Source organism: Sporosarcina sp. Y1004 (genome assembly GCF_057669665.1).
Genome location: NZ_JBYHFQ010000009.1, coordinates 1 through 115,343, shown reverse-complemented (window position 1 = coordinate 115,343; position 115,343 = coordinate 1). Strand labels below are relative to the sequence as shown.

At 39.8% G+C, this 115,343-nt stretch carries 112 protein-coding genes and 1 other annotated feature (1 of these 113 running past the window's edge); of the genes, 87 read left to right on the top strand and 25 right to left on the bottom strand.

The window, feature by feature from the left end:
• Together AC25Y6_RS08845 and AC25Y6_RS08840 are read left to right on the top strand one after the other, a co-directional pair.
• A protein-coding gene (locus tag AC25Y6_RS08845) for a putative polysaccharide biosynthesis protein (RefSeq protein ID WP_488142732.1) crosses the window boundary here: on the top strand, nt 1-463 show its final stretch. It extends 1,160 nt beyond the left edge of the window; the window shows 463 of its 1,623 coding nt (coding positions 1,161-1,623); its start codon lies off the left edge, out of view; the stop codon is at nt 461-463.
• Entirely contained in the window at nt 463-1,182 is a 720-nt protein-coding gene (locus AC25Y6_RS08840) for a pseudouridine synthase (protein WP_482099840.1), read from the top strand. Before AC25Y6_RS08845 ends, AC25Y6_RS08840 begins: the two co-directional genes overlap by 1 nt.
• Before the next feature lie 235 nt (nt 1,183-1,417).
• On the opposite strand, the gene AC25Y6_RS08835 is transcribed toward AC25Y6_RS08840, so the two are convergent.
• Nucleotides 1,418-1,639, bottom strand: coding sequence for a DeoR family transcriptional regulator (locus AC25Y6_RS08835; RefSeq protein WP_482100110.1), 222 nt, complete (start codon nt 1,637-1,639; stop codon nt 1,418-1,420).
• Between the two features lie 272 nt (nt 1,640-1,911).
• Here AC25Y6_RS08835 and pepV point away from each other — a divergent pair, with 272 nt between their 5' ends.
• Genes pepV through AC25Y6_RS08810 form a run of 5 tightly spaced genes read left to right on the top strand, consistent with a single transcriptional unit; the run spans nt 1,912 to nt 6,734 of the window.
• Nucleotides 1,912-3,315, top strand: a complete 1,404-nt coding sequence (gene pepV, locus AC25Y6_RS08830) for a dipeptidase PepV (RefSeq protein ID WP_482100109.1) — start codon at nt 1,912-1,914, stop codon at nt 3,313-3,315.
• 2 nt (nt 3,316-3,317) lie between these two features.
• Complete coding sequence (dat, locus tag AC25Y6_RS08825; protein WP_488142731.1) at nt 3,318-4,172, top strand: D-amino-acid transaminase; 855 nt, start codon at nt 3,318-3,320, stop codon at nt 4,170-4,172.
• A 32-nt stretch (nt 4,173-4,204) separates the two neighbouring features.
• Nucleotides 4,205-5,182, top strand: coding sequence for a nuclease-related domain-containing protein (locus AC25Y6_RS08820; RefSeq protein ID WP_488142730.1), 978 nt, complete (start codon nt 4,205-4,207; stop codon nt 5,180-5,182).
• Between the two features lie 29 nt (nt 5,183-5,211).
• Nucleotides 5,212-5,859, top strand: a complete 648-nt coding sequence (gene trmB, locus AC25Y6_RS08815) for a tRNA (guanosine(46)-N7)-methyltransferase TrmB (RefSeq protein ID WP_488142729.1) — start codon at nt 5,212-5,214, stop codon at nt 5,857-5,859.
• 26 nt (nt 5,860-5,885) lie between these two features.
• A complete protein-coding gene (locus AC25Y6_RS08810) occupies nt 5,886-6,734 on the top strand; it encodes a YtnP family quorum-quenching lactonase (protein ID WP_482099836.1) in 849 nt (282 codons plus the stop codon).
• Nucleotides 6,735-6,783: 49 nt separating this feature from the next.
• On the opposite strand, the gene AC25Y6_RS08805 is transcribed toward AC25Y6_RS08810, so the two are convergent.
• On the bottom strand, nt 6,784-7,098 hold the full coding sequence (locus AC25Y6_RS08805) for a hypothetical protein (RefSeq protein WP_482099835.1): 315 nt from the start codon (nt 7,096-7,098) through the stop codon (nt 6,784-6,786).
• A gap of 177 nt (nt 7,099-7,275) precedes the next feature.
• Here AC25Y6_RS08805 and AC25Y6_RS08800 point away from each other — a divergent pair, with 177 nt between their 5' ends.
• From AC25Y6_RS08800 to AC25Y6_RS08760, 9 genes are all read left to right on the top strand, one after another.
• Nucleotides 7,276-8,349, top strand: coding sequence for a M42 family metallopeptidase (locus AC25Y6_RS08800; RefSeq protein WP_482105064.1), 1,074 nt, complete (start codon nt 7,276-7,278; stop codon nt 8,347-8,349).
• Between the two features lie 96 nt (nt 8,350-8,445).
• Nucleotides 8,446-8,967: a DUF84 family protein gene (locus AC25Y6_RS08795; protein ID WP_488142728.1), complete on the top strand. Its 522-nt coding sequence runs from the start codon at nt 8,446-8,448 to the stop codon at nt 8,965-8,967.
• A 100-nt stretch (nt 8,968-9,067) separates the two neighbouring features.
• Complete coding sequence (locus AC25Y6_RS08790; protein WP_488142727.1) at nt 9,068-9,601, top strand: hypothetical protein; 534 nt, start codon at nt 9,068-9,070, stop codon at nt 9,599-9,601.
• 43 nt (nt 9,602-9,644) lie between these two features.
• Complete coding sequence (locus AC25Y6_RS08785) at nt 9,645-10,463, top strand: DUF1444 family protein (protein ID WP_488142726.1); 819 nt, start codon at nt 9,645-9,647, stop codon at nt 10,461-10,463.
• On the top strand, nt 10,460-11,065 hold the full coding sequence (gene ytpR / locus AC25Y6_RS08780) for a YtpR family tRNA-binding protein (RefSeq protein WP_482105061.1): 606 nt from the start codon (nt 10,460-10,462) through the stop codon (nt 11,063-11,065). Before AC25Y6_RS08785 ends, ytpR begins: the two co-directional genes overlap by 4 nt.
• A 112-nt stretch (nt 11,066-11,177) precedes the next feature.
• Nucleotides 11,178-13,895 carry a DNA translocase FtsK gene (locus tag AC25Y6_RS08775; protein ID WP_488142725.1) on the top strand — a complete coding sequence of 906 codons (2,718 nt, stop codon included), beginning with the start codon at nt 11,178-11,180 and terminating at the stop codon, nt 13,893-13,895.
• 112 nt (nt 13,896-14,007) lie between these two features.
• On the top strand, nt 14,008-15,321 hold the full coding sequence (murC, locus tag AC25Y6_RS08770; RefSeq protein ID WP_488142724.1) for a UDP-N-acetylmuramate--L-alanine ligase: 1,314 nt from the start codon (nt 14,008-14,010) through the stop codon (nt 15,319-15,321).
• A 183-nt stretch (nt 15,322-15,504) separates the two neighbouring features.
• Entirely contained in the window at nt 15,505-15,987 is a 483-nt protein-coding gene (locus tag AC25Y6_RS08765; RefSeq protein ID WP_482099827.1) for a DUF948 domain-containing protein, read from the top strand.
• Nucleotides 15,988-16,038: 51 nt separating this feature from the next.
• Nucleotides 16,039-16,770 carry a YtxH domain-containing protein gene (locus AC25Y6_RS08760; protein ID WP_482105058.1) on the top strand — a complete coding sequence of 244 codons (732 nt, stop codon included), beginning with the start codon at nt 16,039-16,041 and terminating at the stop codon, nt 16,768-16,770.
• 49 nt (nt 16,771-16,819) lie between these two features.
• On the opposite strand, the gene AC25Y6_RS08755 is transcribed toward AC25Y6_RS08760, so the two are convergent.
• A complete protein-coding gene (locus AC25Y6_RS08755; RefSeq protein WP_488142723.1) occupies nt 16,820-18,910 on the bottom strand; it encodes a cell division protein FtsA in 2,091 nt (696 codons plus the stop codon).
• A gap of 209 nt (nt 18,911-19,119) precedes the next feature.
• Between AC25Y6_RS08755 and AC25Y6_RS08750 the strand changes: the two genes are divergently transcribed.
• A complete protein-coding gene (locus tag AC25Y6_RS08750; RefSeq protein WP_482099824.1) occupies nt 19,120-20,205 on the top strand; it encodes a bifunctional 3-deoxy-7-phosphoheptulonate synthase/chorismate mutase in 1,086 nt (361 codons plus the stop codon).
• 74 nt (nt 20,206-20,279) lie between these two features.
• The gene (gene ccpA / locus AC25Y6_RS08745) at nt 20,280-21,278 is read left to right on the top strand and encodes a catabolite control protein A (protein WP_482099823.1); all 999 of its coding nucleotides are present in this window, start codon (nt 20,280-20,282) and stop codon (nt 21,276-21,278) included.
• A 154-nt stretch (nt 21,279-21,432) separates the two neighbouring features.
• Here the strand turns inward: ccpA and AC25Y6_RS08740 are convergent, their stop codons facing one another.
• The 3 genes from AC25Y6_RS08740 to AC25Y6_RS08730 are packed head-to-tail and all read right to left on the bottom strand — an operon-like array spanning nt 21,433 to nt 23,895.
• Nucleotides 21,433-22,599: an acetoin utilization protein AcuC gene (locus AC25Y6_RS08740; RefSeq protein ID WP_482105056.1), complete on the bottom strand. Its 1,167-nt coding sequence runs from the start codon at nt 22,597-22,599 to the stop codon at nt 21,433-21,435.
• Nucleotides 22,596-23,243, bottom strand: coding sequence for an acetoin utilization AcuB family protein (locus AC25Y6_RS08735; RefSeq protein ID WP_482105055.1), 648 nt, complete (start codon nt 23,241-23,243; stop codon nt 22,596-22,598). Before AC25Y6_RS08735 ends, AC25Y6_RS08740 begins: the two co-directional genes overlap by 4 nt.
• Before the next feature lie 19 nt (nt 23,244-23,262).
• Complete coding sequence (locus tag AC25Y6_RS08730) at nt 23,263-23,895, bottom strand: GNAT family N-acetyltransferase (protein WP_482099820.1); 633 nt, start codon at nt 23,893-23,895, stop codon at nt 23,263-23,265.
• A 177-nt stretch (nt 23,896-24,072) separates the two neighbouring features.
• Between AC25Y6_RS08730 and acsA the strand changes: the two genes are divergently transcribed.
• Together acsA and AC25Y6_RS08720 are read left to right on the top strand one after the other, a co-directional pair.
• Nucleotides 24,073-25,791 (top strand): acetate--CoA ligase, encoded by a 1,719-nt coding sequence (gene acsA, locus AC25Y6_RS08725; RefSeq protein ID WP_482105054.1) that lies wholly within the window; start codon nt 24,073-24,075, stop codon nt 25,789-25,791.
• A 677-nt stretch (nt 25,792-26,468) separates the two neighbouring features.
• Nucleotides 26,469-26,609, top strand: coding sequence for a hypothetical protein (locus AC25Y6_RS08720; RefSeq protein WP_482099818.1), 141 nt, complete (start codon nt 26,469-26,471; stop codon nt 26,607-26,609).
• Between the two features lie 66 nt (nt 26,610-26,675).
• Here the strand turns inward: AC25Y6_RS08720 and AC25Y6_RS08715 are convergent, their stop codons facing one another.
• The 3 genes from AC25Y6_RS08715 to AC25Y6_RS08705 all read right to left on the bottom strand — a co-directional run bounded on the left by AC25Y6_RS08715 (nt 26,676) and on the right by AC25Y6_RS08705 (nt 30,732).
• Nucleotides 26,676-29,516, bottom strand: coding sequence for a transglycosylase domain-containing protein (locus AC25Y6_RS08715; RefSeq protein ID WP_488142745.1), 2,841 nt, complete (start codon nt 29,514-29,516; stop codon nt 26,676-26,678).
• A gap of 195 nt (nt 29,517-29,711) precedes the next feature.
• On the bottom strand, nt 29,712-30,203 hold the full coding sequence (locus tag AC25Y6_RS08710) for a site-specific integrase (RefSeq protein WP_488142722.1): 492 nt from the start codon (nt 30,201-30,203) through the stop codon (nt 29,712-29,714).
• Nucleotides 30,204-30,576: 373 nt separating this feature from the next.
• Nucleotides 30,577-30,732 carry a Spo0E family sporulation regulatory protein-aspartic acid phosphatase gene (locus AC25Y6_RS08705; protein WP_482099814.1) on the bottom strand — a complete coding sequence of 52 codons (156 nt, stop codon included), beginning with the start codon at nt 30,730-30,732 and terminating at the stop codon, nt 30,577-30,579.
• 223 nt (nt 30,733-30,955) lie between these two features.
• Here AC25Y6_RS08705 and AC25Y6_RS08700 point away from each other — a divergent pair, with 223 nt between their 5' ends.
• The 6 genes from AC25Y6_RS08700 (at nt 30,956) to tyrS (ending at nt 35,489) form a co-directional block, all read left to right on the top strand.
• A complete protein-coding gene (locus AC25Y6_RS08700; RefSeq protein ID WP_482105052.1) occupies nt 30,956-31,063 on the top strand; it encodes a DUF6877 family protein in 108 nt (35 codons plus the stop codon).
• A gap of 307 nt (nt 31,064-31,370) precedes the next feature.
• Nucleotides 31,371-31,628, top strand: a complete 258-nt coding sequence (locus AC25Y6_RS08695; protein WP_488142721.1) for a hypothetical protein — start codon at nt 31,371-31,373, stop codon at nt 31,626-31,628.
• Between the two features lie 100 nt (nt 31,629-31,728).
• On the top strand, nt 31,729-32,391 hold the full coding sequence (locus AC25Y6_RS08690; RefSeq protein ID WP_488142720.1) for a hypothetical protein: 663 nt from the start codon (nt 31,729-31,731) through the stop codon (nt 32,389-32,391).
• A gap of 774 nt (nt 32,392-33,165) precedes the next feature.
• Entirely contained in the window at nt 33,166-33,408 is a 243-nt protein-coding gene (locus AC25Y6_RS08685; RefSeq protein ID WP_482105050.1) for a hypothetical protein, read from the top strand.
• A 149-nt stretch (nt 33,409-33,557) separates the two neighbouring features.
• Nucleotides 33,558-33,743: a hypothetical protein gene (locus AC25Y6_RS08680; RefSeq protein ID WP_482105049.1), complete on the top strand. Its 186-nt coding sequence runs from the start codon at nt 33,558-33,560 to the stop codon at nt 33,741-33,743.
• Between the two features lie 231 nt (nt 33,744-33,974).
• Nucleotides 33,975-34,171, top strand: a binding site (T-box leader).
• 52 nt (nt 34,172-34,223) lie between these two features.
• On the top strand, nt 34,224-35,489 hold the full coding sequence (tyrS, locus tag AC25Y6_RS08675) for a tyrosine--tRNA ligase (RefSeq protein ID WP_482099807.1): 1,266 nt from the start codon (nt 34,224-34,226) through the stop codon (nt 35,487-35,489).
• A 150-nt stretch (nt 35,490-35,639) separates the two neighbouring features.
• On the opposite strand, the gene AC25Y6_RS08670 is transcribed toward tyrS, so the two are convergent.
• Entirely contained in the window at nt 35,640-36,452 is an 813-nt protein-coding gene (locus tag AC25Y6_RS08670) for a cobalamin-binding protein (protein ID WP_488142719.1), read from the bottom strand.
• A gap of 169 nt (nt 36,453-36,621) precedes the next feature.
• Nucleotides 36,622-36,927, bottom strand: a complete 306-nt coding sequence (locus AC25Y6_RS08665; RefSeq protein WP_482105047.1) for a DUF3243 family protein — start codon at nt 36,925-36,927, stop codon at nt 36,622-36,624.
• A gap of 174 nt (nt 36,928-37,101) precedes the next feature.
• On the opposite strand from AC25Y6_RS08665, the gene AC25Y6_RS08660 reads away from it, so the two are divergent.
• A complete protein-coding gene (locus AC25Y6_RS08660; protein ID WP_488142718.1) occupies nt 37,102-37,287 on the top strand; it encodes a hypothetical protein in 186 nt (61 codons plus the stop codon).
• Between the two features lie 263 nt (nt 37,288-37,550).
• Here the strand turns inward: AC25Y6_RS08660 and rpsD are convergent, their stop codons facing one another.
• Complete coding sequence (rpsD, locus tag AC25Y6_RS08655) at nt 37,551-38,153, bottom strand: 30S ribosomal protein S4 (RefSeq protein ID WP_482099804.1); 603 nt, start codon at nt 38,151-38,153, stop codon at nt 37,551-37,553.
• A gap of 581 nt (nt 38,154-38,734) precedes the next feature.
• Between rpsD and megL the strand changes: the two genes are divergently transcribed.
• Nucleotides 38,735-39,946: a methionine gamma-lyase gene (gene megL / locus AC25Y6_RS08650; protein ID WP_488142717.1), complete on the top strand. Its 1,212-nt coding sequence runs from the start codon at nt 38,735-38,737 to the stop codon at nt 39,944-39,946.
• 54 nt (nt 39,947-40,000) lie between these two features.
• Here the strand turns inward: megL and AC25Y6_RS08645 are convergent, their stop codons facing one another.
• Nucleotides 40,001-40,480: a GAF domain-containing protein gene (locus AC25Y6_RS08645; protein ID WP_488142716.1), complete on the bottom strand. Its 480-nt coding sequence runs from the start codon at nt 40,478-40,480 to the stop codon at nt 40,001-40,003.
• Between the two features lie 192 nt (nt 40,481-40,672).
• On the opposite strand from AC25Y6_RS08645, the gene ezrA reads away from it, so the two are divergent.
• The 8 genes from ezrA to rarD all read left to right on the top strand — a co-directional run bounded on the left by ezrA (nt 40,673) and on the right by rarD (nt 48,720).
• Nucleotides 40,673-42,364 carry a septation ring formation regulator EzrA gene (gene ezrA / locus AC25Y6_RS08640; RefSeq protein WP_488142715.1) on the top strand — a complete coding sequence of 564 codons (1,692 nt, stop codon included), beginning with the start codon at nt 40,673-40,675 and terminating at the stop codon, nt 42,362-42,364.
• Nucleotides 42,365-42,458: 94 nt separating this feature from the next.
• Nucleotides 42,459-43,589: a cysteine desulfurase family protein gene (locus AC25Y6_RS08635; RefSeq protein WP_482105042.1), complete on the top strand. Its 1,131-nt coding sequence runs from the start codon at nt 42,459-42,461 to the stop codon at nt 43,587-43,589.
• 3 nt (nt 43,590-43,592) lie between these two features.
• Nucleotides 43,593-44,795, top strand: coding sequence for a tRNA uracil 4-sulfurtransferase ThiI (gene thiI, locus AC25Y6_RS08630; protein ID WP_482105041.1), 1,203 nt, complete (start codon nt 43,593-43,595; stop codon nt 44,793-44,795).
• An 80-nt stretch (nt 44,796-44,875) separates the two neighbouring features.
• The gene (locus AC25Y6_RS08625; RefSeq protein ID WP_482099798.1) at nt 44,876-45,085 is read left to right on the top strand and encodes an alpha/beta-type small acid-soluble spore protein; all 210 of its coding nucleotides are present in this window, start codon (nt 44,876-44,878) and stop codon (nt 45,083-45,085) included.
• Between the two features lie 176 nt (nt 45,086-45,261).
• On the top strand, nt 45,262-45,471 hold the full coding sequence (locus AC25Y6_RS08620; RefSeq protein WP_482099798.1) for an alpha/beta-type small acid-soluble spore protein: 210 nt from the start codon (nt 45,262-45,264) through the stop codon (nt 45,469-45,471).
• A gap of 176 nt (nt 45,472-45,647) precedes the next feature.
• The gene (locus AC25Y6_RS08615; RefSeq protein WP_482099796.1) at nt 45,648-45,860 is read left to right on the top strand and encodes an alpha/beta-type small acid-soluble spore protein; all 213 of its coding nucleotides are present in this window, start codon (nt 45,648-45,650) and stop codon (nt 45,858-45,860) included.
• 172 nt (nt 45,861-46,032) lie between these two features.
• Entirely contained in the window at nt 46,033-47,604 is a 1,572-nt protein-coding gene (gene mbcS, locus AC25Y6_RS08610; protein WP_482105040.1) for an acyl-CoA synthetase MbcS, read from the top strand.
• Between the two features lie 186 nt (nt 47,605-47,790).
• Nucleotides 47,791-48,720, top strand: coding sequence for an EamA family transporter RarD (gene rarD, locus AC25Y6_RS08605; RefSeq protein ID WP_488142714.1), 930 nt, complete (start codon nt 47,791-47,793; stop codon nt 48,718-48,720).
• A gap of 244 nt (nt 48,721-48,964) precedes the next feature.
• Here the strand turns inward: rarD and AC25Y6_RS08600 are convergent, their stop codons facing one another.
• On the bottom strand, nt 48,965-49,765 hold the full coding sequence (locus tag AC25Y6_RS08600) for an NAD kinase (protein ID WP_482099793.1): 801 nt from the start codon (nt 49,763-49,765) through the stop codon (nt 48,965-48,967).
• Nucleotides 49,766-49,869: 104 nt separating this feature from the next.
• Between AC25Y6_RS08600 and sppA the strand changes: the two genes are divergently transcribed.
• The 9 genes from sppA (at nt 49,870) to AC25Y6_RS08555 (ending at nt 59,052) form a co-directional block, all read left to right on the top strand.
• A complete protein-coding gene (gene sppA, locus AC25Y6_RS08595; protein WP_488142713.1) occupies nt 49,870-50,883 on the top strand; it encodes a signal peptide peptidase SppA in 1,014 nt (337 codons plus the stop codon).
• A gap of 12 nt (nt 50,884-50,895) precedes the next feature.
• Entirely contained in the window at nt 50,896-51,486 is a 591-nt protein-coding gene (locus AC25Y6_RS08590) for an RDD family protein (RefSeq protein ID WP_488138766.1), read from the top strand.
• A gap of 30 nt (nt 51,487-51,516) precedes the next feature.
• On the top strand, nt 51,517-52,023 hold the full coding sequence (tpx, locus tag AC25Y6_RS08585; RefSeq protein WP_482099790.1) for a thiol peroxidase: 507 nt from the start codon (nt 51,517-51,519) through the stop codon (nt 52,021-52,023).
• A gap of 59 nt (nt 52,024-52,082) precedes the next feature.
• The gene (locus tag AC25Y6_RS08580) at nt 52,083-52,994 is read left to right on the top strand and encodes a class I SAM-dependent methyltransferase (protein WP_488142712.1); all 912 of its coding nucleotides are present in this window, start codon (nt 52,083-52,085) and stop codon (nt 52,992-52,994) included.
• Nucleotides 52,995-53,057: 63 nt separating this feature from the next.
• A complete protein-coding gene (locus AC25Y6_RS08575) occupies nt 53,058-54,248 on the top strand; it encodes an acetate kinase (RefSeq protein ID WP_488142711.1) in 1,191 nt (396 codons plus the stop codon).
• A 99-nt stretch (nt 54,249-54,347) separates the two neighbouring features.
• Nucleotides 54,348-54,491, top strand: a complete 144-nt coding sequence (locus AC25Y6_RS08570; RefSeq protein WP_488142710.1) for a hypothetical protein — start codon at nt 54,348-54,350, stop codon at nt 54,489-54,491.
• Nucleotides 54,492-54,531: 40 nt separating this feature from the next.
• The gene (locus AC25Y6_RS08565) at nt 54,532-55,452 is read left to right on the top strand and encodes an HNH endonuclease (RefSeq protein ID WP_488142709.1); all 921 of its coding nucleotides are present in this window, start codon (nt 54,532-54,534) and stop codon (nt 55,450-55,452) included.
• 659 nt (nt 55,453-56,111) lie between these two features.
• On the top strand, nt 56,112-57,317 hold the full coding sequence (locus AC25Y6_RS08560) for a quaternary amine ABC transporter ATP-binding protein (RefSeq protein WP_488142708.1): 1,206 nt from the start codon (nt 56,112-56,114) through the stop codon (nt 57,315-57,317).
• Nucleotide 57,318: 1 nt separating this feature from the next.
• Nucleotides 57,319-59,052, top strand: a complete 1,734-nt coding sequence (locus AC25Y6_RS08555) for a glycine betaine ABC transporter substrate-binding protein (RefSeq protein WP_482105032.1) — start codon at nt 57,319-57,321, stop codon at nt 59,050-59,052.
• 263 nt (nt 59,053-59,315) lie between these two features.
• Here the strand turns inward: AC25Y6_RS08555 and AC25Y6_RS08550 are convergent, their stop codons facing one another.
• A complete protein-coding gene (locus AC25Y6_RS08550; RefSeq protein ID WP_482099784.1) occupies nt 59,316-59,768 on the bottom strand; it encodes a universal stress protein in 453 nt (150 codons plus the stop codon).
• Between the two features lie 305 nt (nt 59,769-60,073).
• On the opposite strand from AC25Y6_RS08550, the gene ald reads away from it, so the two are divergent.
• Nucleotides 60,074-61,192, top strand: a complete 1,119-nt coding sequence (ald, locus tag AC25Y6_RS08545) for an alanine dehydrogenase (RefSeq protein ID WP_482105031.1) — start codon at nt 60,074-60,076, stop codon at nt 61,190-61,192.
• A 76-nt stretch (nt 61,193-61,268) separates the two neighbouring features.
• Here the strand turns inward: ald and AC25Y6_RS08540 are convergent, their stop codons facing one another.
• Nucleotides 61,269-62,366, bottom strand: coding sequence for a M24 family metallopeptidase (locus AC25Y6_RS08540; RefSeq protein ID WP_488142707.1), 1,098 nt, complete (start codon nt 62,364-62,366; stop codon nt 61,269-61,271).
• 107 nt (nt 62,367-62,473) lie between these two features.
• Here AC25Y6_RS08540 and AC25Y6_RS08535 point away from each other — a divergent pair, with 107 nt between their 5' ends.
• Nucleotides 62,474-63,154, top strand: coding sequence for a metal-dependent hydrolase (locus tag AC25Y6_RS08535; protein ID WP_482105029.1), 681 nt, complete (start codon nt 62,474-62,476; stop codon nt 63,152-63,154).
• Between the two features lie 162 nt (nt 63,155-63,316).
• Nucleotides 63,317-64,624 (top strand): DRTGG domain-containing protein, encoded by a 1,308-nt coding sequence (locus AC25Y6_RS08530; protein WP_488142706.1) that lies wholly within the window; start codon nt 63,317-63,319, stop codon nt 64,622-64,624.
• Nucleotides 64,625-64,660: 36 nt separating this feature from the next.
• Here the strand turns inward: AC25Y6_RS08530 and AC25Y6_RS08525 are convergent, their stop codons facing one another.
• Nucleotides 64,661-64,981, bottom strand: a complete 321-nt coding sequence (locus tag AC25Y6_RS08525) for a YtpI family protein (RefSeq protein ID WP_488142705.1) — start codon at nt 64,979-64,981, stop codon at nt 64,661-64,663.
• 92 nt (nt 64,982-65,073) lie between these two features.
• On the opposite strand from AC25Y6_RS08525, the gene AC25Y6_RS08520 reads away from it, so the two are divergent.
• The 8 genes from AC25Y6_RS08520 to AC25Y6_RS08485 all read left to right on the top strand — a co-directional run bounded on the left by AC25Y6_RS08520 (nt 65,074) and on the right by AC25Y6_RS08485 (nt 74,982).
• Nucleotides 65,074-66,009 carry a DHH family phosphoesterase gene (locus AC25Y6_RS08520; protein WP_482099778.1) on the top strand — a complete coding sequence of 312 codons (936 nt, stop codon included), beginning with the start codon at nt 65,074-65,076 and terminating at the stop codon, nt 66,007-66,009.
• 22 nt (nt 66,010-66,031) lie between these two features.
• Complete coding sequence (dnaE, locus tag AC25Y6_RS08515) at nt 66,032-69,109, top strand: DNA polymerase III subunit alpha (protein WP_488142704.1); 3,078 nt, start codon at nt 66,032-66,034, stop codon at nt 69,107-69,109.
• Nucleotides 69,110-69,230: 121 nt separating this feature from the next.
• Nucleotides 69,231-69,887, top strand: coding sequence for a FadR/GntR family transcriptional regulator (locus AC25Y6_RS08510; protein ID WP_488142703.1), 657 nt, complete (start codon nt 69,231-69,233; stop codon nt 69,885-69,887).
• The gene (gene accD / locus AC25Y6_RS08505; protein WP_482105025.1) at nt 69,887-70,753 is read left to right on the top strand and encodes an acetyl-CoA carboxylase, carboxyltransferase subunit beta; all 867 of its coding nucleotides are present in this window, start codon (nt 69,887-69,889) and stop codon (nt 70,751-70,753) included. The genes AC25Y6_RS08510 and accD overlap by 1 nt, the downstream gene beginning before the upstream one ends.
• A 1-nt stretch (nt 70,754) precedes the next feature.
• Entirely contained in the window at nt 70,755-71,708 is a 954-nt protein-coding gene (gene accA, locus AC25Y6_RS08500; protein WP_482105024.1) for an acetyl-CoA carboxylase carboxyl transferase subunit alpha, read from the top strand.
• A 63-nt stretch (nt 71,709-71,771) separates the two neighbouring features.
• Nucleotides 71,772-72,740 (top strand): 6-phosphofructokinase, encoded by a 969-nt coding sequence (gene pfkA / locus AC25Y6_RS08495; protein ID WP_482105023.1) that lies wholly within the window; start codon nt 71,772-71,774, stop codon nt 72,738-72,740.
• 36 nt (nt 72,741-72,776) lie between these two features.
• Nucleotides 72,777-74,537, top strand: coding sequence for a pyruvate kinase (pyk, locus tag AC25Y6_RS08490; RefSeq protein WP_488142702.1), 1,761 nt, complete (start codon nt 72,777-72,779; stop codon nt 74,535-74,537).
• Nucleotides 74,538-74,586: 49 nt separating this feature from the next.
• Nucleotides 74,587-74,982 carry an FxsA family protein gene (locus AC25Y6_RS08485; protein WP_488142701.1) on the top strand — a complete coding sequence of 132 codons (396 nt, stop codon included), beginning with the start codon at nt 74,587-74,589 and terminating at the stop codon, nt 74,980-74,982.
• On the opposite strand, the gene AC25Y6_RS08480 is transcribed toward AC25Y6_RS08485, so the two are convergent.
• Entirely contained in the window at nt 74,972-75,946 is a 975-nt protein-coding gene (locus tag AC25Y6_RS08480; protein ID WP_488142700.1) for an AI-2E family transporter, read from the bottom strand. The two genes, AC25Y6_RS08485 and AC25Y6_RS08480, sit on opposite strands and share 11 nt — an antisense overlap.
• Nucleotides 75,947-76,134: 188 nt before the next feature.
• On the opposite strand from AC25Y6_RS08480, the gene citZ reads away from it, so the two are divergent.
• The 15 genes from citZ (at nt 76,135) to dnaI (ending at nt 92,867) form a co-directional block, all read left to right on the top strand.
• Nucleotides 76,135-77,250 carry a citrate synthase gene (gene citZ, locus AC25Y6_RS08475; protein ID WP_482105019.1) on the top strand — a complete coding sequence of 372 codons (1,116 nt, stop codon included), beginning with the start codon at nt 76,135-76,137 and terminating at the stop codon, nt 77,248-77,250.
• A gap of 78 nt (nt 77,251-77,328) precedes the next feature.
• Nucleotides 77,329-78,600 (top strand): NADP-dependent isocitrate dehydrogenase, encoded by a 1,272-nt coding sequence (icd, locus tag AC25Y6_RS08470; protein ID WP_482105018.1) that lies wholly within the window; start codon nt 77,329-77,331, stop codon nt 78,598-78,600.
• A 108-nt stretch (nt 78,601-78,708) separates the two neighbouring features.
• Nucleotides 78,709-79,647: a malate dehydrogenase gene (gene mdh / locus AC25Y6_RS08465; RefSeq protein WP_488142699.1), complete on the top strand. Its 939-nt coding sequence runs from the start codon at nt 78,709-78,711 to the stop codon at nt 79,645-79,647.
• A gap of 93 nt (nt 79,648-79,740) precedes the next feature.
• Nucleotides 79,741-80,217, top strand: a complete 477-nt coding sequence (locus AC25Y6_RS08460; RefSeq protein ID WP_482099767.1) for a MaoC/PaaZ C-terminal domain-containing protein — start codon at nt 79,741-79,743, stop codon at nt 80,215-80,217.
• Between the two features lie 17 nt (nt 80,218-80,234).
• Nucleotides 80,235-80,945: a response regulator transcription factor gene (locus AC25Y6_RS08455; protein WP_488142698.1), complete on the top strand. Its 711-nt coding sequence runs from the start codon at nt 80,235-80,237 to the stop codon at nt 80,943-80,945.
• Nucleotides 80,945-82,360: a two-component system histidine kinase PnpS gene (pnpS, locus tag AC25Y6_RS08450; protein WP_488142744.1), complete on the top strand. Its 1,416-nt coding sequence runs from the start codon at nt 80,945-80,947 to the stop codon at nt 82,358-82,360. The genes AC25Y6_RS08455 and pnpS overlap by 1 nt, the downstream gene beginning before the upstream one ends.
• Before the next feature lie 134 nt (nt 82,361-82,494).
• A complete protein-coding gene (hflK, locus tag AC25Y6_RS08445) occupies nt 82,495-83,463 on the top strand; it encodes an FtsH protease activity modulator HflK (RefSeq protein WP_488142697.1) in 969 nt (322 codons plus the stop codon).
• Nucleotides 83,463-84,473 carry a protease modulator HflC gene (gene hflC / locus AC25Y6_RS08440; RefSeq protein WP_488142696.1) on the top strand — a complete coding sequence of 337 codons (1,011 nt, stop codon included), beginning with the start codon at nt 83,463-83,465 and terminating at the stop codon, nt 84,471-84,473. The genes hflK and hflC overlap by 1 nt, the downstream gene beginning before the upstream one ends.
• 149 nt (nt 84,474-84,622) lie before the next feature.
• Nucleotides 84,623-87,247: a DNA polymerase I gene (gene polA, locus AC25Y6_RS08435; protein ID WP_488142695.1), complete on the top strand. Its 2,625-nt coding sequence runs from the start codon at nt 84,623-84,625 to the stop codon at nt 87,245-87,247.
• 9 nt (nt 87,248-87,256) lie between these two features.
• Nucleotides 87,257-88,129: a bifunctional DNA-formamidopyrimidine glycosylase/DNA-(apurinic or apyrimidinic site) lyase gene (gene mutM / locus AC25Y6_RS08430; protein WP_488142694.1), complete on the top strand. Its 873-nt coding sequence runs from the start codon at nt 87,257-87,259 to the stop codon at nt 88,127-88,129.
• 22 nt (nt 88,130-88,151) lie between these two features.
• Nucleotides 88,152-88,748 (top strand): dephospho-CoA kinase, encoded by a 597-nt coding sequence (coaE, locus tag AC25Y6_RS08425; RefSeq protein ID WP_488142693.1) that lies wholly within the window; start codon nt 88,152-88,154, stop codon nt 88,746-88,748.
• Nucleotides 88,749-88,871: 123 nt separating this feature from the next.
• Complete coding sequence (locus AC25Y6_RS08420; protein ID WP_482099760.1) at nt 88,872-89,894, top strand: glyceraldehyde-3-phosphate dehydrogenase; 1,023 nt, start codon at nt 88,872-88,874, stop codon at nt 89,892-89,894.
• Between the two features lie 153 nt (nt 89,895-90,047).
• A complete protein-coding gene (gene nrdR, locus AC25Y6_RS08415) occupies nt 90,048-90,509 on the top strand; it encodes a transcriptional regulator NrdR (protein ID WP_482099759.1) in 462 nt (153 codons plus the stop codon).
• A 32-nt stretch (nt 90,510-90,541) separates the two neighbouring features.
• The gene (locus AC25Y6_RS08410) at nt 90,542-91,921 is read left to right on the top strand and encodes a replication initiation and membrane attachment family protein (protein WP_488142692.1); all 1,380 of its coding nucleotides are present in this window, start codon (nt 90,542-90,544) and stop codon (nt 91,919-91,921) included.
• Between the two features lies 1 nt (nt 91,922).
• On the top strand, nt 91,923-92,867 hold the full coding sequence (gene dnaI, locus AC25Y6_RS08405; protein ID WP_488138793.1) for a primosomal protein DnaI: 945 nt from the start codon (nt 91,923-91,925) through the stop codon (nt 92,865-92,867).
• A 43-nt stretch (nt 92,868-92,910) separates the two neighbouring features.
• On the opposite strand, the gene AC25Y6_RS08400 is transcribed toward dnaI, so the two are convergent.
• Together AC25Y6_RS08400 and AC25Y6_RS08395 are read right to left on the bottom strand one after the other, a co-directional pair.
• Nucleotides 92,911-93,123, bottom strand: a complete 213-nt coding sequence (locus AC25Y6_RS08400; protein ID WP_488142691.1) for a hypothetical protein — start codon at nt 93,121-93,123, stop codon at nt 92,911-92,913.
• Nucleotides 93,124-93,233: 110 nt separating this feature from the next.
• Nucleotides 93,234-94,205: a polysaccharide deacetylase family protein gene (locus tag AC25Y6_RS08395; RefSeq protein ID WP_488142690.1), complete on the bottom strand. Its 972-nt coding sequence runs from the start codon at nt 94,203-94,205 to the stop codon at nt 93,234-93,236.
• A gap of 711 nt (nt 94,206-94,916) precedes the next feature.
• On the opposite strand from AC25Y6_RS08395, the gene thrS reads away from it, so the two are divergent.
• The 5 genes from thrS to AC25Y6_RS08370 all read left to right on the top strand — a co-directional run bounded on the left by thrS (nt 94,917) and on the right by AC25Y6_RS08370 (nt 98,731).
• The gene (gene thrS / locus AC25Y6_RS08390; protein ID WP_488142689.1) at nt 94,917-96,851 is read left to right on the top strand and encodes a threonine--tRNA ligase; all 1,935 of its coding nucleotides are present in this window, start codon (nt 94,917-94,919) and stop codon (nt 96,849-96,851) included.
• Nucleotides 96,852-97,139: 288 nt separating this feature from the next.
• On the top strand, nt 97,140-97,658 hold the full coding sequence (gene infC / locus AC25Y6_RS08385; protein ID WP_482100106.1) for a translation initiation factor IF-3: 519 nt from the start codon (nt 97,140-97,142) through the stop codon (nt 97,656-97,658).
• Nucleotides 97,659-97,685: 27 nt separating this feature from the next.
• A complete protein-coding gene (gene rpmI, locus AC25Y6_RS08380; protein WP_482099753.1) occupies nt 97,686-97,886 on the top strand; it encodes a 50S ribosomal protein L35 in 201 nt (66 codons plus the stop codon).
• Nucleotides 97,887-97,927: 41 nt separating this feature from the next.
• Entirely contained in the window at nt 97,928-98,287 is a 360-nt protein-coding gene (gene rplT, locus AC25Y6_RS08375; RefSeq protein ID WP_482099752.1) for a 50S ribosomal protein L20, read from the top strand.
• Nucleotides 98,288-98,440: 153 nt separating this feature from the next.
• On the top strand, nt 98,441-98,731 hold the full coding sequence (locus AC25Y6_RS08370; RefSeq protein WP_482105008.1) for a DUF1294 domain-containing protein: 291 nt from the start codon (nt 98,441-98,443) through the stop codon (nt 98,729-98,731).
• Nucleotides 98,732-98,758: 27 nt separating this feature from the next.
• On the opposite strand, the gene AC25Y6_RS08365 is transcribed toward AC25Y6_RS08370, so the two are convergent.
• The gene (locus AC25Y6_RS08365) at nt 98,759-99,142 is read right to left on the bottom strand and encodes a sigma-w pathway protein ysdB (RefSeq protein WP_482105007.1); all 384 of its coding nucleotides are present in this window, start codon (nt 99,140-99,142) and stop codon (nt 98,759-98,761) included.
• Between the two features lie 93 nt (nt 99,143-99,235).
• Between AC25Y6_RS08365 and AC25Y6_RS08360 the strand changes: the two genes are divergently transcribed.
• The 5 genes from AC25Y6_RS08360 (at nt 99,236) to AC25Y6_RS08340 (ending at nt 104,095) form a co-directional block, all read left to right on the top strand.
• Entirely contained in the window at nt 99,236-99,721 is a 486-nt protein-coding gene (locus AC25Y6_RS08360; protein ID WP_488142688.1) for a dUTP diphosphatase, read from the top strand.
• Between the two features lie 106 nt (nt 99,722-99,827).
• Nucleotides 99,828-100,331, top strand: a complete 504-nt coding sequence (locus AC25Y6_RS08355) for a helix-turn-helix domain-containing protein (RefSeq protein ID WP_482099748.1) — start codon at nt 99,828-99,830, stop codon at nt 100,329-100,331.
• Nucleotides 100,331-101,203: a metallophosphoesterase gene (locus AC25Y6_RS08350; RefSeq protein ID WP_488142687.1), complete on the top strand. Its 873-nt coding sequence runs from the start codon at nt 100,331-100,333 to the stop codon at nt 101,201-101,203. Before AC25Y6_RS08355 ends, AC25Y6_RS08350 begins: the two co-directional genes overlap by 1 nt.
• 124 nt (nt 101,204-101,327) lie before the next feature.
• Complete coding sequence (locus AC25Y6_RS08345) at nt 101,328-102,311, top strand: zinc-binding dehydrogenase (RefSeq protein ID WP_488142686.1); 984 nt, start codon at nt 101,328-101,330, stop codon at nt 102,309-102,311.
• A 104-nt stretch (nt 102,312-102,415) separates the two neighbouring features.
• A complete protein-coding gene (locus tag AC25Y6_RS08340; protein ID WP_488142685.1) occupies nt 102,416-104,095 on the top strand; it encodes a formate--tetrahydrofolate ligase in 1,680 nt (559 codons plus the stop codon).
• A 69-nt stretch (nt 104,096-104,164) separates the two neighbouring features.
• Here AC25Y6_RS08340 and AC25Y6_RS08335 read toward each other — a convergent pair whose 3' ends face one another.
• Nucleotides 104,165-105,862: a M3 family oligoendopeptidase gene (locus tag AC25Y6_RS08335; RefSeq protein ID WP_488142684.1), complete on the bottom strand. Its 1,698-nt coding sequence runs from the start codon at nt 105,860-105,862 to the stop codon at nt 104,165-104,167.
• A gap of 170 nt (nt 105,863-106,032) precedes the next feature.
• Between AC25Y6_RS08335 and AC25Y6_RS08330 the strand changes: the two genes are divergently transcribed.
• The 6 genes from AC25Y6_RS08330 (at nt 106,033) to AC25Y6_RS08305 (ending at nt 112,223) form a co-directional block, all read left to right on the top strand.
• Complete coding sequence (locus tag AC25Y6_RS08330; RefSeq protein WP_488142743.1) at nt 106,033-108,675, top strand: cation-translocating P-type ATPase; 2,643 nt, start codon at nt 106,033-106,035, stop codon at nt 108,673-108,675.
• Between the two features lie 97 nt (nt 108,676-108,772).
• On the top strand, nt 108,773-109,054 hold the full coding sequence (locus AC25Y6_RS08325; RefSeq protein WP_488142683.1) for a DUF6509 family protein: 282 nt from the start codon (nt 108,773-108,775) through the stop codon (nt 109,052-109,054).
• A gap of 261 nt (nt 109,055-109,315) precedes the next feature.
• Entirely contained in the window at nt 109,316-110,299 is a 984-nt protein-coding gene (locus AC25Y6_RS08320) for an NAD(P)/FAD-dependent oxidoreductase (protein ID WP_488138803.1), read from the top strand.
• Between the two features lie 186 nt (nt 110,300-110,485).
• Nucleotides 110,486-111,034, top strand: a complete 549-nt coding sequence (locus AC25Y6_RS08315) for a cysteine hydrolase family protein (protein ID WP_488142682.1) — start codon at nt 110,486-110,488, stop codon at nt 111,032-111,034.
• Between the two features lie 64 nt (nt 111,035-111,098).
• The gene (gene nadD / locus AC25Y6_RS08310; protein ID WP_488142681.1) at nt 111,099-111,716 is read left to right on the top strand and encodes a nicotinate (nicotinamide) nucleotide adenylyltransferase; all 618 of its coding nucleotides are present in this window, start codon (nt 111,099-111,101) and stop codon (nt 111,714-111,716) included.
• Nucleotides 111,717-111,797: 81 nt separating this feature from the next.
• Entirely contained in the window at nt 111,798-112,223 is a 426-nt protein-coding gene (locus tag AC25Y6_RS08305; RefSeq protein ID WP_488142680.1) for an SRPBCC family protein, read from the top strand.
• Nucleotides 112,224-112,411: 188 nt separating this feature from the next.
• On the opposite strand, the gene AC25Y6_RS08300 is transcribed toward AC25Y6_RS08305, so the two are convergent.
• From AC25Y6_RS08300 to AC25Y6_RS08290, 3 genes are all read right to left on the bottom strand, one after another.
• Entirely contained in the window at nt 112,412-113,518 is a 1,107-nt protein-coding gene (locus tag AC25Y6_RS08300; RefSeq protein ID WP_488142679.1) for a DUF1648 domain-containing protein, read from the bottom strand.
• A 2-nt stretch (nt 113,519-113,520) separates the two neighbouring features.
• On the bottom strand, nt 113,521-113,904 hold the full coding sequence (locus tag AC25Y6_RS08295) for a GntR family transcriptional regulator (RefSeq protein ID WP_488142678.1): 384 nt from the start codon (nt 113,902-113,904) through the stop codon (nt 113,521-113,523).
• Between the two features lie 119 nt (nt 113,905-114,023).
• Nucleotides 114,024-114,956 (bottom strand): polysaccharide deacetylase family protein, encoded by a 933-nt coding sequence (locus AC25Y6_RS08290; RefSeq protein WP_488142677.1) that lies wholly within the window; start codon nt 114,954-114,956, stop codon nt 114,024-114,026.
• Nucleotides 114,957-115,343: the final 387 nt, after the last annotated feature.

Sequence of the window (115,343 nt, the reverse complement as noted above, 5' to 3'; positions counted from 1 at the left end):
AGCTGCAATTCTTCAAGGTATTGATCGGCATAAGTGGATTGTGTTTACTTCTTTACTGGGCCTGTTATTTAAGCTTGCACTCAATATACCGCTCATTCAAATGTTTGAAACGAATGGTGCTATTCTTGCAACTGCAATTGGATACTCAGTCGCAGTAGGCATCAATATTGCCATCATTTCAAAAACCCTTCAATATAAATCGAAGATGGTATTTAGAAGACTAATCCTAATCGCTATATTAAATATCATTATGTTAGTTGCGGTTATGTTTACGCTGAAAGGCTTGACGGCGCTCAGTCCTGCTGACGGAAAAATGCAGTCTCTCTTGTACATTTTTATATGTGCAACAGTTGGTGCAGTCATTTATGGGTATCTGTCACTTAAAACTGGTCTCGCACAGAAGTTGTTCGGTGAGCGATTGACTAAATTCACGAAGAAATTAGGCTTTTTAGGAGGGAAATAATGCGTTTAGATAAATTATTGTCAAATATGGGATACGGTACTCGTAAAGAAGTTAAGCAACTTATGAAAAAAGGGGCTGTTCGAGTAAATGAAGATACAGTAAAAGATTCCTCAATGCATGTCAATGTGGACAGTGATGTAGTAACGATACTCGGTGAGCGGGTTGTCTACAAAGAATTTATCTACTTGATGATGAATAAGCCACAAGGTGTGTTATCTGCAACGGAAGATTCGAGAGATAGGACAGTTGTTGATCTGCTGGATGAAAAGTATCAGATTTTTGAACCCTTTCCAGTGGGTAGATTAGATAAAGATACGGAAGGTTTTCTTTTGCTGACAAATGACGGCAAGCTTACGCATAATTTATTGTCTCCTAAAAAAGGAGTTCCGAAAACGTATTATGCACATATCGATGGGATTGTTACGGGGGAAGACGTTGAACGGTTTTTAGAAGGTGTTACATTGGATGATGGCTACGAAACGAAGCCAGGTCAACTGAATATTTTGAAGTCAGATGTCATTTCTGAAGTTGAATTAACAATTACAGAAGGGAAATTCCATCAAGTGAAGCGGATGTTTGAGGCGGTTGACAAGACGGTCATCTACTTAAAACGCTTATCAATGGGACCTTTATCTTTGGATGAAAGTCTAGCACTAGGGACATACCGAGAATTGACGGTAGAGGAAATAGAACAGCTCATGCAGATTTCAAAAAAATAAAAAGGGCTGAGCCGTTAGATACGGCTCAGCTTCTTTTATAGTTTAACTAATTCTATAATCTCGTACCGTAGATAACTTCTATTATGGATATTGCGCTTATAGCCCACGGGTGCCTTTTTAGAGGGCGTCAGGCGCGTACGCTTAAGATTGTGCCCAGACTGCAGGCGCCAGCCTATATGCCTGCGGAAGCAGGGTTAAGAGCTGGCGCCTTTCGCTTTTCAAGGTTACGTGCGGGTCAAGAAGATAATTTCACTTTTTTTGCTGTCGTTGTCCATTTACCTCGCACCGGGCTCATTATAAGCTCGTTGTATTCCAGGACGTTTAAGTCCCTTTGGACAGTACGGTGAGTGATACCAAATTCTTCTACCAGGTTTTCTGTAGTTACAGTTCCATTATCAAGGATGTAAAAATATACATCTTTGATGCGTGTAAGCATACGATCAGTTGCAGGTTTCAAGTGTGGAATCACCCCTTCATCTTCATTATCCAAAATCATTGGTCATGAGACTTATGAATGTTGCCTAAAGCACGTTGAAATTATTCCTGACACCGCACATCCTTTCGAAAAGGTTGGTACGTCAGATTATTTTTTCTGACAATACCAGTATAACTTATTTATGTAAAGATTGCATGAATTTTTTGTGAAGATTCAGTGAAAGTGGTTTCCACTTTATTTTCTTAGTCTAACGTGTGAAAATAGGGTTATTAAGAAGGAGGGTGTCTTGATTGATGGATTGGAAAATTGAGGCCTTGAAAAACAAAGAGAAGCTGATAGGGGATTTACAGCAATTGATTGCCATTCCTTCTATTTTAGATGAAAGCGCAGCTACGGAAGAAATGCCATTTGGGCCTGAACCGAAACGCGCCTTAGACTGGATATTAGAAGAAGGTAGAAAAGCTGGGATGCTTGTAAAGAATATAGATAATATGGCGGGACATATTGAAATGGGTCAAGGGGATGAACTTTTAGGAATTCTTTGCCACGTTGATGTGGTTCCTGCAGGGAGCAATTGGAATTATGGACCGTTTGCCGGGACGGTGGATGATGATAAGTTATTTGGGCGTGGTGCTATAGACGATAAAGGACCGACAATTGCAGCATGGCACGCGATGAAAATGGTTCAAGAATCTGGAATTATGCTGAATAAGCGAGTGCGCCTCATTATAGGAACAGATGAAGAAAGTGGATTCCGTTGTGTGAAACGATATTTTGAAAAAGAAGAAATGCCAACGATCGGCTTTGCTCCTGACGCGGATTTCCCAATTATAAACGCTGAAAAAGGAATTGCCTCTGTCCTATTTAAACAAAAAGCAGTATTTGCTGATCAACAACTCCTGTACTTCAAATCAGGCAATCGGACGAATATGGTTCCTGATTATGCTGAGGCACATCTTGCGGGGGAAGTCGAAATTGATAATGAGCAATTCGTTACATTTTTAAATATTCATAATGTGACGGGGGGCATTGCCAATGAAAGCGGTCATACTGTCATCAATTTAAATGGGAAATCTGCACACGCGATGGAACCTAACAATGGGATAAATGCAGCTGTACTTTTAGCTTCCTATTTGAATCGTATACTTAAAGAAGGCCCATCGAAGGACTTCACTCAATTCATGTTTGATGCATTTGCAAATGAGTCGCGCGGACTGTTTCTTGGTTTAGCATTCAATGATGAAATGTCGGGAGATACAACGCTGAATGCGGGTATTGTTACCTTTGATTCTAAAACCGGTGGTGAAATCAACGTTAGCATGCGTTATTCAGTCACCTATCCGTTTGAAGAGAAAATAACGACATGTATGGAAAGGTTGGCAGATACGCCATTTTCAATGGATGTAGGATCGAACTCGGAACCCCATCACGTCGATGCTGCTGATCCTCTCATAAGGACTTTACAAGAGGTGTATACTAAGCATACCGGAGAACACGCCGGGCTATTGGCGATTGGCGGTGGCACCTATGCACGCGTCCTTGACAAGGGAGTTGCTTTTGGAATGTTATTCCCTGGTAGGGAAGATGTAGCTCACCAGGCTGATGAATATGTTTATATAGACGATTTAGTGAAAGCGACAGCCATTTATGCAGACGCAATTTGCGGTCTGGCGAGTGGAGAAACGAAAGGGGAATAAAGATGACAGTGTATTTTGTTGACGGACAGTTTACTGAGCGTGAAGGATTAAACATTTCGATTGACGATCGTGGATATTATTTTGGTGATGGTGTCTATGAAGTGATTAAAGTATATGGTGGAGAATTGTATACGGCAGAAGAACATATCAATCGTTTGTATCAAAGTGCTAGAAAAATAAAGTTAGCAATACCTTATGCAGAAGTCCAATTGATGGAGATTGCACGTCAATTAGTAGCTGCTAATAATATTTTAGTTGGTCATGTCTATCTGCAGATTACACGCGGCTCTGCACCTCGACTTCACCAATTTCCTGATTTATCGGTTTCGCCAGTCGTTACTGCATATGCGGTCAACAACCCAAGACCTTTAACAGATATTGAAAACGGAGTCCGAGTTAAAACCGTGGCAGATGTTCGCTGGTTGCGCTGTGATATTAAAAGCCTAAACTTGCTTGGAAATGTTCTCGCTAAACAAGAAGCTATAGAAGCAGGTTGTAGCGAAGCACTACTTCATCGTGACGGTGTTGTGACGGAAGGATCTGCATCGAATATGTTCGGCGTAAAGGATGGAGCAGTTTATACTCATCCGGTTACGAATCTTATATTGAATGGAATCACGCGACAAGTTGTGCTTGAGCTCTGTAAGGAACAAGGGATTCCATTTATAGAAAAATCATTTACATTGGACGAAGCATTCGAAATGGATGAATTCTTTTTAACGTCAACAAGTTCTGAAGTAATGCCAGTCATTTCAATCGACAATCGGCTTTTAGGGTCAGGAGTACCGGGTCTTGTGACGAAAAAGTTACAAGAAGCATTTGTGGTACAGATTCCGACTTTCATCTCGGGTAATTAATGATAGACAGTATGTGATCGGAGTGATTGGACATGGCGCAACTTGTCAAACTTCTCGACTATGTCTCCCGGTACGAACAGGATCTATCACGTTACCCTTCACAGTATATCCGCTTAAAAAGATATCAATGGGAACGTATGAGGACCCAATGGGAAAGTGGCGCAGATTTATCAGAATGGCAACAGGGGATTCAAGATAATCCAGTAGAACCGATTGAAGAAAAATGGTTTTCCCCCCTAGTCCGGCTCTTTGGTCAACGGAGAACGGGACTGACAGAAATAAATCCTGCCAACGAAGAGATTGTAAGCGAAGATGAAGAAGACAATTTCGGCTTTAACCCGAACTTAATTCATAACCCATCCAATTTGGAACAACTAAGAAGTCTGTATTTGGATCAACTTTTTCATTTTCAGATAAAATGGGCTAGCTCTACGTTAATGGATAAGTCCAAAGTCAATACTCGTTTTACGCGAGATACCCTTTTAAGGAGTTTCGCCCAGCAGCTTCCAGACAATTATTTATTGTTCTATTACCCGATTCTGTTATTAAAAAAAGCGCCTGTGGAACTCGATATTATCATCGTGACACCAGTTGAATGCCAATGCATAACTGTACTTGAAGCAGAGAATCTTGCGGCTTATAGCGGTAGCGGGGACAGATTCTGGCTAAAGAAGTCAGGTAACAAAGATTCGAAAATACTAAGTCCGCTTATCGCGCTAAATCGAACTGAAAAAATTATAACTAGCATATTTAATGCTCAAAAAATTGATTTTCCCATTCGAAAATATTTGGTTTCACGAAATGGGTATATCGATCACCCTGGAAAGGCATTCGATGTTGAAATTATTGATAGGCGATCCTACGAGGAATGGTTTTCTAGGCTCAGTAAATCGTCTGTGCCAATGAAATCGACACAGTTCAAAGCAGCCCAATCAATTCTTAATGTGGGACAAACAACTTCGATTAGCAGATTTTTTGGTCCTAATGACGAACAACCCGCTGAAGAATAATTAATTATAAATAGAAAAGAGTGTATATAATGCGACTTCGCAATAAACCATGGGCGAGGGACTATATGGCAGAACACCCCGATGTCCTTTTAGCAGAACCAGAAAAAATGATAAATGGGTGGCATACCCTTTTTGGAAACAACAATCCGATTCATATTGAAGTCGGATCAGGAATGGGTCAATTTATTATCGGCATGGCAATTGCCAACCCAAATGTGAATTATATCGGTATTGAACATTTTGATAATGTGATTGTTTCAGCACTTGAAAAAGCGGTGGAAGCAAATAAACCATCAAATTTACGATTGTTTCGTGCAAATGGAATGGATCTTGCAAAGATCTTCCATAAAGGAGAAATCGACAGAATATATTTGAATTTTTCCGATCCTTGGCCGAAGGCTAGAAATGCAAAACGGAGATTAACACATGAAACATTTTTAAAGTTATATGAAGAAGTACTCGCGCCCGGAGGGGAAATTCATTTTAAAACGGATAACCGTCTTCTGTTCGAATACTCACTTGTATCTATGTCACAGTACGGTATGAAACTTTGTTTAGTATCCCTCGATTTACATGCAGAAATGCCGGAGGATAATATAATGACGGAATACGAAGAGAAATTTTCAGCTAAAGGTCATCCGATATACAGACTTGAATCCAGATTTACAAACACGTAAGTTAATTAGGGAATGGGGGCTGTTTCATGGATACATATACATTTCATGCAATGAAGTTGACATGGCTAGATGGCAGCGGAAATTATTTAGACGGTGGGACAATGTTTGGTGTTGTTCCAAAAGCTCTCTGGTCGAAGCGCTATGAATCAGATGAACAAAATCGTATTAAAATGAGAAATGATCCGATTCTGATTCAGTTCGCAGGGAAAAATATATTGATTGACACTGGTCATGGAAATGGAAAAATGTCTGAAAAGACGAAAAGAAATTTGGGGATTTTCGGAGATTCGAAGGTGGTAGAGAATCTGTCCCAGCTCAACCTGTTAGCTGAAGATATAGATATAATTTTAATGACGCACTTGCATAATGACCACGCGGCTGGTTTGACAGAATGGCGTGAAGGGAATCTAGTTTCCGTTTTTTCAAATGCAACTATTTTTGTTTCGAAAATTGAATGGGACGAAATGCAAAGCCCGAATATCCGATCCAGAAATACATATTTAAAAGAAAACTGGGAGCCTGTTCAACAGCAGGTAAAGACATTTGAAGAAAGCATGACGATCATGCAGGGGATTGAAATGGTTCATACAGGCGGTCATAGCAATGGTCATAGTATTATCAAATTGACGCAAGGTGGCGAGACGATTCTTCATATGGCTGATATCATGCCTACTCAGGCACACAGTAATCCATTGTGGGTATTGGCTTTTGATGATTACCCGATGACATCGATTTTTGCAAAAGAGAAATTGATGAAAGAAGCACTTGCGGGGAGTTATAGATTCACTTTTTATCATGATGCTTATTACAGACTAGTGAGATGGGATACAAGCGGAAAAGAAATTATCGAATCAATTAAAGTTTCAGGTAAGTAAAAAAAACCGTCACACGCCCGCAGACTTCCGGGCGTATGACGGTTTTTTATTAGGCTTTTACTAGTTCAACAACTGTACCCGTTTTTGCGTCGGCCGCAAATTCGAATTGTTCCAGTACACCTTCTTTAATTCGTGATATGCCACCACGGTAAACATCCATTGTAATTACATTGTTCGTGTATGGCTCAGTTTTCATGACAATCCATGAACCATCTATTGGACCTTCGTTTTTAAAAGCATCTTTAATTGTGTTTAAAACCGAGTCTGCAGAAACATTCTGATTCATACGGTCGATTGATTCACTGACAATAACTCCAGCAGCGACACCTGTCAACACACCAGCTAGGAAATCTTTTAACTTCATATTCATTACCCCCTACAATCGGTATTTCAACTAGTGTACCACAAATTTACTTATCTTTGCCAAGCTAGCCAATGGAAATAGTAATTCGATTAACGAATTAATCGTTGGAAAGTTTCTGACTAATCGACTACACTAATTACAGAAGATTAATACATGATAAGTAGGGGGCAATATTCAATGCACAAAGATACACTTGAGATGTTTAAAACGTTGACTGAACTTCCGGGCGCACCGGGTAATGAACATGCTGTGCGTGATTATATGCGGGGTGAACTTGCTAAGTATTCCGATGAGTTGATTCAAGATAATCTGGGTGGTATTTTCGGTGTCAGAAAAGGTCCTGAAGATGGTCCGCGTATTATGGTTGCTGGCCATATGGATGAAGTCGGATTCATGGTGAGTCAAATAACGGATAATGGAATGATCCGTTTTCAGCCGCTTGGCGGATGGTGGAGCCAAGTCCTTCTAGCGCAACGTGTTGAAATTATAACGGTAAACGGTCCCGTAACCGGTGTGATTGGTTCGATTCCACCGCATTTGCTAAGTGATGCAGTGCGGAACAAGCCGATGGACATTAAAAATATGCTAATCGATATTGGTGCAGATAATAAGGAGGACGCAATAACAATCGGCATCCGTCCTGGTCAACAAATTGTACCTGTTAGCCCGTTCACACCACTGGCAAATAACAAGAAAATACTTGCTAAAGCATGGGATAACAGATATGGCTGTGGTCTAGCCATTGAGTTACTAAAAGAAGTACATGGTGAAGAGTTGCCAAATAATTTGTACTCAGGAGCAAACGTACTTGAGGAAGTCGGTCTCCGTGGAGCCGCAGCGGCTGCAACAATGATCAATCCAGATTTGTTTTATGCGTTAGATGCGAGTCCTGCAAATGATGCTGCTGGTGATAAGAGTGAGTTTGGTCAACTTGGAAAAGGTGCATTACTTCGTATTTTTGATCGCACGATGGTAACACATCGTGGCATGCGCGAATTTATCCTTGATATGGCAGAAACACATAACATTCCTTATCAGTACTTCATCTCACAAGGTGGAACGGATGCTGGTCGAGTTCATACATCCAATGAGGGAGTTCCAAGTGCTGTGATTGGCATATGTTCACGCTATATTCATACATCGGGATCTATCATCCATACAGATGACTATGCGGCGGCAAAAGAACTACTTGTGAAATTAGTTCAAGCAAGTGATAAAACGACAGTGGAAACAATCAAAAGCAATGTTTGAGTATTGCGCTATCATAGACTGATTAAGGTCGTCCTAGCACTCCCTAGTGATGTGCCAGGACGACTTTCTAAATGGATAAATCGGAGGGGAAGTTGAATGGATTTTATGATTGGTTCTGTCAATGTGGCAAAAGTAACAGCTGCAAATAATGTTATTTCTCACTACTTCCCACATTCAATCATTTCAAGCGTTGAAGTAGGTTCGGGCGTTTCTAATCAACCGTACGGTGACGAGGAGACAAGGTTAGGAGCAATCAATCGTGCTTTACGAGCTGCAGGCAAGAACGGAGAAACGATTGGAATCGGGCTTGAGGGTGGCGTTCGTTTAATCGATGAGCAAATGTATCTTTGTAATTGGGGAGCTCTCGTACTTCCTAATGGAAAAAGGTTTACGGCTGGTGGAGCACAAATACCCTTACCGCAAGAAATTGCTGTAAGGGTGGCAGCGGGAAACGAACTTGGCCACGTTGTCGATACCTATTTTGAATTGAGTGGAATCCGAAGTAAAGAAGGAGCGATAGGCATGTTTACTGCAGGTGCGGTAAATCGTAATGACCTATTTAAACATATTATGCAACTACTAATCGGACAATTAAAATACTATCAACGTTCACAGTAATTACGAAGTTGCCACATCTATAAGTTGTAAGAGGTTGCAACAGGAGAGTAACATCTTTAAAATGGTTATGGAGTTCAAATTAATGATTGGAGGAAATCGAATGTTCCGGAAATGGAAATTCATATTCCTGATGATGATATCCATTATACTGCTTACAGCATGTGGAAAATCGCTTGATGAAAGAGCTACTGCAGGAATCGAGGCGGCGCGAGAAGCATTTCAATTGAATGATAAAAATCCTACTGAAGAAATAGATGGTATTAAATTATACAAGCCTGCCGGGTTTGCGATGAATGATAGTTCAGACGAGCAAAATATCGTCTTTACAAAAAATGATGAGACGTTCATCCTTTTTATTAATCCAAATGAGAAGAGTGACAGTAAACTATTTTATGATTTGCTCCTAATCGATAAGAGTAAAGAAATTATTGAGCAAGCCACATTCTCTGATGATGGCACGTTCGGTTTCGCAGCGGTTGTAAAAAGCGGTGAGGATAATGTGGAGCTTATTGTAAGTGTAGGTGGATCCAAAATCACGACAATGACAAAAAAGAAAAAAATTGAAGAAAACTTACCGAAGATGATGGAAATCGTACGGTCTATTCAGCAGAGTTCTACTACAACTGCCGAGTAGGCAACATGATTCAGTTATCCGATAAATGGAGGCAAATAGATCTATGAATTCTCAAAAACTGGTATCAATCTTAAAAGAACAACTTCCATCCGAACATTTTATTTGGAAGTTCGACCGGAAAACGGATAAGGTTCGTCTTGAGCATTCGATTCTTAAAAAAGGAATGGATATATCGCTCCCGGAAATTCTGGTTAAATATGAACGCAAAAAGGAAGTAGCTATAAAAGAAATAGTCTATACAATTGGGGAAACATTTAAAGCGATGGAAAAAGAACAATCAGAAGGATTTGTAGATAGCGCAGTCATTTTCCCGGTTATTAGATCATCTTCATTTCCTGAGGAATCAGCTGCTGGGCATCGATTTCTAATGAAAGAGCATACTGCGGAAACGCGTATCTATTATGCACTCGACCTTGGAACTACTTACCGATTAGTTGACGAAAGTATGCTTGAATCAATCGGAATGTCTGAAATGGAAGTAACAGAATCTGCACTTTTCCGTGTTAGGGCATTGCCAACTGCTATGAAACAAGATGAAGTGTCGGGGAATATCTTTTACTTTATCAACAATAATGATGGCTACGATGCCAGTAGGATACTTAACAGTGCATTCTTGAAAGAGATGGCAGAAAAAGTTGAAGGACATATGACCGTTTCCGTCCCACATCAAGACGTGCTAATAATTGGTGATATCCGAAATGATACAGGTTATGATGTGCTGGCACAGATCGCTATGCATTTCTTTACAACAGGCGCTGTTCCAGTAACCTCTCTGTCATTCATCTATGACGATGGTAAACTGGATCCAATTTTTATCATGGCTAAAAATCGTTTGGCAAGAAGGGAAGGCAAGAAAAAATGAATGTATTTTATAATTTAGATGGTGTTGGGGATGTATTGCTATTTCAACTTACACTTACACGGCCGCAAGCGGTTATCTCGAAATCATCAGGAGATGTAACGTTAATTCAAGATGAGGCGACTGAAGAAGTAATTGCATTTAACCTCTTCAAAGCATCGACTTATTTGGATATTCAAACAGTCGGCGAAGTTGAATTAACTGAAGACGTAGTTAAACGACTTCAAGAAGCGCTTTTGAAGAATAACGTGGAACTTAAACTTGATGTTGATTTTACTCCGAAATTTGTTGTAGGGCATATATTGAAAAAAGAAAAACATCCTGACGCGGATAAATTGAGTGTTTGTCAAGTAGATATAGGAGAAAAGGCGGTCCAGATTGTCTGTGGTGCACCGAACGTAGAGGAAGGGCAGAAAGTTGTTGTCGCAAAAGTTGGCGCCGTTATGCCATCAGGAATGGTTATACGAGATGCGGAACTTCGCGGAGTCCCTTCGGCTGGGATGATATGCTCAGCTAAAGAACTTGGGTTGGTTGATGCCCCTGCAGAAAAAGGGATTTTAGTTTTAGATAGCCAGGCTATAGCTGGAGAAGCATTCAATAAGTAGGAGACTAGAAGCGTACCGATTATGGTACGTTTTTCTTATTTATGTTATTGATTTGATTTAGTCGTGTCAGTACTGTTAAAATAGAGTGATTGACATGAAAAGAGTGATAGTCTTGAGTTGGTTAAAAAAGATTACTAGCAGGTTATTTGGAACGGATGAAATTAACGAACAAGAAAATGTACATTATGAAAAAAGTGAAATTGAGGATTCGTTACATAAACTAGACAGAAAGAATAGTGCATCCTTTCGTTTTCCAATTATCTCGGATGCAGAAATTTATGGCTGGGACGATGGACCAACGAAAGAACATGAAAAACCTGAATCTAAACCTCATACGGAAAAAGAAGAGATTGATAGCTATGAAACAAAACCACTTTATGAGAACGATAAATGGCCGAGTGATACTAGACCTGTAAATGTATATAGGTCTGAATCGGCATTGAAGTATGGAAAGGGAAAAGAAGTAGTTAAAAGACCTTCTTCTCCACCGGATAAAACGAATAAAGATAAATTGCCTTCGAGAGCAAGTACGACCGTCCAGAAACGTTCAAGTAAACCATTTACACCGACTGCGGTACCTTCTCCCGTTTATGGATACACAAACCCTGGGAGGACAGCGTCGAAAACAATTATTGTGGAAGACATGAAACAGAGACCGCTGAATTTTGAAGTTGAAAATATTAACAAAGAGCAACTGTTGCCAGGGAATGAAGAGAAAGCGTTTATAGTAGCATCATCGGAAAAAGAAATTGTGCTTGATCGAACCGACATAATTGAAGTAAATACTCAAGATGAGCTAGTTAGAATGGAGTCAACAGTTGAAGAAGATACTCAAGCTGAGCTTGTTAATACGGAATCAATAATTGAAGTAAATACTCAAGCTGAGCTAGTTAAAACGGAGTCAATAATTGACGTGAATACTCAAGCTAAACTTGTTAATACGGAGTCAACAGTTGAAGTGAATATTCAAGATGAACTCATTGAAATGGACTCAAGAATAGTAGAAGATGTGATTTCGGAAGCAGCAGCAGATGTTACAGAGATTCCTGAAGTTGAAGTTGTTGAAATAGAATCTAGAGTAACAGAAGAAGACTTCGTAGGAATTATTAAAGGCACACCGGAACATACTAATACTGAGTTAACAGAAATGACGGAGCATCCTATTACAGAGGAATTGACAGTAGAACCATATCCGGAAAAAATAAAAGAACGCATTGTTCCTTTTAATGTATTGATGCTGAAATCCGATAAAGAGAAAATGAAGTCAGTAATAGCTGATAATCCGAAAAAGGTTATTAAAAATGATACTGTAATGAAAAAAGATGTAAAACCTGACGAACCAATACTTGACCCAAGAGAAAAAAGTTTAATCAATCCAGACAGAATAGATAGCGATAATAAAGAAGAGGAAGAGCCATATTACGCTTTTCCATCACTTGACTATCTGATTCCGCCCGAAGCACAAATCGAGGACACCGAATGGCTTGAATCGCAGTCGGGAAAACTTGAGGAAGCGTTGTCTCATTTTGCGGTCAAGGCAACTGTCATTGAAGCGATGCAAGGTCCGACAGTTACTCGTTTTGAACTTACTGTCGGAGTTGGTACAAAAGTAAGCAAAGTAAGGAACTTGACCGATGACTTGAAACTTGCGCTTGCAGCGGAAGACATTCGGATACAAGCGCCAATTCCAGGGAGAAGTTCCATCGGTATCGAAATCCCGAATCGAAAGACGAGAGCAGTTAGGATATCCGAGGTTATCGCAACTGATCAGTTTAGAACATCTTCCTCACCTTTAGAAGCTGTGCTTGGTCTAAGTCTGACGGGAACACCCGTAACCTTGGATTTACGGAAAATGCCGCACGGGATGATTGCGGGCGCTACAGGTTCAGGTAAATCCGTCTGCATTAATTCGATATTGGTCAGTTTGCTTTACAAAGCTACACCAACAGATTTGAAAATGATGCTTATAGATCCAAAAATGGTTGAACTTGCACCATTTAACGGTATTCCACACCTAATCAGCCCAGTAATTACAGACGTCAAAGCAGCAACTGCTGCTTTGAAATGGGCAGTTGCAGAAATGGAAAGACGGTATGAGTTACTTGCTCATGCAGGCGTCAGGGATATTGAACGTTATAACAAAGCAGTTGTAGAAAGTCGCCGATTCTCATTGAAAATGCCTTATCTGCTTATTGTAATTGATGAACTTGCCGATTTGATGATGATTGCGCCGGCAGATGTCGAAGTGTCGATTAGTCGCATCGCACAGAAAGCACGTGCATGTGGTATTCACTTAATCATCGCCACTCAGCGGCCTTCTGTCGATGTAATCACGGGCACAATTAAAGCAAATATTCCTACACGTATTGCATTCTCAGTTTCATCCCAAATTGATTCAAGAACAATTATTGATTCTCCTGGAGCGGAAAGACTGCTTGGAAAAGGAGATATGCTTTATATTGGAAATGGACAATCTTCAAATGTTCGTCTGCAGGGTACATTTGTCACGGACGAGGAAATAGAACGTATAATAGAACACGTACAGAACGAGGCGTCACCCGAGTATTTATTTGGTCAAGATGAACTTCTAGCAAGTAGTATTGAAGAAGAAGAAGGCGATTCACTTTTCGAAGAGGCTTGTCTCTTTATTCATGAAGCAGGTAGTGCATCTACATCATTATTACAACGTAATTTCAGCATAGGATATAATCGGGCTGCCAAACTGATTGACCGAATGGAAAAGAACGGTTTCATTTCAGGTCAGCGAGGTAGTAAGGCACGGGATGTTTTTTTAACAGAGAGTGATTTAGAGCGGCTTACAGAACGTTAGGAATAATAACCGGCTTGGTGAAGTATAGGTAAAGGGTTAATAGTCCATGAAATTTGGAAAAAGATAATTAGTATTATTAAGGGGAACAGAAATGATCCCGGGAGGTTTCAATATGACGTTGTTTCATTTTACTGGCATTAAAGGATCCGGAATGAGTTCGCTTGCACAGATACTCCATGACTCTGCCCATGAGGTACAAGGTTCAGATGTAGAAAAATGGTTTTTTACAGAAGATCCACTACATGAAAGAGAAATACCTATTTTAGCATTTGATGAAAAAAATATTAAACCAGGAATGATCATTATTGCAGGAAATGCTTTTCCTGACAGTCATTCGGAGCTTGTTAAAGCAAAAGAGCTAGGTCTCGAGATTATTCGCTATCATGACTTTTTAGGCCAATATATGAAAAAATTCATTTCTGTCGGAGTGACGGGGTCACACGGTAAAACGTCGACTACTGGTTTACTTGCCCATGTATTATCCGGACATTCACCGACTTCATACTTAATAGGAGATGGTACTGGCAGCGGTCCGATAGATAGTGAATATTTTGTCTTCGAAGCATGCGAGTACAAACGTCATTTTCTTGCATATGAACCTGATTATGCAATCATGACGAATATCGACTTTGATCATCCTGACTACTTTAAAGATTTAGCGGATGTGATGGACGCCTTTGGAGAAATGGCGCTACGGGTGAAAAAAGGCCTGATAGCTTGTGGTGATGATAAGCACTTGCAAAAAATTCAAGCAAATGTACCTGTCGTTTATTATGGGTTTGATGATTCGAATGATTTTGCAGCTAATAATATTACCAAAACGGTAGAAGGATCGACATTCGATGTCTATGTACGCAATGAATTTTATCACACCTTTTCAATTCCGCTAGCTGGGGATCATGCAATCTTAAATTCACTTGGTGTTATCGCTCTTTGTCATTATGAAGGGGTTAAAGCATCGATTATCCAAGAAAGGTTATCTACTTTTAATGGTGTGAAAAGAAGGTTTACTGTAATTGAAACGGAAGGCAGAATTATTGTAGATGACTATGCTCACCATCCGACTGAAATTCAGGCGACATTACAGTCGGCTAAGCAGAAATATCCGGACCGAGAAATTGTAGCTATATTTCAACCGCATACATTTACGAGAACGGCAGCCCTTATGGGAGGATTTGTAGAAAGTCTTTCAACTGCTGATCACATCTATCTATGTGATATATTTGGATCAGCACGTGAAGAAGCTGGAAATCTAACCATTAATGATTTAATCAGTAAGATTCCAGGCGCTAAACACCTGGAACTCGAAAATATCGAAGAACTTGAAATGAATAACCCAGCAGTTTATTTATTCATGGGTGCGGGTGATGTTCAGAAATACTTGAACGCATTCAAATCATTTATCGAAACAAAGGAAACAGCTTAATCCTACGGGATTGGCTGTTTTTTCCGTTTGTAAAAACAATAAGACGTATATTTTGTTAAATTGATTTTCGTTACCATGAAGGAAATTGAAGATTTGTGTCGAAGTAGTTCTAGAGACATAACGTTTACTTTGTCCCGAAAAAGGGTATACAAAGATATATGAGCAATTGAAGGAGGCAGTGCCTTGGAAAATCTTCTGTACATAGCGGCAATTGTCGCTGCAATCGCATTCTTAATTTTATGCGTAAGCCTAGCGATGACACTGTTCTCATTGAAGAACACATTAAAGGGTGTTTCTGAAACGATGGAAGGGCTAACCTCACAACTTGAAGGAGTAACAACTGAAACGACAGAGCTTCTTCATAAAACCAACAACCTTGCCGAAGACATTCAGTTGAAAGCAGAAAAGTTAAACACAGTAGTGGATGCTATGAAAGGGGTAGGTGAGTCCGTGACGGATCTTAACTCTTCCGTTCGTCGGGTTTCCGCCAACATAACTACTGAAGCAGAACGAAACAGCGATAAGATTGTCCAGGTCGTTCAATGGAGCAGTGTAGTTATGGGCATAATGGATAAGCTGAAAGAACGAAAGACAAGCAGTACTGGTTGGACAGCTTATACACCTGTACCTGGACAAAAAAGATTACCCAGCCCTATTGATCGTTAATAGGAAAAGGTTAAAACATGACACTGTATTTAAAAATAGGAGGAATCGATTATGAATGAAGACCGCAAAGTGAAACCGAACTATAATGACCCTAATTACAACAAAGACTACAATTCAGGGAGCAGCAAAGAATATGAGAATTCTTATGGCGAGCCATCTTACTTGCCGGCAAATTATGATCACAATCGAGTCTATACCAATTCTTTTTATGAAGATGAAGAAAGTTCAGGAGCAGGTAGTTTCCTAGCCGGCGCATTAGTCGGGGGAGTGATAGGAGCTGCGGCAGCACTTTTCCTTGCACCGAAATCAGGAAGTGAAATGCGTGGAGATCTTACAACACAGGCGTCACACTTAAAAGATAAAAGTATTGAAATCAGTTCAGTGGCAAAAGAAAAAGCAACGGGATTGACTTCAGCTGCAAAAGAGAAAACTGGAGAATTTTCAAAAACAATTCAGGAACAATCTGGCCAACTGGTCGATAAAGTGAAATCGATGAAATCAAAAACTTCTGTTCCGATGGATGATGGAACAGCATCCTCCGAAGGAGAAGAATCGGTTGATTTCATAGATACTGCTAAAACGAAATTAGAGGATGCATATGAGGCTGGTGAAGAACAAGTAACCGCTACTGCGGATGCATTGCAAAAAGCAGTTGCTAAGTCATCTAATGACGCTGAAAAGGCTGAAACAGGTAATAGCGATGTTGCGTATAGCAATAGCGAAAATCTTGGGAAAGATAAAATCACAAACCAGAATTATGTATCAGACACGCTTGGTAAATAAAAAACTGCACTTTAAAAAGTCCGTCTACCAATTTAGGTAGACGGACTTTTTATGTGAAGACAATCTCCAAGATATCTCCGCCATCTATCGGATCGTTGAATCCGATTGGTTTGCTGTTTCGTAGCAGCTGATACTGGCTTGGCAAATTTTCAGGCATACTATAATCGGTAAATGCAAAGATATCACTGAAGCGGATAGGACTTTCAGTCAATGTAACAAAATCGAGACGGTCGCCTTGTTTTGTAGTTTGGGAACCTTGAACAGTAAGTCCATTTAAAGTAATAGCAAGTCGCTGTTTTTGAATTGCAACTTCCTCGTTATTGAAAAAAACCGTTATGATATCATTCGTTTTTTTTCCTATTTCTAAAATTACTTCATCCACTGTGGGGAAAGGGTGGATTTGTATATTAATTTCGTCACTCTCATTGATAACTTGTTGAAGTCGCGCAGGAATCCCGTTGACGAAAAGTTCAGCAGTCTTTCTTTTCAATGTGATTGGTTTCTGATTGACTGTTATTGTGAATGTATTTTTATCTAAAAAATTACTATGATCGGTATTTTCTAATATTGCTGCGAGTGTTTTAGTATGGGAAGCAGAAATCTTATCTCGATCTTTAATAGGGGTGTGTATACTTCTAGGAATCCCATTAATATGAATGGATGGTTCCAATTTAACAGGAACTCCATCAATTGATGCATTGATGGGTATCAAATTTTCGAGAAGATCACTTACTTTAGCGGATGCATCTAAACCGTTAATACCAGGCATCAACTCGATTACGTCTCCGTTTGTAATCGGTTTTTTTGTACTAACAGGTAAGCCATTTAACAGAATAACTGAAGGGGTACCATGCTCGCCAGGTATTAATATGTCATTATCATTTACCGTAACGGTCATCCCGAGACCTGGCCTTCCATATAATTGGCGGGCCTTAATATTTGCCGCAAGAAGCGCGTCTCCGACAGTCATTTCCTTCAATTCAAATAGTCTAAGCATTTTGTTGTTTACAGATATTGACATGTATTGGATTGGCGCTCTTCTTGCAGCAATAGCGATTCCAATCGGAGTTACTAATTCAGGTGAAGAAACGATACTAGGCTCTAAAGTGACTCCAGTAAGTGCATCTAGTCCACGGATTCCGACTCTGTTTTCAGGTAAATCTAGACATATGCTAATTTCTTTGGCTAGTCCGGGTGTTAAGCTACCGCCACCCACAAGCATGATTGCTTTCGGTGATTTTGCATTATTAAGTCGTTTGACCTCACCTGAAATCGATTTTGCTAGTAAATCTACAGCAGGCTTGATAATAACAGCTACTTCACTGGATTCAACTTCTTGCTCGCAGCCTAGAATATCAGTCATGATTACAATTTTATCTGTGGAAATTCTTTTTTTTGCGCTTTCAGCTAACGGGAAATCCAATAAGTAATGATTGCTTAATGCTTCAGTAATTTCATCCCCCGCAACGGGTACCATGCCGTAAGCGACAACGGTGTTGTTATCGGTGATTGCGATGTCTGATGTACCTGCACCTATATCGACAAGCGCGATGTTTAAACGCCTCATGGAAGGCGGAATCAGGACATTGATAGCAGCTATCGGTTCAAGTGTTAATGCTTCCATTTCGAGACCGGCATGTTTGAGTGCTGAAAGAAGAGATTCAACAACTACGCGAGGAAGGAAAGTGGCGATAACGTCGACAGATGCTGACCTTCCCGCCTGTTCAATCAAGCTACCGATTACCTCACCTTCAAGCTTATAATGAAGGACCGAATAGCCGACACAATAATAATAGTCATCTGCTGTAACGGCATCTGAGGACAATAGTTTTTGTTGGGCTTGCTGGACTGCGGCAAGTTCCAGACGATTGACACCTTCAGAGGAAATAAGTGACCTTTCTGAAATATCGACAGCCATTGATCCCTCTGAAGTCTTCAACGCTCTGCCCGCAGCTGCGACACTAACCCGTTTTAAAGGACCATGCCGTTCCTCAAGTAGTTTTTTAATTTCAGTTATGACTCCTGCAACACTTAAAATATTATGTATTTGTCCATCAATCATTGAACGCTCTATATGTTCAATTGAAACGAGGTCAGCTACATGGAAGTTTCCCTTGTCTTCTGTTAGGATGATTCCCACGACGGAACGTGTTCCGATATCGAGCGCAAATAATGTGGTAGCCAGAACTTTTCCCCCTTTCTGTCGTTAAATGTAACGTATTTAGAAGAATAAGTAGAAATAACGTGACTTTTCAAATAGTCTTCTTTATAATAGGTCTATTATCAAAAATGTAACATATATTCTTCTCTACTGAAAGGGAATAATATGTGCGGGGAGGAGACGGACTGATGAGACAACATGATTTAGATGAATTACGCGGCCGTGTTAACGAGCTGAACGTCAAAGTATTGGATTTGATTAACGAAAGAACTACAGTTGTCAAAGAGATTGGGAAAGTTAAAGAAAAGCAAGGTGTAAACAGATATGATCCGCTACGTGAACGTGAAATGCTTAATTTCCTGAAAGAATCTAACAATGGTCCGTTACCTAACGGAGTTCTTGAACAGATTTTTAAAGGTATTTTCATGTCAGCACTTGAAATACAAGAAGATGAACAGCGCAATGCATTGCTTGTATCCCGTAAACGAAAAGCGGAGGATACGATTGTAGACATTAATGGACATAAAATTGGTGATGGAACACCATCTTTCATTTATGGTCCTTGTGCTGTTGAATCATATGAGCAGGTCTTAGCCGTTGCACAGTCTATCAAAGCAAAAGGACTGACAATGATTAGAGGCGGCGCATATAAACCCCGTACTTCGCCATATGATTTCCAGGGACTCGGTCTTGAAGGTTTGAAAATACTGAAACGTGTTGCTGATGAAACAGGTCTTTCGGTTGTAACGGAAATCATTACACCTTCTCATCTAGAAGAAGCTCTTGAATATATCGATGTTGTCCAAATCGGTGCACGTAACATGCAAAACTTTGAATTGCTGAAAGAAGCAGGTATGATTAATAAACCGGTTCTTTTAAAACGTGGATTAGCAGCTACAATCGATGAATTCATTCATGCAGCTGAATATATAATTTCAAAAGGCAATAGCCAAATCATCCTTTGTGAACGCGGTATCCGTACATATGAACGGGCAACTCGCAATACATTAGATATTTCTGCTGTTCCAATCTTGAAAATGGAAACACATCTGCCGGTCTTTGTTGATGTAACACACTCAACAGGTAGAAAAGACTTGTTACTTCCAACGGCGAAAGCTGCGATAGCAGTAGGCGCAGATGGCGTAATGGCTGAAGTGCATCCAGATCCGGCTGTAGCATTATCCGACTCTGCACAACAGATGGATCTGCAACAGTTCGATGAATTTTACGAAGCAATTCAGCAATTCATGAACACGCACACAACAATCTCTTGAGTAGACGCCGGACCTAATAGGTTCCGGCGTTTTGAATACATAAAGTAAGTATGAGTATGGAAGGAGAAAGGCAAATGGCTATAACGATTTACGACGTAGCCAGGGAGGCGAACGTTTCAATGGCGACGGTCTCCCGTGTCGTTAATGGTAATCAGAATGTAAAACCCGCGACTAGAAAAAAAGTGCTCGATTGTATTGAAAGGCTAGGCTATCGCCCTAATGCAATAGCAAGAGGACTTGCCAGCAAGAAAACAACAACAATCGGTGTGATTGTCCCTGACATTTCTAAAAGCTTTTATTCCGAGCTTTCCCGTGGAGTAGCGGACGTAGCGACAATGTATGAATATAATATAATTCTTTCAAACTCCGATGAAAGCTCAGATAGGGAAGTCGAATTGTTAGAAGACCACCTTGGTAAACAAGTAGATGGACTTATATTTATGAGTGATTCAATTTCCGATGAAGTGCGCACTGAAATGTCAAAAGCCAATGTACCAATAGTTTTGGCCGGGACGTCTGATGTGGAAAATCAATTAGCAACAGTGAACATCAACTACCAGGAAGCTGCGTATGAGGCGGTCAATAAACTGATTGAGAATGGTCATGAAAAGATTATTTTTGTATCAGGTCCATTCTCCAAGGATATTAACCGAATTAATAAAAAGGCTGGATACATTAGAGCTCTTCAAGATAAAAATATTATGGTAGATGCACAATACATTGTAGAAATGGAAAATACATACGATGGTGCATATGAAGGCTGGAAACAAATTCGTGAATTACCTGGAAAACCAACGGCAATAATTGCAGGAAGTGATGCAATCGCTGTTGGTCTGTTAAATGCAATTGTGGATGCAGGACTGTCTGCACCAGGTGATTATGAAATCATTTGTTTTGAACACTCGATATTAGCTAGGGTTGTAAGACCTCAATTAACTTCAATTGTCGTTCCGCTCTATGATTTAGGGGCTGTATCAATGCGTCTTCTGACAAAATTGATGAACAAGGAAGAAGTTGAAGAACAACAGGTTATTTTACCTTTCAGGCTTGAAGATCGTAATTTAATAAAGTGAAAAAAGGACACTCTTTTCAAACGGATGCATCCGTTTGAGAAAGATTGTCCTTTTTTGTTGCTAAGAAAATTATATAGAATTGCATTATGAAAAAAGAAAAATATAGTAATTCTCCCTCTAGGGTCCTAATACTATTATTTAGTCGCTCGATTAACTAGTTATTCAGTTTTTCATTTCGAATTACATGTAAGGCACGACTGAGCATGTGCGCATTTTTTTCATTTATTTCTGCTTTTCTAGGAATGGGTTCATAAAGTGGTATGGGGTCTTCCCATGTTGGAACTAAGGTAACTGGAGACTGTTCCTGCCACTTTGACAGCCATTCCTTAGGAAGTGGACCTGTAGGTGCAGATTCATTTTTCATCGCTAACCAGACATGAGCCCAGGCTCTTGGTACGACTCGCCAGATGTCATATCCGCCTCCGCCTACAGCTATCCATCGTCCTTCACAATATTCTTCAGCGATTTCACGAGCAACACGGGGAATTTCTTTGTAAATGTTCATCGTTCCATACAGATGTGTTAGCGGATCAAAATAATGTGCATCAGCACCATTTTGGGTAAGAATTACGTCGGGTTTGAAAAATTCAGTCACTTCTTTCATGGCTGTCCTATAAATGGAAAGGAAAGACTCGTCCTCCGTAAAAGCGTCAATCGGGAAATTGAAGGAAGTGCCATAGCCGGCACCGTTGCCGCGTTCTGTAATCGCCCCTGTCCCAGGAAACAAGTAGCGACCGGTCTCGTGTATGGAGAGTGTACAAACTGTAGGATCATCATAGAAACTCCATTGGACACCATCACCGTGGTGAGCATCGGTGTCAATATAGAGTACACGTGCACCGTATTTGCTTTGTAAATACTTAATAGCAACCGAACTGTCATTGTATATACAAAAACCGGAAGCACGACCATGGAATCCATGATGCAGCCCGCCGCCTAAGTTCAGCGCATATTTAGAACGACCCTGCATTACTTCATCGACTGCTGTCAAAGTACTTCCGACCAACATTGCACTGGCTTCATGCATATTGGGGAAAATGGGGGTATCCTCTGTGCCGATACCATAGATGGGGCCAACATCCTCACGCAATTCCCCTTTACCTGCTTTCTTTACAATTTCAATATATTTCTGGTCATGCGCAAGAAGCAACTCTTCATCTGTTGCCATGCGAGGCGCAATGATATCGCTTTCCTGAATAGCTCCTGACTTCATTAAAAGATCGAGTGTCAATAAAATTCTTTTTTGATTGAATGGATGCGTATCTGAAAAAGAGTATTCAAGCTGTTCTTCTGAAAAAATAAAAACGGCATCCTTCTTCATATGTCGATGCCCGGAACATTAGGCCATAAGACATCAAAACCACTATCCTTCAATCCTTTAATAACCTTAAGTGGATTCATTGAATTAATCCGAATTACGAGAACTTTATTTGCCTCGTTCTCTTTATCAGGGTAAACAAGTACACTCAATACATTTAGATTTTGTTCGTGGAACACTTTCGATACTTCGAAAAGGATACCGGGTGTATTTGGAACCTTAACTTCAATTTGTGAACCTGGTTGGTGAGCACCCGTCAATTCAATGTATTTATATAATAAGTCCGTTTCGGTAATTATACCAACCAGCTTATTGTTTGAGACAATGGGAAGGGAGCCGATTTTATTGTCGTAAAAGATAACAGCTGCTTCTTCAACAAAATCCATCGGGTGACCGATGATCGGATGCTTCGTCATGACTTTCGCTAGTGGTGTATCATAATAACTATTATCCATTATTTCGTAAATTGAAGACGGTACAAACTCTTTCAAGTCACGGTCTGAAACGATACCTACTACTGTACCGTCTGACGACAAAATCGGTAAATGCCGTATTTTCTTGACCCGCATGGTATGTAATGCATCATTTACTGTGTTCTCCGGAGACAATGTAATGACATCTATTTTCATTATTTCTTCAATTAGCATTCATTTACCCTCCCAATTTTCAATACATGAATCGGTTCATAAATCGTAAACCATCAAACTTTTGGACGGAATCTTGATCAATTCTATTACCGATGCGCGCCATCAAACAATTGGCAGGGTGGGAACTAATTTCTGGATCGTCGGTTGCATAGTATTCCAATCCGCCCGCGTTCATCATTTTCTCCATTATTTTTCGGTATTCCCATACGTTAAGCTTCGTACCTTTCAAATCCCAATGCCAGTAATATTCAGTCGTTAAAATGATATAGTCTTCCATCGCATCATCCATCATTGAAACGCGCAATAGTGTTTTTCCGACACCAGCACCCCTAAATTTCGGAATGACTTCAATTGCTCCAAGCTCGATTAAGTTTTCAATTTTCCCTTCAGACCATCGCTCCAGGGGATCAGGATATAAATAAGTGACGTAACCTACGATTTGATTGGCGTCACGAACGATAAGAATACGTCCTTCCGGAAGTGCTGCAATCTCAATTAATGCTTTATGTTGCTGAGCAGGAGGCCTGAATGCAACAAGCCCTTCATGAAAGTCGAGACTTGCGAGATAGTCAGCGGTAATAGGTCCTTCAACAACGATATTGCCATTTTTATGTTTAATTTCCATTGCATTATAAGTTTTTATATGTTCCAAATGGATCACCTCCCATTAATTGATTAATCTACTCCTAGTATACAACAAATATGATAAAGAGTAGTCCGCTGATTACAAAAAAGCCGGAACTATTGGAAAAATTAAATTAGTTAGACAGGTAGGTTTAAAGTAAGGTAGAATGATATTTATAAAATGTATTTTGAAAGGGTGTTATGAATGGTTATGAAAACGGTGCCTGTAATTCAGGGAGATTATCAGTTAAGAGATTACGATAGTACAGTCAAGCAATTTAATTGGGCGGATGCTGAGAAAGAATTCAGCTGGTTTGAAAGCGGTCTCATTAATATCGCACATGAAGCAGTGGATCGTCACGCAGATTCTTATAGAAAAAACAAAGTAGCTCTCTATTTCCAAGATGCTAATAGAAAAGAGACATATACGTATAATGAAATGAAAAAAATGTCTAATAAAGCGGCAAACGTATTGCGCAATCAATCCCCTCTAAAAAAAGGCGATCGGATTTTCATCTTTATGCCGCGTTCACCTGAATTGTACTTTTCACTATTGGGTGCGTTAAAGTTGGGTGCTATTGTCGGGCCGCTTTTTGAGGCATTCATGGAAGGCGCTGTCTATGACAGGTTGTCGGATAGTGAGGCAAGCGCGATCGTTACAACTCCAGAACTTCTTGAAAGAATTCCAGTAGATAGATTACCACATTTAAAGACAATTTTTATTGTCGGTGAGAATGTTGTCGAAGAAGGAATTGTGGTTGATTTTAACAAACATATGAAAGATGCTTCACAGTATTTCCAGGTTGAATGGATGGATAGAGAGGATCCAACACTTCTTCATTACACGTCCGGTTCAACGGGAAAACCAAAAGGTGTCGTGCACGTTCAGGAAGCAATGGTACAGCAATTGCAGACAACACGTTGGGTACTTGATCTGAAAGATGAGGATGTTTTCTGGTGTACAGCAGATCCGGGTTGGGTGACAGGGACAGCTTATGGTATTTTTGGCCCTATGCTTGCCGGAGCTACGAGTCTAATTCTTGGCGGAAGATTCTCCGCTGAGGGCTGGTATGGTGCGATTGAAGAATATGGCGTCACAGTCTGGTACAGTGCTCCGACAGCATTCCGGATGCTGATGGGCGTTGGGGAAGGTCCGTTACGTAATTACGATCACTCAACACTCCGCCACATTCTTTCGGTAGGTGAGCCGCTAAATCCTGAAGTCATCCGCTGGGGGTCTGAAGCATTTAACTTACGCATTCACGATACATGGTGGATGACAGAAACAGGTGCCCAAACAATATGTAATTTCGGATGCATGCCTATTAAACCAGGCTCGATGGGCAAGGCGGTTCCTGGAATCGAAGCGACAATTATTGATGATCAAGGAAACGTTCTCCCTCCGAATCATATGGGGAATTTAGCGATTAAAAAAGGTTGGCCGGCTATGATGCGTCAAATTTGGAACAATAAGGAGAAATATGATTCTTATTTTATTAACGATGAATGGTACGTTTCTGGCGATTCAGCATATATCGATGAGGACGGTTATTTCTTTTTCCAAGGACGAGTCGACGATGTAATCATGACTAGTGGGGAAAGGGTGGGGCCATTCGAAGTGGAAAGTAAACTTCTTGAGCACCCTGCGATTGTCGAAGCGGGTGTTATTGGTAAACCTGATCCAGTTCGTGGAGAGATTATCAAAGCTTTCGTCGCGCTTCATGACGGCTATGAACCTACGGAGGAACTAAAAGAAGACATTCGTCAGTTTGTTAAAAAAGGACTGGCTGCACATGCTGCGCCGCGTGAAATAGAATTTAAGGATAAGTTGCCGAAAACGAGAAGTGGCAAGATTATGCGTCGAGTACTGAAAGCGTGGGAACTTAATTTGCCGACAGGTGACCTGTCGACGATGGAGGACTAATATCAATTTAATTAATAAAAAGAGCTTATTCGCTAGAAATAATAGCGGACAAGCTCTTTTTTGTGAAAAGATACTATCCGTTTTCCTCGTAAGTAGGTGTTTAGATTACAGGTGTGCTTTACATCATTTCTGTTGATTAGCCATTTATTTGCATAAAATGCTAGCGAGAAGAGCTTGTTATAAGTCATTTTCATTGGGCTATTTCCGGCCCACTTTCGGCAAATTAATCACGACAGTTTTACCGAGAGGCAAGTGTGGCTAGAAGTGACTCCGTCACTTCTAGCCACACTCTTTAGGGAGGAATTGCAGTTCATTCCTCCTTGGTTATCCTATTGTGAATAATAGGCTACCGCGTACCTACAATATTCAAGTGAAAAATGCAGTTGCTTATAAAAAAAGAATAGATGAGCTATTTTAAAGATTGTAAGTACCCGGAGATGTAATTTCGGGCACTCTAGTACGTTGTACATTGTGTTCTCTGCTAACTTTTAGCAAAGACTATGTGATGCTTTATAAGAAAGTGACACTTCCTTAAACTAAAAAAGAGATATGGTAGTAGAAGGCCTGAGCGGTCAAAATTGTATCTTTGTCCGCTTCTCTCTAGGTGAGCAGTGAGCTATTCTTTCGTCCCGAAAAGCTTCGGAACTTCTTGTAGCCGTGTCTTTGGAGAGCGTAGGATGAACAAACATTATACGATTACGGAAAAAATAAGTAGGGATGCGACGAAGTCACATCCCTACTTATTAAGAAATCTTGATAATGGCATAGAAGTTGTTCAATTCAAAGCAATCTCAAGCAACTATACACGTAGTGCCTAGTGTTTGAATGAATTATTTACTATTTATTTTTGGTTAATCAACAGACGTGTCTTTATATATTACAAATCAATCACCAGAATCTCCATCTTCAGCTTCGTCTGCTGGAGGTGTTTCGACCTCATCGTTTTCAGGAGGAGTTGTAACGGGTGGTGGTACGTTTTCAGTAGTAGGAGTCTCAACAACTTCCTCTACGGGTTTAGATGCACCAAGAGTGATAATGTTTGAATCAGCTGAAAGTTTTCCTGTAATATCAACAGCTTTAACTGAATAAGAGCCCGGACCAACAGAAAAAGCATTTGAAGATAAGTCTCTGGTTGTTCCGATTCGTGTGCCACCGCTATAAACGTAATATCCAATCACATCATTGGATGGAGAGTCATTCCATACCAGCGTTGATCCATTTATTGAAACGTTTACAGGCGCTGGTGCAACGTTATCCGCGTTAAATATAGCACCCGATACAACTCGAGATGCGAATAAAGAGTTCGCAGGGAACAATTTTGACGCATCACCTTTTAAAGATCCAAGCATGCGATTAATATAAACTTGATTCACGCCGGTACCACCAGCTGTAATAAATTCGCCAGGCGTTGATGGTAATGCCTGATATCTCGTTCCTTTAACAGATACATAGGATGATGAAGTGATGCTGTCATCAGGCTTAGTAGGCAGCATTGCTTTTGAATTAAATAAATCTGTTTTTACAAGGCCGGCAGATGAGCATGCGGCTGAAGGCGCAAGTCCTGAAATGCCACAAAATGATCTGTCGACAACACCTTCTGGTCGTTTAAATTTCGAACCGGCCCCGATAGTTTCAGGTGCTACCTCATTGGCTGCGTTCATTAGTCTGGCAAACAACATGCTAGTCCTTTTAGTAGGGTGCATCGCGCCGCTTCTTGAACCACTATAAAGACCTCTTTTAAGGTCTTTATATCCCAGCCAGACCCCCATTGAGACATTTGGATTATATCCCATTATCCATGAATCTGCATAATTTTGAGTGGTACCTGTTTTTACAGCTAAATCTGGAGAGAAATTTAGATATTCTGGAATCTGAGAGCCTGTTCCACCTTGCTTCAGCACATCTCGTAGCATGTCTGTAACGATATAACTTGTCGCGGCACTGAAAACATCAACATGTTCCACTTTGTGCTGATAAATGAGATTCCCGTCCATATCCTCAATTCTCTCAATGAGATAGGCGTCGACAAACTGTCCATCATTTGCAAATGTTGCAAATGCATTTGTATTCTCCTCAACACTTACGCCTTTACTAGTTCCGCCAAAAGATGCTGATAGATTAAAATAATCGCTGGGTTGTAATCTTGAAAAACCCATTTTTTCTAGGAAATCAGCAGGCTTTCTGTCGATAATGTCATTGTATAATCGTACAGTAGCAAGATTTAATGATTTAGAAAGTGCATCTCTTGCTGGAACGATTCCTAGTTCCATCGTTTTTGTATAGTTGTTTGGAGACCAGACGGAACCATTGGGTTCTTTTTTATAGAATTTGACGTCGACGACAGGACTGCCGGCACCGATTACACCGTATTCAATTGCGGGAGCATAGACGAGCAATGGCTTCATAGAAGAACCATTTTGTCTGAAAGCTTGTGTTGAATGATTGGTTGCTTCTTTTGAATGATCGCGTCCTCCAACGAATGAAAGAATTTTACCTGTATTATTCTCAATCATCATTGCTCCGACCTGGACTGGATCATCCACTAATTCAATTTCTCCTGAATCAGCATCTTTCACTTCTCGTGTATATGTGAAACCGTAATGCTCAAAGGAATTGGCGATTTCATTCATTTTGTCATTTAATTCTTTATTGACAGTTGAATAAATTCTAAAGCCATCATTTCTCATAGAGCGTTCAGCTAAAATTGAATACTTTTTCATAACTTTCGACTCTTTTTTTAGTCTTTCGGAATCAATTCCGTCCTTTTCTGCAATCATCATAGCGAGAATTTCGACTGTACGTTTCTGTATCTCTTGCGTCAAATAAGGATATCTTTCATCCGCACGCTGAACAGGCTGACGGAAGTCCTTTGTAATGTCATAGGCAACTGCTTTATTATATTCTTGATCTGTTATGTATCCAGTTTCTTTCATTCTGAAAAGAACAGTTTTCATCCGATCTATTCCAGGTTGCAAGAATTCTTTTTCTTTTGTTCCGCCACCACTTTTAAAAGGGGTATATGCGAATGGTGCTTGTGGTAGTCCAGCAATGAATGCTGCTTGCGGTAAATTTAAATTAACAGCCTTAATGCCGAAAATACCATCAGCTGCTGTTTCAATTCCGGCAATATTTTGCCCATTTGAATTACGTCCGTATGGAATAATATTCAAATAAGCTTCGAGAATCTCATCTTTTTCCATGAAATGTTCAATTCTCATTGCGAGCAAGATTTCTTTAGCTTTTCTTTCATACGATACTTCATTCGTCAGAATCTGGTTTTTTATAAGCTGTTGGGTCAGTGTCGAGCCGCCAGTCTGGCTATCTGAGTTTGAAACGTCCTGGAAAAGCCCGCGGAAAATTGCTTTAGGCACAATACCGTTATGCTCTTTGAAATATTCATCCTCTGTGGCGAATACCGCATCGATGACATAAGGTGATACACTTTCAAGCTTCGTTTCTTTGCGCTCTAAATCAGAGTTTATCTTTCCGATATAAACTTTGTTAGCAAGATAAAGTTCAGACGTTTCTTCATACGTGAAGATTGCATCCCGCATATCCTCTTTAGAGCGGAGAGGTTCTTTAGCTACCAATGAAGCGAAATAACCAGCACCAACTGAACCGACAAAAACGGTAAACGTTATACCAACTACTAAGAATATAAGAAAAAGGTTCCAGGTGACACTAGATGATATGCGCATACCTTTTGCCCATTTCGTTTTATTCATTCTGTCCAAATTCTCTTCTATTAAATTAATTCGATTCTTTTTCTGTTTGCTCAAGTAAATCAACCTCCTGAAATCTATCCTATTATTGCAATAGGCTTGTAAAGTACTGATACATAAGGCTTTCAGGCGTTAAGGATGATGATTATCCCCCAATTTGCCCCTCGGCTACTAAAATTCTAGGTAGTCCTCAAATTTTTACATAGAATTTCTCTCGTGGTTGTCCGAAACGTGCAGATACACGTTCGAGATTATTTGAATATTTTTGTACCCTAAACGTCGGCTCACTGTTTTTATATCGACGCCAGCCTCTAACAATAATACCGCATGGGTGTGTCTAAGTAAATGAGTAGATTGGCGAGTGGGAAGACCTGCTATTTTGAGTAGCATCATCATCATCATTAGGTATTGAGGTTGTGAATAATAGAATTCTTTTCCTGTTTCGTTCACCATCACATAATCAGAAACAATATAATGTAGATTCTCTTCCTTATTGTCATCTTGCCATTGTTTATACTCTTTTAGTATGCCGATGGTAACGTCATCCAAAAATATCGTCCTGAGACTGCTGCTTGTTTTAGGTGGGCCTAGACCTGTCTTTGATCTTTGACGGTTTACTGCAAGAGTTTTCTTTTCGAAGTCTATCTCGCCCCATTGTAACCCTAATAGCTCGCCACTTCGCAAACTCAACTTGAGTCTATGAAACTTTGAAAGGGTGAGGATTGTAAATCACGAATGGCAATGGCAGCAGGAAAATGAGAGGTTACGATGCGTATTAGCTTTTTACGCCGACAAAGCAAATTGTAAACGAAATAGTACAACGATAATGAATGTGCGGTTTAGCGAATTTGATTGGGATAAGGGTGGAAAAGCGAGAAAAGTATTGTATGCACTTGGGTGAATAACAACGCGGCGGTGACAGAGTTGACATCAAAAGGGCTGTAGTAGGGGGCAGTGTTTACTGCTTAGAGAAGGTGAACAATAAAGCCAATCAAAACGAATTTGATATTTCTCTGACTGGCTTTATAGAGTACTGAAATTAGGGTAATAAATATTCCTCCTTTTAATGAGCAGCTTGATCCAAATAATTATTAAGTAATACATCTAATTCTTGACTGCAATTTACTACTTCTGGATGAGTAAATCCTAAATCTTTTGCTTTTTTATACATGTCTTTTCTTTTTAATTCAATTTTAAGTTTTAACATTTCACTTTTCATAAAAATTCCTCCATCCAATATTATTAGCTTTATTCAACTGTGAAGTGTGGTTGAGATAAAACACAACTTTTCTATTGTAGCCTACTCAAAGTGTATAGAGTGTCGAATTATGCAAAGAAATAGTGATTTCATAATATTGTCATAATCAAAGAGTTTTATGTTAGATAAACCGATTTAGTATTGACTTTAATATTTCTATTGGATAGACGGAGGAGTTAACCTAGTGATCGCATATGAAGAAACAATATTGTTAGCAGAACAGATACCGTTCGAGGTACTAAAAGACGTTGAAAGGCGTACTGGAGATTGGCTGGTATCGGGCGGTAAATAGGATGATCCGTATATTTATCAGCAGATGCGGTATGCGAGACGTTTTGTTTCAAAGTAATTACTACAAACGGCTGCCCTATCAACAATCAGCAGAGTAGTCTCCAAGTTCCTTCGATTCATCGCCCTAGCAATAGTTAAAAGACTTGCCCCGTCCTCCCACATAGCGTAGAACTTGTCCAATTCCCTTTGCTTAAATATCCGATTCACATTGATCCGCTCGTCATCGAAAAGATAATACATGCCCTTCCCAAAAAAGACAGGATTCCTCCCGTCTGGCTGACTGAATTATGACACAAGGAGGGGTCCTGGTGAATAAAGACATTACTTTTATTACAGATACATTATTGTTAGGAATTGGTATAATGGAACTACCAATGAACTGTATGGTAGTTATTTCTGAGGGTATTGCGATAGTGAGAGAGTTACACCTGACCACGGTGAATATAGGATTGTTACGCATCAAGGGAAAGTTCTTTGGATGCGGAGGGAAGAAGGGGAAGAGTTCTGATAACGATATTTATAACATTTCTGTTGGTGTATGGATTTTTGATATTACTATCACTTAACAATAAAATAATTTCTAAAATTATTTGGATACCTTTTTTAGTATTATATTATAAAAAAATATCAACAAAGTCTTGTTTGAAAAGTTTCAAAAATAAAATAATGGTATCCATAATTATTTTAGGTATTATTATTATATTTATCAATATCATGATTTGGTTAAACCATGTAGAACAATTAAATCCGAGATTTTATATTTTTATCGGATTAATTATTATTGTTGTTATTTTTTTAAATGGTGAAGAATTAATCCAATCATACATTCGTCCGTTTTTGATTACTTTATTATTACAATTGGCTGGATTATTAAATGTAGCTATATCCTTTTTGTTATTGCCTATTTTAGATAACAATTTTGATATACTTCAAAGTTTTTACAACCTAATGAGAAATAATGAGTTTGCAGAAGAAGAATTTAAAAATCATTCTAATTTTCTCCTGTTTTATTTATTACTACTTTTGTTTTCTGCTTACCTGTCATATACATTGCTCATTAAAGTAATGAAGAGGATTTTTTCTATATTTAAACGTGAAGAACTAATCAAAATACCTAAATCGGATTATAATAAAGTGTTGACGTATCTATCTATCACTTTGATCGTATTTGGATTCTTACCATTACTATTTGACTCAATTACTTTGAGTGCATTGTCTGAGCAGGAAGAAACGGACATGAAAAAATATTTCAATATAAATATTTTTACGTTATTTTTAATAACTATTGTTCCCTACACTTATTTACTTTTAAATAAAAAGAATAAATAGTCCCCTGGCCAACCAGAGGACAACGATTGATTACAGCATAGCGCTGTGTCATTTGTTGTCCTCGTTTTTATTTCAAAAAAGGAGTGAGGGAAATGAAATCGTTGCGGAGTAAATTGATTGAAAAAGGATTTTCTAGTGCTCGGACATGCGGGATAGAAACGCAGACTATAGAGCTAAGGGCAAGACTAAAGAACGGCTATCTGATAGGGAATGGGCTGAATTGATGGGGAGTAATCGACAGACCTACAAACGTGGACCAGGCGGGGCAATGCGTAGACGATAAATAGGGGGCGGGCTTATGACGGAGAAGCAGATTGAACAGTTGCTAAAGGGCTATCACTGGATGATTAATAGCGTGAAGATCATGCGCGAGGAGCTGAACATATCTGCGGTAATTTGACGGATCAGTACGGATTAGAGGCACTATGCCAAAAGCAGCTGTGGGTCATAGCAATCCTATTTATCAAGAGTTTTCAAGACGGAAAAAGCTGTGGAAGAAGATTAGTGATTATGAACAAAAAATAAAGATGGTTTAGGATAAATTTCATTTGATTACAATTGACCGTGAGATTGAAGTGTTGCATTGCTTGCTTGAAGAGAAAAGTATGCGATTGAAATGTGGATGGAATTTATTGATTAGTGCATCTGTGATGTGCTTAATTAGAATGAGCTTCAGAAAGAATGGGGAAACAACAAAAATAACCCTTGCTGTTTTACTCTTGGTATAGAGGATTTACACCTTACTTGGCGAATGTTGTAATGGGGGTGAATAGGTTGAAACACACTACTTATAACACCACTTTACATATAGTGGAGATTGAACGCAAAAGTTTGTTTAGTTTTTCCGATGCCCCGAAAGAACTGTGGTATTGGGAAATTACGTTATGCACCAATGGCACTGTTACTAAGAGTAGAGCGTATGAACAAAGCAGAGACGCTACAATTCCGTGGACGGAGATACGAAGTGCGAACCCGTTGACGGAAATGATTGATGCATGCAAGAAGTATATGGTGTAGCAATTATTAAGCCTAGGCATCCCACGGGGTGCTTTTTCTATGCCTAAAAATAACGCTTGCTGTATTAGCTGAGAAGTATGATGTTAAACTCGGGACGTTAAAGAGTAGAAAAAGTCGCGAAGCTTGGGTAAGAGGTCCATCAAATATAGATGCAACTAAAAAGAAAAAGGATGCAACCGAAAGAAGCCATTATGGAGTCGGATGATTTAACTGATAAGCAAGTGCTTTTTTGTATTTACTACATTAAGAGCTTTAATGCGAAAGGATTCTTATCAAAACAGATGATAGAGAAGATTAATAACTACAAAGAAAATGATGAAGACTATTGGAATTGATGTATCGCGGTTTGGTTATTGGTATGGGCGATAATATTTACAATTTGAACCACTTCCAACCGTTGTAGGAACTACCAAATAATGATCCCTCTATCTTCATTTGTGTAAAAAAACAAAATATATCTAGAAATATTGAATTGTAATTTATCCTGTTATGTCAAATATCAATAATTGTAAGCCGAAAATGTTTGACAACTTCTCGATTTCGTTTAGAATGATGGTTATATATATATTCACACCTTGAAAGAGTCGAAGTAGTGTTGGTAGCACCGTTTAGAGAGGCAGCGGTTGGTGAAAGTTGCCCGGTTTACCATTCATGAATTACAGCTCTGGAGTGTGACGCTTACGCGGTGATATTGCGTTTTTAAGTGGAGAAGTAATTCTCAAGCCGGGTGGTACCGCGTTAATACATAATTAACGTCCTTGCATGATTTTTTTATAAATCGTGTAGGGGCTTTTTTAATTTTAGGAGGGAATAGAATGAAAGAAAAATTGATGGAAGATTTAAAGTGGAGAGGTTTATTGTATCAGCAGACAGATGAAGCGGGTCTTGAAGATTTACTGAGTAAAGAAAAAATTTCTCTCTATTGTGGTGTTGATCCAACAGCAGACAGTATGCATATTGGGCATATCGTTCCATTGCTCACACTTCGCCGTTTCCAGATGCATGGACATCGTCCGATTTTACTTGTCGGTGGAGCTACGGGGATGATTGGAGATCCATCAGGCCGCTCGGAAGAAAGACAGCTACAAACGACTGAGCAGATAGATAAAAACGTTTCGTCAATTAAAAAACAGATGGAACAGATTTTTGATTTCAATTCGGATAATGGTGCACAAATGGTGAACAACAATGACTGGATCGGTTCAATGAGCATAATCGACTTTTTACGTGATTACGGAAAATTGTTAGGTGTCAATTACATGCTTGCAAAAGACAATGTTGCATCGCGCCTTGAGGGTGGTATTTCCTTTACTGAGTTTTCTTATATGCTTATTCAAGGAATTGACTTTAATCATTTGTTCAACAATTATGGTTGTCGTGTCCAAATTGGTGGATCAGATCAGTGGGGTAATATTACGACTGGACTTGAAGTGATTCGTAAAACGCATGAAGAAGAGGTGAAAGCATTCGGAATCACAATTCCACTTGTCACGAAAGCAGATGGCACGAAATTTGGTAAGAGTGCAGGTGGAGCGGTTTGGCTAGATGCGAAAAAAACCTCTCCTTACGAATTCTATCAGTTCTGGATTAATACAGCAGATGCCGATGCCGTTAAATATATGAAGATTTTCACATTCATGGAGCGAGCAGAAATTGAAGCATTTGAAATTACCGTTCAAGAAGAACCACATTTACGAAAAGCACAATTGAGACTGGCAGAAGAAATGACGCGGCTGATTCACGGACAGGATGCATTAGACCAAGCAATCCGTATATCAAAAGCATTATTTAGCGGTGAATTGAAAACACTTACTGCGATTGAAATGAAAGACGCGTTTAAAGATGTTCCTTCCTTTGATATGGCTAAGGAAGACAAAAACATCGTAGACTTCCTTGTTGAAGCGGGTGTGTCACCATCTCGACGACAAGCACGTGAAGATGTGACTAACGGAGCGATTTCATTGAACGGGGAACGCGTGACGGATACGGCTCACGAAGTAGGAGCAGTAGATCGTCTGGATGACGCATTTACAATAGTTAGACGCGGTAAGAAAAATTATAAAATGGTTAAATTTGTTTAATTCTAGGTATAAATGAAGACCAAATTCGCAAACTTTCAATTCAGCTGATAATAATATTTCGTTAAGGAGCAATTGTTTCGAAGGTTTGGACTTGATGAGGTATACCAAAAGGCTGTTTTCCTAATAATTAGGAAAACAGCCTTTTGCAATTCATACATAGGTAATCCATTTAGGTAACTCCAAATCTTCATATGTTTCAGGATGAATCATTTTCGCTAATTTCAATGCTCCTTCGAGTAAACGCGGAGAAGGTCGACAATACAATTCTTCTTCCATTATTGACATACAGTCGTTTTTTACCGCAGTAAGTTCCTTCCATCCTGGCCGTTTTAAAACGACTTCTTTCTTTACTTTATCAGTCCGTACTCCGACCCAGGCGAGAAGAATATAATCAGGTTCTCTTTTCAGCACATCTTCCCAGTCAGTCTGGACGCTCGCTAATTCAACGTCCCGGAACTCGTTCAGACCACCGGCAATGGCACTAATCTCAGTCAACCAATTTACTTCACCAGGTGTAAATACCGGTTTCGGCCACCACTCCCAATAGAGGGTTGGGGTAAACTCAACTGTTTTTGCCCTTTCTTCCATTTGCTTTATGAATGATATATATTCCGCTTTTATCTGGAGAGCATGTTCTTCGATACCACAAGCTTTACCAACAGATAATAGATCATCCGCTATATCGTTCAAACTTTGTGGATTCAATACAATATGAGGAATTTGACGTTTCTCAAGCTCTTCGATGTTCTTTTCCATACCGGGTACACTGAGGGAAGCGAGAACCAAATCAGGATTATACAATTCCAGTTTATCCATATCGATTGATAAGTCTGGCCCTAGCTTCGGTAAAGTATTGATTTCGCTTGGCCAATCGGAAAAGTCATCAATTGCAATTAGCTGATCAATGAGACCGAGATAAGCAAGCAGTTCGGTGTTGCTAGGACAAATCGAAATAATTTTCATATTTAAGCACCTCGTATATCTTAGTATATCATTGTTTATTAGTTAGGGAATCCATACTCTGAAAAATTAAATAATTGAATTGCTATTCAATAAAAAAATCGACCAATCCATAATGGACAGGTCGAAGGTTGTTGTTTTAGACTTTAATAAAGTGAGTATATAACCAAATTTAATCTCTTCTTACCATTTCCAAGAGCATATGGGCAAGCATCCCTTGCTCCTCTTTAGAACCGGATTTCCAAAGTTCCATTAGCACTTTTTCTTCACGGTTGCGAGGTTCTTCGTGTTTTGCTAAATAATTTGCAACTAACTCTGTTGTTTTAGTGAGTTTTTCCTCGCTTAACCCCATATTTTCACCTAATTCAACTTTACCTGATAGATATTGCTTGAATCGATTAAAATTCACCAAAATTTCGTCTTTTGTTTCGTTATTGATTTCTGCTAATTCACTCTGCACTTTATTATTAATATCCATTTAAACAGCACTCCCTTTTCGTTATACACGCATAATTTACATAAAACAACCAAAGTAAACATGGAAAAGAAATGAATAAGTGCTACAGTTTGTAGCTAGGTCAATTTTTTGCCTATTCAGAACCGGGACTGTTGAATACGTTGATTAAAGACGAAAAGAAAAAGGAAAGAATAAATGGACCCGCGTTTAGCAGAACTTCTTCAAAAGACAAGTTTATACGGTACTTTAGCGAAATACTATGAACATTTGGATCCGAAATGGCATATGTATTTTTATGAATTGCACTTTAAGTATGAGAATCAACTTATTCAACACTATTGGATGCTCCGCAAACAAAATCCAAATATGGGTAACGAATAATCTTAAACAAAATAATATTTTACAGTTGTATTGTGGTTAGTCGTTAAGTGTATAGTTGCAGTAAGAAGTAAAGTCAACGGGGGAGCCATTCTGAGGGAGGTAGCTGTTTTTCGTTATAATTCGTGTGCCTGTCCCAAACGTGCACCAGTTCGTTTCGTTTCGTAGGAATTCGATTCATGGCTAATTAATAGAAAAAACCCCGGAGTTGTTGATGTTACTCAACTTCCGGGGTTTTAGATATTGCTTTGTAGAGCAAGAATTAATTAACGTGAGTAGAATTCAACGATAAGTGCTTCGTTAATTTCTGCAGCAAGTTCACTACGCTCAGGGAAACGAACAAATTGACCGACTTTCGTGTCGTTGTTAAATGTAACGTATTCAGGAACATAGCTGTTCACTTCAAGCGCTTCATTTACAACATCAAGGTTTAGAGATTTCTCACGAAGAGAAATTTCTTGTCCTGGTTTAACGCTGAAAGAAGGAATATCAACGCGTTTTCCATCAACCAAAATATGGCCGTGGTTAACAAGTTGGCGAGATGCACGACGTGTACGTGCAAGACCCATGCGGTATACAATGTTATCAAGACGAGTCTCAAGAAGAATCATGAAGTTAACACCGTGTTTACCAGGCATTTTACCAGCTTTGTTGAAAACCGTTTTGAATTGACGTTCGTTTACGCCAAACATGAAACGGAGTTTTTGTTTTTCTTCTAATTGCATTCCGTACTCGGAAAGTTTTTTACGTTGGTTAGGACCGTGTTGTCCCGGGCCGTAAGGGCGTTTTTCGATTTCTTTTCCAGTGCCTGTAAGTGAAATCCCAAGACGACGGGAAAGTTTCCAAGATGGACCTGTATAACGAGCCATGAAAGACTCCTCCTCTATTGTTGGTTTTATTTTGTTGTAAAATAAGAACCAGATGTGTTCAATTCAAATGCCATTCTATTATCTTGCATCCTCGCCTCCGCAGCCAGGAAGTTACTCGATGCACCTTGTAAAAGGAATAGACTGGACAACCTGAAACACACAACTGCTGCAACTATTTTACACAAGTTTCATCATAACAAGTATAGATCTAAGAGTCAAGCATCATCAATGAAAATGAAAATAAGTAAAATGATTCATATAAAGAAATAGCATCCATAGTTCGAATGGTTTAGAATGAAATCATACTTATTTGAACTTTCATACAATAGAATATAGGTGTGATTGTGTGATTGTGTGATTGTGTGATTGTGTGATGGGTTATCATTTGACGAATTTCGATATACCGAACAACTTAGTGAGAACTTTCCAAATACTATGGGTAGAGTGTTATATTTAACTGGGGATAATGGTGGAAAGCAACTTGTGTTCGATGGTTCAACGTGTGGATCCTTTTCTTGACTACTATTAAATGGTAAACTAGGAGAGGAAATGTGAGCGGCGGCAAACTAGGGGGGAATAAAATGAGCGATAAGAATTTGCATAAAGATACGATCGTCATCCATGAAGGGTATGATGATAAGGCGCACCAAGGTAGTTTGGCAGTTCCGCTATACCAAACATCGACTTTTTCATTTGAAACAGCATTGCAAGGCGAGAACCGTTTTTCAGGTGCTGAAGAAGGTAATATATATTCAAGACTGGGCAATCCGACCGTCCGTGTTCTAGAAGAGCGCATGACAGCACTTGAGAATGGAAAAGGTTCACTTGCGTTCGGTTCAGGGATGGCGGCTGTGAGCACAATTTTAGTTCATTTGACAAAATCCGGAGATCATATTCTTTGTTCGCGCGGTATTTATGGTTGTACATTTGGACTTTTGGGCATGATGAATCAGAAATACAAAATTACACATGATTTGGTTAGGATGGGTACTGAAGAAGAGATTGAGCGAGCTATTAAGCCTGAAACGGTCTGTATATACATTGAAACGCCTATCAATCCGACAATGGAACTTGTAGATCTTCATGCGGTCGTCAATGTTGCCAAGCGTCATGGGCTTCGCGTAGTCGTTGACAATACCTTCTCTTCACCTTATCTGCAAAATCCCCTAGATATTGGTGTGGATTTCGTTTTGCACAGCGCAACTAAATATATTAATGGCCATGGTGATGTCATAGCTGGTCTTCTCGTTGGAGCGGATAAAGATGAAATAGAAACAATTAGAATGTCCGTTCAAAAAGATTTTGGCGGTATTATCTCACCTTTTGATGCTTGGCTATTAATCCGTGGCTTGAAAACATTGTCGGTTCGAATGGAGCGTCATTCTGCCAATGCGGAAAAATTGAAAGCTTTTTTAAAAGAACAAAAACTTGTTGAAGTAATCTATTACCCGTTTGATGAAGACAATCCTCAATATGACATAGCAAAACGTCAAATGCGTGCAGGAGGCGGCCTGATTTCATTTACCATTAAAGGTGGAAAAGAAGGGGCACAGCTGTTTATGAATAGCCTTTCACTTATTAAAATTGCCGTCAGCCTCGGAGATGCAGAGACACTAATTCAGCATCCTTCAACGATGACACATTCAGTTGTGCCTGTGGAAGAACGGCTGCAAATGGGAATCACGGATTCATTGTTGAGGCTATCAGTTGGCCTTGAACATGCTGAGGATCTCATAGCTGATCTCAAATCGGCATTCTCGATAATGGAAGCAGCAATTACTGAACAAGCTTAAATTGAAAAGACTGCTTTGGCGACCGAATGTACGGTAACCAAAGCAGTTAAAAGGTCAAAGATGTTTTACAAGGGTTTCTACAAAAAGTTCAAGGCCCAACCGATCTTGTTCAGTGAAGCGATTCAACTCAGGACTATCGACATCTAGAACGCCTAAAATAACATCTTTTTTCACAATTGGAATAACAATTTCAGACTGCGAAGCTGCATCGCAAGCAATGTGTCCAGGGAAAGCCTCGACATCAGCTACGATAATGGATTCTTTCGTTTCGGCCGCGGTTCCGCAGACGCCTTTTCCAAGAGGAATACGAATACATGCTGGAAGACCTTGGAATGGACCGAGTACGAGTTCACCGTCATCTATCAAATAAAAACCTACCCAATTGATACGGTCTAAAAATTGATTCAGTAAGGCTGATGCATTACTCAAGTTGGCATAGACGTTTTTCTCTCCGGTCAGTAATGCATCTAATTGACCTGCCAGTTGTTTATATTTCAGATTTATATCCGTAGCATAATTTATTTCTTGAAACAATTAGAGCACCCCTTTTAGTGAATAATAAAATTCAGTATACATATTTAGGTGATTATAAACAAACTTTGTTGATTATTTGAGGGGGAAACAGATTTTTCGCTATAAATCATACATATTCGCAACCAATTGTCTTTAAACGTGGTACTATATAGGATAATATCATGGTACAGCGACTCGGACAGGGGGACCACGATGAAAACCTTCATCATAGCTATTATCGCACTAATCATATTGACGACAATCGCCTTCTTATTCAGGCGTAAACATATCCAAGAAATCGGTCGATTGGAACAGGAAAAATTACAGATTCAGCACAAACCGATTTTAGAAGAGATGACGAAAGTGAAACAATTGAACATGACAGGCGAAACCGAAGAAAAATTTGAACGGTGGCGGACTGAATGGACAGAATTGATGGATATACATATGCCGAAAATCGACACGCTCTTATTTGATGTCGAAGATATGGTTGATCGTTTCCGTTTTAAGAAAGCCACATTGCTGGAAAAAGAAATCCGGGAGAACATTCATTTCTGTGATAAAAAAATGAATGATATCTTATTTGAATTGAACGAGCTTGTCGGCAGTGAAGAGAAAAATCGTATTGAGATGGAAAAACTAAAAGAACAGCATCGTGCAGCTCGCAAATCAGTTCTTGCTCACCAACACTCATTCGGTATGACGGCGAATCCGCTTGAAAAGGAGCTGGAATCATTTAATTCGAAGTTTGAAGAATATGATGAGTTGACTGCTAATGGTAATTACTTATTAGCTCGTGAGATTGTCATTTCATTGGCCGTAAAAGGAAATCGTGTATTTTCACTGATTCATGAAATTCCATCATTACTTTCGGAACTGCAAAGTAAAATTCCAGCATCGATTCGAGAACTTCGAAATGGGACGAGAGAGATGGAAGAGCAATCCTATTATCTACAACATCTTGACTTAAAGAAAAATTTCAGTGCAATTGAACTCGAAATAGAAGAATTGTTGTCGAAAATGGCAGGGCTTCAAATTGAATCTGTACAACAGCGCGCAGCTGAAATGAATGACCAAATTGATTCATTCTATGATGCGCTTGAAAATGAAGTAAATGCAAAGCATTACGTAGATGAATATTACAATCAGATTGCTGAAAGGCTGTATGAAATAACCACATTAACAAGAGAAACGTCGGATGAGGCGGCATTTGTTCAGAAAAGTTACCGATTGGATGAAAAGGAAGCCCAAATTCCACAAAAATCGCTTAACGAGTTGACCAGTCTTGAGAAACAATTTGAAGTACTTACTTCACGTGTTGAGGGGGGTGCTTCTGCCTATTCAATTTTACAGGAAGAATTACAACAAATTTCCGATGTACTTGAACAAATAGCCGATGAACAAGCAAATCTTGCAAATCGTATGAAAAACTTACGAATTGATGAGAACAATGTACGAACTAAACTCAACGAATTATCACGTAAATTACAAAATGCGGATCGGATGCTCCATAAAGGGAATATACCGGGAATACCGGACGATATGGAAGCCCGTCTCGAAGAAGCAGATGAACAAATCTATATCGTGACACAAAGTTTACAGGAAGTACCGCTAAATATGACGCTTGTCGATTCGTATTTGGAGAACGCTGAGAAAGCTGTACGTGATGTTAGCGAAAAGGTAGAAGAGATGTTAGAAAACGTGTTGCTTATTGAATGGATTATTCAATATGGAAACAGATACCGTGCCTCAAATCCGGAAGTGCATAGCCGACTGCTGAATGCTGAAGAATCTTTCAGACAGTTTCGTTACGCAAAAGCATTGGAAGAAGCGGCAACAGCCGTTGAAGAAATAGAACCTGGTGCAATGAAACGAATTGAGGAACTTGTAAAAGAACATGTCTAAGGTAAGATTATGAATTACAGAAAAATAGCCACCGGCATTTAATGCAGGTGGCTTTGTCACGCACATAATTGTTTCACTTGAGAGGAAGACACCAATGATCTATTTTGATAATAGCGCAACGACAGCCCCAGATGAAGGCGTACTGACATCGTTCATGGAAGTAAATAAACGTTTTTATGCAAATCCTGCTTCGTTGCATCTTGCTGGAAAGGAAGCCGAAGCACTTCTTAAACGTTCAAGAGAACAAATTTTGTCAATTCTAGGTGCAAGTGATGGAGAGCTCCTATTTACGTCGGGTGGAACGGAGGCGAATAATTTAGCTATAATCGGTTTCGCCCGTTCTTTGCAATCCAAAGGGAATCACCTGATTACGACAAAAATTGAGCATCCATCAGTTCTGCATTCAATGGAATATTTAGAGTCACAGAAATTTGAAGTGGATTATTTGTCAGTTGATGAACAAGGGATGATATCTGTTGATGAGTTGAAAAGTAAGCTGAGGAAAGATACAATTCTTGTCAGTATCATGCATGTCAACAATGAAATTGGGACTGTGCAACCGATAGCCGAATGTGCACGAATCATTAAGGGACATTCTAATGCTGTATTTCATTCAGATATGGTCCAAAGTTTTGGGAAATTGCCGGTTTCAATTGAAAATGACGGTCTTGATGCAATAACAATTTCAGCTCATAAAATAAATGGTTTAAAAGGTTCGGGCTTACTTGCTTTAAGGAAAGGTAAATTACCGCAGGCGATAAATTATGGGGGCGGACAGGAAAATGGTCTTCGTAGCGGTACAGTTTCCGTTCCAGATGCGGTGGCGTTAGCAAAAGCGATACGGATTAGTTCGGTTGAAACCGAACGTCAAGACTTCAGACAGTGGAGAAAGCAACTAATTGATTTTATAGGTCAATTTGAGAAAGTTCTTATACTTGCACCAGAAAAGGGAGCACCACATATATTATCTATCGCTTTTTATAAAATAAAAGGTGAAGTAGCTGTTAATTTCTTTCAAGAAAATGGCATTACTGTTTCTACTTCGAGTGCATGTTCCTCAAAAGACAATAGTGCGGGACATGTAATAGAAGCAATAGGTGTCAATGGGAAATACAAAAATGGAGTAATTCGCATCAGTTTTGGGAAAAATAATGTAGAACAAGAAGTCATAGAACTAAAGCAAGTATTTGCAAAGTTCATGGATTTACTTGGAGGGGGAAAATAAGTAATGGAATGGAATGAACTATTAATTCGTTACGGAGAAATGTCTTTAAAAGGTCGGAATAAGAATGTGTTCGTAAAGAAGTTGCGTAATAATATTAAAGATGCACTAAGTGATTTAAAAACAGTCGTCATAAAACCTGAACGTGACCGTATGTTTCTATATGCAGAAGACAAACGAGATATGGAAGAAGCGATAACTCGTTTGCCACATGTTTTTGGTATCCAATCATTCAGTCCAGTTGCTAAATGCGATGCGACAGTAGAAGCGATTAAAGAAAAAGCGATAGAGGTTATTGGAGCAGCTGAAACTGCAGGAAAAACTTTTAAAGTTGAAGTGAGACGAACGGACAAAAGATTTCCACTGGTGACCAGTGAATTGCAACTTGAAATCGGCTCGCATGTGTTGCGAAGCTATCCTGAACTAGGCGTAAAAATGAAAAAACCTGATATTGTCCTTCATATTGATATTAGGATTGAAGGGGCTTTCCTGACAGCCAAAATATATGAAGGTGCAGGAGGAATGCCGATTGGGTCGAATGGCCATTCTCTTTTAATGTTATCGGGCGGTATCGATAGTCCGGTTGCTGGATATCTGATGATGAAACGTGGCGTGTCGATTGATGCGATTCATTTTGCCAGCCCTCCATTCACAAGCGAGCTGGCTAAAAAGAAAGTGATGGATCTTGCAGAAAAGTTAAGCTCTTTTGGTGCTGCTGTTCGACTTCACATCATTCCTTTTACTGAAATACAGCAAGCAATTATCAAACAAGTACCAGATAACGTTTCGATGACGACAACGCGGAGAGTAATGCTTCAAATCGCTGATATAGTACGTGAGGAAGTGAATGCTTTTGCCGTAATCACAGGAGAAAGCCTTGGTCAAGTCGCAAGTCAGACACTAGAAAGCTTAACAGCCATCAATGCTGTTACTTCGACCCCTATTTTGCGTCCGCTCATTGCGACAGATAAACTTGAAATTATTGATATTGCACAAAGTATTGGGACATATGAAATATCAATAAGACCCTATGAGGATTGTTGCACAATTTTCTCGTCTTCAAATCCGAAAACTAAACCGAAACTCGAAAAAGTCGCTTATTATGAAAGCTTTGCCGATTTTCATCCAATGATACTTGATGCAATTGAAAAACGAGTCACGATTGAATTACCGCTTGTAGAGAAAGACGAATTCGAAGATTTGCTTTGAGGATGAAGAAATTACCATATATACGTCCTGCATGAATTTATCTTTTCTGTACATTCTATATGTACAAGGAGGTGTCAAACATGCCAAACAACAACAGCGGTAACTCAAATCAGCTTCTAGTTCCAGGTGTACGACAAGCTCTTGATCAGATGAAAAATGAAATTGCATCAGAATTTGGTGTACAAATGGGACCAGATGCTTCATCGCGTGCCAACGGATCCGTCGGCGGAGAAATTACAAAGCGATTAGTGCGTCAGGCTCAATCACAAATGAATGGATCCCAACAATAATACTTTAAATGAAAAGCTGTTTTGGACATTGTCCGAAGCAGCTTTTCGCTTATAAAGTATTACCAAAGGTCAAGCTATTTAATCATATCTTAAGCAGTTTACAGTATTTACCGCCTCTAAATAGTGCATCGATTTCTGTTTCTTGCACATTCTATACTTAGAAGGAGGTGTCAAACATGCCAAACAACAACAGCGGCAACTCAAATCAGCTTCTAGTTCCAGGTGTACGACAAGCACTTGATCAGATGAAAAATGAAATTGCATCAGAATTCGGTGTACAAATGGGACCAGATGCTTCATCGCGTGCCAACGGATCCGTCGGCGGAGAAATTACAAAGCGATTAGTGCGTCAGGCTCAATCACAAATGAATGGATCCCAACAATAATACTTTAAATGAAAAGCTGTCTAGGTCATTGTCCGAAGCAGCTTTTCGCTTATACAGTATTATCAATAGTAAAGGCATCTAATCACATCTAACGCAGTTAACAATATTTACCGACTCTAAATCGTGCATTAATTTCTGTTTCTTGCACATTCTATACTTAGAAGGAGGTGGTAATCATGGCGAACAACAATAACAGCGGTAACTCTAACCAGCTTCTAGTTCCAGGTGTAAGACAAGCACTTGACCAAATGAAAAATGAAATTGCATCAGAGTTTGGTGTGCAAATGGGACCAGATGCTTCAGCGCGTGCCAACGGATCCGTAGGCGGAGAAATTACAAAGCGCTTAGTGCGACAAGCCCAGGAACAAATGAAAGGAAACAACCAATAACAATCAATAGAAAAGCCATTCCGGTAATTTTTCCGGGATGGCTTTTCCTATTTTTTATAGTATCTTCATTTATCAATCATTTTAACCATTCCATTTTAGAATTAGTAAATTTGTTTTGAATTGTCGGTCGTTTATTTGTATACTGAATTTAGACATATAAGGGGGAATCGTTATGAAACGTGAACAATTGATTGCACCTGAAGAATATAATCTGGTAAGTGAGTTCGAAAAGTATGCAACAGGTACTGGGAAAAAAGCACTTATATACGTAAATTCGGAAGGGCAAAAGCAACAACTAACATATGATGAATTAATGGAATCGGCAAACAGAGTCGCCAATGTATTTCAATCGAAAGGTCTATTAAAAGGCGATGTTGTATTAGTTATGGTACCTCGGAATATTGAAGCGTATGTTACATATATCGGAGCACTCAAGGCGGGTCTAGCTGTAATTCCAAGTTCTGAAATGTTGAGGTCGTCAGATATCGAATATCGTATAGCGCATAGCAATGCAAAAGCAATTGTAGCATTTGATGCATTTACCGATCAATTCAGTGAAGTGAGGAATATGGATGATGTTCAGCTATTTGTTGTCGGGGAGGCAAAGAATGATCAGCTTTCTCTAACTGAACTTATGAAGACTGCATCAACGGAATTCGCTAGACCGGAAACAAAGAGTACAGACATGGCCTTTCTATCATATACTTCGGGCACAACAGGAAAACCAAAAGGAGTAGTACATACACACGGTTGGGGATACGCCCATCTGCGGACAACAAGTGCAAGTTGGCTAGGCATTGAAGAAGGAGATATAGTTTGGGCGACTGCCGCGCCGGGTTGGCAGAAGTGGATATGGACACCATTCCTCTCTGTATTAGGTAGTGGAGCGACTGGACTCATTTATGATGGCAAATTTGAAGTAGAAACCTATTTGAATTTGATTAGAGACTATCGAGTGGATGTTTTATGTTGTACGCCTACTGAATATCGATTTATGGCGAAGGCAGAAAAACTTGAGGCTTACGATTTATCCTCAATAAGAAGTGCAGTTTCCGCAGGAGAACCGTTGAACCGAGAAGTCATTGAAATATTCGATAAAGTATTTTCTCTATCAGTAAGAGATGGGTATGGACAAACAGAAAATACGCTTCTTGTAGGAACAATGATTGGTATGGAAGCGCGTCCAGGTTCGATGGGAAAACCGACGCCTGGAAATAAAGTTGATATTATTGATGATGAAGGCAATCCTTCTGCCATTGGAGAAGTTGGAGATATCGCAGTACATGTATCGACTCCCGCGTTATTTAAGGAATATTTAAATGATCCTGAACGAACAAAGATGCAGTTCCGAGGCGAGTATTACGTGACAGGTGACAGGGCAAAAATGGATGAAGATGGTTACTTCTGGTTCGAAGGCCGGGGAGATGATATTATTATCAGCTCTGGTTATACAATTGGGCCGTTTGAAGTGGAGGATGCATTGACGAAGCATTCAGCAGTACGTGAATGTGCTGTCGTCGCAAGTCCTGATGAAGTGCGCGGAAATATCGTAAAGGCATTCATTGTTCTCAAAAACCCTGAAAGGGAAAATGAAGAAGGTCTTATCAGAGAATTACAAGAGCATGTGAAGACATTAACGGCACCTTATAAATATCCACGGAAAATCGAGTTTTTGGATAAACTGCCTAAAACAGCTTCAGGGAAAATTATGCGTATAGAATTAAGAAAACAAGAACAAGAGTAAGTCATTATTGTTAGCAGGCCGCTTTTCCGGTACGGGATAACCGTGACTGGAAAAGGGGTTTTTATTATGATTAGTGAATCTTGCATTAATATCAAACCGATATTTAATATCTTCTTTACGAAACTTTTCCAAAAGAATATACTGAGTAGATTATTTCGGAAATCAAAATATAAAGGAGGCTAAGTAATGCAAATGGAAAAAAACGGTGTTCTTTGGGCGATAGGCTCCTATTTAATTTGGGGTATTATGCCGATTTATTGGAAAAGTCTCGAACATGTCGGAAGTACCGAAATACTGATGAGTCGAATTGTATGGGCATTTGTAATTACTCTATTAGTAGTATTACTAATGAAAAATGGTCGTTATCTAAAAGAAGACATTAAGGCACTTTGGAAATCACAACGAAATTTTTGGGCATTGTTCGCAGGTTCGGCACTTGTTTCATCCAATTGGTTCATCTACATATGGGCTGTGAATAATGACTATATTATTCAAGCAAGTCTAGGTTATTACATAAATCCGCTAATTTCAGTTTTACTCGGAATCTTTTTCTTAAAGGAAAAACTTTCGAAGTCCCAGCAAGTAGCTTTTTTGCTAGCTGCGACTGGCGTTACAATTTTAACAGTTTCATATGGTTCGTTCCCATGGCTGGCATTCGCTCTTGGCATTACATTTGCAGTCTACGGGCTTATCAAAAAACAAGTCAAACTCGATGCATTACGCGGCTTAACAATTGAAACACTTTTCATTGCTCCGTTCGCAGTTATTTACTACATTATGTTGTTTAAAGATGGGAACGCTGTATTTTTGCATTCAACTATCAAAACAGATATTCTGCTGATTTTGACAGGTGCAGCAACAGCATTGCCGCTTCTTATGTATGCAAAAGGAGTGCAGAGAATTCCTCTTTACATGGCAGGGTTTCTTCAATACATCGCACCAACGATGATGTTATTCCTTGGGGTTATCGTTTATAAAGAAACTTTTGGAGGAGTTGATTTGTTATCATTCGCCTTCATTTGGTCAGCGTTGCTGTTGTTTACTGTGTCGAAAATTTTAGAAGTGGTGAAAGTGAAAAAAGCGCGGCTGCAAGAAGCTTCTGCAAATGTAGATTAATGAAATTTGGGATTACTATAGAAGTGGATAATCAGGAGGCTAAAGTGGCGACGATTTATTGTCTTGTGCCTTTCGGTGCTAAACCTTCGCATTACTTGTTGTCTAGCTATGGTCGCCAGTCCCTCGGGTCACAGGTCAGTTAGTTAGGGAGGGATTGAACACTTCAACCCTCTTAGGTGGCTTGAGATACCCTCCTTGCAAACTGCCTTGCGCCTGTCGGGGCTAAACGGCGCCCTACGCTTTTCTAGAGATACATCCGTTGTACTTTTTCCCAGAAGGAGTTATTTTTCATCTTAACTGTTTTCACGGTTCTGTCGCTTAAGCAGATTTCCACGTTTTTGACCTGGCGTATGCCAAGTGCTTCATTGTCAGCGGCGATTATAGGGAAGACGTTGCCATCCTGGTGAACATTAAGCTTTAGTTTTCGTTGACCACTCATGATGAACGATGATCCAAGCGTTCTATAATTATTGTTATTTACGGATGCAAGTTCAGTTACTTGAAAACAGCTGAGTAGTGGATCTACTACTGCACCATTGACGGATTTATTGTAAGCGGTACTGCCGGTCGGCGTAGAAATGATAAGACCGTCGCCTAGGAATACTTCAAATAGCTTATCATCAATAATGACATCCATGACAAATGTCCGAATGATATTAGAGCGTATACTCAGTTCGTTCAAACAGTAGAATGGTTGGTGATTGTCAATTTTCACTTCAATTAGCGGATACTTTCTTACTTTAAGTTCTGCAGCACGAATTGTTTGTGTCATTTGAAATAGGTTATTGAAATTGAAATCACAATAGAGACCAGGTTTGGCTGTTAAAGATATGCCTGCGTATAAGCAGTCTTGGCGGAAACCAGTTTTGCGGACCGCCTGTAAAAATGAACCATCACTACCGATGCTAATAATAATATTCGCATCTATATCACTCTCGGTCATAGTAAAACCTTCATGGATTAATGCATCTTCCACTTTTAACTTTTTATCAAGTGAGACTTCATCATGTTTGCTGTAAATAAAAATATTCATCCGATCTGTCATTGCACAAGCTCCTTCCGAATGAGTTATACTCATTTTAGCATGTAATGAAACATTTTAGTGTCTAGTAACGTATAAAATAGTGATATAAAAAAGGAGGAATTTAAATGACAATGAAACGATGGATTGCAGTTATTGTCGCTGCGGCACTAGTTTTTGTTTCGGTAGGTATTAATTCATTATCGTACATATTTACGAGAGACTTCGATGGTTTCTTTGAAGAAATGATGGCTACTTCATCCGAGGGATACGAAGAATCGATTATAGAAGAAGGTAGTGGGGGAGAAAGAATTGCTGTCCTCACACTCGATGGGATTATCCAAGACTTAGGGACTTCGACATCTTTATTTCAACCTTCGGGCTATAATCATCAATTCTTCATGAGTCAGTTGAATGAGGTATTAGAGGATACTAGCGTTAAAGGAGTGGTATTGAAAGTGAACACACCTGGCGGAGGTGTAGTTGAATCAGCAGAGATTTACGATGCTCTTCGCTTAATTCAACAAGAGAATAAAACACCTCTGTACATTTCGATGGGAGGAATGGCGGCTTCAGGTGGTTATTATGTTTCAGCACCGGCTGATAAGATTTTCGTTAATCCTGAAACAATCACAGGTTCAATTGGCGTCATTATGGAAAGTGTAAATTATGCGAAACTCGCTGAAAAATATGGTATTGATTTTAATACCATCAAAACAGGACCTTACAAAGACATCATGAGCGGATCACGTGAAATGAAAGACGAAGAGCGTGCGATGCTACAGGAAATGATTAATGATTCTTATGAACGCTTTGTCGATATTATTGTAGACGGAAGGGGTATGAGCGAAGCGGCAGTGAAAAAAGTTGCTGACGGACGTATCATGAATGGACGTCAGGCAATTGAAGTTGGGCTTGCGGATGAATACGGTAAAGTAACCGATGTAATAGCGGCCATGAAGGATGATAATAATCTTCAGAATGCAACCGTTTTCGAATATACAACTCAAGACAGCTGGGCATCCTTATTTGGAGTGAAAGCTGGAAATCTATTCGGAAGTAATATTGAATCAGAATTGATTGGTAAGTTGTTGAACGATTATAATGCACCAAGAATGATGTATTTATACGGTGAAAGATAAGGAGGGACAAATATGTCGGAATATATTGAACGACAACCGGATCTGACGGATAAAACAATTGTCACAGGACAGCCTAGCGATTATGAAACTGTTGAAACAGAACACTTTCATGCGAAATATGCGGGGTTTTGGACGCGGCTATGGGCGTACACAATAGACTTGATTGTTCTCTCTGCCATCAGCGGAATTATCATTAAACCGATTTTCCGAATTGCTGGTTGGGAAATAACAAACCCTTCATTCTTCTTATTCAGCCCCTATAAAATCACGGTGTTAGTGTTGTTGTTGCTCTACTTCATGCTAATGACGAAGTATTTGCAACAGACAGTAGGAAAAATGATTATGGGTATACGAGTTGCATCAAAAGATGGAGGGCAACTGACTTGGGGAGCGATAATCTTCAGAGAGGGCATTGGACGTTTCATTTCCAAAATGCTTTTGGTTCCTTATTTACTAGTCATATTCATGCCGAAAAAAGAAGCGTTGCATGATTTGTTTGCGGACACAATTGTTGAACATGAGTCTTCGTATGAAAAAGAGTTGCGGATAAATTATCGCAAACGGAATGAGGGACAACAGTTGCAAGAAGGCACTATGATTTAGTAAGATAGACATAGAAAAGGGGGCGTATTAATGGTTAACGTTACATTTCAAAACAATCCTATGACATTGCTCGGTAAAGAAGTTTCAGTAGGGGATACAGCAAATGATTTTACAGTGCTTGCTAACGATTTGAGCCCGGTTACACTTGCTGACTCAAATGGGAAGGTCAGACTAATCAGTGTGATTCCTTCTATCGATACAGGAGTCTGTTCAGCACAGACGCGTAAGTTTAATGAAGAAGCTTCGTCACTTGGAGATAACGTTCAAGTCTTGACAATCTCTGCCGATCTTCCGTTTGCACAGGCTAGATGGTGTGCTGCAGAAGGAATTGACAATGTTCAGACGCTATCCGATCATCGTGATCTTTCATTTGGAGAAGCATACGGAGTTGTCATGAAAGAGCTGCGTTTGCTTGCACGCTCAGTATTTGTTATTGATAAAGATAATAAGGTAACTTATGTTGAATATGTCGGGGAAGGTACAGACCATCCTGATTACGAAAAAGCAATTTTAGCAGTAAAGAAACTAACAAAGTAATAAAAATTATGAAAGCCCACTCGGAGACGGGTGGGCTTTGTCAATTGAGGGATAAAGATATGAAAACAAATACGGAAATTATATTTTCATTTATAGATGCATATGCGGAATCTAAGGAAGAGCTTTACTTAGAAGCGATTGTTGAAGTCTGCCAAAAGTGGTTAGTAGGCGATATAAAACCCGAAGTAACAGAAAAGATCACTAAAGAGGATATCCGTAAAGGTATTCAGCTAGCTGTTTTGAAAGGTATGAAGCAAAATGTACAGCCTAATCACCAGATGACCCCCGATTCAATTGGGATGCTCATTGGACATATCGCTGGTAAATTAGCAGCAGATGAACAAAGTCTGACACTGTTAGATCCGGCGGCAGGCACAGGCAATTTGCTTTATACTGTCATGAATACAATTGAAAATGATGTCACTGCAACGGCAATTGAAATTGATGATTTACTTGTCAGGTTGTCTGCAGTTACAGCGGAACTCCTTGAGCATCCTGTTACGTTTTATGTTCAAGATGCACTGCGACCGTTATTTGTAGATCCAGTCGATATTACGGTAAGTGATTTACCAGTAGGTTTCTATCCGGATGATGAAAATGCGCTAAATTATGAATTGATGTCCGCTGAGGGACATGCATATGCACATCATTTATTTATTGAGCAATCGATGAAGCACACAAAACCGGGAGGTCATGGCTTATTCATCGTTCCAGCGAATCTGTTCGAATCCGACCAATCTTCTGTATTGCATCCGTACTTAAAAAACAAAACAATTATCCGAGCAATTATTCAACTACCTGATTCATTATTCAAAAATGCATCTCATGCAAAAAGTATTTTAATACTGCAGAAACCCTTACCAGAAAAGAAAGTGGTGCATGATGTTCTTCTTGCTAAAGTTCCTAATATGACTGATAGGCATGCAATGGCGTTATTTCTTCAGAAAATTGATATTTGGGCTAATGAATAAAGTATTATTAACCTGACAATTGTGTCTGATACAAAAGAAATCAGTTGAAAAGGGGTACACTTTATGCGGAATATTTTAGCGATAAACGCTGGGAGTTCATCCTTGAAGTTTCAGCTTCTCAAAATGCCCGAAGAATACGTAACGACGATAGGACTAATTGATAGAATTGGTCAAACTGAATCATTGTTCACCATGAAATCCGAAGATGGTAAAATTGAATTAAAACATAGTATCAAGAACCATACAGAAGCAGTAAATATATTGCTTGAAATGCTGATTAGCCAAGGAATCGTAACCTCTTTTGATGAGATTGACGGAGTCGGCCATCGTGTCGTACATGGTGGTGAAGTATTTAGCGATTCTGTGCTTATTAATGAAGATGTTGTCGCAGCACTTCAAGAACTATCTAATCTAGCGCCATTGCATAACCCGGCTAATATCTTAGGTATTAACGAGTTTAACAAAGCTTTACCAAACGTTCCGGCAGTTGCAGTTTTTGACACAGCATTCCATCAGACAATGCCGGAAAGTTCATTTTTATATCCGTTGCCATATGAGTATTACGAAAAATACGGTATCCGAAAATACGGTTTCCATGGTACTAGTCATAAGTATGTAACAGAGCGTGCAGCGTTGTTGTTAAACAGACCACTTGAAGATACGCGGCTAATTTCTTGTCATTTGGGAAATGGCGCGAGCATAGCAGCAGTAGAACGTGGTAAATCGCTCGATACTTCTATGGGTTTTACACCTCTTGCTGGTGTAACGATGGGAACACGTTCAGGAAATATAGATCCCGCTTTAATCCCTTATATTATGGATCAAACGGGAAAGACTGTTGAAGAAGTACTCGAAGTGTTGAATAAACAATCAGGAATGCTTGCGATTTCAGGTTTTTCGAGTGATTTGCGCGACATTGAAATCGAGGCTTTAAAAGGAAATACACGTGCACAGCTTGCGTTAGATGTCTTTGCGGATCGAATTCATAAATATATTGGTTCTTACGCTGCGAGGATGGGCGGTGTGGACGCAATTATATTTACAGCTGGAATCGGTGAAAATAGTATAGTTATTCGCGAAAAAGTTTTAGAAGGCCTTGAGTTTATGGGAGTCTACCTAGATCCTGATTTAAATAATATCAAGGGAAAGGAAGTACATATTAGTTATCCATACTCCCCTGTAAAAGTGCTTGTCATCCCGACGAACGAAGAGGTTATGATCGCCAGAGATACGATGCGGGTTGCGCAATTATAAGTTTGGAAGGATAGTGCAGTGTGCTTTGTTTTTAAACATTCAGTCCTAGATTCGGGTATTATCCACAATACATGTGAAAAAGAGTTGCCCATATAAAAATTGGGCAACTCTTTTATCATTAATTTACAGCTGGAATCAGCGAAAACAGTATTGTTATTCGTGAAAACTTTAAAAGAACGATTAATCCCAACAAACGAAGAAATCAGAATGGCGAGAGATACAATGAGGCTTGCAGGGGTATAAAAGGTTTAAGGGGTTTTACTATTTAGGGGGTGTTCTATATATGAAGAGCTTTTTTGTCATGCAAGGTGAAACATATCGAGAAGAAAAAGAATTAGGTGTTATTTGGTCTCCGCAACAAGATAGTGGAGGGCAGATCCCCCATTCATGGTTGCGGATGAAGGAAGTGAATGAAGGTGATCGTTTCTTCCACTATGTAAAAGGGAATATTGTTGCGATTAGTGTTGCTAAAACGGAATGCAGAGCAGCGACTAAACCATCAAAAGTGCAAAGATATGAACGCTCGAGTGATGACGGTTATTTGGTGAATTTAGAATATCATGAACTAGAAAAACCTCTAAACGTACACTCAAACTTTGATGAAATTTCACCACTTTTACCAATAAAATATTCTCCGTTTCAACAAGATGGAAATGGAAACTCAGGATATTTATATCCATGTAATGAAGAGTTGGTTATTAAATTATTAGAACTCATTAGTGATTTGAACATTTACCAAGTGGATGAGGAGCAGCTGGAGTTAGCGATTGGTACAGTTCTGCGTACAGAGCGCAATACATTTATTCCAATGATTGCTGAAACGGAAGCAGAAGTAAAATCAAAGATTCGTTTGGGTCAACAAAAGTTTAGGAGAGAGTTATTGCTGTTGTGGAATCATAAATGTGCTTTGTGTGATATTGAATTATCTGCTTTGCTTCAAGCGAGCTACTCCAAGCCGTGGAAAGATAGTACAGATCTTGAAAGAGTCTATCCTTATAATGGAGTACTATTATGTTGTAATCACGACGCCTTATACGATAAAGGGTATATTGCGTTTGATGGACAAGGCAGATTACATATTTCTACGTCTGTTCCTGAGAACGATTATTTAGTATATAATATCCATCCGAAAAAGAAGATTGCTCGATTTGAGGAAAATAAGCCTTATTTTAAGTGGCACCTAAAGAATATATTTCAACATTAAAAGAAGTTTTTCGGTCACCTTTTTTTAACTTTTCTCATTTATCCTATTAACATAGGTTTGGTCCGTAGCGAATTGACTCATATAATGCGTGGTTTAGTTTTAATTCATTTCCCTCAAAACTACTTTTATTCAATAGGTCAAATGTATTAATTAAAAAAATATTCAAATCGATGATTTTTACTGAAATTTTATCGGTAAAAATTCTACTGAAGTCATCGGCATCAGGGGCTTATCGAATGTTATTTAAAGTTCATTTACATAGGTCTATTTAATCACATATTGAATATGAGAGTGGATAGTAAAATTGAATTGACTGCAAAACAACTATATAGTTAAAAAGTAAATCTCCTATTTCTTCCTGAGAAATTGAAATGACTGCAGTTCTGTCCTTTTGTTTTAAATTCCTCTCAATTTAAAATCTAAAGTTGGTATGAACAACTGTAATAAGAGAAATACTTCAATAGTATATTTGCAAAGTCTGCTTTTGAAGTATTATTTCATTTTATGTGTAATAAAGACAATGTGAACAATGAACGTCTCTATCTTTCATTGTTTGCATAACCTTTCTTTATTATCGAAAAAAATGTGCAATAATCTGCCTTCATGGAAATAGGATGTATGGATCTTTACCTGAAGAGAATATTGATTGAGGTGTATAAATGAAACCAATTGTAGAAGTGAAAAACGTAACGAAGATTTTTGGTAAATCTCCAAAAGCTGCAGTAGAGTTATTAATAAAAGGCAGTTCAAAGAAAGACATTTTAAAAGAAACGGGGCACACTGTCGGCGTTAAAAATGTAAACTTTAGCGTTTATCCAGGTGAAATCTTCGTAATAATGGGATTATCCGGAAGTGGAAAGTCTACATTAATCCGCATGTTCAACCGTTTAATTACGCCGACATTAGGTGAGATTTTGATCAATAATGAAGATATTGTAAAAATGGATGCTGCTCGTCTAAGAGATGTGAGACAGAAAAAGATAAGCATGGTATTTCAAAACTTTGCGCTTTTTCCACATAAAACAATTCTAGAGAATGCAGGATTTGGGCTTGAGATTCAAAAAATCTCCGATAAGGAGCGCCATGAAAAAGCAATGAATGCGTTAGAAGCTGTAGGGTTGAAGGGATATGAAAACCAGTTTCCCTCACAATTGAGTGGTGGGATGCAACAAAGGGTTGGACTTGCTCGTGCACTTGCTAGTGATACAGAAATCATCTTGATGGATGAAGCATTTAGCGCACTAGATCCATTAATTCGAAAGGATATGCAAGATGAGTTAATTGAAATTCAAGAAAGTTTCAAGAAAACCATTATTTTTATCACACATGATTTGGATGAAGCACTGCGCATAGGAGATCGAATAGCTTTAATGAAGGATGGAAGCATCATTCAACTCGGAACACCTGAACAAATAATGATAGAGCCAGCAAATGAATTTGTAGAGAAGTTCGTGGAAGATGTCGATTTGTCTAAAATACTAACCGCATCACACGTGATGAAACGTCCAGAGAAAATTAGTATAGACAGAGGTCCAAGGGTTGCACTAGAAATCATGGGAAGACAGGGTTATTCCAGTATATTCATTGTGGACCGTAAGCAAAAGTTATTAGGTGCGCTTAGTGCTGAGAATGCACGTCTTGCAATAGATCAAGGAAAATCAATTTCTGAAGTGATGACTGCTGACATCCCAACTGTAACAGAGGGTACCTTACTTGCTGATATTATGGAAGTGATGGCAACGTCAAGTATACCAATATCAGTTATAGATGAAGAGAACAGAATTAAAGGAATTATTATTCGGGGCGCATTAATTGGAGCTCTTGTCGGAAACAAAGATTCCTTGAATGATTTGGAGAGTGAATGATTTGAGTATATCCAAAATACCACTTGGAGAATGGGTTGATACCCTAGTTGATTGGGTAACCATTGTATTTGCAGGATTTTTTGAATTATTTACAAATGTAATTGATTGGGGCTTAGATCTTATAGTTGAGGTATTGAGTGTAGGGCCGCCTATCGTATTAATAATCATTTTAGGACTTTTAGTTACCTATACCAGTAAATGGCAATTAGGTGTATTTACCATAGTTAGTTTACTTCTGATTGATAATTTAGGTTATTGGGAGTCGACAATTCAAACACTTTCGATTGTGTTAGTATCAGGATTTCTCACAATTCTAGTAGGGATTCCAGTAGGAATATGGTGTGCACAAAACAAAACAGTACAAAAAATTGTTACACCTACTTTAGATTTTATGCAAACAATGCCAGCGTTTGTATACCTGATTCCATCGATTTTATTCTTTGGAATTGGCGTAGTGCCAGGGATTGTTGCGTCGTTTATTTTCGCGATTGCGCCAACTATCCGTATGACGAATCTTGGTATTCGAGAAGTACCTGAAGATCTTATCGAAGCATCAAATGCTTTTGGATCGACAACTAATCAAAAATTGTTTAAAGTTCAATTGCCATTAGCAATGCCAACGATTTTGGCAGGAGTAAACCAAAGTATTATGCTTGCTCTTTCGATGGTTGTAACTGCTTCTTTAGTAGGGGCACCTGGTCTAGGAGCAGAGGTATACAGAGCTGTCAGCCAAATTAATGTTGGTCAAGGTTTTGAAGCAGGATTGTCAATTGTTATAATCGCTATCATTCTTGATCGCATTACGCAAAACTTGCGCAAGCCAGCTTATGAACATGTTATTAAGCCAAAAATCGTCTTTTTAATTTTCGCTTTACTTATAGGCGGTACTGCGATTGTTTTAGCAATTCCTCAAGGGGATACTGTGAATGAGAATGCTAGTGAAATTGGTACTCAGACAGGATATGAAATAATTGGGATTGAGCCTGGTGCAGGACTTATGGGGCAAGCTAAAACTGCAATAACTGATTATGAACTAAATAATTGGACTCTAGTGGAAGGTTCTTCAGCTGCTATGATTGCAGAATTGAAAAAAGCTTATGATGCAGAAGAGCCGATTATTGTCACAGGATGGACTCCACATTGGATGTTCTCAGCATATGATTTGAAATACCTGGAGGATCCTAAGGGTTCATTTGGTGGAGCTGAAGACATTAATACACTTGTAAGAAAAGGACTCGAACAAGATGCCCCAGGTGCATATAAGATCCTAGACCAATTCATCTGGGAACCAAGTGATATGGAAAGTGTCATGGTGGAAGTTTCTAATGGATCGAGTGCTGCAGAAGCTGCTGAACAGTGGATTGAAAATAATCCGGACAAAGTAGCAGAGTGGACGAAGGGGGTAGCGGCAGGAAATGGCGAAAGTATAGATCTTGTGTTTGTCGCTTGGGATTCAGAGATTGCCAGTACAAATGTCATTGGTAAAGTACTCGAACAAAGTGGATACGATGTGTCATATGTTCAGGTTGAAGTTGGACCAATGTTTGCTGGTGTTGCTAACAATAGTGCAGATGCTATGGTCGGTGCTTGGTTACCAGGTACACATATGGAATATTATGAAACATATAAGAATGATTTAGTTGACCTTGGACCAAATCTTCAAGGAACAAAAAATGGATTGGTTGTACCTGCATACGTAGATATTGATTCAGTTGAAGATTTGAAGGATAATTGAGAAAGATTAAGCAAAAAGGCAGCTCACATTGAGTTGCCTTTTTGCTATGAATTTTGATTGGGTCATTATTATATGGGTTTTAAGGGTACATGAACCCTTACAACTAATTGATTCATTTAAGGACAATCTTGTAGAATAGAAAAATTGGATTGCTCATATTGATAATTTCAAATTAGAGCTATGGTTATTCAGCCTTAATTTTAGGTATTGTCTACAATATAAAAAAGAGTTGTCCATAGAACAAGTGGACAACTCTACTTTCATTATTTCGCAGATTCAGGTGTACGAATAACAAGAACGTCACATTTGGCGGAACGTACTATATTTTCTGATACACTGCCGATTAGGAATCGTTCTACAGCATTTAAACCGGTTGCACCACAAATGATTAAATCAGCCTCTAATTTTTTAGATAGATCTTTAGAAATCATTGTTTTTGGTGAGCCATATTCTACTATGACATTAACACGTTGCAATCCAGCTTTTTCTGCTTCTACTTTGTAATCGCCTAAAAGATCTTCAGCAAATTTTTGGGCACGTTCAGCAATTGAACGATCATAAGCTTCGATTGCAGCATAAGAACGTGTATCGATAATGTTTATTAGGTTTAGTGTTGCTTCGTTTCTATCAGCAATTGCCACAGCTTTTCTGAAAGCCCATTCGGATTCTTTGGAACCGTCTACAGCAACTAAAATTTGTTTGTATACTAAAGTCATTATTCCTCACTCCATCCTAATAATAGTATACTACCTTATTTCGACTTTTATAGTTGAAAAACCTTTTAATCATAGAGGGAAATGATAATCATTTAGTGATTTGACGAAATTGTGACAGTTGGGAGAAGTGGCTTAATGAAAATCTATCGTACAATTACAGAGTGGTTGTTTATTCAATATTCCGCAAATAGACAAAATAGAGCATAATAACTTACTTTCTGATAATATTGAATTGGATTGGTTCAGATGAATGCATGGATGTCAGGTGACCAACTAACTAAACATCATCTCGAGGAGGAATAGTAATGATTATTGGTGTCCCAAAAGAAGTGAAAAACAACGAAAATCGTGTCGCTATGACACCTGCAGGCGTATTCAACTTAAAGTCTGCAGGACATGAAGTTATTATTGAAAAAGGTGCTGGCTTAGGTTCAAGCTTTATGGACGAAGATTATAGTGAGGCTGGTGCTAGAATCGTAGCAACTGCTGAAGAAGCATGGAATGTAGATATGGTTATGAAAGTTAAAGAACCTGTTGCTTCCGAATACGGATATTTCAGTGAAGGGCTAATCTTATTCACATACTTGCATCTTGCACCTGAAGTAGAGTTGACTCAAGCACTTCTTGACAAAAAAGTTGTTGGGATAGCCTACGAAACAGTACAACTTCCAAATAACTCGTTGCCACTTCTTGCTCCAATGAGTGAAGTCGCAGGCCGTATGGCTACACAAATCGGTGCACAATATTTACAACAAACAAACGGCGGTAAAGGTATTTTACTGAGCGGCGTACCAGGTGTTTCACGCGGTAACGTAACAGTTATCGGCGGCGGACAAGCTGGAACGAATGCTGCTCGTATCGCAGTAGGAATGGGTGCGAAAGTAACAGTTCTTGACTTGTCAGTTGACCGTCTACGTCAATTAGATGAAATCTTCGGAAATGATATTCAAACACTGGTTTCAAATCCATTCAACATTGCTGAATCTGTGAAAGATGCAGATCTAGTTGTCGGAGCTGTTTTGATTCCAGGAGCGAAAGCACCGAAACTAGTTTCAGAAGATATGGTTAAATCGATGAAACAAGGTTCTGTTCTTGTAGACATCGCAATCGACCAAGGTGGTATTTTTGCAACTTCGGATCGCGTTACGACTCACGACGAACCTACTTATGTAAAACATGGTGTCGTTCATTATGCAGTAGCGAATATGCCAGGTGCAGTACCACAAACTTCAACAACAGCTTTAACGAACGTAACAGTTCCATATGCACTTCAAATTGCAAACAAAGGTTATAAGAAAGCATGTCTCGATAACGTTCCTCTTCAAAAAGGTATTAACACGATGGAAGGGCATGTAACATATAAAGCGGTTGCAGATGCTCAAGGCGTGGAATATGTACCTGCTGAGACACTATTAAACCAATAAAGATATAGAAGAAGTTGTCCACACTTGTTAGTGTGTGGACAACTTCTTTTTGTTTTAACGAAAAACTGTGCAATCGTTAAGCTTTAATAATTTTCAATTCTTTGGGGAACTTTGTCAATACTTCAACGCCGTCAGCTGTTACAACAACATCATCTTCAATCCTGACCCCCGTAATTGCAGGATTATAAATACCGGGTTCAATTGTGAAGACCATGCCTTCTCTTAGAATAAGTTCGTTGGTACCTGTGATCGATGGAAACTCATGAACTGAAATACCAAGCCCATGTCCAATTCGGTGTGTGAAATATTCTCCGTATCCAGCCTGATCAATTACATCACGAGCAGCTTTATCGATATCCATCGCCTTGACGCCTGGACGGACTAAATCTACAGCAGCTTGCTCCGCTTTTCTAACTGTTTCATAAATTTCACGCATTTCAACCGTCGGCTCGCCGAATGCCACTGTACGTGTAATATCGGAACAATAGCCCTTATAGACTACGCCTAGGTCGAATAGGATGAAATCACCTTGCTGAATTTTACGATCACCAGGCGTACCGTGTGGAGAGGCAGTTTTAGGACCGGATAAGACCATTGTATCGAATGACATCTTCTCGGCACCTTTTTTCTTCATTTCAAACTCGATTGCCATTAGAATTTCAAGTTCAGTTTTTCCTTCTGCAATCTCCCTGCAACCCACTTCGATAGCGTAATCGGCAAGTTCAGCAGCAATGCGTAAGTTGTTTAGTTCCTCTTCACTTTTAATATTACGCATGCTATTTAACTGTTCGTCCAAGCGCACGAAATTAGCATTAGTAAACAGCTCGCTCATGCGTTCAAGACGCTCGACTGTCAAATGAGACTTCTCTACTGCTATTGAAACTGGAAGGTTACCACGTTTACGGACAGCCTCCATGACAATATCCCATGCATCATCGGTGTCTTCGTGGCCAACTGCATCGAAAGGCCAACCAGCTGCCTTTACATCAGGTACTTCCATTAAAGGACAAATTACAAATGGACTCTCATCTTTAAACACCATGACACCGAGAAGTCGCTCGTGGGGATCGCTTCGGAATCCTGTCAAGTAAAATACATTGTCTGGTGTAGTGATAAATGCTGCATCCAAATTTTCTTTTTGAAGAAATTGTTGTATTTCTTTTACTTTACTCATTACAATGACCTCCCAATACGAATATGCCTATTATAACAAAAAAGAGGGTTTTCAGGTTGTACGACGAAATTTGTCTAATGACAAGAAATATAGGAGGAGATTTTACGATGAAGATTTCATACCATGGTCATTCGATTGTTAAAATAAAAACTGGCGATTTTACGATTCTGATTGATCCATTTATTACAGGAAATAAGCTTACAGATCTAATAGTAGAAAATGAAAAACCAAATGTAATTCTGCTGACACATGGTCATAATGACCATGTTGGCGATACCGTTGCCATAGCGAAAGCCAGTAATGCACTTGTTGTAGCTCCGAATGAGCTTGCAGTCTATCTGTCGTGGCAGGGCTTAAGAACGCACGGCATGAACATTGGTGGAGCCTGTGAGTTTGATTTTGGGACAGTGAAATATACACAGGCGTTTCATAGTTCTTCTTACACGACTGAAGCGAATGAAATCATCTATACAGGAATGCCAGCAGGTATTTTGTTTATGGTGGAAGGGAAAACAATCTATCATGCGGGAGATACTTCGATTTTTGGCGATATGGAGATGATCGGAAAACGTCATCCAATTGATGTAGCTTTTGTTCCAATTGGTGATAACTTCACAATGGGCCCTCAAGATGCGGCCAGCGCTGTCGAATTACTAAATCCGAAGCTTGCTGTACCTATCCATTTCAATACATTTCCACCGATTGAGCAAGATCCGGAAACGTTCAAAGCCCTAGTTGATGGAAATATAGTGAAAATAATGAATGTAGGGGAAACGATAGAATTATGAACCTCCCACAACTGAAGTCACGGGTGTTCTTGGCTAAATTATAAAAATCCCGACTTTTTCATCAGTCCTCCGTTCAGTCGTCCCTGTTCATGCAGTAAGCGCTTTTCTTAAACGTTTTGTGGTAGAATAGCCTTAAGGTCATGATAGAGAAAAGGTGAAGACATGGCGACAAAACATGAACTAATACTTCGTTATATCGAAGGACTTTCCATTGGTGAGAAAATTTCAGTACGTCAAGTTGCGAAAGCACTTTCTGTAAGTGAAGGAACAGCTTATAGGGCGATTAAAGAAGCAGAAAACCAAAAACTCGTTAATACGATCGAACGTGTCGGTACTATCCGGATTGAAAGGAAAAAGAAGGAGAATATCGAACGACTGACATTTGCAGAAGTGGTTAATATTGTTGATGGTCTAGTGCTCGGAGGACGCAGTGGTTTACATAAGACGTTGACCAAGTTCGTTATTGGGGCAATGCAACTTGATGATATGCTGCGTTACATTAATGCAGGTAGTCTCTTGATCGTGGGGAATAGATTGAAGGCACATGAAACAGCGCTTCTAGCTGGTGCCGCGGTGCTTGTTACAGGTGGATTTGATGCTTCCGATGAAGTGAAACAACTGGCGGATGAATTGGACCTACCCGTTATTTCAACAAGTTACGACACATTCACAGTAGCAACGATGTTAAACAGGGCAATTTATGATCAGTTAATCGAAAAAGAAATCTTGCTGGTAGAAGATATTTTGACGCCTCTAGCAGAAACAATTACGATTTCAGCAAAAGATCAGGTCACACGCTTTCATGAAGTGAATGATAAATCAGCCCATACTGGTTATCCCGTTGTGGAGAAAAGTGGGAAGCTTGTCGGGGTAATAACATCACGTGATGCGATTGGTAAAATGAATGATGAATTAGTTGAAAAAGTAATGACCCGTCATCCAATTACTGTTACCGGTAAGACATCTGTCGCCTCCGCAGGACACAGTATGATCTGGGAAGGCATTGATCTTCTACCAGTAGTAACAGACGCAGGAATCCTCACGGGTATCATTAGTCGACAGGATGTTTTAAAAGCGATGCAGATGACGCAACGTCAACCGCAGCAGGGAGAAACAATTGACGACATTATAAAGAATCAGATGAAAACGATACCTGAGCAACCCCATACTATTGAGTTTACAGTAATTCCACAAATGACGAATCAGTTTGGTTCCCTGTCTTATGGAGCATTGACGACCCTTTTGACCGAGTCGGGTAATAGAGCCATTAAGATGCGGAAACGGGGGGAAAGTGTACCTGAAAACATGTCGCTGTATTTTATAAAACACGTTCAACTCGGCAGTGTAGTCGTTGTCATACCAAGGATTTTGCATATGAGTAGACGTTTTGTAAAAGTCGATTTTGATATTTTAACTGAAGGTGACTTAGTTGCCAAAGCGATGATTATGTATCAATTATTTGAACGATGAAGAAGTGGAAAATAAAAACTGATGCACATAAGCGCATCAGTTTTTATTCAACTCTGTTTCTTCTTTGACAAAACTTTTATAATGTTTGTAGGCTCGATAATTGAAAATGCCTACATAAGCTCCAAGTCCGATGAACAAGGCTGCAATAATATAAGTTGTGATGCCATTAAAAAGCATCAGCTGATTAATTCCAAAAAAGAGTAACAAGCTACCTAGAAAACCACCCGCCATACTCGCATACATTTTTTTGCGAATTGGAAATAGCTGTTTGGTACGAAATTGCCTGGTCTTGAAATAGAAATAAAAGACCGCAGATGCGATTATGAAAAATACTAAAAAGAAATTTATAGTTAACATGAAAGCCCTCCATTACATACAAACTTATTACATTGTAGCGGCTTTTCGAATAGATTGCGACCGGAATATATCGAAGCTTGGAGGAATCGTTTATGAAAAGACAAATCATCGACACAATTGAAAAATACGATAAAATCATTATTCATCGTCATATAAGACCTGATCCGGATGCGTATGGCTCACAGTCTGGGTTAAAAGAATTGTTAAAAGCTAATTATCCTGAAAAACAAGTTTTTGCAACAGGCCAACATGATGAGACACTTACATATTTGACTTTGCAGGATCATGTCGAACAATCGTTTTATGAAGGGGCTCTAGTGATTATCACCGATACAGGAAATATAGAGCGAATTGACGGCGAGTTCTATACTGAAGGTGCTTTACTCATGAAGATTGATCATCATCCTGATGCGGATCCTTATGGTGATGTAAAATGGGTTAATACTGATTCAAGTTCAACATCGGAAATGATTTACTCCTTATACGAAGTAGGAAAAGAACATTATGGTTGGAAAATGACCACTGATGCCGCCCGACTTTTATTTGCAGGAATTGTAGGAGATACAGGACGTTTCCTATTCCCCAGCACGACTGTAAATACATTTGAAGTAGTAAGTGATTTGATCAAATTTGATTTTGATAGAACTGAACTGTTTGCAGGAATGTATGAGATGAAGCGGGAATTACTACATCTTAAAGGATATATTTATCAAAACTTCACAATTGACGAAAATGGTGCAGCTTTTGTGAAACTGGATAAGGCACTACTCGAAAGATTTGGGGTATCAGTTTCGGATACTTCCCAATTGGTAGGTGCACTAGGGGATGTACAGGGAATTAAAGCCTGGATTATCTTTATTGAGGAAGCCGATCAGATTCGGGTTAGGTTTCGTTCAAAAGGACCGGTTATTAATTCGTTGGCTGCACAATATGGAGGCGGTGGCCATCCACTCGCAGCTGGCGCGTCTGTCTATTCTTGGGAAAAAACAGATGAAGTCATTGGAAAGTTAAAAGAACTTTGCATGTAGGAAAACGAGCGGAGGAATTACATTGACACTTGTCTATCCGCAAGTAGTGACGGGTGCAGATCTTCTGCGCGGAATCATAAAAATCGAGGATTTAGCCCCACTTCTGAAAAGGAGAGGGGCTACATCTGTTGCGATTGTCAATTCTAAATTATATGGCATCCGTCCTTTTTATAAAATGATGATTAAATTTGGAATCCGCCCAGTGATTGGTTTGTCTGTGTACTTGGAAACTGGAGAAAAGGAAGCCGTCCTTCTTTACGTTTATGCAAAAGATGATGAAGGATATCGAAACCTTCTGAAGATGAGCAGTGCGGTTTCTGTGAGAGAGTCTGAAACACTACCCATTCAATGGCTGAAGGCTTATAGCTCGGGATGTATAATCTTTTGTCCGATGACAGATGATTCATGGAACACTTCTCGTACCGAAGATGATTTTACTCGCATGATAAAGGGGTGTGACACATCTTCGGTTATTATAGGCATCGATAGATCAGGAGGCATAAAACATCCTGATGAAGCTGCAATTGAAATGATTGCGGCTTCAACAAACATACCTATTGCCGCTGTCTATGAAAGTAGGTATATCCATAAAGAAGATGCTTTTGCGTATGAAGTCGCCGAAGCAATCCGTACGGGTTATAAACTTAATGACCCAGCAAGGCCTCATAATCTTACAAAGACAGCATATCTCCCTGAAGAAAGCGAACTTGTTGATTGGTTTTCAGACAGACTTCAATGGCTTTCAAATATGTCAGATATCCTTTTATCGTGCGACGCAACATTACCGCCAACTCAATCGCTGATGCCGGTATTTCCGGTTCCGCTGGAGGAGACTTCAACATCCCTCTTAGCTAAAAACAGTGCCGCAGGTTTAAAACGGCGGCTCGGTGAGGTGGAAGAAGTGTATGATTTGCGCCTACGGTATGAAATAGGAATTATTAGTGAAATGGGATTCGCAGACTACTTCCTAATTGTCGAGGACTTTATGCGTTATGCCAAAGAACAAGGAATACTTACGGGTCCCGGACGGGGCTCTTCGGCAGGGTCGCTTGTTGCTTATGCCCTTGATATAACTGATGTAGATCCTATAAAATATGGCCTAATTTTTGAACGGTTTCTTAATCCGGGTCGAGTGACGATGCCGGATATCGATATCGATTTTGCAGACAACCGTCGTTCTGAAGTGATTGACTATGTTGCAAAGAAATATGGGAAAATGCATGTCGCACAAATTATTACATTTGGTACGCTTTCCACTAGATCAGTTGTCCGTAATGTGGCTCGAGTTTTCGATTTTTCAAATGAAGAGATGGCTTATTTATCAAAAGAAATTCCTAATAGACACAGAATTACAATCGAGCAGGCAGTTGCAGAATCAAAAGCGCTTCGTGATTGGATTGCAATTGATCCAGTACGAAATGACTGGTTAGAAGCTGCAATTAAGCTAGAGGGGCTACCGCGCAATGCATCAACACATGCAGCGGGACTTATTTTATCACCAGTCCCGCTAGTTGATGTAGTACCACTTCAAAGCGGTTCGGATGACATCTACCTGACCCAGTGGCCAATGGGAGACGTTGAAGAACAGGGATTATTGAAAATGGATTTTCTAGGGTTGCGTAATTTAACTCTACTGGACCGCATTAGGTCAATGATCTCTTACGATAAAGGAATCAGAATCGATTTTGAAGATATTGCACTTAATGATGAAAAAACATTTGAGCTATTTAGAACTGGGGATATGACGGGGATATTTCAATTTGAATCAGATGGAATGAGAGATGCACTCCGATTAATCCGTCCAAATAAGTTTGAAGATATTTTTGCTATCACTGCTTTGTATCGACCGGGACCGATGGAGAATATCCCTCTTTATAGCCGACGCAAAAATGATAACGAACAAATTACCTATATTCACCCACAGCTCGAAGCGGTGTTAAAAGAAACATACGGTGTTATCGTTTATCAAGAACAAATCATGGAGATTGCAGTTCGCTTTGCTGGATTCACTATGGGAGAAGCCGACCTGTTAAGACGTGCGGTCAGCAAGAAGAATCGGGAGAACTTAGAGAAAGAACGAATTCATTTCACACAAAAAGCCGTCAGTAACGGTTATCCTGAAAATTCAGCTGTTGCAATCTATGACCTCATTGTGAAGTTTGCGGATTACGGCTTTCCAAAAAGCCATGCAGTCGCATATTCACTTATTTCTTACAGACTAGCTTATTTGAAAGCGAATGAACCAGCTTATTTTTACGCAGCGCTTCTTTCCTCAACAACTGGAAACAACGAGAAGTCAATTGAACTGATGCGTGAATCTGAAGCGAGGGATGTTAAAGTTCTTCCTCCTTCTATTAACCGCAGTAAGTATATGTACACTGTTGAAAACGGTTCAATAAGAATTGGTCTTGGAGCTATCAAAGGCGTAACACCCACTTTTTATAATGCAGTTAAGCGAGCTAGGAAGTCTGGCGGTAATTGGAAAACGCTGTTTGAAATGGCAGCATCTCTCGGGGGGGAGGTATTCACTGAGAAATCGATTAAACCGCTTGTTAAGGCTGGGGCACTGGATGTATTTGGTGAAACGCGTGCAGTCCTGTTAACGTCGATTGATGCAGCAATATCCCATGCGTTATTCATCCGTCCTGATGATGGCGACGATTTTCTCAGCGAAGTGATGCGATCAGTCGCAAGTCCGAAATACTCTCCTGGTGGCACAATGCCAAGGATGATGTTGCTAGAATACGAAAGAGAAGTCCTGGGTTTTTATCTATCAGAACATCCTGCAGCTGAGGTTAAGAAAGCAGCTGGGGGTAATTATAATACCATCATCTCAATCGATTCTTTAGCGGATAGAACATATGTGAAAATTGCTGGCCTTATAACTGAAATCAAACGAATACGAACGAAAAAAGGGGAATCGATGGCATTTGTCACGATTCAAGATGAAACGGGCTCAATTTCTTGTACGCTTTTTCCACAAAAATACGCGCTCTCGAATCCGCATCTTATCGAGATGGCAATCATTCATATTGAGGGGACTGTCGAACGTCGAAATGGGAAACCGCAGATAATTATTCAACAAACAAAGGATTTATGAAAAATGCTGTAGGTTTTTCCTTAATTGGATTTCACTTTACGTTCAGCAGCGTTTTCTGTATGCTAAAGACAGAAGTGGTCTGACCACTTTTCATCATGTATATTTTCGAAGGGGTCCGTGAATGCAAAATACAAAACCGACTTCAAAAATGTTTCTTGATATTGTAGAAGAACTTAAATCGATAATTCGAGAAGAAGGTATTGAAACAGGTGGAAAGTTACCCTCAGAACGTGAGCTTGCGGAGCGCTTGCAAGCGGGCAGGTCTACGATTCGTGAAGCGCTGCGAAGTCTAGAGTTACTAGGGATTATTGAAACCAGGCGCGGTGAAGGGACCTTTCTTGTGGATTACAAAAAGCATAAGCTCGTTGAGGTTCTTGCTGCATTCGTCATGCAACAGACAGACTCAGTGAATGATGTTCAGGAAACAAGAAGAATCCATGAAAAAGCGGCGATTATGGCTGTGTGTAATGATGCTACGTTAAGGGTTTTGCCAGTATGGGGTAGTTTATTGAAGAAAGTTGATAAAGACGGGGAAATCTTACGGGAAGATCTTATCCGGGAGTTGATTGTCGCAACCGGTAACAGATTATCTTTGAAAATTTGGTTTCTACTAAAACAATACAGCAAAGTACCATTCGAGAGCATGACCGAAACGACTGAAAACGATATTATAAAAAAAATGCTTCACAATTTGTGTGAAGGAAATACTACTATAACACTGGAAGCTTATTCGGAATGGATTGAATTAGTTGAAAGTGAAAGAGGGGAAAGCCAGTAATGATTCGAGATCTATTTAGTAAGAATAGAAATAAACATAAAAATACAACTACAATTCCTTCCGTCGACGCTAAAAACGACGTTCCTGAAGGGATAATGACTAAATGTCCGGAATGTAAACATATTGTTTTAACAAAAGATTTAATTAAGACATTGAAAGTCTGTCCAAAATGCGATCATCACTTTAAAATGACTGCAACTGAACGAGTTGCTTGTCTTTTCGATGACGAGACGTTTGAATCGATTGATAATCACTTGAAGACGGAAAACCCGCTTAGTTTTCCCGCTTATACTGAAAAAGTTGAGTCGGATTCTAAGAAAACAGGGTTAAACGAAGCTGTACTCACTGGAACAGGAAAGATTGATGGACTAGAAGTAGCTGTTGCAATAATGGATTCCCATTTCCGAATGGGCTCAATGGGATCAGTTGTCGGGGAAAAGATTACTCGCGCAATTGAAAAAGCAACAGCACATGGCATACCGGTAATCATATTTTCAGCTAGTGGTGGTGCACGCATGCAAGAAGGAGTGTTATCACTCATGCAAATGGCTAAAACGAGTGTCGCGCTTAATCGGCATGCGAGCGAAGGGTTACTTTATGTATCTGTGATGACATACCCAACGACGGGTGGTGTGTCGGCAAGTTTTGCCTCGGTAGGTGATATTAATATAGCAGAACCAAAAGCACTAATCGGATTCGCGGGTAGACGTGTCATTGAACAAACTGTCAGAGAAAAATTACCGGAGGATTTTCAGACTGCAGAATTTTTGCTGGATCATGGCCAATTGGATGCTGTCGTACACCGCGCTGAAATGAAAGAAACACTTTCTAAAATTTTGCGACTTCATGTAAGGGGGATGAACTGAAATGGGTAAAACGTTGAAATTTGAAGAACCAATCGTCAAGCTACGTGAAAAAATCATCGAGCTTGAAGAGTATACAACGACCAACTCAGTTGATCTTTCTGATGAAATCGAGACGTTAAAAATGCGATTGAAAAAGTTGGAAAGAGAAATTTATGAAAATATGGAACCTTGGGATCGGGTTCAAGTGGCAAGACATCCCGAACGTCCGACAACAATGGATTATATAAATATGCTCTTTAAAGATTTCATGCAATTGCACGGTGATAGAGCTTACGGTGACGATGCTGCTATTGTAGGTGGAATTGCTTCATTCGAATCGAGACCCATTACAGTAATTGGCCATCAACGCGGAAAAGATACAAAAGAGAACGTCAAGCGGAATTTTGGAATGCCGCATCCTGAAGGGTACCGAAAAGCTCTGCGCCTAATGAAACAGGCGGAGAAATTTGGAAGACCAATTGTGTGTTTCATCGATACAAAGGGGGCTTTCCCTGGCAAGGCGGCTGAAGAGCGGGGGCAAAGTGAGGCAATTGCCCGTAATCTTGTTGAAATGGCTGGCTTGACTGTTCCGGTTATCTCCATAGTTATCGGAGAAGGCGGAAGCGGTGGTGCACTAGCACTTGGCGTTGCAAACCATATCCACATGCTTGAAAACTCTACATACTCTGTCATTTCGCCCGAAGGGGCAGCGACTATACTTTGGAAAGACTCTAGTCTAGCCAAACAAGCGGCGGAGGCAATGAAAATCACTGCTCCACATTTAAAAGAAATGGGAATTATCGAGGAAATTATTCCGGAAGTGCGCGGTGGTGCACATCGTGACCTAGAAGCGCAAGCTATTCATTTAGGAGATGCAATCCGTTTATCCTTAGAAAAACTAAACACATTGAATGGTCATGAACTCGTTAATCATCGATATGATAAGTTTCGTCAGATTGGTGTATTTTCTGAATAAATATAGGATGCGGGTAACCGCATCTATTCGTGTTTAGAAAATAATATTTAATCCTGGATTGGAGTGATTTCTACGAAAAAGATAGCTGTTTTGACAAGTGGCGGAGACGCACCAGGCATGAATGCTGCAGTTCGTGCTGTTGTTCGGAAAGCGATTTATGAAGGTCTTGAAGTGGCTGGTGTTTTTAATGGATATCAAGGATTGATTGAAGGGAAAATTGAACTTCTGCAACTTGGTTCCGTAGGAGATATTATTCAGCGAGGAGGCACGATGTTGCGTTCTGCCCGAAGCGCTGAATTTCGAACTCTTGAAGGGCGAGAAAAGGCACTTCAACAATTGAAGAAACACAATATCGATGGACTTGTTGTAATAGGTGGAGACGGTTCATTCAAAGGCGCATTTGAATTAACGGCTCTTGGATTGCCATGTGTTTGTGTTCCGGCCACAATCGACAATGATATAAACGGAACAGAATTAACAATAGGTTTCGATACAGCATTGAATACAGTCATTGATGCAATTGATAAGATACGTGATACTGCAACGTCTCACGAGCGGACATTCATCGTCGAAGTGATGGGGAGAGATGCCGGTGATCTTGCTTTATGGGCTGGACTAGCGGGTGGAGCGGAAACGATACTTATCCCCGAAGAGAAGTACGAAGTGCCTGATATTATCGAACGACTAAAAAGTGGTACAGGTCGCGGTAAGAAGCACAGTATTATCATTGTTGCAGAAGGGGTGATGTCTGCAGCAGAACTCGCTGAAATATTGAAGCGGGAAGCCGGTATTGAAACACGGATTTCTGTTCTGGGTCATGTCCAGCGTGGTGGATCCCCTTCTGCAAGAGATCGTGTTATTGCGAGTCAGTATGGAGCAAAAGCAGTTGAAGTTTTAAAAGAGGGTCGCGGAGGCATTGCTATTGGCATGCAAAATCATGTGGTGGTAGACTATGACTTAACGGACGTTTTCGAACAATCAGCTGGTTTTGATAAGAAAATGTACAAGATGTCCCAGGAATTGTCCATATAATTGGTTGTTCAAAAAACTTAAAAGAGGCGATAGTTGATGAGGAAAACGAAAATAGTATGTACAATTGGTCCCGCAAGTGAGTCCCCAGAATTATTGGAACAACTTATAGATGCGGGCATGAACGTAGCCAGGTTGAATTTTTCCCATGGTAATCATCAAGAGCATAAAGCACGTATTGACACTATCAAAAAAGTTGCACGTGAAAAAGGGAAAGTTGTAGGAATCTTGCTTGATACGAAAGGTCCTGAAATTCGGACACATTCGATGGAGAATGGAAAAGTGGAACTCGTAGCAGCCGAAAAAATAGATATTTCCATGACACAAGTTGTAGGAAATAATGATGTATTTTCAGTCAGTTACGAAAAATTGATTGAAGATGTAAGTGAAGGATCTATCATATTATTAGACGATGGACTAATTCAGTTAGAAGTTACAGGCACAGATGAAAGTCAGGGATTAATTCATACATTGGTCGTTAATTCAGGTACATTGAGTAATAACAAAGGTGTTAACGTACCTGGTGTTTCGGTCCAGCTACCAGGAATGACAGAGAAAGACGCGGAGGATATCTTGTTCGGCATTAAAGAGGGCGTTGACTTCATAGCGGCATCGTTCGTTAGGCGTGCTTCGGACGTGATGGAAATACGATCACTTCTTGAGAAAAATGGCGGCTCTAACTTACAGATTATCCCTAAAATCGAGAATCAGGAAGGCGTCGACAACATCGATGAAATTTTGGCTGTCTCGGATGGCCTAATGGTTGCGCGTGGAGATCTAGGCGTTGAAATTCCTCCTGAAGCAGTTCCGCTCGTTCAGAAGAATTTGATTGAAAAATGTAATCAGGCTGGAAAAGCGGTAATCACTGCAACGCAAATGCTTGATTCGATGCAAAGAAATCCCCGTCCAACCCGTGCAGAAGCAAGTGATGTCGCAAACGCGATTTTTGACGGTTCTGATGCAATCATGCTCTCGGGAGAAACGGCTGCTGGAATTTATCCAGTTGAATCTGTACGTACAATGGATCGCATTGCATGTGCCACAGAAGAGGCTATCGATTACCGTTCAGTCGTTTCAACAAGAAGACGTGAAAAACATGGTAATATGACAGAAGCCATTGGACAAGCGGCTGCATACACAGCCATTAACTTGAAAGTGAAGGCCATTCTTGCACCGACAGAGAGCGGACATACGGCTAAAATGATAGCCAAATACCGACCGGGTTGTCCTGTTATCGCGGTTACATCATCAGAAGCTGTGTCTAGAAAGCTGTCACTTGTTTGGGGCGTCTATCCAATTGTTGGTAAAAAAGTGAGTTCAATTGATGAAATCCTCCAGGAATCTGTGGAAGAAAGTGTTAAACATCAATATGTCGGACATGGTGATGTAGTAATCATTACTGCTGGAGTTCCAGTCGGAAAGGCTGGCACTACGAATTTGATGAAAATCCATGTCATCGGTGATTTACTTGCGCGTGGACAAGGAATCGGGAAAGATGTCGCTTTCGGCCGTACCATAGTTGCTAAAAATGCTGATGAGGCACTGTCATATGATACAACAGGAGCGATTCTTGTTACGAACGGTTCCGATCGCGATATGATGCCTGCAATTGAAAAATGCGCAGGGCTAATAACAGAAGAAGGCGGGCTAACAAGCCATGGTGCTATTGTGGGTCTTAGTCTTGGTATACCTGTAATTGTCGGAGTCAAAGATGCTACAAAACTGATTCGCCATGGCAATGAGGTTACAATGGATGCTGAATCAGGTGTTATCTATAATGGACGCGCCAGCGTACTCTAAATAAATCAAGGCTGCTTCCGAAATAATCGGTGAGCAGCCTTTTTAGGAGATGAAATTAATTGTGAAATGGCTAGTACTCCTTTTCATTGCTGTCCCGACAGCTGAACTCGCGTTGTTAATCTATTCGGGGAAAACACTTGGTCTGTTACCAACAATTTCAATTATTTTAATAACGGCAATAGGTGGAGCCTACCTCGCCAAACGCCAAGGGATGAAAGCTTGGACTGAACTTAGGACACGTATGACAGTTATGGAGACTCCCGGCGATGCAATGATTGATGCAGTCTGTATTCTTTTTGGAGGAATCTTGTTAATCATGCCTGGATTTCTAACGGATCTAACAGGATTATTATTACTATTTAAGGGACCAAGGAATCTAATCAGACCATTTATCCAAAAATGGATTTATAATAAGATGAAAAATGGACAAATCGTCATCCGCTAAACAAGGGGTGCCGTCTAACTCTGAGTGCTGCAAATAGAAGGAATGGGGTCAATAACATACCGGGTAACCCGAATAGATAAAAGGAAGTCGCCGTTATGAAAAAAGCATGGATAGGCTTCAAATGGAAAGTAGATGCCCACATATACGATTCAGCCATTTGTCGTGTCGTCATTGCGAATAAATAGAGTAATATGAGCGAAATACCAATGAATAGGTTATTCGTATATATGAAGAAAGCGGCCATTGGTAAGAGAAAAAGACCGATTCCGATAAACGGCAGGCTATCTGCAAGGGAGATTAGAAAGGCATTACCAATTGGAGACTCGAATCGAAGAAACATGAATCCTATTGTTAAGATTAAGAAGGTAAGGAAAAATAATCGGGCTTCCACTGAAACAAAAGTTCCAATTAATTTACCGGACTCCGTAAATATTCTTTTTGCAGGCTTACGTATTTGGATAGGGAAATAGACTAAAAACCAGTAACGATTTTTTCCGGATTCCCGCAAAGCGAAAAAATATGCAACTAGGAAAATGAACAGACTAAAAAGTCGTTGAAATACAGTGGAAATAATTGTTACCGTGTATTCCAATAATGCATGTCCATACTCCACAACTTTATCTTCAAGGAATGATAATAATTTACTGGCAAGATCCGTATTCTGTGTAAAAGGTGCAATATGCTTTTCGACGGCGGGCACCGTATCAATAAGACCATGAAGTGCAATGTATGTGAAAGCACTTATTAAAAAAAGCATAAGTGTCATTACAAAAAGGGTTGCAATCGTAAGCGGCAACTTTGTAATTGTGCGGATGGCGTGCAAAGTAGGTGCTGTAAAATAAGCGAAAATGACAGCGATTGCTGCTGGAGGGACTGTAAACAGAATAATTCCCGTCAAAATAACAGGCAGCCACTTTATTAGGATTAAGCGAAAAGCTTGTTGTTTGCTGTGATTGTCGGACATTCTACAACTCCTTCATTACAAGTTAAAAAAACAAAAGCAAGCGTATCCATTCACAAAGATGACAAAATTGATTATAATGGTTGTTGTAAGCGTTTTTAAGTAGATTAATTATAATTATTAGCAGATCAGTTGACATTCTGCTTTTTTTTGCGGAGTGGACGAATGAACTGAAAGAAGGAGCGTTTTATATGACATCAACCAAAGGGTTGGAAGGAGTCGTAGCGACACAGTCAGCAATTAGTTCAATTATTGATGACACACTTACATACGTCGGCTATGATATTGACGATCTTGCAGAAAACGCCAGCTTTGAAGAAGTAATTCATCTTCTATGGCATCAGCGTTTGCCAAAAGAGGACGAGCTTGCAGAGCTGAAAAAACAACTTGCGGCTAACATGTCTCTTCCTAAAGAAGTACTTAATCATTTTAAAATGTATCCAATCGGGGAAGTACACCCGATGGCGGCACTGCGCACTGCAGTATCCCTTTTAGGATTATACGACGACAAAGCGGAAGATATGTCTGAAGAGGCTAATTACGAAAAAGCAATTAAGCTACAAGCAAAAATAGCGACAATCGTTACTACATTTTCTCGTATTCGCAAAGGTCTTGAGCCGGTTGCTCCGAAGGAAGAATTGGGCTATGCAGAAAACTTCCTATACATGTTGACTGGTGAAATGCCTGCTGAAATTGCGATTGAAGCATTCGACAAAGCTCTAGTACTTCATGCGGACCATGAGCTAAATGCATCGACATTCACTGCACGCGTATGTGTTGCGACACTTTCTGATATTTATTCAGGTGTTACGGCTGCTATCGGTGCACTCAAAGGACCGCTTCACGGCGGTGCAAACGAGCAAGTAATGAAAATGCTGATGGAGATTGGTTCAGAAGACAAAGTTGAATCTTATATCAGAGAAAAACTGGATAACAAAGAAAAAATCATGGGCTTCGGACATCGTGTTTATCGTAAAGGTGATCCGCGTGCAAAACACCTTCGTGAAATGTCTAAACGTTTGACTGAACTTCGCGGAGAAGAAAAGTACTACAATATGTCCAGTAAAATAGAAGAAATCGTTACAGGCGAAAAGAACTTACCGCCAAACGTCGATTTCTATTCTGCTTCTGTTTACCATTCGCTGGAAATAGATCACGATCTATTTACGCCGATTTTTGCAGTGTCTCGTATTTCGGGATGGATTGCACATATTCGTGAACAATATGCGAATAATAGGCTGATTCGCCCTCGTGCTGATTACACAGGACCGGGCTTGCAGAAATACGTACCGATTAAAGAACGATAAGCACTATAAATAAAAAATAACTAGGGGCGGAATTTACAATAGCCAGCCCTCTGATTTGAAATTGGGAGGAAATTAATTATGACTAACGGTGGAAAAATTACAGTAACAGACGGTGTTTTAAATGTACCTGATCACGCAACAATTCCATTTATAATCGGTGACGGTACTGGTCCGGATATTTGGCATGCAGCATCACGCGTTCTAGAGTCAGCTGTCGATAAAGCTTACGGTGGCAAGAAAAAACTTATCTGGAAAGAAGTTCTTGCTGGGGAGAAAGCATTCAATGAAACTGGCGAATGGCTACCACAAGCAACACTTGATACAATTGATGAGTATTTAATTGCTATTAAAGGTCCACTTACTACACCAATCGGCGGCGGTTTCCGTTCATTGAACGTTGCACTTCGCCAAGAATTGGATCTTTACACTTGCCTACGTCCAGTACGTTACTTTGAAGGTGTTCCTTCACCTGTTAAACGTCCTGAAGATTGCGATATGGTTATTTTCCGCGAAAACACGGAAGATATCTATGCAGGTATTGAATACAAAGAAGGTACACCTGAAGCGAAAAAAGTAATCGAATTCCTACAAAACGAAATGGGAGTTAAAAATATCCGCTTCCCAGAAACTTCTGGAATCGGTATTAAACCTATTTCTGAAGAAGGTACAAAACGTCTAGTACGTGCTGCTCTTACTTATATTATTAAAGAAGGCCGCAAGTCATTGACGCTTGTCCATAAAGGAAATATCATGAAGTTTACAGAAGGCGCATTCAAAAACTGGGGCTATGAAGTTGCTGAACAAGAGTTCGGCGATAAAGTCTTCACATGGAACCAATATGATGCAATCAAAGATGCTGATGGAACTGATGCTGCAAACAAAGCACAAGCTGAAGCTGAAGCAGCAGGCAAAATCATCGTTAAAGATGCAATTGCTGATATCTTCTTGCAACAAATCTTGACACGTCCAAAAGAGTTTGATGTTGTAGCGACAATGAACTTGAATGGCGACTATATTTCTGATGCTCTTGCTGCACAAGTTGGCGGAATCGGAATCGCTCCTGGAGCAAACATTAACTACATTTCAGGTCATGCAATTTTTGAAGCAACTCATGGTACTGCACCGAAATATGCAGGACTTGATAAAGTTAACCCTTCTTCACTTCTACTTTCAGGCGTCTTGATGCTTGAGCACCTTGGATGGAATGAAGCGGCAGCTATGATCACTGCTTCAATTGAAGAAACAATTGTTTCTAAAGTTGTAACTTATGACTTTGCTCGTCTTATGGACGGTGCAACAGAAGTTAAAACATCTGAATTCGCAGATGAATTGATCAAAAACCTTAAATAATAAATCTATTAGCGGTGGAAGAGCCCAACTTTCTGTTCGTTGAAAATTTAAATCATTTATATGAGGGGTCTGTCCCCTCATATAAACGATTAAAAGGAGAGGCAACTCATGACAATGAAACGTAAAAAAGTCTCGGTTATCGGTTCTGGTTTCACAGGCGCAACGACAGCATTTCTTCTGGCTCAAAAAGAGCTTTGTGATGTAGTTATCGTAGATATTCCGCAAATGGAAAACCCAACAAAAGGGAAAGCGCTTGATATGATGGAAGCCGGACCTGTACAAGGTTATGATGCGAATATTATAGGAACTTCAGATTACACGGATACAAAAGACTCTGACATTGTCATAATCACAGCTGGTATTGCGCGCAAGCCCGGTATGAGTCGTGATGATCTTGTTCAGACGAATCAAAAAGTCATGAAAATCGTTACTGCTGAAATAGTAAAACATTCTCCAGATACAACAATTATCGTATTAACTAACCCGGTAGATGCAATGACATACACAGTCTATAAAGAATCCGGATTACCGAAAGAACGTGTTATCGGGCAATCAGGAGTCCTTGACACTGCGCGCTTCCGGACGTTTGTAGCACAAGAATTGAACTTATCTGTAAAAGACGTAACCGGATTCGTACTTGGTGGACACGGCGACGACATGGTTCCGCTTATCCGTTACTCATACGCGGGTGGTATTCCACTCGAAACGTTGATTTCGGCTGAACGACTAGAAGTAATTGTAGACCGTACACGTAAGGGTGGAGCTGAAATCGTAAACCTACTAGGTAATGGTTCAGCTTACTACGCTCCTGCGGCATCACTCGTTGAAATGGCTGAAGCAATCCTGAAAGATCAGAAACGTGTACTTCCTTCGATTGCATACTTAGAAGGCGAATATGGTCTAGATGGAATTTATATCGGCGTTCCGACAGTACTCGGTGCTGGCGGTATTGAGAAGATTATTGAGCTTGATTTGACTGAAGCTGAAAAAGAGGCATTGTCAAATTCTGCTGAATCGGTTAAAGCAGTTATGAAAGTTCTTGTATAATATTCTAATTAGTCAATCGAGTAGCCTATGCTACTCGATTTTTTTTCTGATTATTGGTAAACTTACTGTATTACATATTGAGGGGGATATAAGTTGATATTAGGGAAGAAAAGGCGTCTCGGAAGAAAAATCGAAGAGATTACTGTCGGTGAAAAGTTGAAGTTAACCGAGAAAATCGAGGATAAAGATTTGCTGCTTTATCTAGGGTTAACAAACGATAGTAACCCACTATATATTCAACATGATTACGCTTCGCAGACAGCCTATGAAAAGCCTATTGTACCGACTATTATGCTAACAGGAATTGTTACATCTGCCGTCTCAAAGTATTTGCCAGGACCAGGTTCACATATTGTACAACAACAGTTATCATTTCCAAAAGCGGTCTATCACTATTCAATAATTAACATCTTACTAGAAGTCATTCATGTTGATAGAGAAATGAATGCGATAGAAATTTCAATCGAAGCACATGATGATGAGGAAGAAATTGTTATTTCAGGGACAGTGACAGTTATTCCGCCGAAAGTGGAAGAGCGTCTAACATCGCAAGCGATGGAAAACTTTTGACGGGAGATTGATGGAAGATGAGTTCAAGTGGAAAGAAAATATTGATTGTTGATGACGAACAGCCGATTCGGACGCTTCTAGAGTATAATTTGAAGCAAGCGCAATATGAAATAATCACCGCAGTGGATGGAGAAGAAGCTATACTGAAATCAGAAACAGAAAATCCTGATTTAATATTGCTAGACTTAATGCTTCCGAAAATGGATGGAATAGATGTCTGTAAAATCTTAAGGCAGAAGGGACTCGATATTCCAATAATTATGCTAACGGCAAAAGGAGACGAGTTCGACAAAGTGCTTGGTCTTGAAATGGGTGCCGATGATTATATGACAAAACCATTCAGTCCCAGGGAAGTTGTTGCGCGCGTAAAAGCCGTACTGAGACGTACCGGTGAGAGGTCAGACCGTAACGATGAAAATGGCACATTGAGCTCTGGAAAGTTAATTGTTCATGCTGAGCAATATGAAGCTTTTCTAGATAAAGTAGAGTTGGAGTTTACCCCGAAGGAATTTGAACTACTTGTTCACTTTATGCAGAATAAAAATAGAGTCCTTTCTAGAGATCAGCTTTTAAGCGCGGTATGGAATTATGACTTTGCCGGTGATACCCGAATCGTTGACGTTCATGTAAGTCATTTACGGGAAAAAATCGAAGAAAATACAAAGAAACCTCTCTTCATCAAGACGGTAAGAGGAATTGGCTATAAATTTGAGGAGCCTAAACTTTGATGAAAGGTTTGTATTCCCGCTTAGTCATTGCTTGTGCAGTCCTTCTATCAGTACTACTAACTGGCCTCGGAATTGTTCTCGGTCAGTTTTTTCCTTTATTCGCGAATGACATTGCTGCCGAAGTACAGCAGAAATACTGGGGTTTTCTATTATTGACTTTACTCATTGCATTTATAATATCTCTTTTAATCGCAAAGCGAATGATGTTGCAATATGCCCGTCCAGTAGATGATGTTACAAGAGTAGCAATTCAAATTGCTAAGGGAGATCATCTCGCGAGAACACAGACGGACGAATCCGAATATGCTAATGAACTCGCAATTGCCATTAACAAAATAGCAAGTAATATGCAGGAAATATCTACACTACGAATGATGGAAAAAGAGCGTTTAAAAACACTTATAGAGAGTATGGGCAGTGGACTTCTAATGTTTGGTCGTGAAGGTTCAGTCAATCTTGTAAATGGTGTCTTTGAGAAGGCCTTTGGTTTTTCGAAGGAGGAACTGATCGGAAAGACATTAAAAACAATTGGATTGCCAGTGGATATTGAGAGTCTGATTGAAGATGTCTTTATGACTGAACAAGTTCGTGAAAAACAGGTCAGACTTGTGGGAAACGGAGACTTCTCCCATATGAGCGTTTATGGTGCACCGGTAATCGGGCGTCACGGTAATTGGCTAGGTATTGTCGTTGTCATGCATGATATTACGAAACTTGTAAAACTTGAAGAGGTTCGAAAAGATTTTGTTGCAAATGTCTCCCATGAACTCCGTACACCGATTACATCCATAAAAGGATTTACGGAAACGTTATTGGATGGCGCAATGAATGAACCTGTAATTATGAAAGAGTTTCTTGAAATCATTCAAAAAGAAAGTGATAGATTACATCTATTGATTGATGACCTGCTTGAATTGTCGGCAATGGAACGGGAAAACTTCACTCTTCAGTTTGCGCGTGTCAGTCTGAATGATGTTATCAATGATGCCTTGACAATTGTTTCATTAAGTTTGGAGCGCAAAAAGATGGATATTGACCTAGACATAACAGAGCAGATTGTCATTGATGGAGATGCAGGTCGATTAATACAAGTCATGGTTAATCTGCTATCGAACGCAATTAACTACTCGAAAGAACAAAAGAAAATTATTATTTCCATTAAACAAGTATCAGGAAATGCAATCATAGAAGTGCAAGATGAAGGAATCGGCATTAAACAAACAGAACTTGTTAGGCTGTTTGAACGTTTCTACCGTGTTGACCGAGCTAGAAGCCGAGAATCCGGGGGCACAGGACTTGGATTAGCTATCGTCAAACACCTTGTGGAAGCCCATGGAGGAACAGTTGAAGTGGAAAGCACAATTAACGTGGGTACGTTAATTCGTATTCAAATGCCTTTGCGCCAGGAAGAGTGAACGATCCATTTACTTTGGATCGTTTTTTATATTTATTGAGGCAATGTTTGTAAAGAACAAATTGGAGAAAATATGAAACTTTCAACTATTTAGAACGTATAACAGGTTATACATAAGAGAAGGGGGGCTTACAAATGAGTACACGACGTATTTTAATGACAGTCGGAATGGTTTTCGCTGGACTACTACTGTTAATCATTGCTTTCACAACATGGTATACTGTCGACGAATCTGAACAGGCTGTCGTTATCACATTTGGTAAAGCGGATACAACAGTGACAGATTCGGGACTTCATTTCAAATTACCATGGCCAATTCAAAGGGTTGAAATACTATCGAAAGAAACATTTAGTCTGCAATTCGGATATAAGCAAGATGCCGGGGGGGAGCTTGTTTCGTTCGATAAAGAAACCAAGATGATCACGGGGGATGAATACATTGTGCTTACTGATCTGGTTGTTCAATGGAAAATCACTGAACCGCAGAAGTATTTATTCAATGCGCAAGATCCGAAGGCAATTCTCCATGACGCAACTTCAGCATCTATCCGTTCCATCATAGGTAATTCGACGATAGATGCCGCACTGACGGATGGGAAAGCGGAAATTGAAGCACAGACACGTGAACTGCTTGCGACACTCATCGATAAGTATGATATCGGCATTGCCATACAAGGCGTCAAGCTGCAAGATGTCGAACTTCCGAATGCCGAAGTCCGTGCCGCCTTCACAGCGGTGACGGATGCACGCGAAACGAAAAACACGAAGACGAACGAAGCTGAAAAATATAAAAACCAAAAGAAAAATGAAGCAATCGGGGAAGTCGATGCCATCAAGTCGAATGCAATCGGGCAAAAGAAGGCGCGTACCGAGCTAGCCCTTGGTGATGTGGCTCTCTTCAATGATTTACTTGTAGAATACTCGAAGAATAAAGCAATCACGCGGCAGCGACTTGTCATTGAAACACTCGAACAAGTATTGCCGAAAGCAAAAATCTATATTATGAACGATTCAGGCGAAACGGTGAAATATCTTCCATTACAGCAAATGGAGAATACAACACCTCCACCAGCTGAACCGAAAACGGAAGGGGATGGAAACTGATGGCGAATGACGATAATCCATTTAAATCCATCGAGGAAAAATTCCTGGAAAGACAGCGTGCAAAACAGAAAGCATCTAAAGCAACCAAAGCAACAGGTACACCTGTTACACCTAAAGCACCGCTTGAAATAAAAAAATATGCGAAACTGACGCTTATCCTCACTGCACTATTTGCATTAATGGTCATAGTAATCGCCAATATATTCGTCGTTAAAGAAGATGAATACCGAGTCGTCCGCCAATTTGGGGAAATTAAGCGCATTGTTCATGAACCGGGGATGAACATGAAAATACCGTTCATACAAAGTGTCACAACTCTTCCTAAGAGTTTGATGAGTTATAGCGTATCTGAAGAGGAAATCAATACAAAGGATAAGAAACGTATTATCATTGACAACTATTCAGTTTGGAGAATCACAGATCCTGGAAAAATGATTTCAAACGCGAGGAATATTGTAAATGCCGAATCGCGGTTGGGGGAATTCATTTACTCTGTTGTTCGGACTGAACTTGGTCAGTTGAACTATGTAGATGTCGTAAATGATGAAAACTCTTCCCGAGGTAGTATGAATGATCGTGTGACGAAGCGGGTAAATGAGTTTTTGGCTGAAGGGAACTACGGTATCGAAGTTGTGGATGTCCGTATGAAGCGTATCGACTTACCTGAAGAAAATGAACAGTCGATTTATACACGGATGATTTCCGAACGTCAGTCGACTGCACAATCCTATTTATCACAAGGGGATGCAGATAAACGTCGGATTGAAGCGGAGACAGACCGTGAAGTTCAGGAAATGTTGGCAACTGCGAAAAAGGAAGCTGCAATCATCCATGCGGAAGGGGAATCCGAAGCGGCAAAAATTTATAATAATGCATTTTCAAAAGACCCAGAGTTTTATAATTTGTATCGCACACTTCAATCGTATACGAAAACAATTGGTGAGGACACAATGATCATCATCCCTGCTGATTCCCCATACGCCAAAGTATTGACAGGCTATCTAGATTAAGTAAGAACGAATAACCTGCAACAAGCTCCATATGACTTGTCATATGGAGAGAGAGCCGAGGTTTACTAAAAAACACGTCATTTTCAATTCTTCTTGCCCTCGTGTAAGATGAATGAAGATGACGTGTTTTGAATAGGAGTGGAGCGTACGTGACGACTAAGAAAATTGTATTACTTGACGGAAACAGTCTTGCATACCGGGCATTTTTTGCATTGCCTTTATTGACAAATGATAACGGAATCCATACGAACGCAGTATATGGTTTTACAATGATGTTACAAAATATCTTAGAGGAAGAAAAACCTACGCATATATTAGTTGCATGGGATGCTGGAAAAACAACGTTCAGGCATAAAACATTCGGAGAATATAAAGGCGGACGACAAAAAACACCACCCGAGTTGTCCGAGCAATTTCCCTATTTGCGCAAGCTTCTTGATGCGTACAAAATTCCACAGTACGAACTTGATCAGTATGAAGCAGATGATATTATCGGAACACTAAGTAAAAAAGGCGATGCGGATGGTTCTGAAATTGTAGTCATTTCGGGGGATAAGGATTTAACGCAACTAGCAAGCAACCATACAACGGTGTTCATTACCCGAAAAGGGATGACGGATATTGAAAAATATACGCCTGATCACGTGATGGAGAAGTATGGGATTGAGCCACATCAGATTATCGACATGAAAGGACTAATGGGTGATGCATCAGATAACATTCCCGGTGTTCCGGGAGTTGGCGAAAAAACAGCGCTTAAATTATTGATTGAATATGGCTCCATCGAAAATGTATACAAATCACTGGGAAATATTACTGCAAAAAAACTGAATCAGAATTTAACTGAAAATCAAGAGCAGGCATTTATGAGTAAAGACCTCGCGACAATCGAAGTCAATGCTCCCATTACAGTCTCAATAAATGATCTTGCATATGACGGCCCTGATATGGAAGAAGTAATTAGTATTTACAGCGAATTGAAATTCAAAACGCTCCTCGATAAAATCACACCACAAGCGGCAGAGGAGCCGAAAAAAGCTATTGAGGTTACAATCGTTTCCGAGCTGTTCGAAAAAGATTTGTCAAATGAGATGGCAATCCATGTCGAAATGATGGACGACAATTATCTGACTGCGCAGATTCTAGGTATAAGTTTGGCAGATGAAAAAAACATTCTGTTCGTCCCAGTTGAAGTTGCACAGAACAGTGAAGCGTTCAAGCAGTGGCTACAAAAGACGGACAAGTTAAAATACACATCTGATTCCAAAGCGGCATTCGCCTCACTCGCGGGGCTTGGTTTGGATGCAGAAGGTTTCCAGTTCGATCTATTACTTGCCACATACATCGTCAACCCTTCAACAAATTACACTGACGTGGCCTCTGTTACCCGTGAATTCGGTTATACAGAAGTCGAACAGGATGAGGTGATTTATGGAAAGGGTGCTAAGAAAGCGGTTCCTGCAACAGAAGTGATTGCTGATCATGCTGGCAGAAAAGCACAAGCGATTTGGAAACTGCATGCAGAGATTGAAGAAAAATTAAAAGAAAACAACCAATATGATCTTTACCATGAACTTGAACTGCCGCTTGCAGCCATTCTAGGGAAAATGGAAACTACAGGCGTTATGGTCGACAGGAAGACACTCCTTACTATAGGAACTGAGTTATCGGCGAAACTTGCTACACTTGAAACAACTATTTATGAAATTGCAGGAGAGAAATTTAATATTAATTCACCTAAACAGCTAGGCGTCATTCTCTTCGAAAAAATTGGGCTTACGCCGATTAAAAAGACGAAGACTGGCTATTCAACAGCAGCTGATGTGCTTGAGAAACTCGAAAGTGAACATGAGATAATCAGCCATATTTTAAATTACCGTCAACTTGGTAAATTGAATTCAACATATATTGAAGGGTTATTGAAAGAGATTCATGAAGATGGAAAAATTCATACCCGATTCCAACAAGCACTCACAACAACAGGACGTCTAAGTTCCATTAATCCCAATTTGCAAAACATTCCTGTACGACTTGAGGAAGGAAGGAAAATACGTGCAGCGTTCGTTCCTTCTGAACCGGGCTGGTACTTATTTGCTGCCGACTATTCCCAAATTGAACTTCGTGTACTTGCACATATGTCTCAGGATGAAAAAATGATTGAAGCTTTTCACGAAGGTGCAGATATTCATACAAAAACAGCAATGGATGTATTCGGCGTTGAAAAAGACCTCGTGACTTCAGATATGCGGCGGGCAGCCAAAGCCGTCAACTTTGGGATTGTATATGGTATTAGTGATTACGGACTTTCACAAAACCTCGACATTACGAGAAAAGATGCTGCTAAATTTATTGACACCTATCTCAGTAGTTTTCCAGGTGTCAAACAGTATATGAATGATATCGTTGCAGAAGCGAAAAGAAAAGGCTATGTGACGACGCTCATGAACCGCAGGCGTTATTTACCGGAAATCACAAGTTCGAATTTCAATTTAAGAAGTTTTGCAGAACGAACAGCCATGAATACACCGATTCAAGGAAGTGCGGCAGATATAATTAAGAAAGCTATGATTGAAATGGCTAAACGCCTTGAAGTGGAAGGCATGCAGACACGTATGCTCTTGCAAGTGCACGATGAACTTATCTTTGAAGCACCGGAAAATGAAATTGAAAAATTAAAGGAAATCGTACCTGAAGTGATGGAATCCGCAATTGCACTTGACGTACCATTAAAAGTGGACTGGGCGTTTGGATTATCCTGGTACGAAACGAAGTGAGGTAAGAAAATGCCTGAACTGCCAGAAGTAGAAGGGGTCGTCCGGGCACTCGCACCTATTGCGAGAGGAAGGACTATCCAAGAAGCGATTGTTTCAGAGACGGTCATTAAATCTAAACAACTAGGTAAAGAAGCTGTGATAAAGGGAATTACAACTGAAGATTTCATTTTAGAAATGGCTGGAATGACCATTTTAGATGTTACGCGTCGAAGTAAATATATATATTTTCATTTAACGAAAAACAGTAAAACTTGTCTCCTGGTCAGTCATCTGGGTATGACAGGAGCCTGGTTCACTGTCAACACGGTAGAAGAGATAACGGAAGCGAAATTCCGCAAACATGTGCACGTTATCTTCAAACTGGAAGATGGAGGATTGCTTGTCTACTCAGACATTCGTCGTTTTGGAGAATTACGGCTTCTCGGATGTGAAGCGGATCATCCGCCGTTATTGAAAATGGCGCCTGAGCCTTTCGCTTCCGAAGCGCGCCTTCACTTTCTTGAGTGTGCTTCAACTCCGAAATATGCTTGTAAACCAATTAAAGAAGTCATCATGGATGGTCAGGTGTTATCGGGATGTGGAAATATTTATGCAACAGAAGCGCTGTTTAAGATGCACATTCATCCTGGTAGAACAGCGGAACGGATAAGCTTAAGACGGAAAAACGAATTGTTCGATGAAATCGTAGCCATTTTACAGGAAAGTATCGATGCAGGCGGGAGTTCCATTTCAGATTACCGTAATATTAATGGTGAAGCAGGAACAATGCAGGATCGGCTTAAAATGTATGGTAGGAAAGTTTGCCCTGTTTGTGGCACAGCTACTAAGAGTATGAAAATTGCTAGCAGGACATCCGTTTATTGTCCAAAATGCCAGAAATGATTGATAGGAGGCCTTCTAAGCTATGATTATCGGATTAACTGGCAGTATTGCAAGTGGAAAGAGCACTGTTTCCGCTATGCTGAAGAAAAAAGGTTACCCTATAGTAGATGCGGATGAAATAGCACGACTGGTAGTGGAGCCGGGGAGTCCGGTCCTTATGGAGATTGTCCGCGTATTCGGACAAGATATAGTACATGAGGATGGATCTCTAAATCGAGAAAAACTGGGCGCGCGTATTTTTGGACATGAAGATGAGCGCAGAATATTAAATGGAATCATGCACCCTGCTATTAGAAAAGAGATGCTAAGACAAAAAGAGCACTGGGTCTTAGCAGGCTCAAATACAGTCATACTGGATATCCCGCTTTTGTTTGAAAGTAAACTACAATCCTTTGTGGATAGAATCATAGTCGTGTCCGTAACTCCAGAGATCCAGAAACAAAGGCTTATTGCGCGTAATGTGTTATCGGAAGAAGAAGCAAATGCACGAATCAAATCTCAGCTTTCAATGGAAGAAAAGGAACTGGGTGCAGATGCGGTATTACACAATAATGAGACAGTAGAGCACACGGGGCGACAGCTTGATGCGATACTATTAGATTGGAATGCGCAACCATAATCATTATCTGAATAGATGAAAAACGTAATAAATAGTTAATATGCTTTTTTCTGAATTAATATGTGTTATACTAATGAGCGAATAAACACGTATTGTATAACATACATATTGGAGGATCTATATATGACTACTTCTATTGCGATTAACGGGTTCGGAAGAATTGGACGGATGGTTTTCCGTCAAATGATTAGAGAAGAAGATGTGGAAATTGTTGCGATAAATGCAACGTATCCATCAGAAACACTTGCTCATCTTATAAAATACGATACGAATCATGGTACATTTGATGGTGAAGTGATTGCAGAAGAAAATGCAATTGTCGTCAATGGAAAACGAGTGAAAATCGTTTCTGACCGCGATCCGCTTAACTTGCCTTGGAAGGAACTCGGTATTGATATTGTCATCGAAGCGACTGGTAAATTCAATTCCCGAGACAAAGCTGCACTTCACCTTGAAGCTGGAGCAAAAAAAGTCATTATCTCTGCTCCAGGTAAAAATGAAGATGTGACAATTGTAATGGGAGTCAACGAAGATAAATTCGATATTAAAAAACATGATATCATTTCAAATGCTAGCTGCACGACAAACTGTTTAGCTCCTGTAGCTAAAGTACTCAACGATACATTCGGCATCGAAAATGGGTTAATGACGACTGTACACGCATACACGAACGATCAAAAAAACTTGGATAATCCGCACAAGGATCTTCGTCGCGCACGTGCATGTGGGCAATCTATCATTCCTACGTCAACTGGGGCTGCAAAAGCATTAGCGCTTGTACTTCCTGAATTGGAAGGGAAAATTCACGGGATGTCTCTACGGATACCGACGCCTAATGTTTCACTAGTTGACCTAGTTGTGGATTTAAAGCAAGATGTTACAGTAGAAATGGTTAATGACGCGTTTATAAAGGCGTCAACTGGGGCTATGGCAGGTATCCTTCGTCTTACGACAGAGCCACTTGTATCCATCGATTTCAATACAACAACGGACTCCGCTATCATTGACGGCCTCTCAACAATGGTTATGGCTAATCGTAAAGTGAAAGTGCTTGCCTGGTATGATAATGAGTGGGGTTACTCTGCTCGTGTTGTTGATTTAACGAAAAAAGTAGCTGCTGCATTAAAAAAAGATGCGCTGGTTTAATCATAAATAGCAAGCGTCCTCCTAATCAATATAATATGATTAGGAGGACGCTTTTTTGGTTTGTCCAATGATATTTCCCCTCCATTCTGATTTTTTGGGACATGTTCTGTTATAATTAAGTTATTATCTAAGAAAAATCGGAGGAACCAACTTATGAAATGTCCAGCTTGCCAATACAATGGCACCCGGGTCGTCGATTCCAGACCTGCCGAGGAGAATAAATCTATCCGACGTCGCAGGGAATGTGAACAATGCGCGTTCCGATTCACGACATTTGAAAAAGTTGAGGAAACACCACTGATTGTCGTGAAAAAGGATGAGTCACGTGAAGAATTTAGTGGGGAAAAAGTACTCAGAGGACTAATCCGTGCTTGTGAAAAACGTCCGGTCCAACTTGAAGACTTGAAAAACATTGTTACTTCGATTGAAAAAGAATTGAGAAGTGCAGGTGTCGTAGAGATTAATTCCGATGATGTAGGAGAAATGGTTATGGAACGACTTTCTGAAGTTGATGAAGTCGCATATGTCAGATTTGCTTCGGTCTATCGCCAATATAAAGACATCACGGTTTTCATAGAAGAATTGCAAAACTTACAAAAGCGAACTAAAAAATAACGTATCCCATTTAGATAGGAAGTAGAGTTGCAATGGCACCACTTTATAAAGAGCTACAACCAGTTGATGCATACAAGATTCGGTTAACGCAGCCATTTTCGGATTATGATCGCCAACTCCTCACCTTATTTTATCAGCCACTGATTGGTCCTGGAGCAATGAGTCTGTTTATGACATTGTGGGCGGATGCGGAGCGGGAGGATGATCGTGAATATAATCATTACCATCTAATGAACATTTTGACGATGCCGCTAGGACCTGTTTTCGAGGCCAGGATTTCTCTTGAAGCAATTGGTTTGCTGCGTACGTACAAGAAGAAAGATGGGGATGCAAGATTATTTGTTTACGAACTGCTTCCTCCACTGGATGCCAAAGCTTTTTTTCTAGATCCATTATTGTCGACATTCTTGTTTAGCAAAATTGGGGAACAGGCATACCGAAATCTACGTAGTCGTTTTGCGATAGAAAGTGTTAATGAATTCGGATTTGAAGATGTTTCACGTACATTTTTGGATGTGTATACACCCGTACAACAGGGTCATAGCTTGGATGTGGGCGAGGACCAGCAGTTTATCGGACGGAATGAATCGGAAGGTGTTCCATTCTTGCATTCCGACTTTGATTTCGACCTGCTTCGTTCGGGGTTATCTGAACAAATGGTCCCTAAAGCTTCATTATCTTCTGTTTCAAAGGAATCAATTGCAAAACTCGCATTCCTTTATTCGCTGACGCCATTAGATATGCAAAAAGTTATTATGATGGCACTTGATGAAGATCTTATGTTGCCAGAGGACAGATTACGTAAATCAGCTGCTGAATTTTATAAAATGAACGTTTCAAAAGAAGCACCAGTCTTACATAAAGTGTATGCGAAAGAACCACCTAAGCCTGAAACAGGAGTATTGTCGCAAGAAGAAGAATTGGTACATTATCTTGAAAATACGGCACCAATTGAAATGCTGCGTGATTTTATAGGAAAAGAGCCGGTATCGGTAGATGTGAAGCTTGCCGAAAAACTAATCAATACTCATGGATTGTCCGTTGGTGTCGTCAATGTCCTCTTGCAATACGTACTTTACCGTAATGATGGGAAAATAACGACCAGTTATGCTGAGCGGATAGCTTCCCATTGGATGAGCAAAAAGGTGGAAACTGTGAAAACCGCAATGGAAATTTCACGGAGTGAGCATGATCAGTATGTGAAGTGGAAAAATGAAGGTCAGAATACAGGACAGAAATCATGGCCAAGACGAAAACCTGCACGTGAAGAAAAAGTACCGGAATGGTTTTATAAAAAAGATGAAGAGAAAACAAAAACAGATGTACCTGTTAAGTCTTCTTCAGCTATTGATGAAGAACGTCGTAAATTACTTAAGGAATTAGGCGTAACAGGGGACGGGATGGTGAAGTGAAATGGAACATATTGGCGATACGCTGAAACGGGTTGTGAAATCACCGGCATTTGCTGCAAGGTATGATGAATTGCGAAAAGAAGTGATGGAGAGTCCAGGGGTACAACAATTTTTAACGGATCATTCCACTGAAGTTAATGGCGAAGTTGTTGAGCGGAGCTTAGGCAAGTTATACGAATATGCCACCGCTTCCCACAGTTGCGGAAAGTGTCCCGATCTTGAGGGATGTGTCAATATCATGAAAGGCTTCGAACCCAAATTATTACTCTCTCGCGAGCTAATTGACGTAGAATATATGAAATGCCCCAACAAGTTAATGGATGACAATCAGCGTAATATTACAAAGATGATTGATAGCATGTATATGCCTAAAGACGTTATGGAAGCAAAATTACAAAATATTGATATGTTTTTTGATGACAGTAGAGTAAAGGCAGTACGTGCTGCGAAAGACTTTTTGAATGTTTTCGATGAAACTGGAAAATTACCTGAACGCGGTTTGTACATCTATGGCCCGTTTGGAATTGGGAAATCGTTCGTGCTTGGAGCATTGGCCAATGAATTGGCGAATCGTAGAATACGGACAGTTGCTGTTTACGTTCCGGAATTTCTGAGAGAAATGAAGCAATCAATTCAAGATCACACGCTCAATGAAAAAATTGATTTTGTGAAAGGTGCACAAGTGCTAATGCTTGATGATATTGGTGCGGAAACGATGTCAGCGTGGACACGTGATGAAGTATTAGGAACAATTCTCCAATTCAGAATGGCAGAAAAGTTGCCCACTTTTTTCACTTCCAATTTTAATTATGCTGAACTTGAAGATCACCTGACGTATACACAGCGGGGAGAAAAAGAAGCAGTCAAAGCGGCTCGGATCATGGAAAGGATTCGAATGATTAGTAGCCCGGTACGGCTCCAAGGGAAAAATAGACGAGAAAAATAAAGAACTGGCACATGAATAAATTCATGTGCCAGTTCTTTATAATTTATTTATTATTTCTGTCGTTACGATTTGTACGTTTCTCATTTTGGTTGTTGTTGTTGTTGTTTTGATCTCTCAGCTTATCCACATCAAATGCAGCTCCAAACTCTTCACGCATGTCGTTTGGATTTTGGTTATTGTTGCGGTTTTGATTAGCATTTCGGTTCTGGTTTCTGTCGTTGTTGTTATTGTTATTGTTGTTGTTATTATTCGTCAAGATTATCACCTCCATGCACATATCATGTGTTCAAATGAGTTTATTATTCATTGGAAAACACTAAAATGTGAAAAGCATTGAAATGTTTCTTTCTTATTTTTTGATGGAATTTATTTATTAATACGTTTTTCGCTCATCAAATCACTTACCGTACCTAGTTGATATCCTTTTTTCTTGATCTCGTTTATCATGGTTTCAAGGCCTTCAAAAACAGGTTTTGTGGGGTGCATTAATACCATGGAACCATTCGCTACGCCCGATACAATGCGATTAACCATTTCAGAGGTTTCTGGCTTTTTCCAGTCGACTGTATCAATCGTCCATAAAATGGTTTTCATGTCCAGCTCACTGGCGACTAAAATCGTTTCTTGATTGAAACTTCCACTCGGTGGTGCAAACCAAATTGGTTTCATACCCAAGGTTTCCTCAATGATATCGTTTGTTTTTTTTAATTCTTCCAATGTATCAGCTCTGGAACGTTGTTTTAGGTCAGGATGACTATAAGCATGGTTTCCAATTTCATGACCTTCGAGATTGATCATTACAGCAAGATCGGGGTTATTCTTAACCCAACTTCCGTCAAAAAAGAATGTTGCTTTTACTTTGGACGTTTTTAGAGTTTTAAGAATACCCGGAATGTACTCATTACCCCAAGCGACATTGATTAACAAAGCTACCATTGGCTTTTCGGAGTTTCCTCTGTAAATTGGAGATGGATCTAAATCGTTCAAGTGGATTTTTGGCGATGTTTCTCTGTAAACAATTTTACTTTTATCAATTTCTTCATCGAGTTTCATGTTTTTATAACTGTTTTCAACATCTACTTCCAAGCCATTGTACCCTGGTATTGCTTTCCATACTCTGTCGATTTTTGCATCAATCGGTTCAATAATGTTTTGGTCGCGGTAAGCAACAATCTTTTTATAAAGATCATTCTCCGTGCCTTCTGAGAAAGTTGGGATAGGATTCTCAGTGTCTATCCTTGGGGAGCCAGCTGTCAGTACATTAGAAAGGATTCTTGGGACCGAAAGTAGTACGACGATAACTAACAAAATGTAAATAACATATTTTGCTTTATCCATATATATATTTTTTTGGAATCATAGAAATTCCTCCGTTCATATTAGTTAGTATTAGTAGGTTTCCCGTTCAACATTAGACTATGCGTGCTCTTTTTTATCTTTGCACGGAAAAAACACAAAAATGATATAGCTTACACAACCTAGGCGGCAAATTGTCTTACCCAGGAAATAATCACCATAAAACGGGTTAGAAAAGTCAAATTCTTCTAAGCCACAGATGTATTTGGAGATTGCTTAAGTATTCAATAAAATAGACTTGCATTTATTGCGCATTCAACGTATACTCAATTTTAATTAATAATCTGAAATGCATGGAAGAGGACAACAATCCTATCGTCTACCTATAGAGAACGGGGTCAATGGCTGGAAGCCCCTAAGGTTGGACGGATGATTTACCCCCTCAGAGCAGCATCGGTGAACTATACAGTAACCGATGACGGAATCCGGTCCGTTACCCGACGTCAAGCTTCATCATTTTAGTGTCTATTTGTTTGGCATCAACGGACAGATGTTTCAGTCATAAGCCATTCTAAGCAGTGCGAAAAAGCACAGCCTGGACTGAAGTATGCTGGTACATTTCTACTGGCCACGTATGCAATTCATGGGACTGAATTGAAGGAAGAAGGGTGGAACCGCGAGCTAAAGCTTCGTCCCTTTCCAGGGATGGGGCTTTTTTTGTTGTTCAATAATAAATTAGAGGAGTGCTTAATTATGACAAAAATGTTGAATTTGAAATTTCCGGATGGTGCAGTAAAAGAATATCCACAAGGTACAACTACTGAAGACGTGGCAGCATCTATTAGCCCAGGATTGCGAAAAAGTGCATTAGCCGGTAAATTGGGAGATACATTAATCGATTTAAAAACACCTATAACTGAAGACGGGGACATTGCGATTATTACACCCCAATCATCGGAAGCGCTTGAAATATTACGCCACAGTACAGCGCATCTACTAGCACAAGCAGTAAAACGTAAGTATCCAGATGCGAAATTAGGCATCGGACCGGTTATCGAAAGTGGTTTTTATTATGACATTGATTCGCCAGAACCGATAACAGCAGAAGATTTACCTGAACTCGAAAAAGAAATGAGAAGAATTATTGCTGAAAACTTCGAAGTGATTCGCCATGATGTTTCCCGCGAAGAAGCCGGGAAACGTTTCAAAGAGATTGACGACGAATATAAACTAGAACTTCTTGAAGCAATTCCTGAGGGCGAGCAAGTATCCATTTACGAACAAGGTGACTTTATCGATCTATGCCGTGGGGTGCATGTTCCTTCTACGGGGAAACTAAAGGAATTCAAACTGCTTAGTATTGCAGGCGCTTATTGGCGCGGCGATTCAAATAACAAAATGCTACAACGGATTTATGGAACAGCATTCTTCAAAAAAGATGAGTTGAAAGAGCATCTTCGTTTACTAGAAGAAGCGAAAGAGCGGGATCATCGTAAAATAGGTAAAGAACTCAATTTGTTTATGAACTCTCAAAAGGTCGGTCAGGGATTACCAATGTGGCTACCTAAAGGTGCAACAATTCGCCGAATAATTGAAAGATATATTGTGGATAAAGAAGAGAAATTGGGTTACGATCACGTCTATACACCTGTTTTAGGGAGTGTAGAGTTGTACAAAACTTCAGGTCACTGGGATCATTACCAAGACGGCATGTTCCCAGTAATGAGTATGGACAATGAAGACCTTGTCCTGCGTCCAATGAACTGCCCGCATCATATGATGATATACAAAAATAGTATTCATTCTTATAGAAACTTGCCGCTCCGAATTGCTGAACTTGGTACGATGCACCGTTATGAAATGTCAGGTGCATTATCAGGATTACAAAGGGTTCGAGGAATGACCCTAAACGACGCACATATTTTTGTACGTCCCGATCAGATTAAAGACGAGTTCAAAAAAGTAGTTCAACTTGTTATAGACGTTTATAAAGATTTCAATATCGAGGATTACTCATTCCGTGTTTCATACCGCGATCCAGCAGATAAGGAAAAGTATTTTGACGACGACGCCATGTGGAATCGTGCCCAAACAATGCTAAAAGAAGCGATGGATGAACTTGGACTTGATTATGTTGAAGCAGAAGGGGAAGCTGCATTTTACGGTCCAAAACTAGATGTACAAGTAAAAACAGCAATTGGTATGGAAGAGACATTGTCAACAGTTCAACTCGACTTCCTGCTTCCTGAGCGTTTTGACCTGACATATGTAGGTGAAGATGGAAAACAACATCGTCCGGTAGTTATTCATCGCGGTGTCGTTTCCACAATGGAACGTTTTGTTGCATTCCTGATTGAAGAATATAAAGGCGCTTTCCCAACTTGGCTGGCACCTGTTCAAGTTGAAGTAATTCCAGTTTCCCCTGACGCGCATTTCGATTATGCGGATGGCGTTCGTGAAAAATTGGTTGCTGCTGGATTCCGAGTTGATATTGATAGTCGTGAAGAGAAAATCGGTTACAAAATTCGTGAAGCTCAAATGCAAAAAGTACCTTATATGCTAGTTCTAGGCGATAAGGAAGTTGAATCGGGAGAAGTGAATGTTCGTAAATACGGAGAGCAGAACTCGGAAAGTATTCCGTTTGGCGATTTTCTTGCAAAACTTCAAAGCGAAGTAAGTAAAGTATAAGTAAAGTAGTTGACACTCTAATCATCTCGTGATAAAGTAAATAAGGTTAGTAATGACTGAATACAGTTTGTGGTATAAGAAGAGGCTACCCGCTTCTCACCTGTTCGACGCAAAAACGTTGTTGACAGGTTAAAACATGAGTGAAGTGCCGTGCATCAGCACGTACACATACGCGGGTAGACAAATCCAATTTGTCTACCTTTTTTTATTGGATGGATCTGTGGGGCCGCCCGAACCGGACGGTATACCCAAACCATGTATTCGTGAAATATCCGGAGGTGGATTACTATTAGCAAAGACATGTACGTTAATGAGGGCATCCGTGCCCGCGAGCTGCGCATTATTGATCACAACGGCGATCAGCTCGGAATCAAAACACGCACTGAGGCACTAGAAATTGCTGCACTTGCGAATTTGGATCTTGTCCTTGTAGCTCCAACAGCGAAACCCCCAGTGGCTCGTATCATGGACCACGGAAAGTTCAAGTTTGAGCAACAGAAGAAGGATCGCGAAGTCCGTAAGAATCAGAAAATCATTCTTCTTAAAGAAGTTCGGTTAAGTCCGACGATTGATGAACATGATTTTCAAACAAAATTACGGAATGCTATTAAATTCCTTGAAAAAGGCGATAAAGTAAAAGCTTCCATCCGTTTCCGCGGACGTGCGATTACGCACAAGGAAATCGGACAGCGTGTCCTTGACCGTTTCGCAGAAGCGTGCAAAGATGTATCTACGGTTGAACAACGACCGAAGATGGAAGGTCGAAGCATGTTCCTAGTGCTTGCACCGACTGCTGAAAAAGAGTAACAATGAAAGATTTAGGAGGAACAGAACATGCCAAAAATGAAAACTCACCGCGGTTCAGCGAAACGTTTCAAAAAAACCGGTTCTGGTAAACTGAAACGTGGCCGTGCTTACACAAGTCACTTATTTGCAAACAAACCGACGAAAGCAAAACGCCATCTGCGTAAAGCTGCACTCGTTTCTTCAGGCGATTTCAAACGTATTCGTCAAATGATCACTTACATGAAATAAATCAAAACACAATCGGACAGAAAAGCAGGAGGTAATGAACTATGCCACGCGTAAAAGGTGGAACAGTGACGCGCAAGCGTCGTAATCGAGTATTGAAATTAGCAAAAGGTTACTTTGGTTCAAAACATAGACTTTACAAGGTAGCAAACCAACAGGTAATGAAATCATTCAACTATGCATACCGTGACCGTCGTCAGAAGAAACGTGAATTCCGTAAACTTTGGATTACACGTATCAATGCGGCTGCACGTATCAACGGTCTTTCTTACAGCACTCTAATGCACGGCTTGAAAGTAGCTGGCATTGATGTTAACCGTAAAATGCTTGCTGATCTTGCAGTGACTGACGCTCAAGCGTTCGCGCAACTTGCAAGTGCAGCTAAAAAATCAATCGCAAAATAAGAAATATAAATAACAGCCGCCAAGTAATCCGGAGATAATTCGGATGCGAGGCGGCTATTTTTATGTTATTTATTTATTAACGTATTATTATTCCTTTACAACTGCGAAACCGTGTAAAATAGAAGGAAAGAAAGAGCAGAGGGGGAAATGGACTTGCAAACAACAATTCTAGGCTGGATTGCAATCATGTCTATATGGGCATTCTTTGCAATGGGTTATGATAAACGACAGGCGAAAAGGAAAGGACAACGAATTCCTGAAAAGAATTTATGGACACTTGCCTTACTAGGGGGAGGTATTGGCGCTTACTTCGGAATGCAGGCGTTCCGCCATAAGACAAGACATACATCATTTCGGGTGGGATTTCTCTTGCTGGCGATTATCTATGGCATCGGAATACTGTATCTTCTGGGTGTTCACTTGCCGGGCATGGTGGAAGCATAAGAAAAAGCCCGTCCAAAACACGGGCTTTTAGTGCGAATTCATGAGTTTTTCTATGGGTTTTTTCCAACTGATATCGGCTTTTGGATAGTTGGAAAGAATTTCGGCAGATATGAAATGGAAATCATCTTTCGTAAAACCTTGAAGTTTTGTTTCATCTTTCACCCAGACAAAAATAGATACAACCTCAAACGAATCATTTGTTGTCCCTAAATACTTTTCGCCTTCAAACATTGCGCCTTTATAGGTAATGAAAAAGTTCTTTCGCACATTTTTCACATCATCGTAGAAATAATATTTCTCTACCGCATATGCATCATCCAGCTTACGCTTCGGATCAGTCAAATAACGGATTCCACGATAAAATAAATAAATGATAAAAGCAATAATGATAAACCGGATCAGCAATGGCATAACAGATCCCCCTTACTATTTAATACATACTATTATCTACGGGTGAACCCACTAAAAGGTTTCAATAATTTAAAATAATTTGGAGGTTATATTATGCAACTTACTAAACTATTTTCCATGCAGCGTGAGCTTGACTCTTATATCCAAAATAACAGAGAGAAACAGTCAGATGTTTTTCAAGAAAAAGGACTGGCACTACAGGTAGAGCTCGGTGAACTTGCAAATGAAACACGGTGTTTCAAATTCTGGAGTACGAAAGGGCCTTCAGAGAATGCTGTAATTCTGGAAGAATATGTAGATTCCATTCATTTTCTTCTTTCGTTAGGTATTGAAAAAGACTTACAAACGCTTACTGATTGGCCGGAAGGTAAAGTGGAAGGTGAATTAACACATCTATTCCTGGAGACGACAAGAGTGATTCATCTTTTTCTCTTTGAACTGACGATGGACTCTTATAAACAAGTCTGGATTCATTACGGTGCAATTGCAAAAAAACTTGGATTTACGAATGAAGACATTATCAGTGCATACTTGGCAAAGAATGAAGAAAATTATAACCGTCAAAAAACGGGATACTAATTGCCTTATTAAATGTTTTATAGAAAAATCAAAAAATAGATTGACAGAAGCCTTCAGATAAAAAATAATAGAGATAGAATATATAAAGTATTTAGGGGGCGTCAATGTGAACGATTGGAACAAAGAGGATTTCGGAGTAAGGCTAAAAACATTGCGTGAACAACGTGGATTGTCAATGATGGCGTTTGGAACGGCTATCGGCACTTCGGCAAGCCGTATCAAAGACTGGGAAAAAGGGAAAAATGCTCCGTCCGCCGCTTGGATAGCGAAAATCTCTGAACGCTTCAATGTTTCAACCGATGAACTGATTTTAGGAAATACGAAAACATCCAAACCATTTAAAGGGTCAGGCTCTACGAATGTAGATATGCTTTATGACAAGTTAAGAGAAAATATTACCAGTGACACAGAAGCGGAAGAACTAGAAATGAAGACAAACCGTAATGACGAATTGTATGCGGAATTAGATGCCTTACACAAGGAAAGTTATAGAAGTGGTAAAGGAAGAAGGCGTGCTGAACTTGAAATGCTCGCGATTCTAACGGAATTACCGAAAAAAGAAGTCCTTGAATTGTTGGAACTTGCTAAAATTAAAAAACGCTGGCTTTAATGAAAGCGAAACTAAAAAAAAGAACGATTTCTTTACGGCGTAAATGGGTTGTTTTCCTGTTATTAATTACTCTAATTAGCTTTTTTATATACAAAGGGAATACAACAGTCGGTGTCACTTATTATGATATCTATTCGGATAAGATTCCGAATGCTTTTGACAATTATACCATCGTCCAATTATCTGATTTGCACGATGCCGAATTCGGTGAGAATCACTTAGTGGTTGTTGATAAAGTGAAACGAATATCGCCTCAAGCAATTTTCATAACAGGTGATTTTATTGACAGTAACCGCTACAATCTCGAACGAAGTCTCATTCTGATTGAAAAACTTCAATTCGTTGCACCAATCTATTACGTTACAGGTAATCATGAAATAGCCACTAAGGATTCGAAGAGGATAAAAGCATCTTTAGTGGAACGGGGTGTTCGGGTATTAGCGAATGAAGCTGATATTGTAAAAATCGATTCCCATAGTTCGATTGCAATTGGAGGAATAGAAGACCCTTTGGCGAGTGCAATGGAAGAAGAGGAAACCGTTAAAAATACTATAACCGAGGCCTTTGCGGATACTCCCAAATCAATGTTTAAAATTTTACTCGCACATAGACCTGAACAATTTAACGTTTTTGCAGAAGAAGGAATCAATCTGACATTTAGTGGTCATGCCCACGGAGGACAATTTCGAATTCCTGGAATAGGCGGTTTGGTTTCACCTGGGGAAGGCTGGTTCCCAACATACACATCGGGCACGCACAAGAAGAATGGAAGCCAATTGATCATCAGTCGTGGCTTAGGCAATAGTCTGGTTCCTGTGCGGCTCTTCAATCAACCGGAAATAGTAGTTGTATCGTTACAAATAGTTGAATGACAAAGACCTCCTTTCAATTAATGAATGGAGGTCTTTGTCAAGCGCTCCATTTGGAATAGTGTGAAGGTTAGGATATATTCAGGTATGATAAGAAGGATAACTATTTAAGAGGGGATGAGTAAATATGAAGGCGTATATTCATGAATTTGGGGAGTTAAAAATAGGTGAGATGAGTGATCCGGTTGCAGGTCTTGGTGAAGTTGTCGTTTCGATTCGAACAGCGGGACTGAATCGTAGGGACTTATATATAGCTGGGCGCAGAGGTGAGCAAACAGCAGCGCTGACATTAGGATCGGATGGGGCAGGAGTCGTCGATTCAATAGGTGAAGGAGTAACGCAATTTACAGTCGGGGATGAAGTAATGATTAATCCTTCACTTCGATGGTATAAGAATAGCGATGCGCCCCCTGCGAGTTTTGATATTTTAGGCATGCCTGATAACGGAACGTTTGCGGAGAAAATTGTAATTTCAGCTGAACAACTAGAGAGGAAACCATCTCATTTATCATGGAAAGAAGCTGCAGTGCTTTCATTAGCTGGATTAACTGGCTACCGTGCGTTATTTACAAAAGGACAGGTGAAAGTGGGGGATACGGTTTTCATTCCGGGTGCGGGCAGTGGAGTGGCGACTTATCTGATTCAATTTGCTAAAAACATAGGTGCACGTGTAATTGTAACTTCACGCAGTGAGAAGAAACGCAAGTTAGCGCTTGAGCTTGGTGCGGATATGGCGCTCGACACAAACAGTGATTGGAACAAAGAGCTGCAGGGTGAAACAATTGACCTCGTTATTGAGAGTGTAGGGCGAGCGACATTTAATCGTTCGTTGGGTGTTTTAAAAAAAGGAGGGCGCATCGTTGTGTTCGGAGCAACGACTGACGATACGGTCGATTTGGATTTACGGGCATTTTTCTATGGGCAATACCAGCTATTTGGTTCAACACTTGGGAGCCGAGAAGAATTGCGCGACATGATTGCGCATGTTGAAAAATACGGGACACATCCCGTTGTCGATAGAGTGTTCAATTTGGATGCTACTGCAGAGGCCTTTGATTATATTGAAAACAGTAATCAGTTTGGAAAAGTGGTAATTCAAGTATCAGAATAACAATTAATAGAGAATGGTTATTAATGTTTACAGGGTATCATAAAGTACAATCTATCTAAAATCATAATTGGTATATAATTAAGGCAAAGGAGGATGTAGCATATATGACTGAAAAAGTATTACCGCTTACGGATTTAGAAATTGCATCACAAGCTACAATGCAGCAAATTTGGACTATAGCTGAAAAGGCGGGTATCCCGGAAGAAGCTGTAGAACCTTATGGAAGATATAAGGCTAAAATTGATGGAAATAAATTAAATAAAGAAAATTTGAATGGGAAAGTTGTTTTGGTTACTGCAATCAGCCCAACTCCAGCTGGTGAAGGGAAATCTACTGTGACGGTAGGACTCGCTGACGCTCTTTCGAAGCTTGGGGAGAAGGCGATGATTGCTTTGCGTGAACCATCCCTTGGACCTGTCATGGGGATGAAAGGTGGGGCTACAGGCGGTGGTTATGCACAAGTATTGCCGATGGAAGAGATTAACCTGCATTTTAACGGTGATATTCATGCAATTACGACTGCAAATAATGCACTAAGCGCTTTGATTGATAATCACCTTCACCAAGGAAATGTGCTCCGTATTGACCCGCGAAGAATTACTTGGAAGCGTGTCCTGGATATGAATGATCGCGCTTTGCGTAACGTGACAATCGGACTGGGTGGCCCTACACAGGGAGTGCCTAGAGAAGAGAGTTTCGATATTACTGTGGCATCTGAAATAATGGCCGTATTCTGTCTGGCGACAAACTTGGAAGATTTGAAAGATAGGATTGCACGGATTGTAATCGGTTATACGTACGACAATGAAGCAGTTACAGTGCGTGATCTTGGAGTTCATGGTGCACTCGCACTTCTATTAAAAGAGGCATTCAAACCAAATCTTGTTCAGACGATTGAAGGGACGCCGGCACTTATCCATGGAGGTCCTTTTGCTAACATTGCACACGGTTGTAACTCGTTAATTGCAACCAATATGGCACGTAAACTTGCCGAAATCGTTGTTACGGAAGCTGGTTTCGGAGCCGATTTAGGCGCTGAGAAATTCATGAATATAAAAGCGCGTCAAGGTGGTTTTGCTCCTGATGCGGTCGTTATCGTTGCAACGGTTCGTGCGCTGAAGATGCATGGAGGTGTGCTGAAAGGCGAACTAGCGGGAGAAAATGTTCAGGCAGTCGTTGATGGAATGATGAACTTGGCAAAACATATAGATACAATTCGTGCATTCGGTGTCCAGCCAGTCGTCGCTCTGAATAAATTCATAACTGATACGGTCTCTGAACTGGAAACAATCTTGGAATGGTGTGAAAATAATGATGTAAGGGTAGCACTCACCGAAGTCTGGGAACATGGCGGAGAAGGGGGTATTGCATTAGCACAAGAAGTGTTAAAGCTATTAGCTGAACCAAACAACTTTGCCCCGATCTATCATGTTGAACAATCTGTAAACGATAAAATAACTGAAATCGTTCAAAAAGTTTACGGAGGATTGGGTGTCACTTTTACTGACCAGGCATTAAAAGATCTGGAGCTAATTGAGAAAAATGGATGGGATATATTGCCGATATGCATGGCTAAAACACAATACTCATTTGCAGATGACCCTAAATTACTTGGACGTCCTGAAGGCTTTACGATTACTGTAAGGAAAATTATTCCGAAACTTGGAGCCGGATTCCTAGTTTGTTTGGCTGGGGACATTATGACGATGCCGGGCTTGCCTAAAGTTCCGGCAGCACTCAAAATGGATATCGATGAAAAAGGCAATGCAGTTGGTTTAATATAATTATTGAAAAAGTTTCTGTATTAAATACGGGGCTGACCTAAAATGCTAGGACAGCCCCGCGGTTTATTATCAAAGTGCTTTATCATCAATCGAATCTAGCCAAGATTCAATTGTTCCGATAACAGATTCAACACAGCCATCTTCAAATGGTGAAATTAAATTTGCTTCGGAAACAAGTTTAGTAAATGATTTTGATCCGCCGAGGGTGCAAAGATGTAAATAATCATTCCATGCTGATTCATGATTTTCAAGCGAGCGTTTCCAAAATTGGAACGCACAAATTTGTGCAAGTGTATAATCGATATAATAAAATGGACTTTCGTAAATATGACCTTGACGTTGCCAGATGGAGCCGGATTCCAAATATTCAAAGCCATCATAGTCACGCATTGGGAGATATATTTTCTCTATTTTTTTCCAAGCTGCTTTTCGTTCTTCGGCTGTCATTTCAGGATTTTCGTAAACTGCATGTTGGAATTCATCCACTGCGACGCCATAGGGTAAAAAGAGTAGCGCACTACTTAAGTGTGCAAATTTATATTTATCCGTTTGTTCTTTGAAAAACAGTTCCATCCAGGGCCATGTAAAGAATTCCATACTCATTGAATGGATTTCGGCGCCTTCATATGTTGGCCACATATATTCAGGTATTCCGATGTCTCGGCTAGAAAAAACTTGGAATGCGTGTCCGGCTTCATGCGTTAATACGTCAATATCACCAGATGTCCCATTAAAATTGGAAAAGATGAATGGTGAATCGTAGTTATCGATAAAAGTACAATAACCGCCGGCTTCTTTTCCGGTTTTGGCTTCAACGTCAAGTAGGTTTTTATCTGTCATGAACTTGAAAAAGGTATCTGTCTCAGGTGAAAGCTCAGCATACATCTTTTTACCATTTTCGAGAATCCAATCAGGTGATCCTTGAGGTGTTGCGTTACCTGTTAAGAAGTCTAAGGATTGATCATAAAATTTTAACTTATCCACACCAATACGCTCTGCTTGGCGCTCATATAGACGACTGGCTAGTGGGACGATATGATCACGAACTTGATTACGGAATTTTTTCACCATTTGGGCATCATAGTCAATACGATTCATGCGCACATAGCCGAGTTCAACAAAGTTTTTATAGCCAAGAGTGGTAGCAATTTCATGGCGTAGTTTGACAAGTTCATCATAAATTTCATCGAACTTCACACCGTTGTCCGAATAAAAAGTGTACGTAGCTTTCATAGCGGCTTTACGAACGGAACGATCCGTTGACTCCGCATATGGACCCATTTGAGCAAGAGTTAGAGTCTTGTCGTCAAATTCGATTTGCGCGGATGCAACCAGTTTAGAATAATCGGAAGCCAGCTTATTTTCCTTTTGAAGCATACTGACGATTTCCGGTGAAAATGATTTAATGGAGTTGTCAGCCAGTGCGAATAGTTGGCTACCCCATTTTTTTTCAAGATTCGCCCTAAAAGAAGTGGTGACAAGTTCTTTATAGTAAGCAGTTTCAAGTTCTTGATACTCAGGTCCGATTTCATCGAAATAATCGCGTTCTTTTTGATAGAATTCATCGTTTGTATCGATGGAAGCACGGATATAGACAAGATTGGCCATCGTTGAGTAGTCTTTTCCGATTGCGTTAATTTTTTCAATGACTTCATTTTGTAATTCATATGAACTTGCAGAACGAAAATCCTCAAGAAGTCTAATGAAATCTTCTTTTACACTTTCCATGTCAGGTCTAGCGTATTGATAGTCTTCAAATTTTATCAAGATAATTCCCCCTGATTTATACTAGTGAAATATTCCACTGATTCTATTGTTCACGATGTTCCGGAATATTGCAAAAGAAATATATATTATTTCACTAGATTATATGAGAAAAGCAATGGAAGGAATTCCGTATGACAAGTGTTTGAAATTAAAACTATAAAAGATGGGGTATAAAATTGCAAAAGCAAACTGATGAATTCATTGATACAAATATTGAAATTGGCTTAAGTGAAGCAGAAGCGAAGAAAAGACTTGTTGAATTCGGAGCGAATAAACTAACAGGAACAAAGAGCCGTTCGCTGCTTCAACGTATTTTTGCACAAATTAATAATGTCTTAATCTACGTGCTGATTGTTGCAGCTGTTATTTCTGGCATTCTTGGAGAATTGGCGGATTCCTTAATAATTGGACTTGTTGTCCTTATCAATACGGTTGTAGGAGTTATCCAGGAATCAAAGGCAGAAGATGCACTGCAGGCGTTAAAAAACATGGCAGTTCCCAAAGCGCTAGTTAGAAGGGACGGTGTACAGAAAGAAATACCGTCTGAAGAAGTCGTGCAAGGTGATGTAATTCTTCTTGATGCCGGAAGGTATGTGCCATGTGATATCCGTCTAATTGAATCAGTGAATTTGAAAATTGAAGAGGCGGCGTTGACAGGTGAATCCGTATCAGTAGAAAAAGATTCACAATTCGAAGGTAACAGCTCAATGCCCATCGGAGATCGAAAAGACATGGCATTCATGTCGACATTAGCTACATATGGACGTGCAACTGGCGTGGCAATTGCAACAGGTATGAAAACCGAGATAGGAAAAGTCGCATCTATGCTTGATAGTGAAGTGGATGAAGAGACACCTTTACAGAAAAGTCTCGCACAATTGGGGAAATACCTGGGGATGACAGCTGTTGTCATTTGCGTCATCATATTTGGAATAGGTGTGTTGCAAGGCCGCGGGTATATGGAAATGTTCATGTTAGCTGTCAGTCTAGCGGTTGCAGCTATCCCTGAAGGAATGCCTGCAATCGTTTCAATCGTTCTCGCAATCGGCGTTCAAAGGATGATTAAACAAAATATCATTATTCGAAAGCTTCCTGCTGTGGAAGCGCTGGGTTCAGTTGACGTGATCTGTTCAGATAAAACCGGTACATTGACTCAGAATCGAATGACAGTTACAACGTTTTATACTGAAGGAACATTAAGCAAATTAGATGAAGCAGATCTTAAAAAGCCTGTACAGAAACGATTATTTGAAAATATCGCATTGTGTAATGATGCAACATATACAAAAAATGAAGAGACCGGGGATCCAACAGAAATCGCGCTTATTGCAGCAGCGGTGGAAACTGGGTTGGAAAAAGGTCAACTGGAAGCAAGTTATCCCAGAATTGCTGAGATTCCATTCGATTCAAATCGTAAACGGATGACTACGGTACATCAAACGGCGGAGTCCATTATTTCACATACTAAAGGTGCCGTTGATGGGATTTTGCCGAAATGTACACATATCGAAACAGCTGAAGGACCCAAAATTATTGATGAGCTAGACCGTGAAGCAATTCTTAATGCTGCAAAATCCATGTCTTCGAAAGCATTGCGTGTATTGGGTTCTGCCTATAAATTCATGGCAGCTACAAATACCGATGAACTTAACAATGCAGAAGAACAATTGGTGTTTCTTGGTCTTGTCGGAATGATTGACCCCCCTCGTGAAGAAGTGAAAAATGCGATTAAAGTTACGAAATCGGCAGGCATACGTACGGTTATGATTACGGGTGATCACCAGGACACAGCATTTGCGATTGCAAAAGAACTTGGAATCGCAACTCACCAATCGGAAGTAATCGAGGGAAAAACAATTGACGCTTTGTCAGAACGGGAATTAATTGAAAAAACCGGGGAAATTAATGTATATGCTCGCGTTTCACCGGAACACAAAGTTAAAATTGTGCAAGCACTTAAAGCGAAGGACCATACCGTGTCAATGACAGGCGACGGTGTTAACGATGCACCTTCATTAAAGGCCGCGGATATAGGCGTAGCAATGGGGATAACAGGTACAGATGTAGCAAAAGGTGCTGCAGATATGGTATTAACGGATGACAATTTTTCATCAATCGTCAAAGCAGTCGAAGAAGGGCGTACCATTTACCGTAATATAAAGAAGTCCATTATTTTTCTGCTGTCGTGTAATTTAGGAGAAATAATTGCGCTTTTCGCTGCAATATTACTAGGGTGGCCGTTGCTCTTGCGCCCAATTCATATCTTATGGATCAATCTGGTCACGGATACATTTCCTGCGCTGTCGCTGGGGGTCGATCCTGAAGAAACTGGTGTAATGAAAGAAAAACCGAGGCACCGGAGAGAGAGTATATTCAGTGGTTCCGTATCGTTTCTAGTTTTAAATGGTATTTTGATTGGGGCAATTACACTCGTCGCTTTTATGATGGGTATCTATATGTCAGGCGAGTATACGGGCAGTTTTCTCTCTATGTTTTCAGCTGCCATACCGGAAAGTGCTCTCGTACATGGACAGACAATGGCTTTCATCGGTCTGAGTTTTTCTCAGCTGGTGCATTCTCTCAACTTTAGATCGATGAACAAGTCTGTATTCAAAGCAGGTATTTTTAAGAATAAGTTTTTAATATACTCAATTTTGCTAGGGGTTGTGTTACAGGTAATTATCGTTACGTTCGGTCCAATTGCGAAAGTCTTTAGTGTGCAATCACTTGGACTAAAGGAATGGATAGTTATTGGCGTACTTAGCCTAATACCGCTTCTAGCAAATGAACTGGTTAAATTATTCAAAAAGTAATTTAAGCACCAAAGTTCCCCTTTTAGTGCTATATGATGTATTATGGGGGGTAATGGCATTGTAGCCGTGAATTTGTAAGTGAGAGGTTGATACTGCTATGGAAATTAATGAGTACATTATCAAAAAAATTAACGATCCTACTGGGATCATTGCTGGAGAACGTTTTGAGTACCGATTGTACATTGATTTGGACGAGGAAGACGAGCTTTATTCTGAAGGTGGAACAGGGCTTCGCGTGATTTTTGCAGTTGACGAGGATGAAGGACGGATAGCATCTTATCACTTTTTTGAACGTACAAGTGAAAAAGTTCTTGATTTTGAATTGGAAGACGACGAAAAAGCAATTGTTCTTGAATATTGCAGAACACACCGCGAATAATACAACTAAAAAGCCTGTACACATGATTGTTATGTGTACAGGCTTTTCTTTAGTATATGGAGGTTTAAAGCTGAAAGTGGAATCTACTACAGTGGAAGTTTTAGCACTAATGTACGAACACAGTATGTGAAGATTTCTGCACATATAATAAATCAGCAGACTCAATTCGAATTATGTGTGTTTTGTGGTAATATGTTAGATAATATGGAAAGTGGATAGAAACGAAAATATCCAAGACTAATCTAATTGGAGTGTTTGAATATGGATAATGAAATAGTTGATATTACGATTATTGGGGGAGGGCCGACGGGGCTTTTTGCATCATTCTATGCAGGAATGCGGGAAATGTCGGTGAAAATCATAGATAGTTTGCCACAGCTTGGTGGTCAGTTGATTGAATTGTATCCTGATAAAGATATATATGATGTGGGCGGATTTCCAAAAATTCTTGCAAAGGACTTTGTCGCTAATCTTGTTACACAAGCACATTATGCGAAACCTGAAATCCTACTTGGCGAAACTGCTTTATCAGCGACGCGTGAAGGAGATCACTTCATCCTGAAAACGGATAAAGGTGTTCACTTAACACGTACCATCCTTTTGACAGCAGGAATCGGGGCTTTCCAACCCCGCAAAATCGGTCTTCCCGAAGAAGTCCATTTTGAGGGGAATACCCTTCATTACAGTATTAAAGATTTAACGATTTTTAAGGATAAAAATGTTCTTGTTTGCGGAGGCGGGGATTCAGCAGTCGATTGGTCACTTATGTTGGAAGACATTGCATCCACTGTGACACTCGTCCATCGCCGTGAACGCTTTACAGCACACGAAACGAGTGTTAATCAGTTAATGGAATCCAAAGTGACTGTGAAGACGTCTCGAGCGGTAAAATTGATTGATGGTGAAGATGGTAAAGTTCAAAAAGTAGTCTTAGCAGAAAAAGATGGCACTGAAGAACATCTTGACGTCGATCATTTAATTGTTAACTACGGAAATATATCATCTCTTGGTCCATTGAAGGATTGGGGTCTTGAAATGGACCGTAACTCAATTATGGTTAATTCTCGTATGGAGACCAACATCGAAGGGATTTACGCGGCAGGGGATGTTACAAACTATGATGGCAAAGTGAAATTGATTGCTGTCGGACTAGGTGAAGCTCCAATCGCAGTGAATCATGCAAAAGCTTACGTCGATCCGAAAGCAAGATTACAGCCGCTTCATAGTACAAGTATCTTTAGTTGAATAGAACTTGACACCAAATTATAAAAACCGCCTTGTGCGGTTTTTTTATTGACTAGTAATAGATAAATTAGTAAGATTTCGTTAATACTGAATTCATTTTCAATCATAGATGACAACGCTTAATGTTAAATACATCAAAAATTAAATTTTACTATTGACTTTGTTAATATAGAGGAGGATTTTTTTGTGAAAAGAGCATTACTGAACATTGATTATACTAACGATTTTGTTGCACCCGATGGCAAATTAACTTGCGGTGAATCGGGTCAAAAGTTATTACCATATATTTGTAGTTTAACAAGGCAATTCATCAATTCTGGAGAGCTGGTGGTTTTTCCAATCGATTTACACAAAGAAAACGACCCGTATCATCCAGAAACGAAACAATTTCCACCCCATAACATCATAAGTACAGGGGGACGTGAACTATACAGTGAATTAAATGATATTTATCAAGAATTTAAAGACAAAGATCATGTTTTATGGATTGACAAAACCAGGTTCTCTGCTTTTACAGGGACAGATTTGGAAATTAAATTACGTGAACGTGGCATCAATGAGGTTCACCTCGTGGGCGTTTGTACCGATATCTGTATTCTTCACACAGCGATCGATGCATACAACAAAGGGTTTAAAATCATTGTTCATGAACAGGGAGTTGCAAGTTTTAATGCAGCAGGGCATGACTGGGCACTAGGGCATTTTCAAAACACTTTAGGTATAGAGGTTATTTAACAAACAACTGCTTGGCTGCAACATATTGGGAAGGCTAAATGAGTGAATTGAGGAGATGAATGATATGGCTAGAATAGGTATTTATGGTTCGTCTTTCGATCCAATTACGAATGTACATTTGTGGACGGCAAGTACAGTTGCTCACCGTTGTAAATTGGATAAAGTTATATTCCTTCCTTCATCGAATAAAAGAAAAGACAAAGAAATGAAAACAGCTGATGAACACCGGTGGAATATGATTAAACTGGCAATTCGAAACAATGATAAATTCATTGCCGATGATTATGAAATGAAACAAGAGGGCTGGAAAATTACAACATATGAAACACTTATTTATTTCAAGGAACTCTATAAAAATGATGAAATTTATTTCGTTATGGGAGCGGATTTACTAGTCGATATCGGTGCTGGTAGATGGGGGCATTCTGAATCACTTGTGAATGAAAATAAATTCATTGTAATGGCACGTGAAGGAGTAAATATGCTACAGGCAATCAGTAAATCAGCCATCTTAAGAAATAATGACGACGGACAGACTTTTCACTTGCTTGATAAAGGTCTATCTATGGAAATTAGCTCTACTTACATTCGGGATGAATTTTCTATGAACGGAGAACCCCGTTATCTGTTACCTGATTCTTGCTATCATTATATTAAAGAGCACGCGCTCTATAAGAATTAATTCTTAACATGCGACTATTAGATTCTATATAGTTAAATATAGAACCTAATGGTTGTACTTATTATTCAGGAGGTTTTTGGTATGTCAATTAACATTAATGATCGGTTCTCTGAAATAAGAAAGAGCATAACTATCGATGCACCTATTGAAAAAGCTTGGAAATACGTCGCGACATCCGAAGGAATAGGTGTCTGGTTTATGCCGAATGATATGGAACCGATTGAAGGCAAAGAGTTTATCCTACAAGCGGGTCCATGGGGAAATTCAATATGTAAAGTAACTGAAGTGAATCCACCCAACCGTTTATCTTTTAAGTGGGGTGAGGAGTGGTTTATCACGTTTGAATTGATAGAAAAAGACAGTCAAACGGAAGTAACTCTAGTCCATGCGGGATGGGAAGAAAGCAAACAGACAGAGTTTGGCGAGGACCATGCAGAGGTACGTTCACGTATGTCAGGTGGATGGGATGGCCTTATTCTGAAACTGAAAAGTGTGATTGAGCTTTAATGGTTTGAAATCTTTAGAAGTATGATGTTCTTCAAGTGATCTCACATCCGACACGTCGAAATCTATGAATAGCTTAGTCGATTTACTGCTGGTTGTTGTGCTGGAACAATATAAAAAACGCTGAAAGTAGTTTTTCAGCGTTTTTTGTTTGCATTAATTAATTGTAATCGAAAAAAAAGGAATTTAAATCACAAAAGAAAGGAGATAGCTAAAATGAGCAGTAGGGGAACGAACAAGATTACATATCCAATTGGATTCCCAAAGTTAATCGACCATCCGATACCGAATCTTTTCTCTACAAAAACGGAAGGGTCATTTCGATTCACATAAAAGATTCCGAATTTCCAATGCTCATCATCATCGACATCTGTAATACCGGTAATCGTTTCGTCCTCTAATTCTACTTCAATCCGGGAGCCGCTCTGTCCAACTTTAAATGCATAGATGGCTGTCGCTAGAAGGGTAATTAAGAGAAAGCCGAGTGGTAACGCAAGCATTAGTGCAGCATCACCAAGACCATCATGAATCGTAGCAAGTTGAATGAATCCGAAAAGAATAGTCATGAGAATAGTCATCATGTATATAAACCAACTGGTATATTTTCGAAATGATAATTGTTGAGCTTTTGATTTTTTCCTTTTTACTGCACTTAATCTGATTCCTGATTGTTTTGTAAATGTATTAATACCAGCCATCATTGCTTGCATTATTAGTAATATAAGAAGTAAAGCAATTACTGAAAAAGGTGTTTTTTCACTAAAAGTATCGGCTTGACCGTTCGCTCCCCAATGTGTAGGAATCAGGTCGGGCATATTGTTGTATTGTGTGGCAGTGTAGGCGATTAGCCCAACTGTAATTAACATTGGTACTGCATATACGTAAGAAGGAAGCATCTCGTCTTTCGTCCGAATTGCTAATTCAGCGATTCGAATTTGTTTCAAATCTGCGCCCCATTGATTTCTTTGTTTAAGTCGCGTTGTTTGTGCGTGAAAGTAAAAGTAGAGACCCATACTCAAAAAGAGGAGTCCAAATTGAACTGCTAATCCTGTTAAGACAATTGTTACTTCTGATAGATTACTATTACTTACCCAATAGTAATAATTGAAAAGTGAAATGAAACCCGTAATGAAAATACTAACAGCATATATTCTTTTATAGGATATAATCGTTGAATCGTCTGTAAAACTTTCTGGAACCGTCACGCCAAACACAACGGAGGGCTTTAATAAAAATGGTGTAGCAGACAGCATTATAGTAATAAAGCTAATAATGATTAGAAATAAGGGTAATACCATACTTATACCTCCTGAATTGTTAAAATGATAGATGAAATAAGGTTGCTAATGTCTTTTGGTTTCATCCCGAGCACGATTGCTTCAGCAACAATCGGTTTGAATTCCTCAGTAATTCTCTCAAGGTTTAACTTATTAATATCGTTCGTCAAGAGTTCATTGACAATAGCTCCAGATTTCGGAACGATACGGATTATCCCCTTTTTTTCGAGTTCGTGGTATGCCTTATTGACAGTATGCATATTCATGCCTAGGTCGGCGGCTAATGTCCGTACAGAGGGGAGTGTTTCTCCACCTATAAGTGTTCCGCGTGCAATTGCTTCGATAAGCTGAGAAGCTAATTGTGCATATATCGGTTTATCCGCATCCGCTTCGATTTGGATGAACATATGGTACCCTCCTTATAACTAATTTAATTTAATTATAGCCTCTTTGTTCTATTTAGTATAGAACAAAGAGGTAGATAAATAAAAATCCCTGAACAAAAGTTCAGGGGAATCCTTCCTAATTATAATTCTGAAGTTTTAACGAATATATATCCTTCGCTTTTCAAGTAAGCTAGAACGGCATCAAGTCCATCAGCAGTTGATTGGTGAATATCGTGCATAAGGATTATACTTCTATTTCTGGTTTGACCTTTGATATGTGTGAGCAGTAAATTCGAATTTCGATGTTTCCAGTCCAGTGTATCAATATCCCATAGAATTACAGGTAAATCTGTTTGGTTGCGGACTGATTTATTAATCGCACCATAAGGAGGGCGGAATACAGTCGCTTTTTGTCCAGTGACATCCTCAATGATAGAAGAAGTACGACTGATTTCATTTCGTGCTTTTTCGACTCCCGTTTTCGTCAAGTCAGGATGTTTCCACGTATGGTTACCGAGTTCATGACCTGCTTCTTGCACTTTTTTTGCGATTTCAGGATAGCATTCAACCTGGCTCCCGAGCATGAAGAAAGTTGCTTTGGCATTGTATTTATCCAATGTATCTAGAATTTGAATTGTCACTTTTGGATCAGGTCCATCATCAAAGGTGAGGGCAACCCGTTTACTCTCAGAATCTGATTCGATTGTCACTAGCTCTTGATCTAAACTTTCTAACTCATCTGTAGTCAAATAGTTTTGTTTAGCTTTTTTTATGTATTGTGAAATATCATTGTTGAATGTGCTATGAAAGCTTTGTGGATACTGGATCGCATACGGCTTATATAGATCATTCGACGTTTCAGTACTTATTTTAATACCTGCATAGTGAGAATCAATTGTATCGATAATAACCTCAGTTGGTTTTGCAGCAAGTTTGTTTTCAGGAAGAGTGGCAGCTTCATTTTTAGTAGTCAAGGAAAATAAATAGATGGCAGACACAGTCAATGTAACGATGATAATTGAAAATGTAACATCGATCCAGGAGGAACGGCGTTTTTGGTACTTTCTTTTCATGGAAAAGACTCCTTTACTATGTATAGAAAGTTAGACGGATGAAACTCTTTAATAGTTTCGGGAAAAGTAGATGTTTTGTCAGATTTTATCATTTAATATACTATTCTAGTATACATGATTGAAATGGAAGCATCTAGGGGATTTATAAATTGTATATGGTATGAAATAAAGAATTCCTTCTACTGCGCTGCGGCGCTCTGGGAATGCCTTTGCCGCACCTGTGACGGAGTGTTTACTATTGAGAGAGTAAGCCGGTCTGAGTGTGGATTGTATAACGCTTCGCGCTTTGGGAATGCCTTTGAAGCCACTGAAAAAGTCCGATTTCCTTCAATGCCGTTGATCTCCGTTCCGAGCGGACGCTTTCCGCGGGCACGGCTTCAGCCAATC

What these genes read in the sequence shown, in the direction of transcription:
- AC25Y6_RS08840 (WP_482099840.1), top strand. Translation starts at nt 463, where the DNA reads ATGCGTTTAGATAAATTATTGTCAAATATGGGATACGGTACTCGTAAA.
- pepV (WP_482100109.1), top strand. Translation starts at nt 1,912, where the DNA reads ATGGATTGGAAAATTGAGGCCTTGAAAAACAAAGAGAAGCTGATAGGG.
- dat (WP_488142731.1), top strand. Translation starts at nt 3,318, where the DNA reads ATGACAGTGTATTTTGTTGACGGACAGTTTACTGAGCGTGAAGGATTA.
- AC25Y6_RS08820 (WP_488142730.1), top strand. Translation starts at nt 4,205, where the DNA reads ATGGCGCAACTTGTCAAACTTCTCGACTATGTCTCCCGGTACGAACAG.
- trmB (WP_488142729.1), top strand. Translation starts at nt 5,212, where the DNA reads ATGCGACTTCGCAATAAACCATGGGCGAGGGACTATATGGCAGAACAC.
- AC25Y6_RS08810 (WP_482099836.1), top strand. Translation starts at nt 5,886, where the DNA reads ATGGATACATATACATTTCATGCAATGAAGTTGACATGGCTAGATGGC.
- AC25Y6_RS08805 (WP_482099835.1), bottom strand. Translation starts at nt 7,098, where the DNA reads ATGAAGTTAAAAGATTTCCTAGCTGGTGTGTTGACAGGTGTCGCTGCT.
- AC25Y6_RS08800 (WP_482105064.1), top strand. Translation starts at nt 7,276, where the DNA reads ATGCACAAAGATACACTTGAGATGTTTAAAACGTTGACTGAACTTCCG.
- AC25Y6_RS08795 (WP_488142728.1), top strand. Translation starts at nt 8,446, where the DNA reads ATGGATTTTATGATTGGTTCTGTCAATGTGGCAAAAGTAACAGCTGCA.
- AC25Y6_RS08790 (WP_488142727.1), top strand. Translation starts at nt 9,068, where the DNA reads ATGTTCCGGAAATGGAAATTCATATTCCTGATGATGATATCCATTATA.
- AC25Y6_RS08785 (WP_488142726.1), top strand. Translation starts at nt 9,645, where the DNA reads ATGAATTCTCAAAAACTGGTATCAATCTTAAAAGAACAACTTCCATCC.
- ytpR (WP_482105061.1), top strand. Translation starts at nt 10,460, where the DNA reads ATGAATGTATTTTATAATTTAGATGGTGTTGGGGATGTATTGCTATTT.
- murC (WP_488142724.1), top strand. Translation starts at nt 14,008, where the DNA reads ATGACGTTGTTTCATTTTACTGGCATTAAAGGATCCGGAATGAGTTCG.
- AC25Y6_RS08760 (WP_482105058.1), top strand. Translation starts at nt 16,039, where the DNA reads ATGAATGAAGACCGCAAAGTGAAACCGAACTATAATGACCCTAATTAC.
- AC25Y6_RS08750 (WP_482099824.1), top strand. Translation starts at nt 19,120, where the DNA reads ATGAGACAACATGATTTAGATGAATTACGCGGCCGTGTTAACGAGCTG.
- ccpA (WP_482099823.1), top strand. Translation starts at nt 20,280, where the DNA reads ATGGCTATAACGATTTACGACGTAGCCAGGGAGGCGAACGTTTCAATG.
- AC25Y6_RS08740 (WP_482105056.1), bottom strand. Translation starts at nt 22,599, where the DNA reads ATGAAGAAGGATGCCGTTTTTATTTTTTCAGAAGAACAGCTTGAATAC.
- AC25Y6_RS08735 (WP_482105055.1), bottom strand. Translation starts at nt 23,243, where the DNA reads ATGCTAATTGAAGAAATAATGAAAATAGATGTCATTACATTGTCTCCG.
- acsA (WP_482105054.1), top strand. Translation starts at nt 24,073, where the DNA reads ATGGTTATGAAAACGGTGCCTGTAATTCAGGGAGATTATCAGTTAAGA.
- AC25Y6_RS08720 (WP_482099818.1), top strand. Translation starts at nt 26,469, where the DNA reads ATGAACAAACATTATACGATTACGGAAAAAATAAGTAGGGATGCGACG.
- AC25Y6_RS08715 (WP_488142745.1), bottom strand. Translation starts at nt 29,516, where the DNA reads ATGAATAAAACGAAATGGGCAAAAGGTATGCGCATATCATCTAGTGTC.
- AC25Y6_RS08705 (WP_482099814.1), bottom strand. Translation starts at nt 30,732, where the DNA reads ATGAAAAGTGAAATGTTAAAACTTAAAATTGAATTAAAAAGAAAAGAC.
- AC25Y6_RS08690 (WP_488142720.1), top strand. Translation starts at nt 31,729, where the DNA reads ATGGTATCCATAATTATTTTAGGTATTATTATTATATTTATCAATATC.
- AC25Y6_RS08680 (WP_482105049.1), top strand. Translation starts at nt 33,558, where the DNA reads ATGCAACTAAAAAGAAAAAGGATGCAACCGAAAGAAGCCATTATGGAG.
- tyrS (WP_482099807.1), top strand. Translation starts at nt 34,224, where the DNA reads ATGAAAGAAAAATTGATGGAAGATTTAAAGTGGAGAGGTTTATTGTAT.
- AC25Y6_RS08670 (WP_488142719.1), bottom strand. Translation starts at nt 36,452, where the DNA reads ATGAAAATTATTTCGATTTGTCCTAGCAACACCGAACTGCTTGCTTAT.
- AC25Y6_RS08665 (WP_482105047.1), bottom strand. Translation starts at nt 36,927, where the DNA reads ATGGATATTAATAATAAAGTGCAGAGTGAATTAGCAGAAATCAATAAC.
- AC25Y6_RS08660 (WP_488142718.1), top strand. Translation starts at nt 37,102, where the DNA reads ATGGACCCGCGTTTAGCAGAACTTCTTCAAAAGACAAGTTTATACGGT.
- rpsD (WP_482099804.1), bottom strand. Translation starts at nt 38,153, where the DNA reads ATGGCTCGTTATACAGGTCCATCTTGGAAACTTTCCCGTCGTCTTGGG.
- megL (WP_488142717.1), top strand. Translation starts at nt 38,735, where the DNA reads ATGAGCGATAAGAATTTGCATAAAGATACGATCGTCATCCATGAAGGG.
- ezrA (WP_488142715.1), top strand. Translation starts at nt 40,673, where the DNA reads ATGAAAACCTTCATCATAGCTATTATCGCACTAATCATATTGACGACA.
- AC25Y6_RS08635 (WP_482105042.1), top strand. Translation starts at nt 42,459, where the DNA reads ATGATCTATTTTGATAATAGCGCAACGACAGCCCCAGATGAAGGCGTA.
- thiI (WP_482105041.1), top strand. Translation starts at nt 43,593, where the DNA reads ATGGAATGGAATGAACTATTAATTCGTTACGGAGAAATGTCTTTAAAA.
- AC25Y6_RS08625 (WP_482099798.1), top strand. Translation starts at nt 44,876, where the DNA reads ATGCCAAACAACAACAGCGGTAACTCAAATCAGCTTCTAGTTCCAGGT.
- AC25Y6_RS08620 (WP_482099798.1), top strand. Translation starts at nt 45,262, where the DNA reads ATGCCAAACAACAACAGCGGCAACTCAAATCAGCTTCTAGTTCCAGGT.
- AC25Y6_RS08615 (WP_482099796.1), top strand. Translation starts at nt 45,648, where the DNA reads ATGGCGAACAACAATAACAGCGGTAACTCTAACCAGCTTCTAGTTCCA.
- mbcS (WP_482105040.1), top strand. Translation starts at nt 46,033, where the DNA reads ATGAAACGTGAACAATTGATTGCACCTGAAGAATATAATCTGGTAAGT.
- rarD (WP_488142714.1), top strand. Translation starts at nt 47,791, where the DNA reads ATGCAAATGGAAAAAAACGGTGTTCTTTGGGCGATAGGCTCCTATTTA.
- AC25Y6_RS08600 (WP_482099793.1), bottom strand. Translation starts at nt 49,765, where the DNA reads ATGACAGATCGGATGAATATTTTTATTTACAGCAAACATGATGAAGTC.
- sppA (WP_488142713.1), top strand. Translation starts at nt 49,870, where the DNA reads ATGACAATGAAACGATGGATTGCAGTTATTGTCGCTGCGGCACTAGTT.
- AC25Y6_RS08590 (WP_488138766.1), top strand. Translation starts at nt 50,896, where the DNA reads ATGTCGGAATATATTGAACGACAACCGGATCTGACGGATAAAACAATT.
- tpx (WP_482099790.1), top strand. Translation starts at nt 51,517, where the DNA reads ATGGTTAACGTTACATTTCAAAACAATCCTATGACATTGCTCGGTAAA.
- AC25Y6_RS08580 (WP_488142712.1), top strand. Translation starts at nt 52,083, where the DNA reads ATGAAAACAAATACGGAAATTATATTTTCATTTATAGATGCATATGCG.
- AC25Y6_RS08575 (WP_488142711.1), top strand. Translation starts at nt 53,058, where the DNA reads ATGCGGAATATTTTAGCGATAAACGCTGGGAGTTCATCCTTGAAGTTT.
- AC25Y6_RS08565 (WP_488142709.1), top strand. Translation starts at nt 54,532, where the DNA reads ATGAAGAGCTTTTTTGTCATGCAAGGTGAAACATATCGAGAAGAAAAA.
- AC25Y6_RS08560 (WP_488142708.1), top strand. Translation starts at nt 56,112, where the DNA reads ATGAAACCAATTGTAGAAGTGAAAAACGTAACGAAGATTTTTGGTAAA.
- AC25Y6_RS08550 (WP_482099784.1), bottom strand. Translation starts at nt 59,768, where the DNA reads ATGACTTTAGTATACAAACAAATTTTAGTTGCTGTAGACGGTTCCAAA.
- ald (WP_482105031.1), top strand. Translation starts at nt 60,074, where the DNA reads ATGATTATTGGTGTCCCAAAAGAAGTGAAAAACAACGAAAATCGTGTC.
- AC25Y6_RS08540 (WP_488142707.1), bottom strand. Translation starts at nt 62,366, where the DNA reads ATGAGTAAAGTAAAAGAAATACAACAATTTCTTCAAAAAGAAAATTTG.
- AC25Y6_RS08535 (WP_482105029.1), top strand. Translation starts at nt 62,474, where the DNA reads ATGAAGATTTCATACCATGGTCATTCGATTGTTAAAATAAAAACTGGC.
- AC25Y6_RS08530 (WP_488142706.1), top strand. Translation starts at nt 63,317, where the DNA reads ATGGCGACAAAACATGAACTAATACTTCGTTATATCGAAGGACTTTCC.
- AC25Y6_RS08525 (WP_488142705.1), bottom strand. Translation starts at nt 64,981, where the DNA reads ATGTTAACTATAAATTTCTTTTTAGTATTTTTCATAATCGCATCTGCG.
- AC25Y6_RS08520 (WP_482099778.1), top strand. Translation starts at nt 65,074, where the DNA reads ATGAAAAGACAAATCATCGACACAATTGAAAAATACGATAAAATCATT.
- AC25Y6_RS08510 (WP_488142703.1), top strand. Translation starts at nt 69,231, where the DNA reads ATGCAAAATACAAAACCGACTTCAAAAATGTTTCTTGATATTGTAGAA.
- accD (WP_482105025.1), top strand. Translation starts at nt 69,887, where the DNA reads ATGATTCGAGATCTATTTAGTAAGAATAGAAATAAACATAAAAATACA.
- accA (WP_482105024.1), top strand. Translation starts at nt 70,755, where the DNA reads ATGGGTAAAACGTTGAAATTTGAAGAACCAATCGTCAAGCTACGTGAA.
- pyk (WP_488142702.1), top strand. Translation starts at nt 72,777, where the DNA reads ATGAGGAAAACGAAAATAGTATGTACAATTGGTCCCGCAAGTGAGTCC.
- AC25Y6_RS08485 (WP_488142701.1), top strand. Translation starts at nt 74,587, where the DNA reads ATGAAATTAATTGTGAAATGGCTAGTACTCCTTTTCATTGCTGTCCCG.
- AC25Y6_RS08480 (WP_488142700.1), bottom strand. Translation starts at nt 75,946, where the DNA reads ATGTCCGACAATCACAGCAAACAACAAGCTTTTCGCTTAATCCTAATA.
- citZ (WP_482105019.1), top strand. Translation starts at nt 76,135, where the DNA reads ATGACATCAACCAAAGGGTTGGAAGGAGTCGTAGCGACACAGTCAGCA.
- icd (WP_482105018.1), top strand. Translation starts at nt 77,329, where the DNA reads ATGACTAACGGTGGAAAAATTACAGTAACAGACGGTGTTTTAAATGTA.
- mdh (WP_488142699.1), top strand. Translation starts at nt 78,709, where the DNA reads ATGACAATGAAACGTAAAAAAGTCTCGGTTATCGGTTCTGGTTTCACA.
- AC25Y6_RS08455 (WP_488142698.1), top strand. Translation starts at nt 80,235, where the DNA reads ATGAGTTCAAGTGGAAAGAAAATATTGATTGTTGATGACGAACAGCCG.
- pnpS (WP_488142744.1), top strand. Translation starts at nt 80,945, where the DNA reads ATGAAAGGTTTGTATTCCCGCTTAGTCATTGCTTGTGCAGTCCTTCTA.
- hflK (WP_488142697.1), top strand. Translation starts at nt 82,495, where the DNA reads ATGAGTACACGACGTATTTTAATGACAGTCGGAATGGTTTTCGCTGGA.
- hflC (WP_488142696.1), top strand. Translation starts at nt 83,463, where the DNA reads ATGGCGAATGACGATAATCCATTTAAATCCATCGAGGAAAAATTCCTG.
- mutM (WP_488142694.1), top strand. Translation starts at nt 87,257, where the DNA reads ATGCCTGAACTGCCAGAAGTAGAAGGGGTCGTCCGGGCACTCGCACCT.
- coaE (WP_488142693.1), top strand. Translation starts at nt 88,152, where the DNA reads ATGATTATCGGATTAACTGGCAGTATTGCAAGTGGAAAGAGCACTGTT.
- AC25Y6_RS08420 (WP_482099760.1), top strand. Translation starts at nt 88,872, where the DNA reads ATGACTACTTCTATTGCGATTAACGGGTTCGGAAGAATTGGACGGATG.
- nrdR (WP_482099759.1), top strand. Translation starts at nt 90,048, where the DNA reads ATGAAATGTCCAGCTTGCCAATACAATGGCACCCGGGTCGTCGATTCC.
- AC25Y6_RS08410 (WP_488142692.1), top strand. Translation starts at nt 90,542, where the DNA reads ATGGCACCACTTTATAAAGAGCTACAACCAGTTGATGCATACAAGATT.
- dnaI (WP_488138793.1), top strand. Translation starts at nt 91,923, where the DNA reads ATGGAACATATTGGCGATACGCTGAAACGGGTTGTGAAATCACCGGCA.
- AC25Y6_RS08395 (WP_488142690.1), bottom strand. Translation starts at nt 94,205, where the DNA reads ATGGATAAAGCAAAATATGTTATTTACATTTTGTTAGTTATCGTCGTA.
- thrS (WP_488142689.1), top strand. Translation starts at nt 94,917, where the DNA reads ATGACAAAAATGTTGAATTTGAAATTTCCGGATGGTGCAGTAAAAGAA.
- rpmI (WP_482099753.1), top strand. Translation starts at nt 97,686, where the DNA reads ATGCCAAAAATGAAAACTCACCGCGGTTCAGCGAAACGTTTCAAAAAA.
- rplT (WP_482099752.1), top strand. Translation starts at nt 97,928, where the DNA reads ATGCCACGCGTAAAAGGTGGAACAGTGACGCGCAAGCGTCGTAATCGA.
- AC25Y6_RS08365 (WP_482105007.1), bottom strand. Translation starts at nt 99,142, where the DNA reads ATGCCATTGCTGATCCGGTTTATCATTATTGCTTTTATCATTTATTTA.
- AC25Y6_RS08360 (WP_488142688.1), top strand. Translation starts at nt 99,236, where the DNA reads ATGCAACTTACTAAACTATTTTCCATGCAGCGTGAGCTTGACTCTTAT.
- AC25Y6_RS08350 (WP_488142687.1), top strand. Translation starts at nt 100,331, where the DNA reads ATGAAAGCGAAACTAAAAAAAAGAACGATTTCTTTACGGCGTAAATGG.
- AC25Y6_RS08345 (WP_488142686.1), top strand. Translation starts at nt 101,328, where the DNA reads ATGAAGGCGTATATTCATGAATTTGGGGAGTTAAAAATAGGTGAGATG.
- AC25Y6_RS08340 (WP_488142685.1), top strand. Translation starts at nt 102,416, where the DNA reads ATGACTGAAAAAGTATTACCGCTTACGGATTTAGAAATTGCATCACAA.
- AC25Y6_RS08325 (WP_488142683.1), top strand. Translation starts at nt 108,773, where the DNA reads ATGGAAATTAATGAGTACATTATCAAAAAAATTAACGATCCTACTGGG.
- AC25Y6_RS08320 (WP_488138803.1), top strand. Translation starts at nt 109,316, where the DNA reads ATGGATAATGAAATAGTTGATATTACGATTATTGGGGGAGGGCCGACG.
- nadD (WP_488142681.1), top strand. Translation starts at nt 111,099, where the DNA reads ATGGCTAGAATAGGTATTTATGGTTCGTCTTTCGATCCAATTACGAAT.
- AC25Y6_RS08305 (WP_488142680.1), top strand. Translation starts at nt 111,798, where the DNA reads ATGTCAATTAACATTAATGATCGGTTCTCTGAAATAAGAAAGAGCATA.
- AC25Y6_RS08300 (WP_488142679.1), bottom strand. Translation starts at nt 113,518, where the DNA reads ATGGTATTACCCTTATTTCTAATCATTATTAGCTTTATTACTATAATG.
- AC25Y6_RS08295 (WP_488142678.1), bottom strand. Translation starts at nt 113,904, where the DNA reads ATGTTCATCCAAATCGAAGCGGATGCGGATAAACCGATATATGCACAA.
- AC25Y6_RS08290 (WP_488142677.1), bottom strand. Translation starts at nt 114,956, where the DNA reads ATGAAAAGAAAGTACCAAAAACGCCGTTCCTCCTGGATCGATGTTACA.